Annotated in this window: 107 protein-coding genes (2 of these 107 cut by a window edge); 54 read left to right on the top strand and 53 right to left on the bottom strand. The window is 65.0% G+C overall.

Going from position 1 to position 115,343, the window contains the following annotated elements:
- Window positions 1-266, top strand: partial view of a LysR substrate-binding domain-containing protein gene (locus BH95_RS22005; RefSeq protein WP_020112370.1) — the final stretch only. 628 nt of this gene lie to the left of the window's left edge; the window shows 266 of its 894 coding nt (coding positions 629-894); its start codon lies off the left edge, out of view; its stop codon occupies window positions 264-266.
- Window positions 267-333: 67 nt separating this feature from the next.
- On the opposite strand, the gene BH95_RS22000 is transcribed toward BH95_RS22005, so the two are convergent.
- From BH95_RS22000 to BH95_RS21990, 3 genes are all read right to left on the bottom strand, one after another.
- Window positions 334-1,179, bottom strand: a complete 846-nt coding sequence (locus BH95_RS22000; RefSeq protein ID WP_080738077.1) for an endonuclease domain-containing protein — start codon at window positions 1,177-1,179, stop codon at window positions 334-336.
- A gap of 304 nt (window positions 1,180-1,483) precedes the next feature.
- Window positions 1,484-1,879 carry a universal stress protein gene (locus tag BH95_RS21995; RefSeq protein ID WP_037184075.1) on the bottom strand — a complete coding sequence of 132 codons (396 nt, stop codon included), beginning with the start codon at window positions 1,877-1,879 and terminating at the stop codon, window positions 1,484-1,486.
- Window positions 1,876-2,871: a 2-hydroxyacid dehydrogenase gene (locus tag BH95_RS21990; RefSeq protein ID WP_244165083.1), complete on the bottom strand. Its 996-nt coding sequence runs from the start codon at window positions 2,869-2,871 to the stop codon at window positions 1,876-1,878. The genes BH95_RS21995 and BH95_RS21990 overlap by 4 nt, the downstream gene beginning before the upstream one ends.
- 343 nt (window positions 2,872-3,214) lie before the next feature.
- On the opposite strand from BH95_RS21990, the gene BH95_RS21985 reads away from it, so the two are divergent.
- The 7 genes from BH95_RS21985 to BH95_RS21955 are packed head-to-tail and all read left to right on the top strand — an operon-like array spanning window position 3,215 to window position 10,605.
- A complete protein-coding gene (locus BH95_RS21985) occupies window positions 3,215-4,795 on the top strand; it encodes an ABC transporter substrate-binding protein (protein ID WP_037140225.1) in 1,581 nt (526 codons plus the stop codon).
- 9 nt (window positions 4,796-4,804) lie between these two features.
- Window positions 4,805-5,734, top strand: a complete 930-nt coding sequence (locus BH95_RS21980) for an ABC transporter permease (protein WP_020112376.1) — start codon at window positions 4,805-4,807, stop codon at window positions 5,732-5,734.
- Window positions 5,735-5,742: 8 nt separating this feature from the next.
- The gene (locus tag BH95_RS21975; RefSeq protein ID WP_019666861.1) at window positions 5,743-6,726 is read left to right on the top strand and encodes an ABC transporter permease; all 984 of its coding nucleotides are present in this window, start codon (window positions 5,743-5,745) and stop codon (window positions 6,724-6,726) included.
- Window positions 6,723-7,748, top strand: a complete 1,026-nt coding sequence (locus tag BH95_RS21970; protein WP_020112377.1) for an ABC transporter ATP-binding protein — start codon at window positions 6,723-6,725, stop codon at window positions 7,746-7,748. Before BH95_RS21975 ends, BH95_RS21970 begins: the two co-directional genes overlap by 4 nt.
- Complete coding sequence (locus tag BH95_RS21965; RefSeq protein WP_020112378.1) at window positions 7,741-8,751, top strand: ABC transporter ATP-binding protein; 1,011 nt, start codon at window positions 7,741-7,743, stop codon at window positions 8,749-8,751. Before BH95_RS21970 ends, BH95_RS21965 begins: the two co-directional genes overlap by 8 nt.
- A gap of 28 nt (window positions 8,752-8,779) precedes the next feature.
- Window positions 8,780-9,496 (top strand): sulfite exporter TauE/SafE family protein, encoded by a 717-nt coding sequence (locus tag BH95_RS21960; RefSeq protein WP_170947496.1) that lies wholly within the window; start codon window positions 8,780-8,782, stop codon window positions 9,494-9,496.
- A 35-nt stretch (window positions 9,497-9,531) separates the two neighbouring features.
- Entirely contained in the window at window positions 9,532-10,605 is a 1,074-nt protein-coding gene (locus BH95_RS21955; RefSeq protein ID WP_037184070.1) for an SDR family oxidoreductase, read from the top strand.
- Between the two features lies 1 nt (window position 10,606).
- Here BH95_RS21955 and xylB read toward each other — a convergent pair whose 3' ends face one another.
- Window positions 10,607-11,995 carry a xylulokinase gene (gene xylB, locus BH95_RS21950; RefSeq protein WP_037184067.1) on the bottom strand — a complete coding sequence of 463 codons (1,389 nt, stop codon included), beginning with the start codon at window positions 11,993-11,995 and terminating at the stop codon, window positions 10,607-10,609.
- A gap of 123 nt (window positions 11,996-12,118) precedes the next feature.
- Between xylB and BH95_RS21945 the strand changes: the two genes are divergently transcribed.
- From BH95_RS21945 to BH95_RS21930, 4 genes are all read left to right on the top strand, one after another.
- Window positions 12,119-12,814 carry a TetR family transcriptional regulator gene (locus BH95_RS21945; RefSeq protein ID WP_020112381.1) on the top strand — a complete coding sequence of 232 codons (696 nt, stop codon included), beginning with the start codon at window positions 12,119-12,121 and terminating at the stop codon, window positions 12,812-12,814.
- 133 nt (window positions 12,815-12,947) lie between these two features.
- Window positions 12,948-14,105, top strand: a complete 1,158-nt coding sequence (locus BH95_RS21940) for an acyl-CoA dehydrogenase (RefSeq protein ID WP_019666868.1) — start codon at window positions 12,948-12,950, stop codon at window positions 14,103-14,105.
- A 5-nt stretch (window positions 14,106-14,110) separates the two neighbouring features.
- Window positions 14,111-14,956, top strand: a complete 846-nt coding sequence (locus BH95_RS21935; RefSeq protein WP_026348093.1) for a 3-hydroxybutyryl-CoA dehydrogenase — start codon at window positions 14,111-14,113, stop codon at window positions 14,954-14,956.
- Window positions 14,957-15,109: 153 nt separating this feature from the next.
- Window positions 15,110-16,021, top strand: coding sequence for an SDR family oxidoreductase (locus BH95_RS21930; RefSeq protein ID WP_020112382.1), 912 nt, complete (start codon window positions 15,110-15,112; stop codon window positions 16,019-16,021).
- A 43-nt stretch (window positions 16,022-16,064) separates the two neighbouring features.
- Here the strand turns inward: BH95_RS21930 and fabG are convergent, their stop codons facing one another.
- From fabG to BH95_RS21915, 3 genes are all read right to left on the bottom strand, one after another.
- Complete coding sequence (fabG, locus tag BH95_RS21925) at window positions 16,065-16,823, bottom strand: 3-oxoacyl-ACP reductase FabG (protein ID WP_019666871.1); 759 nt, start codon at window positions 16,821-16,823, stop codon at window positions 16,065-16,067.
- Between the two features lie 68 nt (window positions 16,824-16,891).
- Window positions 16,892-17,626: a 1-acyl-sn-glycerol-3-phosphate acyltransferase gene (locus BH95_RS21920; RefSeq protein WP_019666872.1), complete on the bottom strand. Its 735-nt coding sequence runs from the start codon at window positions 17,624-17,626 to the stop codon at window positions 16,892-16,894.
- A gap of 14 nt (window positions 17,627-17,640) precedes the next feature.
- On the bottom strand, window positions 17,641-18,576 hold the full coding sequence (locus tag BH95_RS21915) for a lysophospholipid acyltransferase family protein (RefSeq protein WP_033190333.1): 936 nt from the start codon (window positions 18,574-18,576) through the stop codon (window positions 17,641-17,643).
- A gap of 68 nt (window positions 18,577-18,644) precedes the next feature.
- Here BH95_RS21915 and BH95_RS21910 point away from each other — a divergent pair, with 68 nt between their 5' ends.
- The 3 genes from BH95_RS21910 to BH95_RS21900 all read left to right on the top strand — a co-directional run bounded on the left by BH95_RS21910 (window position 18,645) and on the right by BH95_RS21900 (window position 21,512).
- Entirely contained in the window at window positions 18,645-19,427 is a 783-nt protein-coding gene (locus BH95_RS21910) for an SDR family NAD(P)-dependent oxidoreductase (RefSeq protein WP_037184064.1), read from the top strand.
- Window positions 19,428-19,517: 90 nt separating this feature from the next.
- Window positions 19,518-19,829, top strand: a complete 312-nt coding sequence (locus BH95_RS21905; protein WP_230594019.1) for a hypothetical protein — start codon at window positions 19,518-19,520, stop codon at window positions 19,827-19,829.
- A gap of 231 nt (window positions 19,830-20,060) precedes the next feature.
- Window positions 20,061-21,512: an NAD(P)/FAD-dependent oxidoreductase gene (locus tag BH95_RS21900; protein ID WP_037184062.1), complete on the top strand. Its 1,452-nt coding sequence runs from the start codon at window positions 20,061-20,063 to the stop codon at window positions 21,510-21,512.
- Here the strand turns inward: BH95_RS21900 and BH95_RS21895 are convergent.
- Window positions 21,457-22,161, bottom strand: coding sequence for a M50 family metallopeptidase (locus BH95_RS21895; protein WP_020112386.1), 705 nt, complete (start codon window positions 22,159-22,161; stop codon window positions 21,457-21,459). The genes BH95_RS21900 and BH95_RS21895 overlap by 56 nt on opposite strands.
- 170 nt (window positions 22,162-22,331) lie before the next feature.
- Here BH95_RS21895 and BH95_RS21890 point away from each other — a divergent pair, with 170 nt between their 5' ends.
- The 4 genes from BH95_RS21890 to BH95_RS21875 all read left to right on the top strand — a co-directional run bounded on the left by BH95_RS21890 (window position 22,332) and on the right by BH95_RS21875 (window position 27,110).
- The gene (locus BH95_RS21890) at window positions 22,332-23,312 is read left to right on the top strand and encodes a Bug family tripartite tricarboxylate transporter substrate binding protein (RefSeq protein ID WP_141216231.1); all 981 of its coding nucleotides are present in this window, start codon (window positions 22,332-22,334) and stop codon (window positions 23,310-23,312) included.
- A gap of 94 nt (window positions 23,313-23,406) precedes the next feature.
- The gene (locus BH95_RS21885; RefSeq protein ID WP_033189755.1) at window positions 23,407-24,792 is read left to right on the top strand and encodes a GntP family permease; all 1,386 of its coding nucleotides are present in this window, start codon (window positions 23,407-23,409) and stop codon (window positions 24,790-24,792) included.
- Window positions 24,793-24,805: 13 nt separating this feature from the next.
- Window positions 24,806-26,425 carry a sensor histidine kinase gene (locus tag BH95_RS21880; protein WP_037184059.1) on the top strand — a complete coding sequence of 540 codons (1,620 nt, stop codon included), beginning with the start codon at window positions 24,806-24,808 and terminating at the stop codon, window positions 26,423-26,425.
- Window positions 26,418-27,110 carry a response regulator gene (locus BH95_RS21875; protein ID WP_037184056.1) on the top strand — a complete coding sequence of 231 codons (693 nt, stop codon included), beginning with the start codon at window positions 26,418-26,420 and terminating at the stop codon, window positions 27,108-27,110. Before BH95_RS21880 ends, BH95_RS21875 begins: the two co-directional genes overlap by 8 nt.
- Here BH95_RS21875 and BH95_RS21870 read toward each other — a convergent pair.
- The 9 genes from BH95_RS21870 to BH95_RS21835 form a co-directional block, all read right to left on the bottom strand.
- Window positions 27,101-28,000 (bottom strand): esterase/lipase family protein, encoded by a 900-nt coding sequence (locus BH95_RS21870; protein WP_244165082.1) that lies wholly within the window; start codon window positions 27,998-28,000, stop codon window positions 27,101-27,103. The two genes, BH95_RS21875 and BH95_RS21870, sit on opposite strands and share 10 nt — an antisense overlap.
- An 8-nt stretch (window positions 28,001-28,008) precedes the next feature.
- The gene (locus tag BH95_RS21865; protein ID WP_099052211.1) at window positions 28,009-29,559 is read right to left on the bottom strand and encodes an acyl-CoA carboxylase subunit beta; all 1,551 of its coding nucleotides are present in this window, start codon (window positions 29,557-29,559) and stop codon (window positions 28,009-28,011) included.
- A gap of 48 nt (window positions 29,560-29,607) precedes the next feature.
- Complete coding sequence (locus tag BH95_RS21860; RefSeq protein ID WP_037185406.1) at window positions 29,608-30,570, bottom strand: acyl-ACP desaturase; 963 nt, start codon at window positions 30,568-30,570, stop codon at window positions 29,608-29,610.
- Between the two features lie 326 nt (window positions 30,571-30,896).
- Window positions 30,897-33,113 carry a DUF2254 family protein gene (locus tag BH95_RS21855; protein WP_037184047.1) on the bottom strand — a complete coding sequence of 739 codons (2,217 nt, stop codon included), beginning with the start codon at window positions 33,111-33,113 and terminating at the stop codon, window positions 30,897-30,899.
- A 44-nt stretch (window positions 33,114-33,157) separates the two neighbouring features.
- Window positions 33,158-33,610, bottom strand: coding sequence for a GtrA family protein (locus BH95_RS21850; RefSeq protein WP_020112394.1), 453 nt, complete (start codon window positions 33,608-33,610; stop codon window positions 33,158-33,160).
- A 72-nt stretch (window positions 33,611-33,682) separates the two neighbouring features.
- Window positions 33,683-33,853: a hypothetical protein gene (locus tag BH95_RS29125; protein WP_020112395.1), complete on the bottom strand. Its 171-nt coding sequence runs from the start codon at window positions 33,851-33,853 to the stop codon at window positions 33,683-33,685.
- Between the two features lie 102 nt (window positions 33,854-33,955).
- Window positions 33,956-34,414 carry a (2Fe-2S)-binding protein gene (locus BH95_RS21845; protein ID WP_026348098.1) on the bottom strand — a complete coding sequence of 153 codons (459 nt, stop codon included), beginning with the start codon at window positions 34,412-34,414 and terminating at the stop codon, window positions 33,956-33,958.
- Window positions 34,415-34,459: 45 nt separating this feature from the next.
- A complete protein-coding gene (locus BH95_RS21840; protein WP_020112396.1) occupies window positions 34,460-36,604 on the bottom strand; it encodes a xanthine dehydrogenase family protein molybdopterin-binding subunit in 2,145 nt (714 codons plus the stop codon).
- 10 nt (window positions 36,605-36,614) lie between these two features.
- Window positions 36,615-37,211: an MSMEG_1061 family FMN-dependent PPOX-type flavoprotein gene (locus BH95_RS21835; RefSeq protein ID WP_037184044.1), complete on the bottom strand. Its 597-nt coding sequence runs from the start codon at window positions 37,209-37,211 to the stop codon at window positions 36,615-36,617.
- 123 nt (window positions 37,212-37,334) lie between these two features.
- On the opposite strand from BH95_RS21835, the gene BH95_RS21830 reads away from it, so the two are divergent.
- Window positions 37,335-38,294: a pirin family protein gene (locus BH95_RS21830; protein ID WP_020112398.1), complete on the top strand. Its 960-nt coding sequence runs from the start codon at window positions 37,335-37,337 to the stop codon at window positions 38,292-38,294.
- Between the two features lie 7 nt (window positions 38,295-38,301).
- Here the strand turns inward: BH95_RS21830 and BH95_RS21825 are convergent, their stop codons facing one another.
- Window positions 38,302-39,681 (bottom strand): maltokinase N-terminal cap-like domain-containing protein, encoded by a 1,380-nt coding sequence (locus BH95_RS21825; protein ID WP_027498922.1) that lies wholly within the window; start codon window positions 39,679-39,681, stop codon window positions 38,302-38,304.
- Between the two features lie 212 nt (window positions 39,682-39,893).
- Between BH95_RS21825 and BH95_RS21820 the strand changes: the two genes are divergently transcribed.
- Together BH95_RS21820 and BH95_RS29660 are read left to right on the top strand one after the other, a co-directional pair.
- Window positions 39,894-40,679: a pirin family protein gene (locus tag BH95_RS21820; protein ID WP_020112400.1), complete on the top strand. Its 786-nt coding sequence runs from the start codon at window positions 39,894-39,896 to the stop codon at window positions 40,677-40,679.
- A gap of 48 nt (window positions 40,680-40,727) precedes the next feature.
- On the top strand, window positions 40,728-41,342 hold the full coding sequence (locus tag BH95_RS29660; RefSeq protein WP_244165081.1) for a DUF4190 domain-containing protein: 615 nt from the start codon (window positions 40,728-40,730) through the stop codon (window positions 41,340-41,342).
- 36 nt (window positions 41,343-41,378) lie between these two features.
- Here BH95_RS29660 and BH95_RS21810 read toward each other — a convergent pair whose 3' ends face one another.
- From BH95_RS21810 to BH95_RS21800, 3 genes are all read right to left on the bottom strand, one after another.
- Window positions 41,379-42,443, bottom strand: a complete 1,065-nt coding sequence (locus BH95_RS21810) for a GGDEF domain-containing protein (protein WP_231383875.1) — start codon at window positions 42,441-42,443, stop codon at window positions 41,379-41,381.
- Between the two features lie 74 nt (window positions 42,444-42,517).
- Window positions 42,518-44,107 (bottom strand): ABC transporter permease, encoded by a 1,590-nt coding sequence (locus BH95_RS21805; protein ID WP_037184042.1) that lies wholly within the window; start codon window positions 44,105-44,107, stop codon window positions 42,518-42,520.
- The gene (locus BH95_RS21800; RefSeq protein ID WP_037184039.1) at window positions 44,104-44,988 is read right to left on the bottom strand and encodes an ABC transporter ATP-binding protein; all 885 of its coding nucleotides are present in this window, start codon (window positions 44,986-44,988) and stop codon (window positions 44,104-44,106) included. The genes BH95_RS21805 and BH95_RS21800 overlap by 4 nt, the downstream gene beginning before the upstream one ends.
- Window positions 44,989-45,049: 61 nt before the next feature.
- On the opposite strand from BH95_RS21800, the gene BH95_RS21795 reads away from it, so the two are divergent.
- Both BH95_RS21795 and BH95_RS21790 read left to right on the top strand, forming a co-directional pair.
- Complete coding sequence (locus BH95_RS21795; RefSeq protein WP_371828337.1) at window positions 45,050-47,029, top strand: M13 family metallopeptidase; 1,980 nt, start codon at window positions 45,050-45,052, stop codon at window positions 47,027-47,029.
- Window positions 47,030-47,123: 94 nt separating this feature from the next.
- The gene (locus BH95_RS21790) at window positions 47,124-48,434 is read left to right on the top strand and encodes a cytochrome P450 (RefSeq protein WP_037184036.1); all 1,311 of its coding nucleotides are present in this window, start codon (window positions 47,124-47,126) and stop codon (window positions 48,432-48,434) included.
- Here BH95_RS21790 and BH95_RS21785 read toward each other — a convergent pair.
- The 7 genes from BH95_RS21785 to BH95_RS21755 all read right to left on the bottom strand — a co-directional run bounded on the left by BH95_RS21785 (window position 48,412) and on the right by BH95_RS21755 (window position 54,983).
- Window positions 48,412-49,485 carry an ABC transporter ATP-binding protein gene (locus tag BH95_RS21785; protein ID WP_037139945.1) on the bottom strand — a complete coding sequence of 358 codons (1,074 nt, stop codon included), beginning with the start codon at window positions 49,483-49,485 and terminating at the stop codon, window positions 48,412-48,414. The genes BH95_RS21790 and BH95_RS21785 overlap by 23 nt on opposite strands.
- On the bottom strand, window positions 49,485-50,804 hold the full coding sequence (locus BH95_RS21780; protein WP_019666897.1) for an ABC transporter substrate-binding protein: 1,320 nt from the start codon (window positions 50,802-50,804) through the stop codon (window positions 49,485-49,487). Before BH95_RS21780 ends, BH95_RS21785 begins: the two co-directional genes overlap by 1 nt.
- A gap of 31 nt (window positions 50,805-50,835) precedes the next feature.
- Window positions 50,836-51,723, bottom strand: a complete 888-nt coding sequence (locus BH95_RS21775) for a carbohydrate ABC transporter permease (protein ID WP_037184032.1) — start codon at window positions 51,721-51,723, stop codon at window positions 50,836-50,838.
- Window positions 51,720-52,628, bottom strand: a complete 909-nt coding sequence (locus BH95_RS21770; protein WP_019666899.1) for a carbohydrate ABC transporter permease — start codon at window positions 52,626-52,628, stop codon at window positions 51,720-51,722. The genes BH95_RS21775 and BH95_RS21770 overlap by 4 nt, the downstream gene beginning before the upstream one ends.
- Before the next feature lie 112 nt (window positions 52,629-52,740).
- Complete coding sequence (locus tag BH95_RS21765; RefSeq protein ID WP_020112410.1) at window positions 52,741-53,631, bottom strand: L,D-transpeptidase; 891 nt, start codon at window positions 53,629-53,631, stop codon at window positions 52,741-52,743.
- A 133-nt stretch (window positions 53,632-53,764) separates the two neighbouring features.
- A complete protein-coding gene (locus BH95_RS21760; protein WP_019666901.1) occupies window positions 53,765-54,436 on the bottom strand; it encodes an HdeD family acid-resistance protein in 672 nt (223 codons plus the stop codon).
- Between the two features lie 16 nt (window positions 54,437-54,452).
- Entirely contained in the window at window positions 54,453-54,983 is a 531-nt protein-coding gene (locus BH95_RS21755; RefSeq protein WP_019666902.1) for a DUF6764 family protein, read from the bottom strand.
- Between the two features lie 224 nt (window positions 54,984-55,207).
- On the opposite strand from BH95_RS21755, the gene BH95_RS21750 reads away from it, so the two are divergent.
- The 5 genes from BH95_RS21750 to BH95_RS21730 are packed head-to-tail and all read left to right on the top strand — an operon-like array spanning window position 55,208 to window position 59,601.
- Window positions 55,208-55,915, top strand: coding sequence for a glycosyltransferase (locus BH95_RS21750; RefSeq protein WP_371828327.1), 708 nt, complete (start codon window positions 55,208-55,210; stop codon window positions 55,913-55,915).
- On the top strand, window positions 55,912-56,874 hold the full coding sequence (locus tag BH95_RS21745) for an acyl-CoA/acyl-ACP dehydrogenase (RefSeq protein ID WP_037139952.1): 963 nt from the start codon (window positions 55,912-55,914) through the stop codon (window positions 56,872-56,874). The genes BH95_RS21750 and BH95_RS21745 overlap by 4 nt, the downstream gene beginning before the upstream one ends.
- On the top strand, window positions 56,868-57,644 hold the full coding sequence (locus BH95_RS21740) for a PIG-L deacetylase family protein (RefSeq protein ID WP_019666905.1): 777 nt from the start codon (window positions 56,868-56,870) through the stop codon (window positions 57,642-57,644). Before BH95_RS21745 ends, BH95_RS21740 begins: the two co-directional genes overlap by 7 nt.
- Window positions 57,641-58,315: an SAM-dependent methyltransferase gene (locus tag BH95_RS21735; RefSeq protein WP_020112412.1), complete on the top strand. Its 675-nt coding sequence runs from the start codon at window positions 57,641-57,643 to the stop codon at window positions 58,313-58,315. Before BH95_RS21740 ends, BH95_RS21735 begins: the two co-directional genes overlap by 4 nt.
- 11 nt (window positions 58,316-58,326) lie before the next feature.
- Window positions 58,327-59,601, top strand: coding sequence for an EAL domain-containing protein (locus BH95_RS21730; RefSeq protein ID WP_244165080.1), 1,275 nt, complete (start codon window positions 58,327-58,329; stop codon window positions 59,599-59,601).
- Between the two features lie 10 nt (window positions 59,602-59,611).
- On the opposite strand, the gene BH95_RS21725 is transcribed toward BH95_RS21730, so the two are convergent.
- Together BH95_RS21725 and BH95_RS21720 are read right to left on the bottom strand one after the other, a co-directional pair.
- Window positions 59,612-60,451: a GAF and ANTAR domain-containing protein gene (locus tag BH95_RS21725; protein ID WP_052060125.1), complete on the bottom strand. Its 840-nt coding sequence runs from the start codon at window positions 60,449-60,451 to the stop codon at window positions 59,612-59,614.
- A 20-nt stretch (window positions 60,452-60,471) separates the two neighbouring features.
- On the bottom strand, window positions 60,472-61,515 hold the full coding sequence (locus tag BH95_RS21720) for a zinc-binding metallopeptidase family protein (protein WP_026348104.1): 1,044 nt from the start codon (window positions 61,513-61,515) through the stop codon (window positions 60,472-60,474).
- A gap of 288 nt (window positions 61,516-61,803) precedes the next feature.
- On the opposite strand from BH95_RS21720, the gene nhaA reads away from it, so the two are divergent.
- On the top strand, window positions 61,804-63,699 hold the full coding sequence (nhaA, locus tag BH95_RS21715; protein WP_037184026.1) for a Na+/H+ antiporter NhaA: 1,896 nt from the start codon (window positions 61,804-61,806) through the stop codon (window positions 63,697-63,699).
- A gap of 11 nt (window positions 63,700-63,710) precedes the next feature.
- Here the strand turns inward: nhaA and BH95_RS21710 are convergent, their stop codons facing one another.
- Together BH95_RS21710 and BH95_RS21705 are read right to left on the bottom strand one after the other, a co-directional pair.
- Entirely contained in the window at window positions 63,711-64,790 is a 1,080-nt protein-coding gene (locus BH95_RS21710) for a DNA polymerase domain-containing protein (protein ID WP_037184024.1), read from the bottom strand.
- A 1-nt stretch (window position 64,791) separates the two neighbouring features.
- Window positions 64,792-65,835, bottom strand: coding sequence for an ATP-dependent DNA ligase (locus BH95_RS21705; protein WP_033189778.1), 1,044 nt, complete (start codon window positions 65,833-65,835; stop codon window positions 64,792-64,794).
- 185 nt (window positions 65,836-66,020) lie between these two features.
- Between BH95_RS21705 and lppU the strand changes: the two genes are divergently transcribed.
- The 3 genes from lppU to ilvD all read left to right on the top strand — a co-directional run bounded on the left by lppU (window position 66,021) and on the right by ilvD (window position 70,004).
- Entirely contained in the window at window positions 66,021-66,638 is a 618-nt protein-coding gene (gene lppU, locus BH95_RS21700; RefSeq protein WP_019666913.1) for an LppU family putative lipoprotein, read from the top strand.
- Between the two features lie 48 nt (window positions 66,639-66,686).
- Complete coding sequence (locus BH95_RS21695) at window positions 66,687-68,141, top strand: MFS transporter (protein WP_037184021.1); 1,455 nt, start codon at window positions 66,687-66,689, stop codon at window positions 68,139-68,141.
- A gap of 156 nt (window positions 68,142-68,297) precedes the next feature.
- A complete protein-coding gene (gene ilvD, locus BH95_RS21690) occupies window positions 68,298-70,004 on the top strand; it encodes a dihydroxy-acid dehydratase (protein ID WP_019666915.1) in 1,707 nt (568 codons plus the stop codon).
- A 91-nt stretch (window positions 70,005-70,095) separates the two neighbouring features.
- On the opposite strand, the gene BH95_RS21685 is transcribed toward ilvD, so the two are convergent.
- The 3 genes from BH95_RS21685 to BH95_RS21675 form a co-directional block, all read right to left on the bottom strand.
- Window positions 70,096-72,174: an MFS transporter gene (locus tag BH95_RS21685; protein ID WP_027498926.1), complete on the bottom strand. Its 2,079-nt coding sequence runs from the start codon at window positions 72,172-72,174 to the stop codon at window positions 70,096-70,098.
- Between the two features lie 213 nt (window positions 72,175-72,387).
- Window positions 72,388-73,044 carry a S1 family peptidase gene (locus BH95_RS21680; protein WP_019666917.1) on the bottom strand — a complete coding sequence of 219 codons (657 nt, stop codon included), beginning with the start codon at window positions 73,042-73,044 and terminating at the stop codon, window positions 72,388-72,390.
- An 88-nt stretch (window positions 73,045-73,132) separates the two neighbouring features.
- Window positions 73,133-73,882, bottom strand: a complete 750-nt coding sequence (locus tag BH95_RS21675; protein WP_020112420.1) for a DUF6319 family protein — start codon at window positions 73,880-73,882, stop codon at window positions 73,133-73,135.
- A gap of 72 nt (window positions 73,883-73,954) precedes the next feature.
- On the opposite strand from BH95_RS21675, the gene BH95_RS21670 reads away from it, so the two are divergent.
- The 4 genes from BH95_RS21670 to BH95_RS21655 all read left to right on the top strand — a co-directional run bounded on the left by BH95_RS21670 (window position 73,955) and on the right by BH95_RS21655 (window position 80,077).
- Window positions 73,955-75,097 carry an SGNH/GDSL hydrolase family protein gene (locus tag BH95_RS21670; protein ID WP_020112421.1) on the top strand — a complete coding sequence of 381 codons (1,143 nt, stop codon included), beginning with the start codon at window positions 73,955-73,957 and terminating at the stop codon, window positions 75,095-75,097.
- Window positions 75,098-75,286: 189 nt separating this feature from the next.
- Window positions 75,287-77,611 (top strand): glycerol-3-phosphate 1-O-acyltransferase, encoded by a 2,325-nt coding sequence (locus BH95_RS21665; RefSeq protein WP_020112422.1) that lies wholly within the window; start codon window positions 75,287-75,289, stop codon window positions 77,609-77,611.
- Window positions 77,611-79,041: an HAD-IB family hydrolase gene (locus tag BH95_RS21660; RefSeq protein ID WP_020112423.1), complete on the top strand. Its 1,431-nt coding sequence runs from the start codon at window positions 77,611-77,613 to the stop codon at window positions 79,039-79,041. The genes BH95_RS21665 and BH95_RS21660 overlap by 1 nt, the downstream gene beginning before the upstream one ends.
- Entirely contained in the window at window positions 79,034-80,077 is a 1,044-nt protein-coding gene (locus BH95_RS21655; RefSeq protein ID WP_019666922.1) for an adenylate/guanylate cyclase domain-containing protein, read from the top strand. Before BH95_RS21660 ends, BH95_RS21655 begins: the two co-directional genes overlap by 8 nt.
- Window positions 80,078-80,079: 2 nt before the next feature.
- Here the strand turns inward: BH95_RS21655 and BH95_RS21650 are convergent, their stop codons facing one another.
- The 8 genes from BH95_RS21650 to BH95_RS21615 are packed head-to-tail and all read right to left on the bottom strand — an operon-like array spanning window position 80,080 to window position 87,406.
- Window positions 80,080-81,144 (bottom strand): MSMEG_0565 family glycosyltransferase, encoded by a 1,065-nt coding sequence (locus BH95_RS21650; RefSeq protein ID WP_020112424.1) that lies wholly within the window; start codon window positions 81,142-81,144, stop codon window positions 80,080-80,082.
- Window positions 81,141-81,995: a carbon-nitrogen hydrolase family protein gene (locus BH95_RS21645; protein WP_027498927.1), complete on the bottom strand. Its 855-nt coding sequence runs from the start codon at window positions 81,993-81,995 to the stop codon at window positions 81,141-81,143. The genes BH95_RS21650 and BH95_RS21645 overlap by 4 nt, the downstream gene beginning before the upstream one ends.
- A 4-nt stretch (window positions 81,996-81,999) precedes the next feature.
- Window positions 82,000-83,256: an MSMEG_0569 family flavin-dependent oxidoreductase gene (locus BH95_RS21640; RefSeq protein ID WP_020112426.1), complete on the bottom strand. Its 1,257-nt coding sequence runs from the start codon at window positions 83,254-83,256 to the stop codon at window positions 82,000-82,002.
- Window positions 83,253-83,543, bottom strand: a complete 291-nt coding sequence (locus BH95_RS21635; RefSeq protein WP_019666928.1) for an MSMEG_0570 family nitrogen starvation response protein — start codon at window positions 83,541-83,543, stop codon at window positions 83,253-83,255. Before BH95_RS21635 ends, BH95_RS21640 begins: the two co-directional genes overlap by 4 nt.
- Window positions 83,536-84,417 (bottom strand): carbon-nitrogen hydrolase family protein, encoded by an 882-nt coding sequence (locus BH95_RS21630; protein ID WP_019666929.1) that lies wholly within the window; start codon window positions 84,415-84,417, stop codon window positions 83,536-83,538. Before BH95_RS21630 ends, BH95_RS21635 begins: the two co-directional genes overlap by 8 nt.
- Window positions 84,414-85,817, bottom strand: a complete 1,404-nt coding sequence (locus tag BH95_RS21625) for an MSMEG_0567/sll0787 family protein (RefSeq protein ID WP_027498928.1) — start codon at window positions 85,815-85,817, stop codon at window positions 84,414-84,416. Before BH95_RS21625 ends, BH95_RS21630 begins: the two co-directional genes overlap by 4 nt.
- Window positions 85,817-86,872, bottom strand: a complete 1,056-nt coding sequence (locus BH95_RS21620) for an MSMEG_0568 family radical SAM protein (protein WP_020112428.1) — start codon at window positions 86,870-86,872, stop codon at window positions 85,817-85,819. Before BH95_RS21620 ends, BH95_RS21625 begins: the two co-directional genes overlap by 1 nt.
- A 9-nt stretch (window positions 86,873-86,881) precedes the next feature.
- A complete protein-coding gene (locus tag BH95_RS21615; protein WP_026348108.1) occupies window positions 86,882-87,406 on the bottom strand; it encodes an MSMEG_0572/Sll0783 family nitrogen starvation response protein in 525 nt (174 codons plus the stop codon).
- A gap of 261 nt (window positions 87,407-87,667) precedes the next feature.
- Here BH95_RS21615 and BH95_RS21610 point away from each other — a divergent pair, with 261 nt between their 5' ends.
- Both BH95_RS21610 and BH95_RS21605 read left to right on the top strand, forming a co-directional pair.
- Complete coding sequence (locus BH95_RS21610; RefSeq protein ID WP_019666933.1) at window positions 87,668-88,048, top strand: hypothetical protein; 381 nt, start codon at window positions 87,668-87,670, stop codon at window positions 88,046-88,048.
- Window positions 88,041-88,475, top strand: a complete 435-nt coding sequence (locus BH95_RS21605) for a hypothetical protein (protein ID WP_019666934.1) — start codon at window positions 88,041-88,043, stop codon at window positions 88,473-88,475. The genes BH95_RS21610 and BH95_RS21605 overlap by 8 nt, the downstream gene beginning before the upstream one ends.
- Before the next feature lie 11 nt (window positions 88,476-88,486).
- Here BH95_RS21605 and BH95_RS21600 read toward each other — a convergent pair whose 3' ends face one another.
- Complete coding sequence (locus BH95_RS21600) at window positions 88,487-88,915, bottom strand: type II toxin-antitoxin system Rv0910 family toxin (protein ID WP_026348109.1); 429 nt, start codon at window positions 88,913-88,915, stop codon at window positions 88,487-88,489.
- Window positions 88,916-88,964: 49 nt separating this feature from the next.
- Between BH95_RS21600 and BH95_RS21595 the strand changes: the two genes are divergently transcribed.
- From BH95_RS21595 to BH95_RS21585, 3 genes are all read left to right on the top strand, one after another.
- Entirely contained in the window at window positions 88,965-91,259 is a 2,295-nt protein-coding gene (locus BH95_RS21595; RefSeq protein WP_020112430.1) for an ATP-dependent DNA ligase, read from the top strand.
- A 170-nt stretch (window positions 91,260-91,429) separates the two neighbouring features.
- Window positions 91,430-92,644 carry a lipase family protein gene (locus BH95_RS21590; RefSeq protein ID WP_020112431.1) on the top strand — a complete coding sequence of 405 codons (1,215 nt, stop codon included), beginning with the start codon at window positions 91,430-91,432 and terminating at the stop codon, window positions 92,642-92,644.
- A 124-nt stretch (window positions 92,645-92,768) separates the two neighbouring features.
- Window positions 92,769-93,764, top strand: a complete 996-nt coding sequence (locus BH95_RS21585; protein WP_019666938.1) for an iron-siderophore ABC transporter substrate-binding protein — start codon at window positions 92,769-92,771, stop codon at window positions 93,762-93,764.
- On the opposite strand, the gene BH95_RS21580 is transcribed toward BH95_RS21585, so the two are convergent.
- From BH95_RS21580 to BH95_RS21560, 5 genes are all read right to left on the bottom strand, one after another.
- On the bottom strand, window positions 93,765-95,633 hold the full coding sequence (locus BH95_RS21580; RefSeq protein ID WP_026348110.1) for an ABC transporter ATP-binding protein: 1,869 nt from the start codon (window positions 95,631-95,633) through the stop codon (window positions 93,765-93,767).
- 51 nt (window positions 95,634-95,684) lie between these two features.
- Window positions 95,685-98,018 carry an endopeptidase La gene (gene lon, locus BH95_RS21575; RefSeq protein WP_037184017.1) on the bottom strand — a complete coding sequence of 778 codons (2,334 nt, stop codon included), beginning with the start codon at window positions 98,016-98,018 and terminating at the stop codon, window positions 95,685-95,687.
- Window positions 98,019-98,109: 91 nt separating this feature from the next.
- Window positions 98,110-98,883: a putative protein N(5)-glutamine methyltransferase gene (locus BH95_RS21570; protein WP_037184014.1), complete on the bottom strand. Its 774-nt coding sequence runs from the start codon at window positions 98,881-98,883 to the stop codon at window positions 98,110-98,112.
- 11 nt (window positions 98,884-98,894) lie between these two features.
- A complete protein-coding gene (locus BH95_RS21565; RefSeq protein WP_037184011.1) occupies window positions 98,895-99,752 on the bottom strand; it encodes a hypothetical protein in 858 nt (285 codons plus the stop codon).
- A 326-nt stretch (window positions 99,753-100,078) separates the two neighbouring features.
- On the bottom strand, window positions 100,079-100,432 hold the full coding sequence (locus BH95_RS21560; RefSeq protein ID WP_037109504.1) for a hypothetical protein: 354 nt from the start codon (window positions 100,430-100,432) through the stop codon (window positions 100,079-100,081).
- Window positions 100,433-100,569: 137 nt separating this feature from the next.
- On the opposite strand from BH95_RS21560, the gene BH95_RS21555 reads away from it, so the two are divergent.
- Window positions 100,570-102,657 carry an HNH endonuclease signature motif containing protein gene (locus tag BH95_RS21555; RefSeq protein ID WP_037184009.1) on the top strand — a complete coding sequence of 696 codons (2,088 nt, stop codon included), beginning with the start codon at window positions 100,570-100,572 and terminating at the stop codon, window positions 102,655-102,657.
- 38 nt (window positions 102,658-102,695) lie between these two features.
- On the opposite strand, the gene BH95_RS21550 is transcribed toward BH95_RS21555, so the two are convergent.
- Entirely contained in the window at window positions 102,696-102,896 is a 201-nt protein-coding gene (locus BH95_RS21550) for a hypothetical protein (protein WP_020112436.1), read from the bottom strand.
- Between the two features lie 34 nt (window positions 102,897-102,930).
- Here BH95_RS21550 and BH95_RS21545 point away from each other — a divergent pair, with 34 nt between their 5' ends.
- Window positions 102,931-103,833: an oxidoreductase gene (locus BH95_RS21545; protein WP_019666946.1), complete on the top strand. Its 903-nt coding sequence runs from the start codon at window positions 102,931-102,933 to the stop codon at window positions 103,831-103,833.
- Window positions 103,834-103,849: 16 nt separating this feature from the next.
- Here the strand turns inward: BH95_RS21545 and BH95_RS21540 are convergent, their stop codons facing one another.
- Both BH95_RS21540 and BH95_RS21535 read right to left on the bottom strand, forming a co-directional pair.
- Entirely contained in the window at window positions 103,850-104,920 is a 1,071-nt protein-coding gene (locus BH95_RS21540; RefSeq protein WP_037184006.1) for a glycerophosphodiester phosphodiesterase family protein, read from the bottom strand.
- 40 nt (window positions 104,921-104,960) lie between these two features.
- Window positions 104,961-105,482 (bottom strand): TetR/AcrR family transcriptional regulator, encoded by a 522-nt coding sequence (locus tag BH95_RS21535; protein ID WP_020112438.1) that lies wholly within the window; start codon window positions 105,480-105,482, stop codon window positions 104,961-104,963.
- Between the two features lie 48 nt (window positions 105,483-105,530).
- Here BH95_RS21535 and zapE point away from each other — a divergent pair, with 48 nt between their 5' ends.
- From zapE to BH95_RS21515, 4 genes are all read left to right on the top strand, one after another.
- Window positions 105,531-106,463, top strand: a complete 933-nt coding sequence (zapE, locus tag BH95_RS21530) for a cell division protein ZapE (RefSeq protein ID WP_037184004.1) — start codon at window positions 105,531-105,533, stop codon at window positions 106,461-106,463.
- Between the two features lie 218 nt (window positions 106,464-106,681).
- On the top strand, window positions 106,682-107,773 hold the full coding sequence (locus tag BH95_RS21525) for an LLM class flavin-dependent oxidoreductase (protein ID WP_037184001.1): 1,092 nt from the start codon (window positions 106,682-106,684) through the stop codon (window positions 107,771-107,773).
- Window positions 107,774-107,828: 55 nt separating this feature from the next.
- On the top strand, window positions 107,829-108,212 hold the full coding sequence (locus BH95_RS21520) for a MarR family winged helix-turn-helix transcriptional regulator (RefSeq protein WP_371828043.1): 384 nt from the start codon (window positions 107,829-107,831) through the stop codon (window positions 108,210-108,212).
- A 13-nt stretch (window positions 108,213-108,225) separates the two neighbouring features.
- Window positions 108,226-109,188 (top strand): pirin family protein, encoded by a 963-nt coding sequence (locus BH95_RS21515; RefSeq protein WP_037183997.1) that lies wholly within the window; start codon window positions 108,226-108,228, stop codon window positions 109,186-109,188.
- A 32-nt stretch (window positions 109,189-109,220) separates the two neighbouring features.
- Here the strand turns inward: BH95_RS21515 and BH95_RS21510 are convergent, their stop codons facing one another.
- Window positions 109,221-109,754, bottom strand: a complete 534-nt coding sequence (locus tag BH95_RS21510; protein WP_037183993.1) for a ribonuclease H family protein — start codon at window positions 109,752-109,754, stop codon at window positions 109,221-109,223.
- Window positions 109,755-110,010: 256 nt separating this feature from the next.
- Here BH95_RS21510 and BH95_RS21505 point away from each other — a divergent pair, with 256 nt between their 5' ends.
- The 6 genes from BH95_RS21505 to BH95_RS21480 form a co-directional block, all read left to right on the top strand.
- The gene (locus BH95_RS21505) at window positions 110,011-111,048 is read left to right on the top strand and encodes an acrylyl-CoA reductase family protein (RefSeq protein ID WP_037159048.1); all 1,038 of its coding nucleotides are present in this window, start codon (window positions 110,011-110,013) and stop codon (window positions 111,046-111,048) included.
- Between the two features lie 60 nt (window positions 111,049-111,108).
- On the top strand, window positions 111,109-112,065 hold the full coding sequence (locus tag BH95_RS21500) for a DNA-3-methyladenine glycosylase family protein (RefSeq protein WP_371828037.1): 957 nt from the start codon (window positions 111,109-111,111) through the stop codon (window positions 112,063-112,065).
- Window positions 112,066-112,163: 98 nt separating this feature from the next.
- Complete coding sequence (locus BH95_RS21495) at window positions 112,164-113,105, top strand: aldo/keto reductase (RefSeq protein ID WP_020112444.1); 942 nt, start codon at window positions 112,164-112,166, stop codon at window positions 113,103-113,105.
- 104 nt (window positions 113,106-113,209) lie between these two features.
- Window positions 113,210-114,553, top strand: a complete 1,344-nt coding sequence (locus BH95_RS21490; protein WP_037183991.1) for a multidrug effflux MFS transporter — start codon at window positions 113,210-113,212, stop codon at window positions 114,551-114,553.
- A 7-nt stretch (window positions 114,554-114,560) separates the two neighbouring features.
- Window positions 114,561-115,031 (top strand): DUF309 domain-containing protein, encoded by a 471-nt coding sequence (locus tag BH95_RS21485; RefSeq protein ID WP_037183988.1) that lies wholly within the window; start codon window positions 114,561-114,563, stop codon window positions 115,029-115,031.
- A 95-nt stretch (window positions 115,032-115,126) separates the two neighbouring features.
- Window positions 115,127-115,343 carry the 5' portion of a hypothetical protein gene (locus BH95_RS21480; RefSeq protein WP_037183985.1) on the top strand. The gene runs 437 nt beyond the window's last position, so 217 of the gene's 654 nt are visible here — the first part of the coding sequence; its start codon is at window positions 115,127-115,129; its stop codon lies beyond the right edge, outside the window.

Here is a 115,343-nt window from a genome sequence, read left to right as displayed (position 1 = left end):
CGTTCACCGTCGTCGGCGTCACGCCCCGATACGTGCAGTACGTGACACAGGTCCACACGATGCTGGTCCTCGTGCGCTCGGGAATCGGAATGGCACTGGTCCCCGAATCGTCCACGACCATGCAACCGAGCGGCGTCGTCTTCCGTCCCGTCGAGACCACCCCCCGACGCCCCGTCGAACTCAACGCAGCCTGGCGCGTGGACAACGACAACCCCGCCCTGCACCGCTTCATGTCCGACGTCCTCCCGTCCCGGGAATGGCAGTAGGTCGGCGGGCGTGATGTAACAGTTCCGCTCTCGGCAGGCGGGATCCCGTCCGAAAAACGCGGAATTGTCACACGACACCCGGACGGCGCGACTTCCTGCGTCGTCGAACCACCTCGACGATCCGACGAGCGACCGCTTCCGGGTTCGACAACACATCCACGGCCGAGAACCGAAGGACCAGCCAGCCTTCCAGGACCAGGTCGTTCTGGCGTCGACGGTCCCGGCTGAACACATCCGGTGCACTGTGGAATTCTCGGCCGTCCACCTCGACGATCACCATTGCCCAGACGTCCACGAAGTCGCACAGGTACCGGCCGACCCAGTAGTTGGTCTCGAGGCGCAGGCCCAGGACGATGAGCCGGCGATCCAGCACACGCTCGGGCTCGGATGCGAACCCGGTTGCCGCCGACTCGAGCTGCCGGCGCGCGCGACCGTTACCTCTGCGCCTCGGGAACTCGTCCAACAAGGCGAGCACCTCTTCGGAGGGAACGTCGCCCGTGAGGCGCTCGTCGACGATGCGTGCCACGACCTCCGGCTCCATCACCGAAACGCAGTCGATCAGCGTCCGGGGCCGAGCGACCACCGGGAGCCCCTGGCATTCGGACAGCTCCCCGATCTCCAGCGTGCGTCGATGAACAGTCAGCCAGTCCGGCGTTCGCGCGGTGATTCCGATGGGCACCGTGAAGTCGTGCTGCTCGGGCGCATCGATCCACCCGAACAGCCACGCCGCAGTGCGATGACTGAGCACAGCCCGGGGTTGCCACAGCGTGATGGCATGACACCGGGCAATGACGGTGGGTTCACCGGAACAGTAGATCCGCGGCAGAATCCGTCGAAACCTACGGGAGATGGCGCTACTGGAGATACCCGACGCCAGCAATTGGTCTCTGGTGGCCAGTCCGTGAGGGTGCATGACCCGAAGTGTCGGACACCCGGCTACCCATGATTCGTCGTCGACCTGGTGTTTCGAGAAGCCTGTGGACAACTCGGAGACTGTGGACAACGGGCGTGGTGTAGCAGTTCCGCGCGTCTCGGGCGGGATCCCGCCTGAGATGAGCGGAATTGTGACATCTCACCCACGAGACTCTAAACTGATGTGTCCTCACACAATCTCGGAAAGTGGATCTCACATGCTCGGAATTTTGTTCTCCCTGTTCAGCGACGCGTTCAACATCTTCTCCAACGGACAGAGCCTCGGCTTCTGGTGATCCGTCGGATCAGCGGGGCAGACCTATTGCTGGTTTGACCGCAACCACCGGGCACTGAGCTTCCAGCAGTACTCGCTGAGAGATGCTGCCCAGGAACAGTTTTCCGACCGGTGATCGGCGCCTGATGCCGATCACCACCAGGTCGGTTCCCTCCGCGTAGGACAGGTCTATCAGGTTGTCGGCGTGCGAGCGCCCGGGTTCGTTGTCGTGCACCTTCACCACGACGCCGCCGGCTCCTGCCTCGTCGCGCGCGGATTCGATCGCAGCGCCGAAACCTTCTTCCGAGGCACTGTCCTCCTCGGCGACGACGACGAGGTCGACGCCGCGTTGCACGGCTTCGCCGAACGCGAAGGGCAGTGCGCCTCTACCTTCGACAGTCGGCGAGTAGCCGACCACGACGGTCATCGGGTCACCGGCGTCGTGAGAGTTCCATTCGCCAGGAACTGGTCCAGGTTCTGCAGCGTCAGCGCTTCCATGGCTGCGCGTGTTTCCACCGTTCCACTGCCGACGTGAGGCAGCAGGACCACGTTGTCGAGGCCGAGAAGCTTCTCCGGTACCGACGGTTCGTCGGCGAAGACGTCGAGCCCGGCGCCTGCCAGCCTGCCGTCGGCGAGCCGTTCCACCAACGCATCCTGGTCGACGACGCTTCCCCGGGCGACGTTGACGAGGTATCCCTGGGGGCCCAGTGCGTCGAGCACGTCACTGTCCACGAGATGCTTGGTGCCCGAACCTCCCGAGGCAGCGACGATCAGGATGTCCACGCTCCCGGCAAGCCTTGCGGCCGTGGGCGAGTACGTGTAAGGGGAGTCGGCGATCTCGTTGCGGTTGTGGTAGCCGATGGAGCAGCGGAACCCGGTGAGCCTGTCCGCGATTGCGCTTCCGATGCGGCCGAGACCGATGATTCCCACTCGCTTTCCGGTGACCTGCGACGTCAGCGGCGAGTTGCCCTCGGCGGCCCAGCGGCCTGCGCGGACGTAACGGTCGTTGAACGACACCTGCCGGAGTGCGTCGATCACGAGGCCCACCGCGAGGTCGGCAACGCAGTCGGTCAGGACATCGGGGGTGTTGCTGACCACGACACCGCGCGCGGAGGCAGCGTCGACGTCGGTGGTGTCGTACCCGACGCCGAAGTGCACGATCGCACCCAGGTTCGGAAGCTGCTCGATGAGTGTCGCGTCCACTCCCGTTCGGCCGGACGTGACCGCTGCGGTGATCGACTCGCCGTGCCGAGCCAGGAACTCGTCACGCTCGGCCGCATCGGGGAGCACGAGGGCGTCGTAGTCGCCGGCGAGGGTGTCCATCAGAGACGGCTTGAGCGGCCCGACCCGAAGCACCCGTCCGGATTTCTTCGAATCACTCTGCACCGCAGATGATTCCGTGGCTCCAACCGTTGCCATAACTCAGCTCCTCACAGGACTCGCCGCGTGCGGGTTTTCCAGTACGCTATGCCGCTTTTCGGATACCTGTCCAACACGTAAATAACATGGATTGATACTCAAACGGCATTGTCGACGTACTTACTACACCCTATCTCCTGCTGCTCGATGCCGTCCGACCAGGTCAGACGCATCGTACTGTGATTCACACCTCTCGATTCGACTCGATGTGACCCACAAAACTCCCTGGTTACGGCCGATTGTCGTGTTGACGCCGATATGCGCCACTCCTACCGTGTGTCTACCGTCACAGATATGCGCTGCACCCGGTGCAGTCGCACTCCCCATCCACTTGGAGGTCACCATGAGCCCTGCACGAGCAGTGCAGCAGGGACGGACCACGCGCAGCGCGATCATCATCGCTGGCGCACTGAGCTTTTCGATGATCGCGAGCGGTTGCACGGTGGCGAACTCCGGCAGCGGTACCGCCGCGAGCGCGGACACCCTCCGCATCGTCCTGCAGGAAGAGCCGCCGACCCTCGAAGCGTGCGACGTCTCCCTCACATCGGTCGGAGTCGTCACGCGGTCCAACATCACCGAACCGCTGATGGAACGGAACCCGAGCGAGGGAACACTCGAGCCGAAGCTGGCCGACTCCTGGACCCAGGTGTCGGACCGTGAATGGACCTTCCAGCTCCACCCCGGCGTCACCTTCAGCGACGGCAGCCCGTTCGAGGCGGAGGACGCAGCGCACTCGATCGAGCGAGCCGTGAACTCGGACCTCGGATGCAACGTCGAGGGTTACGTCTTCGGCGACGCCGACCTGGACGTGAAGATCATCGATCCGCTGACCGTCAGCGTCGCGGCACCGAGTGCGGACCCGATCCTTCCGCTGAAGCTTTCGTTCGTCGAAATGGTGCCGAGGACCTACAGCCTCACCGAACGCGTGCGGGAGCCGATCGGCACCGGACCGTTCGCGATCGACAACTGGGATTACGGTCAGCGTCTGTCGCTCGTCCGCAACGAGACGTACTGGGGCGACAAGCCGGACTACGCCCGCGCGACGTACCAGTGGCGAAGCGAGGGCAGCGTCCGCGCGTCGATGGTGTCCAACGGGGAAGCCGAGATCGCCACCTCGCTCGGACCGGAGGACGGTGCAGGAGACCTCGGAGTCGCCTACCCGAACAACGAGACGACGGCGGTCCGCATCCAGCTCGAGGAGACTCCGCTCGACGACATGCGGGTACGTCAGGCGATCAACTACGCGATCAACCGCGAGGGAATCGTCGACGCCCTGTTCCAGGGACTCGGAAAGCCTGCGGCACAGCTGGTCTCGGACGGAGTGATCGGATACAACGACGAACTCTCACCGTGGCCGTACGACCCCGCCCGCGCCCAGGAGCTGATCGACGAAGCGCGTGCGGACGGCGTACCCGTCGACACCCCGATCCGGCTCATCGGCCGTACCGGTCAGTTCCCGAAGGTCAACGAAACCCTCGAGGTCGTACAGTACGCCCTGTCTCAGCTGGGGATGAACGTGTCGATCGAGATGACGGACTCCGCCGGAACAGCGGAGTACCAGGAACGCCCGTTCCCCAAGGTCGGCCCGTACCTCCTGGTCATTCAGCACGGAAATCAAGCAGGCGACGCCGCGTTCACCGCCGACCAGTACCTCATGAGCGAAGGGTTCCAGAGCGCAGGCGGAACACCGGAGTTCGACGAGCGCGTCCGTCAGGCCGCTGTTCTCACCGGCGACGCTCGGCAGGACGCATACGCACAGCTGTTCGCGGAGGAGCCGAAGGAGATCATGCAGATGGCGTTCATCGCCCACATGGAAGGTGTTCTCGCCAAGGCGGATTCCGTCGACTACACCCCCAACTCGGCCACTGTCGACGAGATGCATCTCGCCGCGATGACCCGCGCCGACTCACCCGAAACGGACTAGAGGCCCATCATGTTCAGATTTCTGCGACGAAGGATCTACACCAGCCTGGTTCCGCTGATCGTCGTGCTTCTCGGTGTATTCCTCCTGGCCCGTCTCACCGGCGACCCGACGAGTCTCTACCTGCCGGAGTCCGCCACCCAGGCCCAGCGTGAGGCGTTCCGGGCGTCGAACGGGCTCGACCAGCCGCTCCTGACGCAGCTGTTCGATTACCTCAGCGGCGTCGTCCACCTCGACTTCGGTGACTCGCTGCGTACCGGTGAAGCCGCGTCGACGATGGCCCTTCGCGCGTTCCCCGCCACGCTGCAGTTGGCGTTCATGACGATGTTCCTGGCGATCGTCGGTGCCATCGTCATCGGGTGCTGGGCGGCGTACCGACCCAACTCCCTCGCCGACCGGATCTCGAGCCTGCTGTCCATGACGGCGGCGAGCATCCCCGATTTCTGGTTCGCGATCATGGGCGTTTGGCTCTTCGCCGTGACCTTCGGAGTGCTCCCGACGTCGGGAACCGGTGCAGGCATGCTGTCGTGGATCCTGCCGATCGCGACACTGCTCATCCGCCCACTGGGTGTACTGACGCAGGTCGTGCGAGGCGCGATGGTGGCCGCGCTGTCCGCGCCGTACGTCAGGCTGGCACGCAGCAAGGGCGCAAGCGACATCCGAGTGGTCACCCACCATGCACTGCGCAACGCAGCGGCACCGGCGCTGACCGTTGCAGGTGACCTCATGGTCGGTCTGGTCAACGGAGCAGTCGTCGTCGAGGCGATCTTCGGATGGCCCGGTATCGGCAAGCTCATGATCGACGCCATCCTGCAGCGTGATTTCGCGGTCCTGCAGGCGGCCGTGCTGTTGACCGCCATCAGCATCTTCGTGCTCAACATCGTCATCGACGCCTGCTACGCACTGCTCGACGCCCGTGTCCGCGACAAGGCGAAGGTCTAGGAGCCACCATGTCACTCGATTTCGAAGCCCCGAAAACGTCCGAGCCGGAGGATGTTCCGGATCCGACGCCGGCGTCGCGCACCAGCTCCGCGCCGCTGTGGAAGCTCCTTCTCCGCGACCGCGTCGCGACCGTCGCAGCAGGCATTCTGGTCCTGGTCTTCCTGACGGCGATCTTCGGGCCGATGCTCGTCGGCGACGCCGCCACCGCGCAGGACCTGAACCGCTCCAACCTGGCACCGTTCTCCCTCGACACCGGCTGGATGAACATCCTCGGGACCGATCCGCTCGGCCGCAGCATGCTCGCTCGTCTGATCGTCGCGTGCCAGACCACGCTGTCGGTGGCGATCCCGGCGGTCATCCTGTCCGCCATCATCGGCTCGATCATCGGAATGTGGGCCGGCTACCACCGCGGGTGGCGTGAGACGACGGCGATGCGCGTCGCCGACGTCATCATGAGCTTCCCGTCGCTGCTGATGGCCGTCGTCGTGCTGTACGTCTTCTCCCCGAGCGCCGCGAACATCGTTCTGGTTCTTGCCATCACCCGCATTCCGATCTACCTGCGTACCGCCCGTGCCGAATCCGCGGAACTGCAGAGCCGGTTGTTCGTCGACGCCGCCCGTACCTTCGGTGCGTCGAGCGGGTCGGTCATTCGTCGGCACGTCGCACCGATCCTGTTGCCGACGCTGCTGACCGTCGCTACCTTGGACTTCTGCTTCGTCATGCTGGCGGAATCGTCACTGAGCTTCCTGGGCATCGGAATTCAGCCACCCGACGTCAGCTGGGGTCTCATGGTCGCGCAGGGCCGCACGTACCTGCAGACCGCCTGGTGGCTGTCGTTCTTCCCCGGCCTCGCCATCGTCATCACCACGGTGTCGGCCACCGTGCTCGCAGCCTGGGCACGCATCGCCACCGATCCCGCTCAGCGCTGGCGTCTGACCGTCCCGCGCTCGGCCAAGTCCCGCCTTCTCCCCGTCCGAAAGGTCGTCTCATGAGTGCACCTGCCCCAGCACGCCCGGACACCGACCGCATCGCCATGGACGTGCGAGACCTGACGGTCGATCTACGCACCCCCTCGGGCGTCATTCGCGCGGTCGACCACGTCACGTTCAGTGCGCGGCGTGGTGAAACCCTGGCTCTGCTCGGTGAATCCGGTTGCGGTAAGTCGATGACGGCACAGGCCGTCGTCGGCCTCCTCGAACCGATCGCCGACGTCACCGACGGTTCCGTGGAGATCGACAGCTCGGATCTCGGCAAGGTCGACCTGGTGTCCGCGAAGTCCAAGGTGCGACGCCACATCGCCGCAACGGAGCTGGCGATCGTCTTCCAGGACGCCCTCACCGCACTCAATCCGGTGTACACCGTCGGCACCCAGCTGGCCGAGCCGTTCCGCATCCACCGCGGACTGAGTGCGAAAGAAGCCAAAGTGGAGGCCATCTCGCTGATGCGCCGCGTCGGGATTCCGCAGCCAGAGTCGAGAGCGGACTCCTATCCCCACCAGTTCTCCGGTGGTATGCGTCAGCGTTTGCTCATCGCGATGGCCGTGGCCCTCAGCCCGTCGGTGCTGCTGGCCGACGAGCCGACCACGGCTCTGGACGTGACGGTGCAGGCACAGATCATGACCCTCCTCCGCGAGCTACGGACCGAACACGACATGGCCGTCGTGCTCATCACGCACGACCTCGCACTCGTCGCCGAGGAAGCTGACCGAGTGGCGATCATGTACGCGGGCAACGTCGTCGAGACGGGCCTGGTGTCCGAGGTGTTCGCCGATCCTCGCCACCCGTATACCAAGGGACTTCTCGATTCCGTTCCCGTACACGCGGTGCGCGGAGAGGACCTCAAGTCCATCGGTGGCACTCCGCCGGATCTGCACTCCGTGCCCGACGGATGCGTCTATCAAGCTCGATGCCCGCTCGCCCGGGACATCTGCATCGACCGACGCCCGTCCCTCGAACCCGTCGGAGACGGCCGATTCTCCGCCTGCCACTTTTCGAACGAGGTGTCTCATGTCTGAAACAGCCCGAGCAGAACAGCTTCTGACGGTCCGCGGATTGAACAAGACGTTCAAGGTGAGCGGAGGTGATCTCCGCGCACTCGATGCCATCGATCTGGATCTGCGTCGAGGCGAGACCCTCGGACTCGTCGGCGAATCCGGTTGCGGTAAGTCGACACTCGCCCGGACGCTGATGATGCTGGAGCGGCCGGACTCCGGAACCGTCGACTTCGACGGTGTCGACCCGTTCTCGCTGAAAGGCAAGGATCTCCTGGGGTTTCGCCGACGCGTCCAGATGGTGTTCCAGGACCCGTACGGTTCCCTCAACTCACGAATGACGGCCGCGGACATCATCAGCGAGCCGTGGCGGAGCCACAAGACCCTGTACAAGACTCGCCGGGATCGGTCCGCGAGAGTCCGAGAGCTGCTGCACCTGGTCGGTCTACGCCCGAGCGACGAGCACCGCTTCCCGCAGGAGTTCTCCGGCGGCCAGCGTCAGCGTCTCGGCATCGCTCGCGCACTGGCACTGAACCCCGACGTGATCATCTGCGACGAGCCGGTGTCGGCATTGGACCTCTCGGTGCAGGCACAGGTACTCAACCTGCTCAACGATCTGCAGAAGCAACTCGGGATCTCCTACGTGTTCATCTCGCACGATCTGTCGGTCGTCCGACACGTCGCCGACCGGGTGGCCGTCATGTACCTGGGCCGCATCGTCGAATCCGGGGCCACCGACGCCGTCTTCGACAGGCCGAGCCACCCCTACTCCGCTGCACTGATGTCCGCAGCGCCCAAACTCGACGCTGCGTCACGCGGAGAGCGCATCCTGCTGAAGGGCGAGGTCCCGTCTCCGCTGAACCCACCGTCGGGATGCCGGTTCCGCACCCGCTGCTGGAAGGCGACCGAACTGTGCAGCTCGGACGCACCACCGGTTGCCCGCGACCGCAACGAAGTCGACCACATGGCCGAATGCCATTACCCACTCGTCGAGAACGATCTGGGCCTCGTCGCGGCCGGAACATGAGAGGTGTGCGGTGATCGGTGATCTGCCGCTGTCCGGGTTCGCCGTGGTGGCGTGCGCGATCCTGTTCGCGTCGTGCATGCAGGCGTCGATCGGATTCGGCATGGGAATGCTCGCGGCGCCGATCGTCGCGATCGTCGACCCGGGCCTCGTGCCCGGGACCCTGATCATGCTGGCGATTCTGGTCAGCACCATGGTGTTGATCAAGGAGGGAACGTCACTGGATCTCTCCGGCGCCAGCTGGGCGCTCGCCGGCCGGGTTCCCGGCACGATTCTCGGGGCGTTGCTGTTGGTGGCACTGCCGGAGCGTGGATTGGCGTTGATGCTCGCGGGTGTTGTTCTCCTCGGAATCGCGCTGACGTCGTTCGGATGGATTCCCCTGCCGCGCAGGCGGAATCTGATGGTGGCGGGAGCTGCTTCGGGCCTGCTGGGCACCGCCACGTCGATCGGCGGTCCGCCCATGGCGCTGGTGTGGCAGCGCAACACGGGTGCCAAGCTCCGCAGCACCATGAGCGCGTTCTTCCTCGTCGGATCCGTCATGTCGTTGGTCGCTCTCGCAGCCGCCGGGGCGGTGGACGGCCACACGGCCTGGCTGTTCGTTCTGCTCGCGCCGGCCACGATCCTCGGCTACGTACTGTCTCGTTTCGTCAACCGACTGATGGACCGGAGGCGGCTGAGACTCACCGCCATCGCGGTGTCGACCATCGGTGCTGTCGTCCTGATCGGACAGCAGCTCGTCACCCTGTGAGTGTCAACTACTCACCAACTGGGTAGTTACGGGACATGAGCGAACCCCGACACCGCGCCCTGATCGTCGGTGCCACCGGAATCTCCGGTCAAGCACTGTGCCGCGAGACCCTCGCGAAAGGCTGGACCACCTACGGGCTCAGCCGCAGCGGAAAGACCCCCGTCGACGGCGTCACGCCCGTGGCGGCCGACCTGCTCGACACCGCAAGCCTGACCGACGCTCTCGCCGAGGTGAACCCCGACATCGTCTTCTTCACGGCATGGATGAAGAAGGACTCCGAGAAAGAGAACATCGAGGTCAACTCGGCCACACTGCGTAACGTCCTCGACGTGCTCGGGCCGTCCGGAACGGTGAAACACGTCGCGCTGATGACCGGCCTCAAGCACTACCTCGGGCCGTTCGACGCCTACGGCGAAGCCGTGATGGCCGAGACCCCGTTCCACGAGTCGGAAGAGCGACTCGACACACCCAACTTCTACTACGCCCAGGAAGACGAATTGTTCGCCGGAGCGGACAAGTACGACTTCACGTGGAGTGTGCACCGTGCGCACACGATCTCCGGCTTCGCCGTCGGCAACGCGATGAACATGGTGCTCACCCTGTCCGTCTACGCCTCGATCTGCGCCGAGTCGGGCACCCCCTTCGTCTTTCCCGGGTCGGACACCCAGTGGAACGGCCTGACCGACCTCACCGACGCGGACCTGCTCGCCGAACAGATGGTGTGGGCATCGTCGAACGACAACGGTAGGAACGAAGCGTTCAACATCGCCAACGGCGACGTGTTCCGCTGGCGCTGGATGTGGCCGCAGTTCGCGGAGATGTTCGGTGTCGAGCCCGAAGGGTACGACGGCGAACCGCGCCCGCTCGAACCTCGGATGGCGGATGCCGCCGAGACGTGGGCACGTATCGCCGCGACGCACGATCTGGTCGAACCCGACGTCACGAAGCTCGCCTCCTGGTGGCACACCGACGGCGATCTCGGTCGCGACATGGAATGCCTCACCGACATGAACAAGTCCAAGAAGGCCGGATTCCTCGGCTTCCGATCTACACCCGACGGCATCGCATCGGTGGTGCAGCGCTACCGCGACGCCCGACTGATCCCCTGACCTACACCCCTTCGGTCAGGTCCCTGACCTCTGCGTACCGTGCGCGGATCGACGGCGTCGGATCGGCCTCGTAGGTGCGGGCGGGCGCCGACTCCCATTGCGGCGGCTCGGGAGTCTGCGCCAACGCCCATGCAGCTTGGCGGGCGGCGCCGTCCGCGACGTACTCGCCCGGCTCCGGAACCACGACGGGCATACCGAGAATGGCAGGCGCCAGCTCACGCAGTGCTGCCGACTTGGCACCGCCGCCGACGAGCAGGACTCGCGTGGTCTCGATTCCGGCATCCCGGAGTGCGTCGATGCCGTCGGCGAGCCCGCACAGCAGGCCCTCGACGGCTGCGCGGGCCAGGTGACCCGGCGTCGAATTACCCAGGCGCAGACCGTGAACGGCCCCGGATGCGTCCGGCCGGTTGGGAGTCCGCTCGCCTTCGAGGTACGGAACGAGAACGAGGCCGTCACTCGGCGTCGCCAATGCGAGCCGGGACAGTTCTGCATGGTCGACGCCCAGCAGCGACGCCGTTGCGTCGAGCACTCTGGCTGCGTTCAACGTGCAGACCAACGGCAGCTGACGTCCGGTCGCGTCGGCGAAACCGGCGATGATTCCCGACGGGTCGGCCGCGGCGACGTCGGTCACCGCCGAGACGACACCCGACGTGCCGACCGATACCACCACGTCGCCTGGGCGAGCAGCCAATCCGAGTGCGGCTGCCGCATTGTCACCGGTACCGGGACCGATCACCGCACCGCCTGCCGTCTCGCCGATACGCTCGAACGGCGTTGCAACTCGGGGCAATCGGGGCGTCCGGCCGCGGAATCCCAGTTCCAGCAAATCGTGTCGGTACTGTCCGGTCGCCGCTGAGAAGTACCCGGTACCACTGGCGTCGCCGCGGTCCGTGGCGAGCACGTCCAGACCCGGGGCGCCGGCAAGCTGCCAACTCAGCCAGTCGTGCGGAAGACACACCGCTGCAGTGCGATCTGCGTTCTCCGGTTCGTTGTCCGCAAGCCACCGAAGCTTCGTCACCGTGATCGACGCCAGCGGAACCACGCCGACCGCGTCGGCCCACCCCTGCGCGCCCAACTCGTTCACCAGGTCGGCACCCGACGGCGCCGACCGTGTGTCGTTCCACAGAAGGGCAGGCCGAACGACGTCGCCCGACGAGTCCAGACAGACCATCCCGTGCTGCTGAGCGCCGACGGACACGGCGTCGACGTCGTCCAGTCCACCCGCGTCGGCGACAGCGGTGTCGAGCGCCTTCTTCCATTCGGCCGGGTCGATCTCGGTTCCGGACGGGTGCGGCGCCCGCCCACTACGAACGAGCTCTCCCGAATCCGCATCGCGTACAAAGATTTTGCACGATTGAGTGGACGAGTCGATACCTGCGACGAGAGCCAAGATCGAAGATCCTTCCAGCGCGAGAAACGGTTCAGTCGACTCTACCGGCCCGGACGAACGACACAGCCGATTCCGTAGATAGGAGTTCTCGACACTCGCGGAACTGGGATACCTTCGTCAGCTATGCGTGACACCGAGGACTCCGAGGCCTTTCGTCTGACCGTGGCGAAGGCCGCACTCGACCTGTTCTCCGTCCGCGGATACGACGCCACCTCGGTGGACGACATCGCCGAGGCGTCGGGCATCTCGCGTCGTACGTTCTTCCGTCAATTCAAAGGCAAGGACGACGTCATCTTCGTCGACCACGAGATCCTCCTCGCTCAGGCCGCCGCGTTCCTCGACGCCGAACACGACGATCCCTGGGTTGCCGTGTGCGACGCCGCCCAGCTCGTCTTCGATCGTTTCACCGACTGGAAGGAGTACGCCCGACTCCGCTACCAGGTGGTGCACCAGAATCCGGCGCTCCGCGACCGAGAGATCGTGACCGTGTTCAAGTACGAGCGATTGTTCGTCGACTACCTGCGCAGCGCCGCCCCCGACCACTCGCACCTCGAAACGATCCAGTTCTGCGCGACGGTCACAGCCACCCACAACTACGTACTCCGGCGCATGATTCGCGACGGCATCGACACCGCGCCCGGCGACCTGCGGGCCGCCTTGAGCACGGTGCGCGAGGGATACGGGTCCTCGGCAAGAGGGGCAGGCACCGACTCTGCCGACTCCGAGGGCCGATCCGACGACGTAGTGGTGGCCGTGTTCCGGCGGGGAACATCGACCGAGGCCGTCGTCGACGCACTCGGGGAGCACCTGGACGGGTGACATCTCGGCTTGTCGGGCGAGCGGAGCCTGGCACCCAGTGCCAGGAAACCTTGCTCGAATGTCCAAGTCTGCCGTAGTCTCGACTCATACGTGGCACTGAGTGCCTACCGATCTATGCCGTAGGAGTTGCACCATGGCCGGTAATCCGGACTTCGACCTCTTCCGCCTTCCGGAGGAGCACGACGAGCTGCGCGCAGCCATCCGCGCGCTGTCCGAGAAGGAAATCGCCCCGCACGCGAAGGCGGTCGACGAGGATTCTCGCTTCCCGGAGGAGGCGCTGACGGCTCTCAACAACTCCGGCTTCAACGCCATCCACGTCCCCGAGGAATACGAAGGCCAGGGAGCGGACTCGGTTGCCACCTGCATTGTTATCGAAGAGGTCGCCCGCGTCTGCGGTTCCTCGTCGCTGATCCCCGCAGTGAACAAGCTCGGCACCATGGGCCTGATCCTCAACGGCTCCGACGAGCTGAAGAAGCAGGTCCTGCCGTCGCTCGCCGGCGGCGCCATGGCGTCCTACGCCCTGTCCGAGCGTGAGGCGGGTTCCGACGCCGCCAGCATGCGGACTCGCGCCGCAGCCGACGGTGACGACTGGATCCTCAACGGATCGAAGTGTTGGATCACCAACGGCGGCAAATCCGACTGGTACACAGTCATGGCCGTCACCGACCCCGACAAGGGTGCCAACGGCATCAGCTCGTTCATCGTGCACAAGGACGACGAGGGCTTCGTCGTCGGCCCGAAGGAGAAGAAGCTCGGCATCAAGGGCTCGCCGACGGCGGAGCTCTACTTCGAGAACTGCAAGATCCCCGGCGACCGCATCATCGGCGAGCCCGGCACCGGCTTCAAGACTGCGCTGCAGACTCTCGATCACACGCGTCCCACGATCGGCGCTCAGGCTGTCGGCCTCGCACAGGGCGCACTCGACGCTGCGATCGAATACACAAAGGACCGCAAGCAGTTCGGCCAGTCCATCTCGAGCTTCCAGGCCGTGCAGTTCATGCTGGCCGACATGGCGATGAAGGTCGAAGCAGCGCGCCTCATGGTCTACACCTCGGCTGCCCGGGCCGAGCGCGGCGAGAAGAACCTCGGATTCATCTCCGCCGCATCGAAGTGCTTCGCGTCCGACGTCGCGATGGAGGTCACCACCGACGCCGTTCAGCTGTTCGGCGGCGCCGGATACACCACCGACTTCCCGGTCGAACGCATGATGCGCGACGCCAAGATCACGCAGATCTACGAGGGCACCAACCAGATCCAGCGTGTCGTCATGTCCCGGGCGCTGCTGAAATGAGCACCATCGAACTGGTAGGAGTCATCGGCGGCGGCACCATGGGTGCCGGTATCGCCGAGGTCGCTGCGCGTGCGGGCTCGTCGGTCATCGTTCTCGAGACCAGCCAGGCAGCCGCCGACGCAGCCGAGGCACGCCTGGACAAGTCCTTCGCTCGCGCAGTCAAATCCGGACGCATCGAGGCCGACGCAGCCGAGAAAGCCCGTGCGGCAATCTCGTTGACGCTGGACATCGAGGACTTTGCGGACCGTGACCTGGTCGTCGAAGCCGCACCGGAGATCGAGTCGCTCAAGCTGGAGCTGTTCGGCAAGCTCGATTCCATCGTCAAGCCCGAGGGCATCCTCGCGACCAACACGTCGTCGATCCCGGTCATCAAGATGGCGAACGCCACGAAGCGGCCGGGCCAGGTCGTCGGCGTGCACTTCTTCAATCCCGTTCCGGTGCTCCCGCTCGTGGAGATCGTCGTGAGCCTGGTGACCAGCGAAGACACCGTCGCCGCCGTGACCGAGTACGCGGGGAACACGCTGGGCAAGAAGACGATCCGCTCCGGAGACCGGGCCGGGTTCATCGTCAACGCTCTGCTCATCCCGTACCTGGTGTCCGCGATCAGGATGTTCGAATCCGGCTTCGCCAGCGCCGAGGACATCGACGAGGGCATGGTCAACGGGTGCGCCCACCCGATGGGACCCTTGCGCCTGACCGATACCGTCGGCCTCGACGTCACCCTGGCCGTCGCGGAATCGCTGTACGCAGAGTTCGGCGAGACCCACTACGCACCGCCTCCGCTGCTTCGACGCAAGGTCGAAGCCGGGCAGCTCGGCCGCAAGACCGGTCAAGGCTTCTACACCTACTGATCTACCGCTCCACCGCTTCACCGCAGCATGAATGCGCCACTGTGGCTTTTCGACAGCCGTGCAGTGGCGCATTCATGCGTTTGCGACGCATGACTGCAGGGAAAGCAGCGGGAGTACTGAATCGAGACACCGGTTCGCATTCACACTCCACGTTTGGGAGACGCATTCACCGTGACGGACCAATACACATTCACCGATCCTGTGACGCAGTACCGTCAGGAGGGGTACCCCGAGCAGCATCAGGATCCGCCGGGTCTGGCCTCGGATCTGGAACCGAAGGCCGATCACGGCGAGGACACCTACCGTGGCACGAACAGGCTGGCGGGACGCAAAGCCCTTGTCACCGGTGCCGATTCGGGCATCGGACGCGCTGCGGCCATTGCCATCGCGCGTGAGGGCGCGGATGTCGTGCTCAATTATCTGCCGTCCGAGGAGAAGGATGCGCAGGAAGTCGCGCAGCTGATTCGCGACGCCGGACGCACTGCAGTACTCGCGCCTGCCGATCTGACCGACGAGCAGGGTGCCCGCGGGATAGTCCGGACAGCCGTCGAGGAACTGGGTGGGCTGGACCTGCTCGTCACGGTGGCCGGGAAGCAGCAGTTCGTCGAGGATCTGGCCGACCTGACCTCCGAGCAGTTCGATGCGACGTTCAAGACCAACGTCTACGCACTGTTCTGGACCATTCAGGAGGCTGTTCCGCACATGCCGCCGGGATCGACCATCGTCAACACCAGTTCCATCCAGGCGTACACCCCCTCGCCCGGCCTGGTGGATTACGCCACGACCAAGATGGCCATCAACACGATGAGCAAGGCCCTCGCGCAGCAGTTGGCGCCCAAGGGAATTCGAGTGAACGTTGTGGCGCCGGGCCCGTTCTGGACGCCGTTGCAGGCGTCGGGCGGGCAGCCGACGTCGGCTCTGCCGGAGTTCGGCAAGGAGACCCCGATCGGCCGCGCCGGTCAGCCCGCCGAACTCGCCGGGGCCTACGTCTACCTGTCGTCCGCGGAATCGGGCTACGTGACGGGTGAGACCCTCAACGTCAACGGCGGAATGCCGACGCCGTAGAGCGGAGGGGAGGTCTGCCGGGTAGGCAGACCTCCCACGGCCGCTAGTCCTTCGGGCCGCCGGCGGCGTAGACGACCTGACCGGAGATGAATCCTGCGCCCTCGCTCACGAAGAACGACGCGAGGTGTGCGATGTCGTCGGGGTTGCCGACTCGGTTGACCGGAATCTGTGACGCTGCAGCGGCTTTGAAGTCCTCGAACGGCACGCCGACGCGTTCGGCCGTGGCAGCCGTCATCTCGGTCTCGATGAAACCGGGAGCGATGGCGTTGGCGGTGACGCCGAACTTGCCGAGCTCGATGGCCAGGGTCTTGGTGAACCCTTGCATGCCTGCCTTGGCGGCCGAATAGTTGGCCTGCCCGCGGTTACCGAGAGCGGAGGTACTGGACAGGTTGACGATGCGACCCCACTTCGCGTCGATCATGTGCTTCTGAACTGCACGGGTCATCAGGAACGAACCACGCAGGTGCACGCCCAGTACGGAGTCCCAGTCCTCGACGGTCATCTTGAACAGCAGGTTGTCGCGGGTGATTCCGGCGTTGTTGATCAGCACGGTCGGTGCGCCGAACTCGGTGGCAATGCGGTCCACCGCGGTCTTGACCGACTCCTCGTCGGCGACGTTCGCACCGATGGCAACAGCCTGCCCGCCCGCAGACTGGATCGCTCCGACGGTATCGGAACATGCTGCCTCGTCGAGGTCGACGACGGCGACGCCGAATCCGTCCTTGGCCAGGCGTTTCGCTACCGCCGCGCCGATTCCCCGTGCTGCTCCGGTCACCACTGCGGTCTTGACTGCATCACTCACGTGCGTCTCCCTGAAGTTGCGATGGATGAAACCTCTGTCACCTGTTCTACCAACAACCGAGTGACCGCTCAGTAAGCGGCCACCGCGCCGTCGAGGGCCTGCTGCATACCGTCGGACACGGTGCGCGTGATGTGCAACGGCTTCTCCGGCAGATCGGTGATCGGAGTGTCGATGTACACGCTCGCCGATTTGAGCTTCTGCGGGTCGCCGTAGCTCAGCCCGATGCAGATCAGAACCGGCTCGACGCCGAGCGCACGAACGCGCGAGACGATGTGGCCGATGCCGCTGCCCACCTTCTGCACCTTCGTCGGATCCTCGAGGTTGCAGGTTCCTTCGGGGAAGATCGCCAAGTCGTCACCGCGTCGCACCCGCTCGGCACTGACGTCCATCATGCGGTTGCCTGCCGCGCTGACGGCCCGCATTCCGTGATTCTTCCCGCGGAACACCGGTATTCCGCCCATCATGTCGATCCGCCTGCGCTGCTTGGGTTCCTGGAACAGCTCGTCCTTGGCCAGCACCCGTGTCCGTCCGATGACCGGGCGCAGCGGCGACGCCCATGCCGTCGCGGCGACGGTGTACGGGTCCGTCTCCGACAGGTGGTTGACGGCAATGATCAGGCGCGTGTCGTCGTAGACGAGGCGACGCAGTTCCTCCCGTGCGCCCTCGGGGTAGCTCACGCGCGGCTTGAAGCGCCTGGCCAGCGTTGCGTAGGCCAATCTCGCGACCTGACGGTTCTGCTGGTGGCGCAGATAGAAGTCGTAAACAGTGGTGTCGTTCTCCAGAATTACCGCGGGTCGATCCATGGAGGGAAGCTTAGCTACCCGAAGATCGGAAACCGACGCTTCGTCGCTAGGTCGTCCATTCCGCTCTGGATGAGCGCGCGCACTTCCTCGTATTTCGCGTCGACGTAGTCCTCGTCCTCGCACCGCGTCGGGTCGTGGTCGACGGTGATCGCCGGCATGAACCTGGTGCGGATCTTCGCCGGAAGCGGAATCTGAGGGAGCGCCGCGGGGGCGATGATCCACGGCAGAGACAGTGCTATCGGGAACACCTTGAGCCGTGCGATCCGGTCGAGTCCCAGCACTCGCGCGAGCCTGTCACCTCGAACGAGCACGGGCATCGCGTCGGCCCCGCCGACCGTCGCGACCGGGACGATCGGAACGCCCATGCGGATCGCCATCTTGACGAAACCCGTTCGCCCGCCGAGGGTTGCGACATCGCGTTCGCTCCACGGCCGCAGCGAGTCCACTTCGCCGCCCGGCCAGACGATGACGTCGCGGCCCTCGGCCAGGGCGGTCGCCATGGAGTCCGGGGCGGCCGGAAGCACACCCATCGCGCGAAACACCGTTCCGATGACGGGGAAAGCCATCAGCGCGTCGTGCGCTGTGCCGTGCAGAGTCCGCTTCTCGCCGAAGCGTCGCCACCACTGGGCACCGACAGTCCACGCGTCCCACACGAACGGTGCTCCGGTGTGGACTCCGACGACGAGCACCGGAGGGTCGGGGATGTTGTCCCATCCGTCGATCTCCATCCGGAACCATTTGTCGGTGACGAACCGCCAGAACCGCACCTGCCGATCCATCGCAGCCGTGTTCTGGTCGTCCAGGTCCCAGTCCCCCGCCCGTTCGGCGACGTATCCCCCCAATCCCCCTTCTTGCCGGTCGCGGCGGTGCTTCATCTTCACCCGTGCCGCCGCGGCCTGCCGCTGAGCTTGCTCCTGCAGTTCCTCACTCCGGTGATCTGCATCACTCATACCCGAACCGTACTCCACCTCGTCAAGAACTAATGTCCATACAAAATGCGGATCGGGAGGTTGTACCAATGGCCATCGCATGGGCGTCGTATCCCTACGCCGAGCACGTGGTCGTCGTGACCGGCGGCGGCTCGGGTATCGGCCGAGCCGTCGCTGTCGCGTTCCTGGAACAGGGTGCGACGGTATGCGTCCTCGGCAGGTCCGACGCCACACTGCGGGAGACCGTCGTCGGCTGGGGAGACCGAGCATCGGCGTGGGTCGTCGACGTGACGCAACGCGACGAGGTCGACCGCGTCGTGGCGAACATCGTTGCGCGACACGGCCGAATCGACGTCGTCGTCAACAACGCGGGACTCAGCGAACCCACGGTCATCGACGACTTCGACCACTCGGCGTGGGACCGGATGCGCGCGGTCAATCTCGACGCGCTCATCCATGTCGCGCGAGCCACGGTTCCCCACCTCGAACGATCGGGAGGCAACTTGATCGCGATGTCGTCGGTCGCCGGCCTGGGCGGCGACTGGGGCCAGTTCGCGTACAACGCGACGAAGGGCGGCGTGAACACCTTGGTGCAGAGCCTCGCTCTGGATCTGGGACGACGTGGAATCAGGGTGAACGCCATCGCCCCCGCGTTCACGGCGACCCAACAGACGAAGTCCCGCCTCGACGACCCCACATTCCGCGGCGCACTGATGGACCGCGTCGCCCTCGACCGCGTCGGCGAGCCGGAAGACATTGCGCGCGTGGCACTCTTCCTCGCCTCACCCGACGCCGCCTACATGACGGGCGTGATCGTCCCAGTCGACGGCGGCACCACTGCATCCGTCGGGACTCCCCGGCCGCCGGCCTGACGATCGACTCGTCCGCAATCGAGCACAGGTTGTGTGAACGATCTCCCAGCGGGTATCTCAGGCCCAGGCAACCCGAAGGGACTACTCGTCATGGCCAAGAACAAGACCGCGCCCGGTCCGCGTTGGATCAAGACCGCAGAGAACCGCACCGGAATCATCCTGGTGATGTCCGGCATCGTCGCTGCCGCGTTGTTCATCACCGCACTCGCAGGTGGCTTCGAGGGATGGGTATGGATCGCCGGTATCGCAACGATCGTGCTGGTGGCGTCCGGCGTCCTTCTACTACGCGCCGGCGCGAAGCGCGCCACGGCGGCTCGGCCCGTCCTATACCATCCCGACTCTCCTGACGTCGTGCTCGACATCGATCCCGACACCGGTGAGCGGACACCGCACAAGGACTGATTCACCCGAACGATCCACAGCGCCGTCCGCGAACCGCGGATGGCGTTGTGTGCTGTGTGCTGTGTGCTGTGTCCGGATGTCCATCCACCGCCTCGGCGAAACGGTCGAAAGTGTCGGCGATATTGTCTTAACATTCGCACATGGACTGGTGTAGTCTTCAAGCACCATAGTGACACAGCACACACGACGGCCTCGCACCCGACCGTCCCGAACCGAAGAAGGACACAACCAATGTCCGCATCCACCACGCCTGACCTGACTCCCGCACTCGCCCAGCGAGTACATCGGCATCACGTCGTCATCATCGGCTCCGGGTTCGGCGGTCTCTTCGCGGCGAAACAACTGCGCAAGGCCAACGTCGACGTCACGCTGATCGCGAAGACCACACACCACCTCTTCCAGCCACTGCTGTACCAGGTGGCCACCGGCATCCTCTCCGAAGGAGAGATCGCCCCTTCGACCCGCATGATCCTCAAGGACCAGCACAACGCCTCGGTCATCCTCGGCGAGGTCAACGCCATCGACCTCGAGAAGCGAGTCGTCACCTCCCAGTTCCTCGAGCGCATCACCGAAACCAGCTACGACAGCATCATCGTCGCCGCAGGCGCCGGCCAGTCCTACTTCGGCAACGACCACTTCGCCGAATACGCACCGGGCATGAAAACCATCGACGACGCCCTCGAGCTCCGCGGCCGCATCCTCGGAGCGTTCGATCAGGCCGAACTCGCCACGGACCCGGCCGAGATCGAGAAGCTGCTGACCTTCGTCGTCGTCGGCGCCGGACCTACCGGCGTCGAAATGGCAGGCCAGATCGCCGAACTCGCGAACAAGACCCTCGACGGCACCTTCCGGCACATCGACTCGCGATCAGCGAGGATCATCCTGCTCGACGCCGCACCCAAGGTTCTGCCCCCGTTCGCCGACTCCCTCGGTCAGGCGGCCGCGAAACGGCTCACCACGATGGGCGTCGACATCCAGCTCGGCGCGATGGTCACCGACCTCGACGCCAACGGCTTGACCGTCAAGGACAGTGACGGAACCGTCCGACGCATCGCCTCGCGCACCAAGGTCTGGTCTGCGGGTGTCGCCGCGAGCCCACTCGGCAAGACCCTCGCCGCACAGTCGGGCGCCGAGATCGACCGCGCAGGCCGCGTCCTGGTGAACAAGGACCTCACCCTCCCCGGCCACCCCGAAGTATTCGTCGTCGGCGACATGATGGCACTGGACAAGCTCCCCGGCGTCGCACAGGTCGCGATCCAGGGTGGCCGCTACGCGGCACGCGTGATCGAAGACGGCGTCGAAGCAGTGCGCGCGGGCAAGCAGGTACCCGAGCGCAAGGACTTCAAGTATTTCGACAAGGGCTCGATGGCGACGGTGTCCCGCTTCTCCGCCGTCGCGCAGGTCGGCCCCATCAAGATCACCGGCTTCATCGCCTGGGTCATGTGGCTGTTGGTTCACCTGCTCTACATCGTCGGCTTCCGCAGCCGCCTCACCACCGTGATCTCCTGGCTGACCGCGTTCTTCTCCCGCGGACGAGGCCAGCTGGCGATGACCGAGCAGCAAGTCGACGCCAGGCGCGCGATGTTCTACTTCACCGCACCGGAAACCCCAGGAAGCGACGCCCCGGTCACTGCACCGGAGCCAGAATCCGCCACGCGCCCACTGCAAGACAGCCGGACGTAACCAGCAGGAACAGGCCCACCCAGACGATTCCCGGTAGGAACGTCAGGCGAGCCAACTGATCGGCGTCGGAATCGCGTGCCCGTCCTCGACTGCGTGAGCGTTGCAGTTCGAGGACGGGCCGTGGTCCGGCGATCAGCAAGAACAGGGTGATGAAGTACGCGGCGGCCACCTGCTGCTCGCCGGTTCCCCACCAGGACACCGCGAACAGCGCCGCACCGACCACGACCAACGACAACGCTCCGTAGACGTTGCGGATCATCGACAGCATCAGTGCGATCGAGACGATTCCGATCCACAGCACCGCCGACGCGCGCTGCGTGCCCAGTACGAACGCCGCCCCGAGGCCGAGCAGCGACGGCCCGACATATCCCGCGAAGGTCATCGCGATGACCCCGAGGCCCGTCGGCTTGCCCTTCGAAATCGCGACGCCCGACGTATCCGAGTGCAATCGCAGTCCCACCAGTTGCCTGCCGGTGACCAGAGCAACGAACAGATGAGCACCCTCGTGGGCGATCGTCACGACATTGCGCGCAACCCTCCACGTCTGCGGAATCAACACGATCGCCAGAGCGACCAGCGCTGCTACTTGGACGATCCAGACGGGTGGATCAGGACTCACCGCGGAAATGCGGTCCCAGAATTCGGTCACTCTTCATTATGCGGCTCCGCCGCCAGTGACCCCCGCGTGCGGCTCCGCCGTCAGTGACCCCCGCGTGCGGCTCCGCCGCCAGTGACCCCCGCACGACCACAAAGACCTTTGTGTCCATTGGTTTCCTATGCGTGACGGCGATCACGACGGTGGGTCAAGATGAACGGGCGATGACGAACCGACCGAATCCGATGACGCGTAGACGCGCACTGACCGCTATGGCTTTGTTGCCGATAGCGCTGTCGGCCGGCTGCGCTCTGGCCGCGGACCCGCCGCCGTCGGATCTCCGCATGCTCATCCCCAACACTCCGGGCGGCGGATACGACGTCACCGCTCGCACGGTCGCACGCATCTGCGAGAACCACGAGCTGAGCGGGCCCATCGAGAAGTTCAACGTAGTCGGCGGCGGCGGATCGGTTGCGCTCGCGAGGGTGATGCGTGAAAGCGGAAACGTGTCGCTTCTCGGCATGGTCGGAGTCGGCGTGGTGGGTGCGGCACACGTAGACAGGTCACCGTGGGGTCTGTCGGACACGACGGCGCTCGCGCGGCTCGTCGACGAACCGGAAGCGCTCATCGTTCGATCGAGCGCGCCGCTGCAGACCGTCGAACAGTTCGTCGACCGTTGGCACGCCGACCCCGCCACTCTCACCGTCGGGGTCGGTTCGGCGGTCGGCGGTCCGGACTACGTCTTCGCGTTGGAACTGGCCCGAGCTGTCGGCCTCGACACCAGAGACCTCCACATCGTCGAATACGACGGTGCAGGGGATCTTCTGACGGCGGCGATCGACGGCAGTGTCGATGTCGCCATCGCGGGGGCCGGTGAGTACATCGACCAGATCAGCGCAGGGTCGCTCCGCGTGCTCGCTGCGTCGAATCCGTCCGGCGACACACCGACTCTCATCGATTCCGGCATCGATCTCGTGTTCACCAACTGGCGCGGGTTCGTTGCTCCACCGGACATCCCCGATCAAGTCCGCGCCGACCTGATCGACATGCTCGCCCGCATGCGCGATACCGACGATTGGCACCGCGCAACCGTCGAGCACGGCTGGATCGACTCGTTCCTCGCCGGTGACCGATTCTCCGAATTTCTTGCAGCCGAGGATGTTCGGATGAAGAGCACCCTCGGCGAACTGGGTGTGCCTCGGTAACGAGGAAACCCTGCCCCTCCCCGGCCCGACGCCGGCCGATGAACACTGCCATGCGGACACTCCGCTGCGCCCGAAAAATACGGAAGGACTTCTCGTGGACGACTGGGTCCAAACCCTTTCCACAACGGCACTGCTGTCCATAGCCGTCGTCGCCATCGTGGTTCTGCTGCTGTTGATCATCAAGGTCAAGCTGCATCCTCTTCTTGCTCTCGTGATCGTTTCCATCGCAACAGCTTTCGCGGCTCGGATTCCGATCTCGGAGATACAGGACGTGCTGATCGACGGGTTCGGCACGACGCTCGGCGAAGTCGCACTGCTCGTCGGACTCGGCGCGATGTTCGGTCGTCTCGCGGAGATCAGCGGCGGCGCACAATCATTGTCCGACGCCTTGATTCGACGATTCGGCGACAAACGTGCACCGCTCGCGCTCGGCGTCGCATCACTGTTGTTCGGCTTTCCGATCTTTTTCGACGCAGCGTTCATGGTAATGCTGCCCATCATCTTCAGCGTCGCCCGCAAGCTCGGCGGTAGCGTGCTGCTCTATGCACTGCCCGCCGCGGCAGCACTCTCGACCATGCATGTCTTCCTCCCGCCGCACCCGGGCGCGGTGGCGTCGACCATTCTTCTCGGCGGCGACGTCGGCCTGACCATTCTCATCGGCATAGTCGTCGCGGTCCCCACCTGGTTCATTGCAGGGCACCTGTACGGAACGTTCATCGGCAAGCGAATCAACCTGCCGGTCCCCGATCTACTGAGCGGCGGACCACAGGTGGAGACAGTGGAGAATCCGCCGAAGCCGAGCACCATCGTCGCCCTCCTGATGCTCCCGCTGCTGCTGATCTTCGCCAACACCGCCGTCACCACCGCCGCGCGGACGGGCAGTCTGGACGAGAACTCGCCGTGGGTCACCATCCCTCAGGTCATCGGATCGACGCCGGTCGCACTACTCATCACCGTTCTCGTGTCCATCTACGTGCTCGCGCTACGACGCGGACGCACCGCGACATTCGTCGAAGATCTGCTCGACAACGCCCTCAAACCGATCGCACCCGTCGTCCTCATCACCGGTGCAGGCGGCATGTTCGGCGCAGTGCTATTGGCAAGCGGCATCGGCGACGCCCTGGCCGAGACCCTGCGCGACCTGGGTCTCCCGTTGATTCTTTCCACGTTCATCGTCGCCGCGATTCTGCGGATCGCACTCGGAACCGCAACGGTTGCGATCACCACGTCCGCAGGACTGCTCGGCGCATCGATCATGGCCGCAGGATTGAACCCGGTCCAGACCGTCGCGATGATCCTGGCCCTGGCTGCAGGTTCGTCGATCTTCCCGCACGTGAACGATGCGAGCTTCTGGCTCATCGGCAAGTTGCTCGGAATGGACGTTCCGACGACCTTCAAGACGTGGAGTGTCATCAAGACGCTCATCTCACTGGTCGGATTCGCGCTGTCCTGCGTCGTGTTCGTACTCGCATCCGTCTGAGCCGACCGCCATCATGAAGAGCATGACTCGACGACGACCCGGTGCCAGGAGCCTGGCGCAGCAGGTCCTGCTGTTGCAGTTGGTCGTCGTCGCGGTCGTGCTCGTCGCCGTCGCCGGGGTCTCGGTCCACCAATCGGGAACGGAGTTCCGCGACAGCCAGGGCGGACGCATGGTTGCGGTAGCAGAAAATCTCGCCTCCACACCCGTCGTGCGTGAGCAGCTGGACTCACTCGAGGCCGACCGCGTGCTGGCCCCGGAAGTCGACAGGGCCGTGGATCTCTCGGGTGCCACTCTGGCGGACATCGTCCTACCCAGTGGCCGAATCATTGCGTCGTCGACGCCGGATCGCGTCGGGCAGCGCGACGAACTGGACGGCGACGCCGCCAGCGGTCGGGCGTGGAGTGGTGACGTCGACATCGACGGCCGACGCGCGATCGCAGGCCACGTACCCGTTCTTTCTCCGAACGGTGACGTCCGTGCCGTTGTGGCGGTCAGCTCGTCGTACCCGTCGACGTGGCATCTCATCGGCGAGGCCGGGGCGCCGCTGCTCCTGTATCTCGGAATCGGTGCCGGCCTCGGCCTGGCCGGCTCGTTGCTGTTGGCGAGGCGGATCAAGATGCACACACGGGGACTGGAGATCGCCGAGATCGCAAGCCTGGCCGATCACCGAGAAGCGCTGCTGCACAACATTCGCGAAGGTGTGGTCGCGGTGAACCCGGACGGGGTCATCACGGTCTTCAACGACAGTGCAGCCGAACTCCTCGGCTCGAGCGGAACCGCCGCAGTGGGGCGCACCGTCGACGACGTGATAATCGAACCGGCGGTGCGTGAATACCTCATGGACGAACAGGACAGCGGCGACGTCGTACTCGCCACTGCGTCGAAGGTTCTGGTTCTGAGTCGCCGTAAAGCATCGAGCCGGGGACACCGCATCGGGACGGTCACCACGATGCGCGACAGTACCGAGTTGGCCAGGTTGCAGAGCCAACTCTCCTCGCACAAATCCGTCACCGACACGCTGCGCGCGCAGACCCACGAGTTCGCCAACCAGCTGCACACCATTTCCGGACTCAATCAACTGGGTGACCATTCCGCGGTAACGGATTTCGTCGGCGCCCTCACTCGCCGGCGCGCCGAGATCAGCGATGCCGTCACGCACGCCGTGTCCGACCCCGCGGTCGCAGCGCTTCTCATTGCCAAGACTTCCCTCGCCGCCGAGACGGGGATCGTTCTCGAACTAGAACCCGATTCTCACCTTTCGGCTCTGGACCCGATCCTCGCGACCGACATCATCACCGTCCTGGGCAACCTCGTCGACAACGCCGTCGAAGCGTCGACCTCGGTCCCCGGCGCCAGGGTCACGGTACTCATCGACGATTCCGACGGCATCGAAATCGAGGTGTCCGATTCCGGCCCAGGCGTTCCCGTGAGCATGCGCGACGAGATCTTTGCACGCGGCGTGACATCCAAACCCGACGCTCCTGGCGGTCGCGGTATCGGCCTCGCGCTGGTACGAATCGTCAGTACCCAACACGGAGGCACGGCGGTGGTCGACGACTCACCGACCACCGGCGGGGCGCGGTTGACGGTGTTCATTCCAACCGAAGTCGATAGGATCGACACCGATGGTTGACCAGTCCCCGCCGCGCAAGGTGCTCGTCGTCGACGACGACTTCATGGTCGCCGAAATACACCGTCGCTTCGTCGACGCCACTCCTGGCTTCAGGACCGTTCGAATCGTCCATACCGCCGCCGATGCCGTGGCAGCAGTTCGCGAGCTCGAACCAGATCTCGTACTGCTCGACGTCTACCTCCCGGACATGTCGGGACTCACTGCGCTGCAGCAGCTTCGGGGTGAAGGCTACGACGTCGCCGTCATAGTCGTCACGGCGGCGCTGGAACTCGATGCCGTCGGCAAAGCTTTGCACGGCGGTGCGTCCGACTACCTCGTCAAACCGTTCGAGTATCCGCAGCTCGTGGAGAAACTGGACAACTATCTGCGCAGGGCCCGCGCGCTGGCAGATCCGACCACGATGGACCAGTCGACCATCGACTCCTTGTTCGGCGTAGCACGACCGGCCGAGCCCGTCGTGTTACCGAAGGGTCTGAGTCAGGAAACTGGACAGCTCGTGCTCGAGGCCGTTCGAAACGGCCGTGAAGTATCGGCGACCGAGTGCGCCGAGCTCGCGGGTCTGTCGAGGGTCAGTGCTCGGCGCTACCTCGAACACTATTCGTCCGTTGGTGTCCTGACCGTTCGCCTGGAGTACGGGCGCGCAGGCCGCCCAGTGCATCGGTATCGCACGACGACTCAGCCCTGAAGCGCATCCGAGACGATCTCCAGCACCTCCGGTGCGTACGGCACGGAAGAGTGGCCCACGGGCTGAGGCAACGTGATGTTCCGAACACTCGCCCCTGGTCCTGCAGTGAGAAACGTCGACTCCCACGGGGTGACGGTTGTGTCGCCGGTAGAGGCGACGACCGTGTAGTCGACGCCCGGTTCGGTGTCACCACCTGCGTCGAGCGCCTCGAGGAACGGTGATCCTCGCGTCTGATCCACTGCAGCCTGGCCGAGGACGGAGCCGAGGTTCGGGTCGGGCGCCAGGTCCGTTCGGCTACCGAGGGTGGTTCCGTGATTGGAACCCGAAAGACTCACCACCGAACCTACTTTCGGCGCTCCGTCGCCGAACCGGAGATACTGTCGAGCCACCAGTGCACCCTGCGAATGACCGACGATGTCGACTTTCTCTGCCCCGGTCCGTTCCAGGACACCGTCGACGAAGACGCTCAGCTCGTGTGCGGACCGGGCCACAGAAGCGACTCCACGTCGCTGCAGAAGTCCGGCCGCGCTCGTCGCCTCCTCCCCGTAGTTCAGAGCGAACACGCAGTAGCCCTGCGCCTTCAGTGCCGGTGACAACGACGCGAAGGTTCCGTACGCAGTGCTGTACGTGCCGTGAACCAGCACAACGGGTTCCGGATGTTCCTCGGACGGAACGCAGCCGAAGTCGTTGGACCCCGCCGGTGCGGCGTCGGGATGCAGCTGGGCGTACAGCAACGCTTCGTTCCGCGTCGACGCCTCGGGTCCGACACCGACGGTCTCCGTCGTGACGTCCGGAGAAGGGGCCGCTCCCGAGATCCCGGCAGTGCCCGCGCCGAACACGAACGCCAGAACGACGATCGCCGACGCTCCGATGCGGGTCCCTCCACTCATGTTCGTGCTCACACCGGCCGCAGCAGCGATCGACGCCGAGGCGGGAGTGGCTCGGGAGTCTTGTCCGCGAGCAGTTTCAGCGCGCACCTGATTTCGAGCCGGGTCTGCGACGGTTCGATGACGGCATCGATGTACCCACGCTCGGCAGCGGTGTACGGCGTCGCGACGTACTCGTTGTAGAAATCGATGAAGTCCTGACGCACCCGCGGGCCGTCCTCGCCCGCTGCCTCGATCTCCCGGCGCTTCAGCAACCCGACGGCACCCTCGGCACCCATGACCGCGATCCGTGCCGTCGGCCAGGCGAAGTTCAGATCGGCACCGAGGTTCTTCGAACCCATGACTGCGTACCCGCCTCCGTAGGCTTTTCGGATGACGACGGTCACTTTCGGTACGGTCGATTCGATCACTGCGGCAAGCAGTTTGGCGCCCCGATAGATGACGCCGGCTCGCTCCTGTTCCAAGCCGGGCAGATAGCCGGGGATGTCGACGAGGAACACGATCGGGATGGCGTAGGCGTCGCAGATGTAGATGAAGCGCGCTGCCTTCTCCGAACTGGCGATGTCCAGTGCTCCACTGAGATACGTCGGTTGGTTCGCGACGACGCCGACGGTTCTGCCGTCCACTCGGGTGAACGCAGTGATGACGTTGGGTGCGTACGGCGCACCGACCTCGAGAAACTCGCCGTCGTCGAAGACCTTCATCATGACGTCGTGCATGTCGTAAGCGGTGTTGTCCGAGTCCGGCAGAAAGGAATCGAGGCTCAGATCCGATTCCGTCACAGTCGGTTCCAGACCGGGGTTCACGACGGGTGCGCCCTCGTGGCAGTTGCTCGGCAGGTAGCCCAGGAGCGTCTTCACCCACACGAACGCGTCGGCCTCGGAATCGGCGACGTGATGCACCGTGCCGTAGCTGGCCTGCTTCCTCGCGCCACCGAGGTCTTCCGCCGAGATATCCTCCCCGGTGACCGCTTTCAGAACGTCCGGTCCGGTGACGAACATGTACGACTGGTCCTGGACTGCGACGACGAAGTCGGTGCACGCCGGCGAATACGCGGCACCACCAGCACACTTGCCGAGCATGATGGAGATCTGCGGAGCCAATCCGGACAGCAACCGCTGGCGGCGCCCGATCTCGGAGTAGAAAGCCAACGACGTGACGGCGTCCTGCACCCGGGCGCCACCGGAATCGTTGATACCGATGATCGGACACGCCGTCTTCGCGGCCAACTCCATCATCGCAACGACCTTGCGGCCGAACATCTCTCCGAGCGAGCCACCGAACACGGTGTTGTCGTGCGAATACACGACAACAGGCCTGCCCCCGACAGTTCCGCGGCCGGTGACGACGCCGTCGCCGTACGGATTCTTCGGGCTGCCCGGAGCCCGCATCAACGCGCCGTACTCGATGAAACTGCCCGGGTCGAGGAGCGCGTCGATGCGATCTCGCGGACCGGGTAAACCGGCAGCGGCTCTCTTGGCGATCGCCCTCTCGCTACCTGGACTGTGCGCCCGGTCGAGTTTCTCGGCGAGGCTGGACAGTTTCTCGGCTGTCGTGTTCAGTGCGAACTCCCGTGTTCGGTACGGCCCCAGGGTGCAAGCGAGCGGGGATCAGGACGCCTTCTGTGCCTTCTCCGCCTTGGCCGCATCACGAGCCAGCGAACGGTCGCGCATCTCCTCGAACTTCGTCGCCTGCTTCTCGAGGTCGTCGAGGAACACAGCGAGTTGCTCACGCTTGTTCTCGCCCTCGCCGGTGAAGTCCTCGCGCTCGAACACTCGCCACTTGCGCAGTACCGGCCACACGACCTCTTCGAGGTGCTGGCGCAGGTCGTAGATGCCGTGCTTGGCCATCAACACACCGTTGCGGCGGAAGTTCGGCATCCCAGCGCCGGGCATCTGGAAGTTCGTCACGATGTCCGACACCGCGTTCAACGTCTGATCCGGCGCGATGTCCATCGCGGCGCCGCAGATGTTCCGGTAGAAGATCATGTGCAGGTTCTCGTCCGCCGCGATGCGCTGCAGCATGCGGTCGGCAATGGGGTCCTCGCAGACCTTGCCGGTGTTGCGATGCGACACGCGCGTCGCCAGCTCCTGGAACGTCACGTAGGACACCGAATGCAGCAGCCCCGTGTGCGAACCGGCGGGAGAGGCGAACCCGTTGGTCATGTGGATCATGCGAGCCTCTTCGAGCGCGACGGGATCCACGCCTCGGCTGACGACCAGGTAATCACGCATGACGATGCCGTGACGGTTCTCCTCGGCGGTCCACCGGCCGACCCAGGTACCCCAGGCGCCGTCCTGCGAGAAGTTCTCGGCGATCTCGCGGTGATACGACGGCAGATTGTCCTCGGTGAGCAAGTTGGTGACCATCGCGGCCTGGGCCACGTCCGACAGCCTGCTCTGCTCCGGGTCGTAGTCGACGCCGCCCAACTCCGCGAAATTGCGGCCCTCGTCCCACGGCACGTAATCGTGGGGATGCCACTCCTTCGCCATCGACAGATGCCGGTTCACGTTGTCTTCCGCAACCGGAACCAGCTCCTGCAGCAGCTCCAGCTGTGTCAGTTCCCTGACCATGGACATGCCTCCTCGAATCGAATACCTACGAGAGCGTAGGTGTGCTCGACCGGTCGAAACGCCAGCTGCCGGAAATTCTGTTAGATGTAGCAAGCCTGCCCGTGGGGACTTTGGGCAGGCTCACACCGTCGTGCCGGCGCCACCCGTCACCGCCACCCCGTCTGCGCGACTTGGCACCCTTTTTATCGACCTGCCACGCCTGTTCACCTTTGAACGAGTATGCGGAGTTCGCAAAAAGGGTGGCAGGTGCCCGCCGGGTCATTCCGCAGGCTCCACTCCCAGCCCCCCGGGTCATTCCGCAGGCTCCACTCCCAGCCAACCCCGGGTCATTCCGCAGGCTCCACTCCCAGCCTCAGCGGGAGGATTCGGCCCATCGCCCCCATCTCCGAACCCAAGCCCTGGGGATCGGCCACGCTGGCGAGGCCGACGTCGAGACTGCCCGACCACTCGCGCGCCACCTGAGCGTCGAGCGCGCTCAGCCGCGCGAGCAGCGGTGGGTGTTGATCCGGCGGGCATGCGGCCGTCAGGGTTTCGAACAACGACCGGAGTCGACGCTGCACCTGGGTCGAACCGCGGCTGAAGTGTCGGATCTCGTCGGTAGCGACTGCGACGTAATCACCCCATGTCCGACGCGTTCCTCGGACGCGGGTGAGCGCAGAGTCCTCGGCTTCTGCGTGCACTCGCGGTGCGAGTGTCATCAGCAGGTCCTCCAGGTGATCCATTGCCTGTACCGCACGTCCTGGGTCGTTGATGGCCGGGGACAAGGCTTTCAACGCGATGTCGACGATGGCCTGCAGGGCGGCAGCAGGGCTGACCGTCGGGCTGTGCGTGTCTCCGAAGACGAGGGCCGCCATGAGCTTGTGCGGACGAACCCGCAGTTGCGGTCCTTCGACGCGGAACAGGACGGCGTCCTGGGCGACGAATTCGCCGATGGTCGGCATCAGCTGCACGGTCACTCCCCAGGACGATGCCATGCGTTGGATGCCGGCCAGGTTCACCGCCAGCAGCACTCGTCCGTCCGGTGAGAGTTGCGTCAACCTCACCGTCGACGTCTCCTCGGGCGAGGACGCTCCATCGTCCGGCTCCGGCACCACTGCACTGTCCGCCGATGTCGTCGGGGCTGATTCCCTGACTGCCGGATACATTCGAACGATCGAGGTTCTGCCCTGGGCAGCGAGCCAGCGCAGTAACCGGGACGAGTTCAGGATCATCCCGACCCGGGCCACCAGCCCGATGAACAGGAACGCACTGACGAACGACAGCAGAATCGCGATCGACGTCGACAGTACCGGCGACGACGACTGACCGGACAGCGCGATGTCCGAGGCGATGACGATGGCGAACACGAAGGTGGACAGGAACATTCCGATGGACCATCGCATGATGGCTTCCTGTTGAAGCATCGGAACCACACGCACCGAGATCTGTGACGCGCCGAACTGCATGGCCAGGGTTATGGCCGTGAACACCAGACCGGTGAGGGTGATCATTCCTCCCGCAATGACGGCCAGAAGTGTTGCCGTCGCACCGATGTCGAGACTCGAATCGACCGTGACGTTTCCGTCGCTGCCCGCGAGTTCAGCGTCGACGACGACGAGAACGAGTGCGAGGATCAGAAAGAACAGCACCAGCAGGGTCGGAAGGCGCCACACCGGAGGCCTGCGCAGACGTCGGCGCGTGCTGCGCCACCGGATCGTCGCCAACACTCGGTTCGGCAACGGGGGTTTCGGCGCCTGGGGCGTCGCCGCGACAGGCAGTTCCTGCACCGGGGCGATGTTCACCGGGACTCCGAAGCGGCCGGACAGTGCCTCCTGCACAACGATCTTCGCGTGGATCATCGGCTCACGGAATCGCTTCTCACGCGACCACGCTTTGGCTTGTTTGCTCGGCTTGTCCGCGTACCTCCACCGCGCCCAGGGAGAACCCGGCCGCCCGAGCCTCGACGCGCCGACGATCAACAACGGCACGAAGAACAACCCGACGAGTCCCGTCCACAGTTTGCCCTTGAGCAACGTGACCGCGGCGAGCGCCAACTGGAACGCGAGCCCGCCGAGCACGAGAGCGAGCGTGACCAACGAACGATCCTGCTGATAGGCGTCGAAGTCGCCGGCGAAACCGATCGGATGCACCCCCAGCAGGTACAGCCCGGTGATGGCGACCGCAACGAAGACCGCGTCGATCGACGCTCGACCTTCCTCCGCCCAGTACACGTCACGCAGATGCAGGATCAGTGCGAACTCGTCGAGCATCAATGCGCTACCGACGCCGAAGACGCTCGCGAGGATGCAGTTGGCGACCGGGGTGTGGTAGTTCGCGATCGCGACCAGCGAGAAACCCGAGATCAGCACCATGATCAGCCCGAACATCACGTGGTGGATGTGCATCCCACCGGGGGTGACGTTGCCCGGCCACCAGGAGACCTCGGCCCGAATCATGCGAACGCTGAAGCGGATGAACAGGAAGGCCAGCAGAAACGACACGAGCAGGAAGAACAGCGGTAATCGACCGTTGTCGACGATCGTCTCGGTGAACCACCTGCTCATGGCCAGCCAGCCTATAGCCGGGCAGGTGAACTACGTGGTGAGAGCTAGAAAACCCACCCGCGGAGGGCGAGAAAGCGGAGAGCGCCGGTGGCTGCGCTCACGGCGATGACCGCGACTATCTGGACCAGAGCGGACGAGCCGGGGAACAGCACGTGCACCGCGGCGAGTGCGGCAGTACCGAGTGCCAACCCAACGAGCGCGAGGCCGCCTGCTTCCCACTGAGTCTGGAACCAGCCGACACGCTCCGCGGCGTGGAAGGTGTGGCGACGATGCAGTTCGTTGGCCAACACGGTGCTGGCGGCGATACCGACGATGTTGGCGACGAACGACCCGAACGTCGCGAGAGCCACGAACAGCGCGGCGTACAGGGCATTGCTGGACGCGCCGACGACAACGAATCTGACGAATTGCGCGGTGGCCGATTCACCGAGAAACCTGGCCTTGAGCCGCGGCCCGCAGGTATCGACTCCGGTATGCGTGTCGACCCTGCTGCTCATGAATCCATACAACCGCAGACCTACGACATTCGGTCCCGCACTATGGCCTATGTCACCGTAGAAGGGCCCGAATTACTTGGAACGGTTGTTCTTCTCCGCCTTGGCGCGCTTGCCACGCGTGAGATCGAAGTTGAACAGATCAGGCTTCACGGACGCCAGGAACAGCATCGCGCACCCGAAAACAACCAAGACGATCGTCAGAACGACCACGACGATTCCGATGAACGCGCCGATACTTTCCATAACTGCCTACCTCCCGTGTCGCCCCTTACCGTACTGGGCAGCCGAAGTGCGGGTCGAATCCACCCCGAATCGGACATCCGTGGCCGACGCCCTGCCGCCCTCTCACCCTTCTCCACCCAGTTCGGCGGCTCGCGCGATGGCGCGTCGAATCCGGAAGTACGTGCCGCAGCGGCACACGTTCTCGATGCGGTCGATGTCCTCGTCGGTCGGCTCGGGAGTACGACGAAGCAAAGCGACCGCGGCCATGATCTGCCCCGGCTGGCAGTAACCGCACTGGGCTACGTCCTCGTCCAGCCAGGCCTGCTGAACCGGATGCAGGCGGTCGCCGTCGGCCAGACCTTCGATGGTGGTGACCTCGCGGCCCTCGGCCTCGGCCAGCGGCGTGACACACGGCAGGATCTCCTCGCCGTCGAGGTGGCTCGTGCACGCGTGGCACACCCCGATACCGCACCCGTACTTCGGTCCCCTGATGCCCAGCTTGTCCCGCAGCGCCCACAGCAACGCAAGATCGCCCGGGGCATCGACGGACACCGGTCGACCGTTCACCACGAAGTCGGTCATGAGCGAGAGTCCGTCATACAGGTGCACCTTCCGTGGCAGCGGTAGTCATCGGGGGAACGGTTCGAAGTCGACGGCGAACCGCAGGGGAAACGACGTGATGTCACGTCCGGTGGCCTTCTCGTAGGCGTTCGCGACGGCCCCGACGGCGGGAGGCACCCCCAGCTCGCCTGCACCTCCAGGCTCGCCGCCACCGTCGACGACGACCACCTGAACGTCCAGCGGCGAATCCCGCTGCCTGGCGTAGTGGAACTGCGAGAAGCTGCCCTCCAACGGAAGCCCGGCCTCGATGTGCAGGCCCGCGGACAGTGTCGTCGAGATGGCGTCGGTGAGGCCACCGAGCATCTGCGCCTCCAATCCGAGCGGATTGATCACCGTACCCACGTCCACAGCGATCACCGCACGCCGGACGCGTGGCCGCTCCGGATCCACCGCATCGATCTCCACCACGACCGCCGCGCACGACCGGTACTCGGCATGGAACCCGATTCCCCGAGCCACTCCTGCGGGTAGTGGGTCACCCCACCCGCTGGAGGACGCGGCGGCGTCGAGCACCGCTCTGTGGCGTGGATCCTCGAGGTGTGCGCGACGGAACTCGACCGGGTCGATGCCCAGTCGCGCCGCGACCCGGTCGACGACGATTTCCGCGGCGCCTCGACTGGTGGCGGAGAACACCGATCGCCAACTGCCGGTGTTCATCGGCAGGTCCACTTCACGCAGTGACTCCTGCACCCCGCCGAATCGGTAGGGGGTGACCACGGTCCGCGCGTACACCGACCGTCCCGATCCACCGCTTCCGGCGGTCAACGCCTCACCGAACCCGTGCGAGAAGTCCGTTGCAACAGAAGCGGTTCGATGATCGAACGACGATACCGTCCGACCGTCGGTGCGGACGGCGAACCTGTGGTGGGACGCGGCACGGGCCCTGCCGTGACGCATGTCGTCGACCCTCGTCCACATCAACCGAACCGGCCTGCCCATGGCCTTCGAGATTCGAGCGGCCTCCAACGGCGCGTCGAAGAACAGTCTGCGACCGAACGATCCACCCCCGGAAACCACGTGCACGGTCACACTCGGCACGGGCAGGCCGAGCGCGCGGGCGATGGTCTGCTTCGCGATGATCGGCGTCTGCATCGAGGCCCAGACCTCGGCCGAATCCGAACGCACATCTGCTACAGCAGAATTGGTTTCCATCGGTGCATGGGACACGAACGCGAAATCGAAACGGGCCTCGAGATCACCTGCCGTGTCGAACGGTTCGACGGCGCCGTGCAGCCGAGCTCGGATGGACTCGTCGTTCTCGTCGTCGACGGTGCCTGCCGTCCACGTGACCTGCGCCGCCGCGGCGGCGTCGATGGCCTGGCCGAAGGTCTCGGCCATGATCGCGACACCCGTCGGGATCACGGCGACGTCGACCACACCGGGAAGGCCTCGCAGGCTCGCTTCGTCGACGCCGTCCACGCGGGCGCCGATCGTCGGGGGACGCTTGACGACAACGGGAAGTGCGCCCGGCACGTCGAGATCGAGAGCGTACTCGTGCGCCCCCGTCACCATGGCGCGTGCGTCGAGCCTGCCTGTGCCGGCGAGACTCTTCTGCGGCTTGGGCGGACCGGAGACGACACGCAGCAACGGGTCGGCGGCGGCCACGGCAACGGATCCGATCCCCATCGACCGACCGTCCCGAGCGGTGAGAACACCCTCGCGTAGCGAAATCGCGTCGGGAAGCACCGTCCACGCCGCCGCGGCCGCCGCGATCAGACGTGCTCGCACACCCGCTGCCGCGTGACGCACCGGCCAGTACATCGATCGGATCGAGTTGGAACTGCCGGTCATCTGGCCGAACAGCAGTTCGGGCCGGGCATCGGCAAGGGACGCGCGCACGGCCGAAACGGGTACGTCGAGCTCGTCGGCGACGAGCATCGCCAGCGACGTCGTCAGACCCTGCCCCACCTCGGCGCGAGGAAGGACAAGACCGACGGTGCCGTCGGCGCGTACGTCCAGAACGATCAGCAGATGCTCCGTCGGCTTGCCCGCCGCGATGAAGACGTCACCCAGATCCATGCTGTCACCGAGACCCGTCGCATCCTGGGCCGAGGCGGACGGTGACACCGCAACGGTGAGCGTCGGAGCGATGAGCAGAGTCGTCAGAAACGCTCGCCTACTCCACACCGACTCCCCCTTCTCGTCACGCATGCCTGAGCGGTCACACCGAAACGCGTGTTGCCGCTTTGAGTTCCGCAGTAATGTCGCGGGAGCTGGGAAGGGACGACGGGTCGACCCACTGCGCGCTATCCCACAGCCCTGAACGCTGGAAAGCCTTGGGGCAGTGCGCGAATATCTCTTCTACCTCGACGACCACACCGAGCTTGGGCCGTGCCTCCTCGCCCTCGAGCAGGTCGAGGATCTCGGGCGCCACCGTCAGCTTGGCGCGGCCGTTGACCCGGAGTGTGTGCGATGCACCAGGCACCACGAACAGCATTCCGACGTGCGGGTTGGCGAGGACGTTGCGGAAGTTGTCCACTCGCCGGTTGCCCGGACGATCTCCGATCACGAACGTCCGGTCGTCGAGATGCAGCAGAGCGCCGCGCGCATCTCCCCGCGGACTGACGTCGCAGTTGCCGTCGGCATCCGACGTCGCGAAGAGCAGGAAGCGGGCGTCGTCCAGGAACGCCCGGACCCCGGGGGTGACCACGTGCCCGACCTTGGTTCGTACGAGTTCCGACGGCTCGCCGACGAGGTCTTCGAGATCCGGAACCGAGGCGATGGTGGCTGCGAACGCAGCGTCTCGAAGTGCCGACATGCAGTACAGGGTAGCGGGGGAATAGATCGTCTTCGTGGCCGTTACACTCGGCAGCAGTAGTTGACTAAGCAACTAAATTCAGCCGGCGGAAAACCAGCCGACTGCATCGTCGAGGAGCCCACCATGCCCGCTGTCACGGTCGACAACATCCTTGCCCTCCCCCGCATCCCCCTTCCCGACGCCACGGCGGTGGCCCGGCCGGTCAAGACCGTCACCACGGCGCCCACAGGGTTCGAGGGTGAAGGGTTCCCGGTTCGTCGGGCGTTCGCGGGTATCGACCTTTCTTCGCTCGATCCGTTCATTCACATGGACCAGATGGGCGAGGTGAATTACGCGCCCGGTGAGCCGAAGGGAACTCCGTGGCACCCGCACCGTGGTTTCGAGACGGTGACGTACATGATCGACGGGATCATGGAACACAAGGATTCCCACGGCGGTGGCGGAACCATCGGCGGCGGCGACACCCAGTGGATGACGGCCGGTGCGGGCATCCTGCACATCGAAGCGCCGCCGGAGCACCTGGTGATGTCCGGTGGACTGTTCCACGGGGTGCAGTTGTGGGTGAACCTTCCGCGAGCGAACAAACTGGCGACTCCGCGGTACCAGGACATCACGGGCAACAAGGTCGCACTGTTGTCCAGCAGTGACGGCGGAGCGCTGATCCGCGTGATCGCCGGTGACGTGGCAGGACACCCGGGTCCGGGATCGACGTACACCCCGATCGCGCTCACGCACATCACGGTCGCACCGGGCGCAGCACTGTCCCTCCCGTGGAACCCGGAGTTCAACGCACTGGCTTACGTGCTGGCCGGTTCGGGCACCGTCGGCGGGGACGGATCCGTCGGGAGTGCATCGGCAGGCAGGCCGATCCGCATGGGCCAGACCGCGCTGTTCGGCAGGGGCGACGTCATCGACCTCGCCGCCGATCCGCGTGGAGAGTCGATGGAGATCTTCGTGCTCGGCGGCAAGCCGATCCGTGAGCCCGTCGCGATGGCCGGACCGTTCGTCATGAACACCAAGTCCGAGGTCGTGCAGGCGTTCGAGGACTACCAGGCCGGGCGACTGGGCGCACCGACCGAGTAAAGGATCGTCAATTGCGGGCGGGCGGCGCCAGTCGTCGTACCGCCCGCATCGGGATCTCCAGCCAGGTAGGCCGGTTACGCGCTTCGTACACCGCTTCGTAGGCGGCTTTGTCCAACTCGTACGCACCCAGCAGTGCCTCGGTGGCGCGCGGATCCTCCCCGGTCACCGAGGCATACCCCTCGCAGAACGCAGCGGAGTTCTGCTCCACCCACCTCGACGCAACTGCCTCGTCCAGCCCGGCTCCGTCCGGCCCGGCACCATCCACGAGCAGATGGTGTGCGGCGTAGTCGAAGGACCGCAGCATGCCCGCGACGTCCCGCAACGGACTGTCCGGCCGTCGACGTTCCTCCAGCGACTTGGACGGTTCCCCCTCGAAATCGATCAGCAGCCACGTCAGCGGTGTCCGCAGTACCTGACCGAGATGAAGGTCGCCGTGGATGCGTTGCACCGTCGTCTCACCCGAGCGAGCGCGAGCGATCAGTTCACGGGCTGCAGGCAGGCACTCGGCCAACTCCGGCACCACCAGCGCCGCCGCCTCGACCCGCTCGGTGATCTCCTGTACCACCTCGGCTGCCGGACGCCTCGACGTTCCCAACTCCGTCGCCAGATCCGCGTGGACGTGCGCAACGGCCTTGCCCAGTTCGAACGACTCCACCGCGAATCCGTCGGACTCGCCCCCGGCGATCAGATCCGCGACGGACGCAAGGGCAGTCGTCCACCCCTCGGCCGAGTCGACGACGAAATCCTGCGCCATCCCCAGCATCGACAGATCGCCGAACTCTTCCGTCTGAATCCACCCACGCAGCGGCGCGACGTTGCCGCAGCCGGCTTCCGCCAGCGCTCGATGCAGCTCGATATCGGGGTTCACACCCGGTGAAATACGACGAAAAAGCTTGAGCAGCAGCACTTCGCCGAGCACAACCGACGTATTGGACTGTTCTGCACCCAGTACTCGACCGGCCAACCCGGAATCCACCGAATCGTCGGCGAGCGTCTCGAATTCGATGCGCCCGATCGACGCCGAGTCCGCAAGCGCGTCACCGTACAGCGGGATGATCGCCGGATCCCGCAAACCGTCGTACACGACGACGTCGTAATCCGGAAGCGGAAGTTGCCAGGCAGCCACCTCGTCGGGGGCGCTGCTGCGAAACCCCAACGGAACCTGATACCGCTGCACCTGTGGACTCTGCGCGAGCGGAGCGTCGAGCCCGATGTCCACCAGCAGATGCTCGGCCGTCACGTCGGAACGGGCGCCGATGCGCACGCGTTCGACGATGTCGAGGGAAACGACCGGTGTGCCCTTCGCGGCGAACCAACGCTGCTGCGGAATCCAGGTGAGCAGTGCCGTCTCGAGATCCACCGTGGTCACGCCCGTCGACTCGATCATGAAAAGTGTGCCGCCTTCGCTCGGTATGCCCGAAGTTCGATGTGCCCCGCAGTCCGATGTGCACCGCAGTTCGATGTGCACCGCAGTTCGATGCACCCGAACCCTATCGACCCTTACCCAGCGTCGCATTCGCTCACACATGGCCCCTTTCGTCGCGCGAAAGTTATGCGAGGACAGTTCCGAGGTTCGAGCGCGCTCCGTAGAGTGGTCTCATGTCCGCTCCACGACGTAGTCCGCACCAACCCTCGATCCCGCACATCGACATCCATCGCGCCGGTGATCGCCTGAAAACCCGTGTGGCATGGCTGGACTCGAAACATTCCTTCTCCTTCGGCCAGCACTACGACCCGGACAACACCCACCACGGCCTGCTGCTCGTCAACAACGACGACATCGTCTCTCCCGGGCAAGGATTCGACAGCCACCCACACAAGGACATGGAGATCGTGACCTGGGTGACAAAAGGGTCACTGGTTCACCAGGATTCGATCGGACACTCCGGCGTCATCTATCCCGGTCTGGCGCAACGGATGAGCGCAGGCCGCGGCATAATGCATTCCGAGAAGAACGATTCCTGGCGCATCAGCGGTGACACCCACCAGGAGCCGGTCAGATTCGTCCAGATGTGGGTTGTTCCGGACACGCCCGGTCTCGATCCCGGTTACGAGCAACTCGAGGTGCACGACGAATTGTTACGCGGCGGATTGGTACCCGTCGCATCCGGAATGAAGAAGCACGACGGCCACGCCGCGATCAGAATCAATCAGAAGGCGGCAGCACTGCACGTCGCTCGCCTACAACCCGAACGGCCCATCACGCTCCCCGAAGCCCCGTTCCTCCACGTCTTCGTCGCACAGGGCACCGTGCAGGTCGAGGGAGTCGGGGAACTGTACGAAGGGGACGCCATACGGATGAGCGATTCCGGTGGGCAGCGCATCCAGTCGTACGAACACGCGGAAATCCTGGTCTGGGAAATGCACTCCCGCCTCGGCTTCTGACACGCTGCCTTCGACACCATTCACGCAACCACAACGGGGGGACACCACATGACCTATCCGCCACCTGGAGACCAGCAACCCGGCAATCAGCCATCGGGTGACTACCCGCGACCGCCCGGTGACTACCCGCGACCGCCCGGTGACTACCCGCGACCGCCCGGTGACTACCCGCCACCGCCCGGCAACTACCCACCACCGGCGAGCGGATATCCCCCGCCACCCGGCAACTACCCGACGGGTGAGTATCAGCCCGGGGGCTACCAGTCGGGTGGCTACCAGCAGCCCGGGCAGTACCCGCCGTCGACGCCGAAGAACACTCTGGGCACGATGGCGCTCGTCGCGGCGATCATCGGCGTACTGACGTTCTGGTCGGTCGTCGGCGGGATCATTCTCGGCCTGCTTGCGGTGGCGTTGGGGTTCGTGGCGAGATCGCGAGTGAAGAAGGGCGCCGCGACCAACGGAACCGTGTCGTTGGTCGCGATCATTCTGGGTTTCGTCGCCGCAGCGCTGTCCGTTGCGCTGATCGCCTTCGGTGTCAGCTGGTTCAGCAACGTCGGCGGGCAGGAGTTCGTCGACTGCATGAACGACGCAGGCAGCAGCCAGTCCGCCAAGGACCAGTGCAGCGACAGATTCCAGCAGAACATCGAGGACCGATACCGCTAGCGAGTCCCTCCGCACGTCGGTTCCCCTGCCGGGTGCTCACGTGCGGAGGGAACCGATGTCCACGACCTGATTGCCGCCCCGATGCTTCGCCTCGTACATCGCGACGTCGGCCCGACGCATCAACCCGGTGACGGTCCGAACCGGGTCGGATTCGGTGGGCCTGACATGTGCGAGCCCGACACTGACCGTCAGAGGGCATGCGTCCTGCGGTGAGTGCAGTCGACTGCGCAACCACTCGGCGATCGATCTGGCCTGTTCCAGACCCACCTTGGCGACCACGGCGAACTCCTCACCGCCGGTACGCGCAACGAGCAGATCGTCGACGCGGAGCCGCCGGGCGATGAGCTGCAACGCCACGTCGCCCGCCTGGTGGCCGAACCGGTCGTTGATCGACTTGAACCGGTCGACGTCGATGACCATCACGGACACGTCGGGTGCAGCACCGAGGAACTGAGCGACCTTCTCGTCGAGCCCGCGCCGGTTCTGCAGCCCGGTCAACGGGTCGGTTCTGGCGCCGTCGGCGTCGATCCGAAGACTGAGCAACACCGATTGCAGAAACACCGGCGCCGCGAACATCACCGGCAGCAACACCACCAGCTGCGATACCGCCAGACCGTGGTCCAAGTGCGGGGTCGTCATGATCAGCACGAACATCAGCGCGACGGTGCACGCCGACCATCCGAGATGCATCAACAGCACCCGCGGACTGTGAAAGATCTGCACGTAGACACCGGTGGCGGCCAACAGCGCGCATCCGGGAAACGACATCTGGATCGAGCCGTAGGACAGCAACGCGAGAGTGGTCCCGACGTCGGCGTAGATCACGAACATCAGCGAGCGGTGCTCGTGCGGCCACGGCCCGCGAATCCAGAGCAGCCCCAAGGCGAACGACGAGACGGTTCCACCGATGATCACGGCATCGGCCACCGTCGAGGTGGGAGGAACCGCAGTGAGGTACGTCGTGATGGCGGCGAGGCCGAAACACAAACAGCTCAAACCGACGCCCACCCGGTACGCAGTGAGTGCACCGTGCCCGTCGAAGTAATGGACCATCCAGTCGTAGCTGTAGGACTGACGCCACCATCTGCGCAGAAACGTCACCAGCACGTCTCCTTTGCGCCCGAATATGGAACCAACTCCGCGGTCCGGTTGCGAGAGATGGTAACCGCTCGGGCTCAACCACGAAGATCGCGGTGCTCGAAGGCGACGACCCCGGCCACGAGGCCGACTGCCGACACGGCAACGAGCCACACCAGTGGCACCACCTCGACGGCACCGCCGGGAAGATGCGGCAGGTGCGTGAACGGAGACAGATCGAGCACCAGCTGGGGAAGACCGACCACCGTTCCCACCTGCCCCAGCATCACGAACACAGCCAACAGACCCCAGACGGCCGCCGAGAACCGAGGGACGAACCCGAACAGAACGATGCCCGACGCCGTCAGGACCCACACTGCGGGCAGTTGGCTCACCGCCCCGGCGAGCACTCCCGGCAGCACCGACCGGACGTCGCCCACCGACATCCCGTACGGAACCCCTGCCGCGAAGCCGACGACCGTCATCGCGACGGCCGGGCCACCGAGCGCGAACACGAGTGTGCTCACCAGCCACCGAGTGCGCCCGACACTCCCGGCCAGTACCACCTCCGCGATCGACGACTCCTCGTCGCCGTGCACGCGCAACACCGACGAGATGGACATGGCCGCCGCACCGATTCCGAGGATGCTCAGGGCCGTCGCCAGGAACGAGTCGACCAGAGAGGACCCACCGAACTTGCTCAGCGCGTCGCCGATTGCCGCGCTTTCACCCAGCTGGCCCTGCACGCTGTCCGCGGCACTGCCCAGCACGGCCGCGATCACCGCGAGTCCGACGGTCCACGCCATCAGGGTGCCGCGTTGCGCGCGCCACGCCAAGCCGAACACACCCTGCATCGACGTTGTCGGCTTGCCGTCGCGCACCGCCACCAGACCGGCGCCCAGGTCACGCCGGCGTGCGAGCGCGAACGCGAGCCCGGCTGCGACCGTCGCCGCTGCAGCTGGAAGCACCAGTACCCACCACCGTTCGTCGGCGAACGGTCGTAGCTGTGACGACCACCCGATCGGCGACAGCCACGACAGCGTCCCGGAAGACCCTGAAGTTCCTGATGCTCCCGCATCACCGACGGCCCGCAGCACGAACGCCGCCGCCAGCACCGAGATCGCATAACCGCGCGCCGCACGCGCGTTGGACCCGACCTGCGCGGCAACGGCAGCGACCCCGACGAACACGACGCCCACCGCGGCGATCGACAGCCCGAACGCGACGCCGCCGCCCACCGGGAATCCCGAGGCCGTGAGCGCTGTCGCGGCGATCGCCGCCGTCAGCACCACACCCGTCGTCGCCAAGGCCATCGCCGCGCACAGCCCGGCGCGTCGGCCGATCGCCGTCGAACCCACCAGCTCGGTGCGGCCTGTGTCTTCTTCCGCCCGGGTGTGCCGGACGACCGTCAGCAGCGCTGCGAGAGGGACGAGCGTCAACAGAATTCCGGAGCGCCAGGTCACCAGCGCGCCCAGATCGTCGCCGAAGATCGGTCCGACCAACGCCAGCTCGGCGGGTGTGTGTGCGGTTGCCTCGTAGAACGCCTGCCGATCTGCCGCCGTCGGGTAGAGGCCTTCGAAACTGACGGCGTAGAGCAACGGCACCAAGCCGATGGCCAGCACCCACAGCGGCAGGATCACCCGGTCGCGTCGGGCGAACAACCGGAGCAGCGCCGCCGTCCCGTTCACGACTGCGCCGCGTAATACTTCAGGAACAGGTCCTCCAGCGTGGGCGGCGAGCTGACGATGCTGGTGATCCCCAGCGCAGCCAGCCTCGTCATCAACTCCGGCAGTTCAGCGGACGTCACCCGGCAGGTCAGGCGGTGCCTGTCGACCTCGATCACCCCGGGCACACCGGCATTGGGCAGACCAGCATCGGGCAGGGTCTCGACGACGACGGTGACCGTCGTGTGCGTCAGATGCCTCATGTCCTTCAGTGATCCCGTGTCGACCGTTCTGCCCGCACGGATGATCGTCACTCGCTCGCACAGCTTCTCGACCTCCGACAGGATGTGCGAGGACAGCAGCACCGTCGCGCCGCGGGCCGACGCGTCGGCGACGCATTCGGCGAAGACCTGCTCCATGAGCGGGTCCAGACCGGATGTGGGCTCGTCGAGCAGAAGCAGTTCTGCGTTCGACGAGAACGCCGAGACGAGCGCGACCTTCTGGCGGTTTCCCTTGGAGTACGTGCGGGTCTTCTTCGTCGGATCGAGCGAGAACCGCTCCAGCAGGTCCGCACGTCGCCGTGGATCGAGGCCACCGCGCATCCGCGCGAGGACGTCGATCACCTCACCACCGGTCAACGACGGCCACAGCGTGACGTCCCCCGGAACGTACGCCAGGCGGCGATGCAACTCCACCGAGTCGGCCCAGGGGTCCTTCCCGAACACCGACACCTCCCCGGAGGTGGCACGAACGAGCCCCAGCAACACGCGGATGGTGGTCGATTTTCCCGCACCGTTCGGTCCGAGAAAGCCGTGCACTTCGCCCTGCTCGACACTCAGATCCAGGCCCGCCAGGGCGAGCGACGCGCCGAAGGTCTTCCGCAGTTCCCTGACGTGCACCACCATGGACGAGCTCCTGCCTCTGCAGTCACGACTCGAAGGCCACTTTCTGGCGATGAGTGTAAAGATGGAATGCATGACAGTTGTGGATTCTGGACAGGCGAACTCTGGTATCGACCTCAGCTACACGGACGCGGGCACTCGCGCGCAGGACGATCTGTTCGTTCACGTCAACGGCAAATGGCTGGACGAGTACGCCATTCCTGCGGACCGGGCCGTCGACGGCGCGTTTCGGACGCTGTACGACAAGGCGGAAGAGGACGTACGCACGATCATCCAGGAGAGCGCGGCGTCGCACCCCCCGGTCGGAACCGACGCACAGAAGATCGGTGACCTCTACTCGAGTTTCCTCGATGCCGACGCCGTCGAGGAAGCCGGCCTGACGCCCATCGCCGACGAGCTCGCTGCCGTCGCCGATGCGGGTGACCTGGTCACCCTCGCCGAGGTACTCGGTTCGTTGCAGCGCACCGGGATCGGCGGCGCCATTGGCCACTACGTCGACACCGACGCCAAGGATTCCTCCCGATACCTCGTGCATTTCTCGCAGTCCGGCATCGGTCTGCCCGACGAGTCGTACTACCGCGAGGAGGGGTACGCCGACATCCGCGACGCCTACGTCGCGCACATCGAGAAGATGTTCTCGATCGCCGGGCTCTCCTACGACGCCCGGAAGGTCGTCGACCTCGAGAAGAAGCTCGCCGCGGGCCACTGGGACGTCGTCGCGCGTCGTGACGCGGAGAAGAGCTACAACCTGGTCGACTTCGACACTCTCGTGAAGAACGAACCCGGATTCAACTGGACCGCATGGATTTCCGGACTCGGCGGTACCACGGAGCAGTTCGCCGAGATCGTCGTGCGGCAGCCTCCGTTCCTGTCCACGTTCACCGGACTGTGGGTGTCCGAGGACATCGAGGACTGGAAAGCGTGGCTCGCCTGGCGCATCGTGCACGGCCGTGCGCCGTACCTGACTGCCGCGCTGGTCGACGAGAACTTCGCGTTCTACGGAAAGAAGCTGAGCGGCACCGAGGAGAACCGGGAGCGCTGGAAGCGCGGTGTCTCGCTGGTGCAGGACCTGCTCGGCGAGTCCGTCGGCAAGCTCTACGTCGAGCGTCACTTCCCCGCGGATGCCAAGGCGCGCATGGAGGTTCTCGTCGCGAATCTGCGTGAGGCCTACCGTCGCAACATCACCGATCTCGAGTGGATGAGCCCGGAGACCAGGCAGAAGGCACTGGACAAGCTCGAGAAGTTCACCCCGAAGATCGGGTACCCGGATCGCTGGCGCGACTACTCCGCCGTGGAGATCGACGCGAGCGACCTGGTGGGCAACTACCGACGCGGATACGTCGCCGAATACCAACGTGATCTGGACAAGCTCGGCGGCGAGGTGGATCGCGACGAGTGGTTCATGACGCCGCAGACCGTGAACGCGTACTACAACCCCGGCCTCAACGAAATCGTCTTTCCCGCAGCGATTCTCCAGCCCCCGTTCTTCGACTCCGGTGCCGACGACGCCGCGAACTACGGTGGAATCGGAGCCGTCATCGGCCACGAGATCGGCCACGGTTTCGACGACCAGGGCGCCAAGTACGACGGCGACGGCAACCTCGTGGACTGGTGGACCGATTCGGACAGAACCGAATTCGGCAAGCGCACCACCGCACTGATCGACCAGTACAACCAGTTCGAACCGAAAGCGCTCCCCGGCCACAAGGTCAACGGCGAGTTCACGATCGGTGAGAACATCGGCGACCTCGGTGGCCTGTCCATCGCTGTCGCCGCGTACAAGATCGCGCTGGACGGCAAGGACGCTCCGGTGCTCGACGGGCTGACCGGTCTGCAGCGAGTGTTCTTCGGCTGGTCGCAGGTATGGCGAACGAAGGCACGCGACGAGGAGGCGATTCGCAGGCTTGCGGTCGATCCGCACTCGCCGCCCGAGTTCCGCTGCAACGGCGTAGTGCGCAATCTGGACAGTTTTCACGAAGCGTTCGATGTGAAGCCGGGCGATGCGTTGTACTTGGATCCACAGGAGCGGGTCAGGATCTGGTAACCACGTGAGTGGAAATGTAGTGCCTTCGGGTCGCTCCGCAGGCTCCGCTCCTGCCCCCTGGCCTACATTTCCACTCACAAAGGAGGGGGACGACGTGAAGAACAGAATCAGGTGGATCGCAGCACACGGTCTCGTGCGGTACGGGGCCAAGAAGGCCGCCAAGGCCGGTGACCTGCAGGCCAAGCTGGTTGTCGATCCGGAGACCCGCGCGAATCCGCGGCAGGTGTTCGAGAAGATTCGCGCCACCGGTCCCCTCGTCAAGACGCGAATCTCCAACATCACGGTCACCCACCGCGTGGTCCACGACCTGCTGCGCTCGGACGATCTCCGAGTCACCGAGATCGGCGCCAGCCTGCCGAGTCCGCTTCGGTGGATAGAGAAGCGAACCAGGTCCAAGGCTCTTCATCCGCTGAAACCGCCCTCCCTGTTGTCGGTCGAACCGCCCGAGCACACCCGGTACCGAAAGCTCGTGACCTCGGTGTTCACCCCTCGTGCGGTCGCCCGTATGCGAGAGATGGTGCAGGAGAAGGCCGACAGTCTGCTCACCGAGCTCGCCGCGGCAGGTCCACAGGTGGACATCGTGCACGAGTACTGCGCGCAGCTGCCCGTCGCCGTCATCAGCACCATCCTCGGAGTCCCCGACGAGGACCGGCAACGGGTGCTCGAATTCGGGGAGATGGCCGCCCCGAGCCTGGACATCGGGCTGTCCTGGGAGCAGTTCAACCGCGTCGAGGACGGCCTGGCGCAGTTCGACGCCTGGCTTGCCGGGCACCTCGCGGAACTGCGCCGCAACCCCGGCGACGACCTGATGAGCCAGCTGATCAGGGCCGAGGAGGACGGCGTCGGACTCGACGACGAAGAACTGCGGGCAACGGCAGGCCTCGTACTCGCAGCGGGCTTCGAAACGACCGTGAACCTACTCGGCAGCGGGATCCGGCTCCTGCTCGACAACCCGGACCAACTCGAGATTCTGCGCAACGACCCGTCGCACTGGCCGACGGCCGTCGACGAGATGCTCCGGCTGGAATCCCCGGTGCAGCTCACCGCCCGCATGGCACGGCACGACGTGACGATCGAAGGCGTCCCCATCTCCGAAGGGTCGCTGGTGATTCTGGTCCTGGCCGGCGCCAACCGCGACCCCGATGTCTTCGACGACCCGTACCGCTTCGACGTCACCCGAGCCAACGCAGGTAAGCATCTGTCGTTCTCCGGCGGCAGGCACTACTGCCTCGGCGCGTCCTTGGCGAAGGCGGAAACCGAAGTCGGCCTGAAGACCCTCTTCGACAAATTCCCTCACCTGCGGCTGGCAGGTGAGGGAATTCGCCGCGACACCCGAGTCCTGCACGGCTGGGCGTCGCTGCCGGTGGATCTGGGGCAGCCCGCTACAGCCGATCACCCGTCGTAGCGGAGAAGAAGAACACCTCGTCGAGCTTCGGGACGAGCCGAACGGTCTCGGCCAACCCGACGGACAACCGGCGGTCGACGCGTACCGACACCCGGCCGGACTGCGTGCTCCAGTCCGAACCGAGTGGTGGAGCGCCGTACAGGAACGACTCGGCGCCCAGCTCCTCGATCAGTTCGACCGCCACCGCAACAGCCCCAACCCCCTTCCCGACGAGATCCCACGACTCCGGCCGGATTCCGACCGTTACGCGGGGATCCTGCGTGGGAACAGGGATGCGCACGTCGCCGACCACGGCGGCGCCGTCGACGACCGGGGCGTCGATCAGGTTCATCCCGGGCGAGCCGATGAACGACGCGACGAACGTGTTGACGGGGTTGTCGTACAGCTCCCGCGGCGACGCGATCTGCTGCAACTTGCCTGCCTGCAGCACCGCGACTCGGTCACCCATCGTCATGGCCTCGACCTGATCGTGCGTCACGTACACCGTCGTGGTGCCGAGCCGCTTCTGCAATCCGGCGATCTGAGCCCGGGTACTGACGCGCAGTTTGGCGTCGAGGTTGGACAGCGGCTCGTCCATGCAGAACACCTTGGGCTGCCGGACGATCGCACGGCCCATCGCCACCCGCTGACGCTGACCACCCGACAGCTTGCCGGGTTTACGGTTCAGCAGGGGCTCGAGTTCCAGCATCTTCGCCGCGTCGAGCACACGAGCAGCTGTGTCCGCCTTGCTCATTCCCGCGTTGCGGAGCGCGAAACCCATGTTGTCCCCGACGGTCATGTTGGGGTACAGCGCGTAGTTCTGGAACACCATCGCCACGTCCCGCTCACGAGGAGCGAGCGACGTGACGTCGACGCCGCCGATGTCGATGTGGCCGCTCTCGACCGATTCCAGACCGGCCAGCATCCGCAGGCTCGTCGACTTGCCGCACCCCGACGGGCCGACGAGAACGATGAATTCACCGTCGGCGATATCGAGTTCGAGCGAGTCGACGGCCAGCGTGTCCGCCCCCGGGTAGCGGTGCGATACGCCCGCGTAGTGAACCCCTGCCATTACGACGGGAGGTTCGGGGTGATCTGGCGGTCGATGATCTGCTGCAGCTGATCCTGAACACCGGCGAACGTCGTTGCGACATCGGCATTCTGCAGTGCGATCTGCTCGAGGCCCGTACCGATGATCTTGTCACCACCGGGAACGAAGACACGTGCGTAGTCCTGCGACCGCGTCCGAGCGAGCTGGTCGACGGCCGTCTTGGCGTTCGGGTTGGCGGCGAGGAACTCGATCTCGCTCGGATCCTCCTGCGCGGACTTACGGACCGGCATGTACCCGGTGTTCTGCGAGAAGTACGACGTACTCGCTGCATTGGTGAAGAAGTCGATGAACTTCAGCGCATTGACCTTGCGCTCCTCCGAGATCTTCGACGGGATGGCGAGGCCGGCTCCACCCGTCGGGCAGCCCGGTTGTCCGTCGGCTGCAGGCAGGAATGCCGTGCCGAAGTCGAACGCCGCGTTCTGGGTGATGCCGGACAGGTCGCCGGTGGACGCGATCGTCGACGCGATGATTCCCGCGCCGAAGTCGTTGGCGATGTCGTTGGAGACGGCCGCGTACTTCTTGGTGTGGATCATGTCCTTGAGGAACTGGCCGGCGGCGATGGTGTTGGGGTCGTCGAACTTCAGGGTGAAGCCGTCGGAGTACGCACCGCCGAACGTCCAGATGGGGCCCTCGAATGTCCACCCCAGGTAGTCCACCGCATTGCCCCAGCCGTGGGCCAGCTTGCCACCCCCGACGACGGCTTGGATGCGCGGGCCCCACTCGTCGAATTCCTGCCAGCTGGCCGGTCCGCGATCCGGAAGTCCCGCCTGCGCCCAGACATCCTTGTTGTAGTAGAACAGCGGGGTCGAGCGTGCGTACGGCAGCGCCCAGTGGTTGCCGTTCCAGTTGTAGTCCGCAAGAAGGGAATCGACGTAGTCGCTGGAATCCACACCCGCGGCGGAGAAGTGCTGATCGAGCGGCTCGATGGCGCCGGTGAGCGCGAAGTTGAACCACCACACGTCGGAGAGGACCACCACGTCGGGGACGTCGTTGCCGGACAGCGAGGCGTTGAACTTCTGCGCCACTTCCTCGTAGTTCTTGCCACCATCGATGAGATTGACCGTCAGACCGGGGTTCTCGGCCTGGAAGCGGGAGATGAGCTCGCGCTCGAACTCCTGCGACTTGCCGGGGTGGCTGGACCAGAAGTTGATGGTGTTCGCGTCGCCCGAACCTTCGGATCCGGACGAGCTGGTTCCCGGGCTGCTGCACGCAGCCAGGGCGGCGGCAGCAGCCGCTGCACCGGTGAGCGTGAGGAATCCGCGGCGATTGATGTTGGCCATGTGTTTCTTTCTCCTGAAGAGGTAGAGCGAATCAACCTTTGACCGCACCGGAGGTGAGGCCTTTGATCATGTGGCGTTGCAGGGCAAGGAAAACGACGAGAATCGGAAGGATGGTCAGGATGGTCGCCGCCATCACTGCGCCCCAGTTGGTGTATCCCTCACTGTTCTGCAGCAGCGTCAGGCCCACCGGTAGCGGTGCGACGGAAGAATCGTCGGACATCAGGAACGGCCAGAGGTACTCGTTCCACTCGTTCACGATCGTGATGATCGCGAACGCCACCATGGTCGGTCCGGACAGTGGGAGCACCACCCGGAACAGCAGCCGGAAAGGGCCTGCTCCGTCCATTCGTGCCGCTTCGATGATCTCGGCGGGCAGCGACAGAAAGTGATTGCGCATCAGGAAGGTCCCGAAGGCGACGCCGGCAAGGGGAATAATGATGCCCTGGAACGTGTTTCGCCATCCCAAATCGGAGATCAGCGAGTAGTTGGAGATGACGGTGATCTGATTGGGCACCATGAGGGCGGCGATGATCACCAGGAACACGATGTTCTTGCCGGGGAAGCGCAGGAACACCAAGCCGTATGCACTGAGAACACCGAGAACGAACTTGATCGATGCCACGACACTGGTGATGATCACCGAATTGCGCAGGTACGTGAAGAACGGAACCTCCGTCGTCGCCTCGGTGTAGTTCTCCGGCCGGAAGGAACCCGGCCACCAGGTGACGGGTTGGACGTAGATGTCGCCGCGTTCCTTGAACGAGGTGACGAGGATCCAGAACAGTGGCAGCCCGATCATCAACAGCACGAGAACCATTGCAATGTAACCGAACACCGTCGACAGGCTGCGCTGACGCTGTGGATCCTTCGGTGCGCTACGAGGCGCCTGGGAGGTGTCGGGTTTCGATGTCACGGTCATCGCTGATCGTCTCGATCCATGATGCGAACCTGCACGAGCGTGACGATCAGGAGGATCACGAACATGATCGTCGCGACCGTCGCACCGTAACCCGCTCGGAAGTTGCGGAAAGTCTCCTCGTACACCTGGAAGACCATCGTCGTGGTGCCGTTGCCGAGCGGTCCACCTCGGGTCATGACGTTGATGATGTCGAAGACCTGCAGCGAGTTCAGGAGCACGGTGATGGACAGGAAGAACGTCGTCGGACGCAGTTGCGGCAGCAGAACTTTGCGGAACGTCGTCCACTTCGACGCGCGGTCGATCTCGGCGGCCTCCATCAACTCCTTGCGTGTGCCCTGCAGCGCGGCGAGGTAGATGACGAAGGTGTAGCCGAGGTTCTTCCACAGGTAGGTCACCGTGATCATGAACAGCGCCCACGTGGGGTCCTGATAGAAGTCCGGGGACGAGAATCCGATGCGCTGCAGCAGATCCTGTACCAGACCGAAGTTGGGATCGAACACGAACTGGAAGGCGATACCGATCGCCGCGCCGGAGATCACGAACGGCGCGAACACGGCGGACCGAACGAAATTGCGGCCCCGTAGCTTTCGGTCCAGAAGTATGGCCAGCACCAGGCCGAGTACCAGTGATCCGACGACGGCCGCAATCGTGAAGATGACGGTGTTGGACACGATGGTCCACGTGTCGTCCCGCGAGAACCATTCTCGATAGTTCGCGAATCCGATGAACGTCGACGTAGGCGAGGACAGATTCCAGTCGTAGAAGCTGAACTGGAAATTCTCGACGAGCGGCCGGTAGGTGAACACCACCAGCAGGGCCAGGTTGGGCCCCAGAAGAATCAGGAAGAGTGCGTAATCACTCCACGGTCTGCCGAAGAACGATTTCCGGCGTGCTGTGGGCAGCACTCGTTCCGTTGTAGTACTCACTGCGGGGACTGTGCTCACCTACCGAGAACGGTTGGTGAACGAATCCCTAACTCAGTCGGTCGTCGAAAAGAAAACAACCCACTGTGGGGGGCTAACGGTTCCAGTCCCCCAGGCCGTCGGAGCCGCTGAGGGTGCCGCCTGCCGTGCCGGTGACGACGACGGGGTCACCCTTCTGCGAGTTCTCGAAGAACCACTTGCCGTCCTCGGTGCTCACGTTGAGGCAGCCGTGGCTGACGTTCTCGTAGCCCTGGGAATCCACCGACCACGGCGCTGCGTGGACGAAGATGCCGCTGTACGAGATACGTGTGGCGTACTCGACGTAGGTGCGGTATCCCTCGGGGGAATCCACCGGCACTCCGTAGGTCGAGGAGTCCATGTACATCTCGCGGACACGTTCGCCGACGATGTAGGTGCCGTTCGGTGTCTCGTGACCGGGCTTGCCGAACGAGGTGGGCATGGTCCTGACGACCTCACCGTTGCGGGTGACGGTGATGGTCTTGGTGGCGTCGTCGGCTGTGGTGATCACCGAGTCGCCGGTGGAGAAGTCCGCGCGTGAACCGCCGGCCTCGACGGTCACCTGGGTGTGCGCCGGGTAGAACTCGTTGGGCAACCACCGCACCTGGGTGTCGTTGATCCAGTAGAAGTGGCCGTCGACGGATGGGCTCGTGGTGACCCGAATGGCGGCCTCGGCGGCGCCGCGGTCCGCAATGGCCTCGTTGAACCGAATGGCGATGGGCTGCGCGACTCCGACGACCTCGCCGTTGGGCGTGATCGACGGATCGGAGAAGTTGGCGGGCGCGAGGCGCTGGATCTGCGGTTCAGGAACAACAGGAAGAACCTGATCGGATGATCCGACGCCGGGGATTTCGGGGCCGCCGGGCCACAACGGCGCTGCGGTGGCGGGCGATACCAGGGTGGCCGCACCGACGGCCGCGATCACCGCTGTCAGAGAGATGCGTGTGACAGTTCGACGAAATGCCATGAGTATTCCGATCCATCCTTCTGTGCTGTGCAGGCTTCTGCTGGGCGCCCGTGCTGTGCCGGCGCGCGACGTCCTCGCCGCAATTAACACACACCCGTACCACCGAGTGCCAATCGTCGCGGTGACTGCACGGTCATTCTGCAGGCTGACCGAGGAGTCCCGCTTTCTTCGCCGCCGACCGTACTTGAAATGCAGATACGACGAACAGGACGCCGAACAGTACCGCGAATACGCCGATCAACCACACGATGCTCAGAATGCCGCTGACCGGGGAGAACACCAGTACGAGGCCGAACAGGAGCTCGACGATGCCGGCGAACAGAAGCATTCCCCAGTGAGATGCGCCCGGCGATGTGCCTGCGACCTTTCGCAGGCGGATGGATCCGGCTATTTCGAGAATTCCACCCATGATCGCCCAGATACCGATGACGAAAACAGCTGCGAGTGCGGTGATGCCCGGCCAGACGAACGCCACGATTCCGGCGACGAGCGAGACGACGCCGCCGAGCAGCCACCACACCCATCCGGATTCGACGCGGCGCGACTGGACGGCTCGGATGATCGCGGAGATGCCGTCGACGATCGCATAGGCACCGAAGACGACGACGAGTGCCCAGACGGTGACGCCGGGCCACACGAGGGCCACGATGCCGAAGATCACGGCGACGATGCCCCTGAGCAGCACCGCCCACCACAGGTCCTTGCCGATCCTCAGCAACGCATCGGCCCCGTCGCGTTCAGAGAATTCGTAGCGTCCCGAAGGCTCGGTGGTCACGTCGGTTCTCCCTCGTTCATCGCGGTACATAACGGTTGTCGACGCCTCACGGCATCGAGGTCCAGGTGGTGGACCCGTCGGAAACACAGATCTGGCCGGTGCTGAGGTTGACGGCGAATCCGGCGCCCGCCTGGCAGCTGACGCCTTCGGCAACTGTTCCGACGAACGTCTGTCCCCTCGTCAGCGACAACGCAAACGCGAGAGCGCCTGGATCGGGAGAGACGATCGACACGGAGTCCCCGCCGATCGACACGGCGCCGACGGTGCCCGCCGTCGTTTCCGCGGCGGCCACCCCACCGGACCGGGCGACGGACAGCGCGGATCCGCCCGCGTCGGCGCGGGCGAAGGACACTGCGTCGAGTGCGTGTGCGAGAGCGCGGGAGAACTCGTCGACGGTCGATCCGCACGCAGCGGTGCCGTCCACGACGACGGTGTCGACGCCGGGTCGCGCTGTGCACGACAACTCGGCGGCCGACGCGTGCGACGGCGACACGAGAGCCACCGCTGCTCCAGCGAGTACGCAGCCCGTGAGCAGCGCTGTCGATCGATATCGCCCGTATCCGCCGAACCCTGCCACCGGAGCACCTTTCTGTGAGCGTGATCGGAGATCGTATGTTTGGATTGTGCCACTACGGGGGACCATCTAGCGGGTCTATCCGACCCGTCAGTTCTCCGTCGAGCCACCGGCGGCTCACACAATGCCGCCTCCGACGCCTGTACGAATCGTTGCCCCTGGTCACCGCGGCCCGGGGCCTGTTCTCTCGTATGGGGACGGAACGGCTTCCGCGGATGGGGGTCGAAGTGTTCGACAAGCAAGCGCCGATCGAGCGCGCTGTGGTGGTTGTGCCGGTTCACAACGAGGAAGCACTTCTGGACTCGTGCCTGTCTGCGCTGGTCAGGTCGTGTGAGCAGGTCGACATCGACGTCGACCTCGTCGTGGTTCTCGATTCCTGCACCGACACGTCCGCCGATATCGCCGCGACGTGGGCCGACAAGGTCGACGCGACCGTCCTCACCGTCGCGCGACGCAACGTCGGAGCAGCCCGCGCAGCCGGTTTCCTGTCGGCCACCGGACCAGCAGGCCGAGCACAGGACAACACCTGGTTCGCGACGACCGATGCCGACAGCACCGTCGGACTGGAGTGGATCTCCTCGCACCTCGCTCACGCAGCGCAGGGTGCGCATGCCGTGGCGGGGACCGTCGTCACCGAGCTGGATTCGCCCGCGTTGACTCTGGTGTACGACGCCGGCTACCGCCACACGTCCGGTCATCGCCACGTGCACGGCACCAATCTCGGACTGCGCGCGGATTTGTACTGGACCGTCGGCGGATTCGGCGCACTGACCACCGGCGAGGACGTCGACCTGATGGCTCGGGTCGAACGCGCGGGCGTACCGGTTCTGTACTCGTGCGATTCGCCCGTGCTGACGTCGTCGAGGCGCTCCGGCCGGGCACCCGACGGGTTTGCCGCTCACCTGCAGGATCTCGAATTGGCCATCGCCCGATGACGGTCGACGGTAGCTCGCTCGTCGAGCGTCTCAAGCGATTCGTCGCCGACGAGGCACCTGGAATGCCGCTCCCCGGTTCGGGTTTCACCGACACTCGCTGGTTGACGCTCGCCGGGCTCGGCCGCGAGGACACGGTTCTCGGGCGTCTGGCCGAGGGCCACGCCGACGCAGTGGCCATTCTCGCCGAACTGGGCGGCCCTGCTCCGAGCCGCGGGCAGATCTGGGGTGTCTGGGCGGCGGAACCACCGTCGCCGGTGCTCGAGGCGGCGCAGGGCAAGAACGGGTGGAAGCTCACCGGCGTCAAACCGTGGTGCTCGGGCGCTCATATCGTCACGAATGCCCTCGTCACCGCCCGCGTCGGAGATCGATCGCGGTTGTTCGCGGTCGACATGACCCAGGACTGGTGCTCGCCGATTCCCAACACGTGGCACGCCGTCGGGATGTCTCGAAGCGATTCCGGGACAGTGCGTTTCGACGGTGCACACGCAGTTCCCGTCGGCGAAGTCGGGTCGTATGTCGAACGCCCGGGCTTCTGGCATGGTGGGCTCGGCGTGGCAGCGGTGTGGTTCGGCAGTGCCTGCGCTGTCGCCGACACGTTGCACGCGGCAGCGCAGTCGAGCTCCGATCCGCACACCATGGCTCATCTCGGCGCCGTGGCGGCATCGCTCGGTGCCGCGTCGGCCGCGTTGACCACCGCCGCTGCGGAGATCGACGCCGATCCGACCGACTCCGAGGCCCGCGGCAGCACCAGGGCACGGACCGTCCGCGCGATCGTCGAGAGCGCCGCTACCGACACCATCGACCGCGTGGGCCGCGCGCTGGGCGCCGCCCCGCTGTGCGCGAACGGTGAGCATGCACGCCGCGTCGCCGATCTGACCGTTTTTCTACGCCAGAGCCATGCCGAGCGCGATCTCGCAGCGCTGGGCCAGGAGATCGCGAAGGAAGAGTCGCCATGGTAGCCGCCGCCGAACACACCGACACGCAGGAAACCAGAACGTTCGACACCGTCGACCCGGGCACACCGCTCGAGGTGTGGCAGCAGTGGACACCGTCGTTTCCGCCGCTCGATCTCGGTCGATGCCGCGAGATGATCGTCGTCGCGCCCCATCCCGACGACGAAGTGCTCGGTGTCGGTGGCCTGATGTCGCTCGCCGCCGCGTCGGGCATCCGGGTGTCCGTCGTGGCCGTCACCGACGGCGGCGCGTCGCATCCCGGGTCTCCGACGATGTCCGAGGCGCAACTGATCGACGAGCGGCCGCGTGAAGCGAGGCGCGCTCTGACCGAACTCGGTCTCGACGTCGACCCGATCCGGCTCGGCTTTCCCGACGGCGACGTCGCCGCGCACGAGGACGAGCTCGCGCGGGCGCTCACCGAGCTGTTGTCCGGTGGACAGGGCACCTGGTGCCTGACGCCGTGGCGCGGCGATCGTCATCCCGATCACGAAGCGACGGCGCGGGCATGCCTGACGGCGTCGAGACGCGTCGGGATCGCGGTGCTCGAGTACCCGGTGTGGATGTGGCACTGGGCGTGGCCGGATCATCCCGAGGTTCCCTGGGGTCGCGCGCTGGGGATCACTCTGGACGATCGCACTGCCCAGGCGAAAAAAGCCGCGGCACACCGGTTCACGTCTCAGATCCAGGATCTGTCGGACGATCCCGCCGACCGGGCGGTACTTCCGCCGCACATTCTGGCGCGTTTGCTTCGATCCGAGGAGGTGGTGTTCGCATGACGGACGGCACTCTGCAGAAGGACTATTTCGACGACGTCTACGACGGCAACGTCGATCCGTTCCGGCTGGGCGACAACTGGTACGAGGAGCGAAAATACGCTCTGACGTTGGCTGCGCTGACCGAACCGCGATATCGCCGCGCGCTCGAACCGGGCTGTTCCGTCGGAATACTGACCGAGAAGCTGTCCAGCCGCTGCGACGACCTGACCTCCACCGACATCGTCGCCTCGGCGCTGGAGACCACCAGGGCTCGTCTCGACGCGCGCACCGGCGAGTCCAGCGGCCGGGTGCAGCTGCGCGAATGGTCGCTCACGGACTCGTGGGACGAGTTCGACGAGATCGGCCCGTTCGATCTGATCGTGCTCAGCGAGGTCGGGTACTACCTCGGCCCTGCTGACCTACGCGCTGCCCTGGGCCAGGCAGTGGCGCATCTCGAGCCGGGAGGCACGCTCCTCGCGGTGCACTGGCGACACCTCGTCGCAGACTATCCACAGACCGGTGACCAGGTGCACGACGCCATCGGGGCCACCGACGGACTGGTCCGTATGGGCGGTTACGTCGACGAAGATGTGATACTCGAAGTGTTCGCTGCGGAGTCGTCCGCACGGAGCGAGTCGGCGGAGCCGACCGGAAGACCGGAATCGGTCGCACGACGTGAGGGTTTGATATGAGTGAGACTGAGATGAGCGACAGAATGACCAGCGGTGAGACCGCGACGCGCGCCTATCGCGGCGGCGCACTCGAGGATCTGCTCGGACCGGACAGTCTGCACACCGACTTCGCCCCCATCGTCGACCTGATGACCCGTGAGGTGATCGGTTACGAAGCCATCGTCATGGGACCCGAGGATTCGGCGTTCCGCGAGCCTGCGGCCCTCGCGTCCGCGGCGCGGGCGATGGACATGACCGTCGACCTCGACCTCGTTCGCTGGGCCGGCGCCGTCGAGGGTGCCGCACGCCTCGATTCGCTTCAGGGACTGCCGCTGTTCATCGCCATCGACCCGGACACACTGCCGTACCTCCCCGACCGCGGAGACGTCGACGCAGGTTCCGCCGTCCTGCAGCTGGACGAGACCTCACTCATTCGTCGACCCGCGCAGTTGCTGCGCGCGGTAGCGGACGTCCGCAAGCTCGGATGGGCAATCGCCGTCGACCATGTCGGTGTGAAGCCGGAATCGCTGGCACTGCTGCCGCTCCTCGAACCCGACGTGGTCAAACTCGATCGCAGCTTGATCACCCAACGTCCGAGCCGGTTCACAGCCCGCGTCGTCAACGCCGTCGCCGCGTACACCGAACGCACGGGCGCGATCGTCATGGCGGAAGGAATCGACACCGAGGACGCCGTTGGGACCGCCATCGCGCTGGGCGCACGCGTCGGGCAGGGCCGGTTCTTCACCGAGCAGAACCCCGTTCCGGTGGAACCGTCGAAGCGACTGTCACCGTTGGATTTCCGCACGTCACCCGAGCGCGGCTCGCTTCCACGTTCCTCGCCGTACCAACTGGCCGCGGCGGGACGCGATTCCAAGCCGTCGACCAAGCGTCTTCTGGTGGAGGTCAGCAAGGGGCTGGAGTCCATTGCCGGCCAGAGCCTGCAGACCGCCGTCATCCTCGGCTCGTTCGAGAGCCGGGAACATTTCACGCCGCTGACCGCACGTCGCTGGGAGGTCATGGCGACGAGGGCAGCCCTCGTCGGCGCACTCGCCGCGGGCATCGATCCCGAGCCCGCGCCGCGCGTGCGCGGAGCGGACCTCGACCCCGACGACCCGGTACGGCTCGAATGGGTGGTGGTGGTGCTGTCGCCGCACTTCTCGGCGGTACTGGCGGCCAAGGACATGGGAGATACCGGACCGGACATGAACCGGCGGTTCTCCTACGTCCTGAGCCACGACCCGCAGCTGACGGTCGACTGCGCGCGAAGTCTGCTGCTGCGGCTTCCGGTGGAACGTACCGGGCTCTGACCGATACCGATCAGCCTTCGGCCTTCTTTTTCGCTCCTGGCTCCACGGCCCTCTTCCTGGTCGTTCCTGCAGGCTCCACGGCCCTCTTCCTGGTCGTTCCTGCAGGCTCCACTCCGGCGTAGCTCTCGGCGTCGGCGACGACCTTGCCCGCCAGTTCGGCCAGACGCGTGTTGGTCTCCTGCGAGAGCCTGGAGAGCAGCGCGAACGCCTCCTGAGCACCCAACTTGTAGCGCTCCATCAGCATGCCCTTGGCCTGGCCGATGATGTCGCGTGAGGTCAGCGCGGCACGAATCTGCTGTTCCTCCTTGGCGCTGGAGAACGCGATGGCAGCGTGCGCGGCGAACAGCGAGCCGATCGACTCGGCGTCCTCCCCGAACGCGTCGTGACGGGTGGAGTGCAGGTTGAGCGCACCGAAGTTGTAGCCCTCGACGTACAGCTGGAAGCAGATCATGCTGCGCACTCCCAGCGCCGACGCGGCGGCAGCGAACCGTGGCCAGCGTCGGTCGGAATCCATGTCGTCGATCCGGATGGTCCGCTGCTCGACGGCCGACTCCAGGCACGGCCCTTCACCGATCTGCTGCTGAATTGCGTCGCACTGACCGGCGAGGTCACCGGTCAGTGCGGCGCTGTGGACGAATTTGCCGCGGAGCACCGTCGTGATGCTCGCTGCTTCGGCGGCCGGGACGTTCATGACGGCCGATTCGGTGATGGCCGCCAGTGTCCGGTCGGGGTCTCCGTGCTCGCGGCGAAGTTCCCTGGCCACCGCCGCCAGGCGCTGACTCAGATCGAAGTCGGCTCCGGTCGTCGTGGTGACGTCCGCGCCGAGAACCTGCTCACTGATGAGAACCACCTCCGCCGAGATTTTACGACTCAGAGTTCGCTGGGCGCGATGAGCTGGTGCACGTATCGCATTTTGTCCAGCACTGTGGGCGGCAACACGAACGGGTACAGATCCTGGTGGCCCATCGAGCGGTTGATCTGGTTGAGCGCCCAGGACAGCGGTAGCCACCACTCCACGATCTGGTCGAAACCGACGTCGCCCGGTAGTGGGCTGTCCAGCGTCGATCCGGCCGGGGCCATACCGAAGGCTGCCGCGGTGTCGAGCGTGTCACGAATGTGCAGGTAGTGGGCGAACGTCTCGGCCCAGTCCTCCGCCGGGTGCATCGTCGCGTAGGACGAGACGTAATCGTCCTCCCAGTTCTCCGGCGCACCCTCGTTGTAGTGCCGGTCCAGGGCGGCCTGATAGTCGGTGTCCGGGTCGCCGAACAGTTCCTCGAACCGCGGTCGGTGTTCGCCCGTTCCGACGAGGACCATCTGGAAGTAATGGCCGATCTCGTGCCGGAAGTGTCCGACGAGAGTGCGGTACGGCTCGGACATCGACACTCGGAGCTGTTCGCGGTGGACGTCGTCGCCCTCGGCCAGGTCGAGCGTCACCAGTCCGTTGGCGTGGCCGGTCATCACCTGCGTGTTGGCGCTCGACAGCAGGTCGAAGGCGAGACCGGTCTCCGGGTCCTTGTCACGCCCGTCGATCGGGAGACCCAGCTCGGTGAGCTCGAGGATGACCCGACGCTTGTTCGTCTCCGCGTCGGCGTAGGCGACCATCGCGTCGACGTCGTCGTCCGCGGGGCGCGTCCTGGTGAGTCGGCACGAGAAGCAGAGTTCCTCGCCGGTCGAGGTGTCGACGAGCCAGTTGCACCTGGCTGTGCTCAGGTTGGCGCACACCTTCCAGGTGACATCGACATCGCTGCCGGGTGTGGTGATGTCGATCTCGGCGGCGCCGTCACCGTCCGTGTCCGGGAGCGGCAGCAGGGCGCGGGTGGGAAGGTGGAATCCCAGCGCACTGTGGCAGCTGAGGCACAGCGAGTTCTCGAACGAGAGTTTCTGACCGCATTTGCGGCAGATCAAAGCACGCATGATCCCGACTTTCATTGCTCAGGTGCCTTGGTCGACTTCAGGCCCACCAATGCTCGACTGCGAATATGACGGTATCCCGTCGGTTTCGGTACGTCGGAGATAACAGAGTAGTCACGATACGGTCACGAGGTGCCGTAACGGTGGAAGCTTTCCTACCGTCGGCGCGTTGCGTGGTGTGCGCAGCGACCGAACACACGCTGCGGAGAGTCAGGTCCACCAGCTGGACCACCGATCGAGGGGATTTCTTCAACCGATGAGCACGCTTGCAATCCCCGGACCCCGCGCCTGATGGCCGACATGACACCGACCGTCTCACCCGTGCGACGGTTGGCCCAGCGCATCACCGACTCCCTCGGCCCGGGACACGGTGCCGCAACTCGCGGTGCAGGGGGTAGCGAGACCCTTGCCGCCGGTTTCCTTCTCGGGGCGACCCTACTCGCACTCCTGTGGGCCAACTCGCCCTTCGGCGACACCTATCAGAGCTTCTGGCACACCGAACTCTCGATCACCGTGGGTGGCCACGGCATCTCGCTCGACCTCGCGCACTGGGTCAACGACGGCTTGATGGCGTTGTTCTTCTTCGTCGTCGGCCTGGAGGTCAAACGCGAATTCGCGATGGGCGAGCTCACCGATCGCTCACGCGCGAGCATCCCGATCGTCGCGGCGCTCGCCGGTCTCGCCGTCCCCGCTGTTCTGTTCCTGATCCTCAATCCATCCGGTGAGGCCGCAGGCGCCTGGGGCGTCGTCATCTCCACCGACACCGCGTTCGTTCTCGGCGCACTGGCCGTCATCGGACCGAAGAAGGCCGCCCGTCTACGCATCTTCCTGCTGACGCTCGCCGTCGCCGACGACGTCGGTGCGCTCGCCATCATCGCGTTCTTCTACACCGACAAGGTCGAGATCGTTCCGTTGATTCTGGCGTTCGTCGGCCTGGCCGCGATCGCGCTGCTCCGACGCATGCAGGTGTGGCGCGGGATCGGTTATCTGGTCGTCGCACTGGCCACCTGGGTGGCCTTCCACGAGTCGGGCGTGCACGCCACTCTCGCCGGCGTCATGATCGCACTCATCCTGCCGGTCTACCCGCCGAGGCGCAGCGAAGTGGAACGCGCAGCCGACCTCACCCGAGCGTTCCGCCAGTCACCCAATCCCGAGTACGCCCGCGCCGCGAGGCTGGGCCTGGACCAGGCCGTGTCCGTCAACGAGCGTCTGATGCGGTTGTATCAGCCCTACACCGCGTTCCTGATCGTGCCGATCTTCGCGCTCGCCAATGCGGGCGTCGTCCTCAGCGGCGAGACCCTGCGTGCCGCCGCCACGTCGCCGTTGACGTGGGGCATCGTCGTCGGACTCGTCGTCGGCAAGCTCATCGGAATCACGGGTGCAGCAGCCGTTTTCGCCAGGATGAAGCCGTCGGCGCTGGCGCCCGGTCTGACGATCTCGCACATCGCGGGCGGTGCTGCACTGTCCGGAATCGGATTCACGATCTCGCTGTTCATCGTCGACCTCGCCCTCGACGACGAATTCCTCGCCGACCAGGCACGCGTCGGCGTGCTGGCCGCGTCCGTGGTGGCGGCGCTGCTCGGCTGGCTGCTGTTCCGTATCGACGCGCGCATCCATCCGCCCAAGCAGGAGGTGTCGCATCGGATCCTGCGACCGGTGAACGCCAAGCGCGATCACATCCGTGGTCCCGTCGATGCACCCTTGACCATCGTCGAGTACGGCGATTTCGAATGCCCGTTCTGCAGCAAGGCAACCGGAAGCATCAAGGAGGTCCGAGCCCACTTCGGTGACGACGTCCGATACATCTTCCGGCACTTGCCCCTCGACGATTACCACCCGCACGCGCGCTACGCAGCCCACGCCAGCGAAGCCGCGTCGGCGCAGGGGAAGTTCTGGGAGATGGCGGACGTCCTGTTCGCGAACAGCGACGCACTCACCCCCGACGACATCGACGACTATGCCGAGGATCTCGGTCTCGACATGGACCGGTTCTCCGAGGACCTACGTACCGGCGATTACGTGGTTCGGGTGGAGGACGACGAGCTCGACGCCGCGTCGAGCGACGTCGAGGGCACGCCGACGTTCTATCTCGGCCGCGGGGACACCGACTTGATCCGGCACACCGGGCCCTACGATGCCGCCTCGCTCATCCGGGAACTGACGCAGCTCCGCACCTCCTCGACGTGACGCGGCTCCACTCACAGACGGTTGCCGTCGTCGTCCCAGTGCTCGGCGACTTTTTTCGACGGTTGAACGCGAGGAGGTTCGCCGGGCATCTTGGGGTAGTCGGGCGGGAAGTTGAGTTCGCCGCCCGGCAGGGTCTCCCAGAGTTCCAGCAGCGGGTCCAGCGAGTAGGCCTGCTCGTCCATGTCCGCCCACGGATCGCCGTCGGACAGGTAGTCGGGGATCGTCACCAGGTTGTACTCGCGAGGGTCGGAGATCCCGGCCAGGTGCGCCCACGTCATCGGCGTGCTCACGGGCGCACCGGTCTTCGCCCGTAGGCTCCACGCGCTCGCGATGGTCCGATCCCGGTTGTTCTGGTTGAAGTCCAGGAAGATCCGTTCCCCGCGCTCTTCCTTCCACCAGTTGGTCGTGACCCCGTCGTCGCGGCGCTCCAGCTCACGTCCCAGCCCGATGGCGGCGTGCCGCACCTGCTCGAACGTGTACGACGGCGTGATCCTGACGTAGATGTGGATGCCGCGGTTGCCGCTGGTCTTGGGGTATCCCTTCAGCCCCAACTCCTCCAGCAGTTCACGGGTCACCTCGGCCACGCGCTGCGCGTCGGCGAACGTCGTCCCGGGCTGCGGGTCGAGATCGAGCCGCAACTCGTCGGGATGGTCGACGTCCGGGCGTCGCACCGGCCAGGGATGGAACGTCAACGTGCCCATCTGCGCGGCCCACACTGCGGACGCCGGTTCACCGGGGCACAGTTCCTCCGCGGTCCGGCGGCTGGGGAAGGCGATCTTCACGGTCTCGATCCAGTCGGGAGCGCCCTTGGGCAGCCGCTTCTGATAGAAGCCGTCGCCCTCCTTGTCCTGCGGGCCGAGGGCGAGACGCATCCCGTCGCGGAAACCGTCGGGCCACCGTTCCATCGCGGTCGGTCGAGTGCCGATCGCTCTCAACAGTGGTTCACCGACGGCGGCGAAGTACTCGCACACCTGCAGTTTCGTCATCTCCGGCGTGATGTCCGTTGCCTCGTAGATCACGCGGTCGGGGCTCGAGACTCGTACCTCGCGGTCACCTGCCTGCACGAACGCGGGCGGTGTCTTCGCTGCCATCTTATTTGCCCCCGGCGATCACGTCGGCCACGTCGTAGCTGACGGGCACTTCCAGCTGTTCGTAGGTGCAGGACTTCGGATCCCGGTCCGGTCGCCACCGTAGGAAGCGTGCGGCGTGCCGCAGACGCTCACCTTCCATCTGGTCGTAGGCGACCTCGATGACCCGCTCGATGCGCAGCGGCACCCAACTGCGGTCCTTGTTCGACGTCCACCGGTTGGCTTCGGCCGATTTCGGTTCTTCCCCGGTGCGCAACGGCTGCAGTTCTTCGAGGATTTCGACGCGCCGCTTGTCGGTGAACGCCGACGCGCCGCCGATCATCCGAAGCTCGCCGTTGTCGTACAGGCCGAGCAGCAACGATCCGATTCCGTTGCCGGATTTGTGCACTCGGTATCCGATCAACGCGCAGTCGGCCGTTCTGGCATGTTTGATCTTGATCATCTCGCGCTTGTTCGGCAGGTACAGCCCGTCCAGTTTCTTGGCAACGACTCCATCCAGCCCAGCGCCTTCGAAACGCTCGAACCAATCCTGCGCGGTCGCCGCGTCGTCCGTCGTGCTGGTGACCTGGCAGCGATCACCGCCTGCCATCACCTCGAGCAGCTTTGCCCGACGGACGGAGAACGGCTCACCCGTCAGGTCGGTCGAACCGATCGCCAGAAGATCGAACGCGACGAACATCGACGGTGTCTTCTCCGCGAGCATGCGCACTCGCGAATCGGCGGGGTGGATGCGCTCGGACAACGCGTCCCAGTCCAGCCTTGTACGCCCGTCCCGCTCCCGCGGCACGACGATCTCACCGTCGACGACGATCTTGTCCGGCAGTTCCGCCAGGACGGCCGAGACCAGCTCGGGGAAGTAGCGGGCGAGGTCCTTGCCGCCACGCGACCCGAGGATCACCTCGTCGCCGTCGCGGAAGACGATGGCACGGAAGCCGTCCCACTTGGGCTCGTACGACCATGCGGGCTCTCCGCCCTCCGGCTGTGCGGGGACGGTCTTGGCGGCTTTGGCCAGCATCGGTTGCAGCGGCCACGCGATCGGGAGGTCCACGAGAGCAATACTGCCCTAGTGGAACCGCCGAGGAGTACCTTCTTTCGCTGCAGGTAATCGTGAATGTCCGCCCCAGCGTTCACTCGAGCCACACCTGGTCTCACGAAATCGGGACGGACGGGATATTTTTGATCCGATTCTTGTCGTGCTCGGGTCCTCACCTTCATAGAACTAAGGAACGGTCAATGCTCTCCCTCAGTGAGAAGTTTCGCGGCGCAGCGATTGCTGTGCTGGCATGTAGCGCTGTCGTGCTCGCAGGCTGTAGCAGCACCGTCACTCCGCGGGCGATCCCGGCCGCCGACGAACTCGTCACCTCGACCACCCAGACCAGCTCGTCTGCGCCCACGACGGGCGAAGCGCCGGCGCAGGAAGGTGAGGACATGGGCGGTGACGTCGACATCGACGTCGAGATCGGTGAATGCGTCGACCTCGGGGGAACTGTCGACGACGCCACCATCGACAATGCCGCGTGCGGGAGCGCCGACTCGAACTACAAAGTGATCGGCAAAGCTCCCACCAACGCCGAGTGCATCTCCGACGCCGACCAGTACTACTACGAGACGTACGCGGACATCGAGCAGGGCGCACTGTGCCTGGACATCGACTGGGTCATCGGCGGCTGCATGGACATTCCGATGGACGACGATCCCGAGCGTATCGACTGCGGATCGCCCGGGTTCGATTCCGTCCGCGTCGTGGAGATCCTCAGCGGAACCACCGACGTCGACTCCTGCGATCTCCAGGCGACGAGCGGTTTCCGTTATCCGGAACGCAACTTCGTCGTCTGCGTCGAAGATCTGTAGATCGGTGCAAGACTTCCGTCATGACGGTGCTTTCATGACGGTGCTTCCATGACGGGGGCCGATTCGGTCCGATTGAAGACTCCGAGGGGACGCTGGATCGTCGCCGCGACGGTTCTGGGGTCCTCGCTGGCGATGCTCGACGCGACCGTCGTGAACGTGGCGCTGCCCGACATCGGCCGGGATCTCGGATCCGGCGTCTCGGGACTGCAGTGGACCGTCAGCGCCTACACCCTGACGTTGGCGTCGTTCATCCTGCTCGGCGGTGCGCTCGGCGATCGCCTCGGCAGACGGACGGTCTTCGTCTGGGGCACGATCTGGTTCGCCGTCGCCTCGGTCCTGTGCGGTCTGGCGCCGAACATCGAGGTACTCGTCGCCGCGCGATTGCTGCAGGGCGTCGGCGCGGCGTTGCTGACGCCGGGAAGCCTCGCGTTGATCTCCGCGTCCATTCATCCCGACGACCGGGGCGCCGCCATCGGCTTGTGGTCCGGTCTCGGCGGTGTCGCGTCCGCCGTAGGGCCTCTGCTGGGCGGGTGGTTGGTCGACGTGGCCGGGTGGCGATCGGTCTTCCTGCTGAACATTCCGCTGGCTGTCGCCGTCGTCCTGGTGGCCGTCAAGCACGTGCCCGAGAGCCGCGACCCTCACGCGGAGGGGAAACTCGATCTCCCCGGTGCAGGTGTCGTCGCCCTCGCGCTCGGCCTGCTCACCTACGGCTTCATCGACGCATCGTGGTGGGTCGTGGCGGCGGGCGTACTCGCGGTCGGAGCGTTCGTCGTCGTCGAGTTGCGGACATCCAATCCGCTGATTCCGCCGTCGTTGTTCGCGTCCCGTGTCTTCCTGGCGGCCAACCTGGTGACGTTCGCCGTGTACGCGGCGCTCGGCGGAGTGTTCTTCCTGCTGATTCTGCAACTTCAGTTGGCACTCGACTATTCGCCGATCGCCGCAGGTGTGGCGACTCTGCCGATCACCGCTCTGATGCTCGTGCTCTCCGCGCGGGCCGGACGGGTGGCGCAGCGCATCGGGCCCCGTGTGCCGATGACTGTCGGGCCGTTGGTCGCCGCCGCCGGACTGCTGCTGATGCTCCGTATCTCGCCGGCCGCGGCGGGAGTTAGGTCGGCATCGACATACCTCGTCGACGTGCTTCCTGCCGTCGTCGTCTTCGGCCTCGGCTTGTCGATCCTGGTCGCGCCGCTCACCGGCGCCGTCCTGGGAGCCGTGTCCACCGACCGCGCAGGAACAGCATCCGGTGTCAACAATGCCGTCGCCAGAACCAGCCAGCTCCTGGCCGTGGCCGCTCTACCTGGCCTCGTCGGAATCGCGGGCGCCGACTACGACCGGCCCCAGACCTTCTCCGACGGCTTCCACACGGCCATGATCGTCTGCGCCGGCCTGCTCGTCGTGGGTTCCCTCATCGCCGCAGTCATGGTCAGGAGTCCTTCTCGCAAGAACCCCACCTACAGCTGCGACCCGTCGTCCCCGGCGCTGAGCCCGAGGGAGCAGATATAGGAGGGCAGGAGTGGAGCCTGCGGAACGACCCGTTGGAGGCAGGAGTAGAGCCTGCGGAACGACCCCAATTAGGCCAGGAGTGGAGCCTGCGGAACGACCCGGATTAGGCTGACCGTTACGGATACAGCCCATATCCGAGATCAGGTCAGGAGAGCTATGTCGACCGAGAACGATTCGCCGGACGTCAAACCGCGGAGCCGCGACGTCACCGATGGTTTGGAGAAGACCGCTGCGCGAGGAATGTTGCGCGCGGTGGGGATGGGTGACGAGGACTGGGGGAAGTCCCAGATCGGCGTCGCGTCGTCGTGGAACGAGATCACTCCGTGCAACTTGTCCTTGGAGCGCCTCGCGAAGGCGGTCAAGGAGGGGGTCCATACCGCGGGCGGGTATCCGCTCGAGTTCGGCACCATCTCCGTCTCCGACGGTATCTCGATGGGCCACGAGGGAATGCATTTCTCGTTGGTCTCGCGTGAGGTCATTGCCGACAGTGTGGAGACGGTGGTCAGCGCGGAGCGCCTCGACGGCTCGGTGCTTCTGGCCGGGTGTGACAAGTCGCTGCCCGGAATGTTGATGGCCGCAGCGCGATTGAATCTCGCGAGTGTGTTCCTGTACGCCGGTTCTACGCTTCCCGGTTTCGCGACGCTGTCCGACGGTAGTGAGCACCAGGTGACCATCATCGACGCGTTCGAGGCTGTCGGTGCGTGCTCTCGTGGCCTGATGTCGCGCGAGGATGTCGACACGATCGAACGCGCAATCTGTCCGGGCGAAGGCGCCTGCGGCGGCATGTACACGGCCAACACCATGGCCAGTGCCGCTGAGGCTTTGGGAATGTCGTTGCCCGGTAGCGCTTCTCCGCCTGCGCCCGATCGTCGACGCGACGGGTACGCTCGCGCCAGCGGCGAAGCCGTCGTCGAACTTCTCCGACGCGGTATCACTGCGCGAGACATCATGACGAAGAAGGCGTTCGAGAACGCGATCGCCGTCGTCATGGCCTTCGGTGGATCGACCAACGCCGTGCTCCATCTTCTCGCCATCGCCCACGAGGCCGAAGTGGAACTGACGCTCGACGACTTCCGGCGCATCGGCTCCAAGGTGCCGCACCTCGCGGACGTCAAGCCGTTCGGCAAGCACGTCATGACCGATGTCGACGCCATCGGCGGAGTTCCCGTCGTCATGAAGGCGTTGCTCGACGCCGGGCTCATGCACGGCGACTGCCTGACGGTCACCGGAAAGACCGTGGCCGAGAACCTCGCTCACATTGCGCCGCCGGACCCCGACGGCAAGGTCCTGCGTGCGCTGGAAGAGCCGATTCACCCGACCGGCGGCATCACCATCCTCGAAGGTTCGCTGGCCCCGGGCGGCGCCGTCGTCAAGTCGGCAGGTTTCGACTCGGACGTGTTCGTCGGCACTGCACGAGTTTTCGAGCGCGAACGCGCCGCGATGGATGCGTTGGAGGACGGCACGATCTCCGCGGGCGATGTCGTCGTCATCCGATACGAAGGCCCCAAGGGCGGACCGGGAATGCGAGAAATGCTCGCGATCACCGGTGCCATCAAGGGCGCGGGACTCGGTAAGGACGTCCTGTTGCTGACCGACGGCCGATTCTCCGGCGGTACAACGGGACTGTGCGTCGGACATGTCGCGCCGGAAGCCGTCGACGCCGGACCCATCGCCTTCGTTCGCGACGGTGACCGGATTCGCCTCGACGTCGGAAAGGGAACCCTCGACCTCCTCGTCGACGACGCTGAACTCGAATCCCGCAAGGAAGGTTGGGCACCTCTACCGCCCCGCTACACCCGCGGTGTCCTGGCCAAGTACGCCAAGCTCGTCGGTTCCGCATCCGACGGTGCGGTACTGATCTAGCGCGTGACCCCATCGCTCGAATCGTCCGTTCACACGAACAGACAGCGTGTGAGGCGTTTTCGAGCGATGGGGGTGGGACGCAATCCCTGTACTAGAGCGGCATGGACCAGACGGAGCTCGAGCGCTCTTTCAGGTCGGTGCACTTGCGGCGGACGGAGTCGCCGTACTGGTAGAAGTTCAGCTGATCTTCCCGGACGACGGGCTTGGGTGCCCGTTTCATGACCGGAAGTTCCGCGAGGTCCAGCGCCGCGTCCAGTTCTTCTTCTGCGGTTTCGCGGCGCTTGCGAGCGATGTCGGCCAGGGCGAGGTGGTGGATGGTGAGATGGTCCGACGCTGCGAGGGCAGCTTCCTTCTCGGTGGCGGCCTGGACCTCGTAGACCTTGGCGGCGAGCTGGTAGATGCTGGGTCGGGTGAGTTCGTCGTCGACCACTTCGATTGCCACCGGATCCTGCGTCGACGCCTCGGGCGCAACCTCTTTCCGAGGTTTCTTCACCACGGCATCCGGGGCCGACGGTTGCTCGAGGAGATGCTCCAGCTCGGCAACTTCCTTGGCTGCGTCGGGATCGAATGCAGTGCGGACGGTAGGCACGACGCGCGGGGTGCGGCCGGGCAGCAACACGCCGACCACGACGGTCCCGATGGCGAAGACCACGGCTGCGATCAAAGACGTGTGCACGACGGCGTTCGCGAACGAGCTCACCGCGGTGATCACCAGGTTGTCGGCGTATCCGGTGAGAAAGGTGTTCTCGCGCATGATGTCTGCGACGATCACGGCCCCGGCGACCGAGTCGCCGGACGCTTCGATCGCTTGTGCGGCTTGCGCGGTCGGCTGGCCGTCGGGCCCTTTGCCGGGGAAGTCCGCGAGGTAGTCGACGATGCCGCCGCGGTACGTCGTTGCGAGAACCGAACCGAGAACGGCGATTCCGAGAGATCCGCCCAGTTCCAGCGCAGTGTCGTTGAGCCCGCCGGCGACGCCGAGCTTGCTCTCGGGGAATTCGGCCATGATGGCGTCGGTGCACGGCGACACGCTGAGGCCGATGCCGAGGCCCAGTAGCGCCAGAACCGGAACGAAGTCGACATAGGTTGCGGTGGTGTCGATTCCGAGCATCGAGACCACGGCCAGCGTGCCGACGACCATGCCGGCCGTGACGGTGTACTTCATGCCCACTCGCGGCGTCAGCCATTGTGTGATACCCGAGCCGACGAACACGGCGACCGCCAGAGGGAGCAGGTGCACCCCGGTCGAGACCGGGCCCATGTCGAGTACGAACTGAAGATATTGGGCCACATAGTAGATCGCGCCGAAGGTGACGAGGAAGAACAGCAGGACGGCCAGTACGGCACCGCTGAGGATGCGGGACGAGAACGCTCGGACGTCGAGAAGTGGGCTCGGGTGGCGAAGCTCCCAGGCGACGAACGCCGCGGTACTGAGCGCGCCCACCACGGCGAAGTACGTGGGTCCGACGCTCCAACCGAAGTGCATGCCCTCGATGATCGCGTAGACCACCGTGGACACCGCGAGCACGGAGAGCAGCCCTCCGAGCCAGTCGATCCTGCCCGGGTTCACCGCACGCGACGGCGGCACCAAAGCGACGGCGCCTACGATCCCGATGATCGTGAACGGGATGTTGATCAGGAAACTCGAACCCCACCAATAGCTTTCGAGCAGCCAGCCGGCGAGCAGCGGACCCATCGCGATGGCGAGACCCGACGTGGCGGCCCAGATGGTGACGGCCGTAGCCCGTTCGCGTTTGGGGAACGTCGCCACCAGGAGCGACAGCGTGGCAGGCATGACGATGGCAGCGGCGACGCCCATGACGATGCGAGCGAGAATCACGCCCGTCGTGGCGCCGGTCAGCGCGCCGGCGAGAGAACCCGCCGTGAAGATCAGCAAACCGATGATGAGTGCGCCTCTGCGAGAATACCGATCGCCGATGACGCCGAACAGAAGCATCAAGGCCGCGTACGGCACGGTGTATCCGTCGATGACCCACTGAAGGTCGCTGCTCGACAGGTTCAGATCCAGCGTCATCGCAGGCGCCGCCACCAACAGCGACGTGTTCGCCATGACGACGACGAGCAGGCTCAGGCACAGCACCCCCAGCGCTGCCCAACGTTTCGCGTACGGCTTTTCCATCTCCTGAACAGGAGTCATCGCAAGCAATGTCATGTGTGTTCCCCCCTAGGCACCACACGCGACACACCGCGCGCAGTGCTGTGCAGCCTAGGAAGGATGCGTTAGAGTACGCAATTCTTTGTGGCGGCCGTTACACAAGTGACTGGGAGAGATCCCAACGAACGAAAATGCCGCCGTGTCAATCGAACTGACACGGTGGCATGATCTGTAACGCTGATGACCCGATCGGTGACTCGGAGAGTCCGATCAGGGGATGGGGGCGAAACCTGCTCCGACGGCGTTGCCTGCGTCGATGTGGCGCAGAATCGCGTCGATGTTGGTACCTACCTGCGGTCCGAAGCACGCCACACCGAGGTACGCGTTCACCATGCCGACGAGCGTGGTGCCGACGACGACCGGGCTACCGGAGTCACCTTCGACGACGCACAGCTGCGACCAAGTCTCCTGCGACTGCAGGACGTCCCCGTAGGCGACGCCGCACGTGTTACCGGTGGTGCGGCCTTCCTTGCAGACGATGTTGGGGAACGAGGCGGGAGGACCGACCTGCGTGATGGTCACGTTGCCCACCCGGTTGACCGGAACGACCTTCGCGCGATCGAACTCGATCACCGCGTAGTCGTACTCGGGGTTGGAGAACGCGATGCGTCCGACGACGCCTGCCGACGGGTCGTACTCCGGCACGATCGTGGCGCCTGCTCCACCGCAGTGACCGGCGGTGATACCGACGAGGCGGCCTTCGCGGTCGTTGCCGATGGTCGTCAGAGTGCACTCGGCAGCATCGTCGACGATGATTCCGGATCCGCCCCCCAGCACCGCCGGAGCCGCAGCTGACGCAGTTCCGACGCCGAAGCTCGCAGCAACAGCGGCAGCAGCCACGGCGACGAGCATGAACTTCTTCAACATGTATTCCCTCTCCAGCGGTGTCCGCAGAACCCTAGCAATAAGAAGCACCGATGGACGAGTACCTGACGTCAACAAGTACGCACGAGTACTAAAGGTCCGATTCCAGAGCGGCCAGCATGGACCGGGCTTCCTCGAGTTGGCGGCTGAGCTCCTCCACACGCGACGCTGCCTCTTCTCGCGCGTACGAGATCACGGCTTCCACGGCGTCGCGTGCCGAATCGTCGCCCAGTTCGCGTACCGCGCGGGAGACGGACTCGGGGGACACCGACTGCGCTTTTCCTGGCCTGCGGGCACCGTGGGTGACCGTCACGGACCAGTCGTTGTCCGGCCCGGCGTGGATGGTGACGCTGACGCTGTCCGGCCCCTTCTTTCCCTTCCTCGCCGGCGCAGGCTTGGGCGCAGCAGTCTTGGGCGCGGCAGTCTTGGGCGTGGCAGTCTTGGGCGTGGCGGGCGTCGTCACCTCCGACTTCGGAGCTGCGGATTTGGTGGCCGCAGGCTTGGGTGCTGGGGCCGGCTCGGTCCATTCGGCCACCTCGGGCCCCGGCGTCGACGCCGGTTTCGGTGCCGGTTTGGGTGCACCGCCCGGAGGGTTCCGGGTGATCCGGAGTTCCTCCGCTTCGAACGGGAGCTCGTCGTTGACGCCCTTGGGGCTGATGGTGACGGTGTTTCCGTCGATCGAGACGACCCTCGCCGACGTTCCCTCGGGCAGGCCCAGGCTCGGCGTCGGCTCGATGAGGTACACCGTCGCGCGCCGCCCCTCGGAGAGGGCCGTGGCCAGCGTGTCGAGATTCTCCGGCGTCAGGGAACCGGTGGGCGTCGAACGTCTACGCGGTGGCATCGGTGCATACCTCTCTCGAAAGTGTTTGCGAATACTGTCGCATACTTGTCCCCCGGAACGCAGAATCCATGCATGCGATCGACACCCGTCACCTCCGACCTTCTTCTCGGCGCACTCGATGTCGAGGTCACCGAACGAGGCCTGATTCCGCACCGGCTGCCCGCGTGGACTCGCAGCCGGTTTCCCGACGACCGGATCGCCGGGGCCGAGGTGCAACCGGCGGGAGTTCGGCTGGCTTTCCGCACCGATGCGACAGTCGTCGAACTCGACGCCCTTCCGACGCGGCAGGAGTTCGTCGGACTCCCGCCCCGTCCGTCGGGGATGTTCGACATGACGATCGACGGCGAACTCGTGCACAGCGTGGCGTCGGCTGGTGGCAACGTGCTGTCGATCGACATGGTGACCGGCAGTGTCGATCGAACGGACGGCCCGGTGGTTCCGGTGCGATTCGAGATGACACCCGGCGCCAAGGACGTCGAGATATGGCTGCCGCACAATCAGCACGTCGAGTTGATCGCGCTGCGCAGCGACTCTCCGATCGTCGCCGCATCCACCTCCGAGCGGCAGGCGAGGCCGAGGTGGATCCACTACGGCAGTTCCATCAGCCAGGGATCGAACGCGACGAGTCCCAGCACGACCTGGGTGGGACTGAGCTCGTCGGCGATGGGTTTTTCCGTGACGAACCTCGGGTTCTCGGGCAGCGCGATGCTGGATCCGTTCGTCGCCCGGGTCATGCGCGACGAGCCTGCCGAGGTGATCAGCCTCGAGGTCGGCATCAACCTCGTGAACGGTGACGTCATGCGGACGCGCGCGTTCACGCCCGCGGTCCACGGGTTTCTGGACACGATTCGCGACGGGCACCCCAGCACACCGATCGTGGTGGTGTCACCGTTCTACTGCCCGATCCACGAGAACACTCCGGGGCCAGGCGCATTCGACCCCGACGCACTGGCCGAGGGCGCCGTGCGGTTCGTCGCGACAGGTGATCCGGGGCCGGGGAAGCTGACGCTCACCGTGGTCCGGGACGAACTGCGGCGCGTGTTCGACCAGCGCGAGGATCCGAACCTGTATCTCGTCGACGGTCTGGATCTGTACGGTCCGAGCGACTTCGACGAGTTCCCGCTGCCCGACGGATTACACCCGGACGCCCGTGCTCATCGTCGGATTGCCGAACGGTTCGTCGAGGCGTTCCCCGCCGCACAGAATTATGTGTAACTCGAAGTAACAGATAGATTTGGCTTTGTCGGAGCTTCACTCGACGACGTCCTCCAGCCTACTGCGCGGCAGCCCGAGGGGCATGGCGAGAGCATTGTGAGATAGCCGACCCCAAACCCGCATATAGGCCGCTTCGCCCCCGTAGCCTGGCCGAGTACCTGCGTGCGGTACGGGAAACGGGAGGACTCGATGTACCACGTCGAAGCGAGTGATCAGCGAACAACCGAAGGCCGGCAGGTCTATTTGCTCGACGCAGCGGGGGCTCTCGAGATCCAGGCACTCAACTCGTGGATCGACGCGACGACGCCCGACGGTGAAACTCGTCCTCCGTCGATCGCGCTGTCCGGCGACTCGTCGGGGCAGGTGGCCGAGCTGGTACGCGGGATCGGTGACGACCCCCTGCTGATTCCGCTTCGCGTGACCCTGTCGGCCAAGAAGCGACCCGGATTCCTCCGTCGGGCACTCGCACCGCGCGGCAACTCGCTCCCGACGAAGACCTGGCAACGATGGGTCCAAGGCGACGACCCGGACAGGTCCGCCGTCCTGGTCGGCGAACCCGCGACGCTGGGCGATCTGTCGGCCAAGTTCGAGAAGTCGGGCGGAAGGTCGTTGTCCTCGTTCATCGCCCGCCAGGCCACTCTTGCCCTCGACCGGGCCGAGCGAGACGTCATCGGCTCGGAGTACAAGATTCCGCGCTTCGTCGTCGAGGACATGACCGAACAGAAAAAGTTCCACGACGGCATCGCGGAGCTCGCGCAACAGGTCGGCGAGGACGTACCCGAGGTGGAGCGACGGGTACACACCATCCTCGGCGAGATGGTGGCCACCGAGACCAGGCGGGCGGTCGAGATGTGGGGCACCCTGGGCGCCTACTTCTCTCGCGCGTACAAGGTCGACGTGGACCGAGCTCAACTGCAGAAGGTGCGTGAACTCAACAAGAAGCACCCTCTCGTCTTCCTCCCCAACCATCGCTCGTACCTCGATCCTCTGGTCCTGCGGCCCGCACTGCTTGCCGAAGGGCTGCCACTCAACCACGTGATGGGCGGCATCAACGTCGGTTTCTGGCCCATCGGCCCCATCGCGAAACGCAGTGGCGTCGTGTTGATCCAACGCAAGTTCTCCGACGAGATCTACAAGTGGACGCTGCGTCAGTACATGAGCTTCCTGCTGAGCAAGCGCTTCAATCTCGAGTGGTACATCGAAGGCGGACGTAGCCGCACCGGCAAACTCCGTCCGCCGCGCTTCGGCTTGTTGACCTATCTGGTCGACGCCCTCGAGTCCAGCGACGCCGAGGATGTCTATCTGGTGCCGACGGCCATCACGTACGACCGACTCCACGAGGTCGGCGCCATGGCCGCCGAATCCCACGGCGCGCAGAAGCAAGCCGAGGGAATACGGATGGCCATCGGCTACATCCGCGCCCAGGGCAAACTGCGCGGCAACGTGTACCTCAACTTCGCCGAGCCCGTCTCGGTGCGGTCGATACTCAACGACAACGAGGACAAACGCGTTGCGGTGCAGAAGATTGCGCTGACGGTGTCGCACGCGATCAACGACACGACGCCGGTGACCCCTGCCGCGCTGGTGACGATGGCATTGCTCGGTATCGAAGACCGCGCCCTGAACGTGCACGAGATGTGGGCAATCATCTCGCCTCTTGCGAGCTACATCAAGAGACGCGGTCTCCCGACGGCGGGCGGCATCGACATCAGCGAGGTCGACGTGGTGCGATCCGCCGTCATCGCGCAGGTGAATGCGGGCGTCGTCAAGCGCTTCGACGACGGACCCGAGCCGGTGTTCTATCTCGCCCAGGACAAGCACCTGGTTGCGGCGTTCTTCCGCAACAACGCAATTCACTACTTCGTGATGCGCGCCATCGGCGAACTGGTCGTCCTGCCCGACCTGGGCCAGGGCACACCGTCGACGCCCGAATCGTTGTGGAAGTCGGCGCTCGAGCTCCGCGACCTGCTCAAATTCGAGTTCTTCTTCGGCGACAAGAAGGACTTCGGTGATCGCCTCGAAGCCGAAGTGGCACTGATCGATCCGGATTGGCGCGCCAATCTGGACGATCCCGAGTACTCCTCGCGGCAGCTCGAGTCCCAGGACCTGCATCTCGCTCACCGCGTGTTGCAGCCCATCCTGGAGGCCTATCAGGTGGTGGCGGATCAGCTCATGCTGCAGCCCACCGGAGTCGAGTTCGACAAGGCGTCGTTCGTCACGCATTGCCTCGGCGCAGCTCAGGCCCGCAGGCTTCGGCAACAACTCGACCACAGCGAAGCCATCTCGGGTGAACTCTTCGACACTGCACTGCAATTGGCCGACAATCGCAACCTCGTCGATCCGGGCGGGGAAAACCTTGCGCAGCGCCGACGGGACTTCGCCCGCGAGATCAACGAATGGGCACGGAAAGCGAGAATCGTCCGCGACATGGCCCACCGCATGCTCGACGAGGTGGATCCGTTGACCCTTCCGGCCCCTGTCGCGAGCACCGACGAACGTGAGGACGACGCCTGATGACCAGCCCTCTCGACCTCCAGCTGCAGGCCATCGCCGAGGCACCCGAAGGCCCGGACACTGCGGCGTTCTTCGACCTCGACGGCACGCTGATCAACGGCTTCTCCGCGAAAGCCGTGTTCCTGGAACGCCTGAAGACTCTCGATGTCACCGTTCACGAACTGTGGGAGATCTCGAGCGCCGTCGTGGAGATGCGGATGCGCAACTCCCCCGTCGACAATCTGATGGGCAAGGCCGTCAAGGGTCTAGAGGGACGGCGCGAGGAGGACCTCATGGAGCAGGCATACACGCTGTTCCGCAACGAGATCGCACCGATGATCTACCCGCAGGCCCGCAGGCTCGTCGAAGCACACCGACACGCGGGGCACCGGTTGGTGATGGCTACCTCCGCGACCCCGTATCAGGCCATTCCCGTAGAGCAGGACCTGATGTTCGACGAGTTGCTGTGCACCACACCGGTCGTCGTCGACGGCGTCCTCACCGGCGAACTCGTCGGGACGTCGTTGTGGGGGCCGCGCAAAGCGAAGGCCGTCGCGGATTACGCGGACCGGGAGGGCCTCGACCTGGCTCGCTGTTTCGGATACTCCAACGGCGGCGAGGACGTGCCGTTTCTGGCGGAGGTCGGCCGACCCGTCGCACTCAACCCCGACGAGGAGCTCACCCGGCACGCGGACAAGGCCGGCTGGACGTCGTTGAGGCTCGAGAACCCCAAGCGCGGCACCGACCTGGCGTCGGCTGTTCGCAGTACCGCTGCCCTGGGCTCCGTCCTCGCCAGTGCCGGGATCGGGCTCGGTCTCGGCCTGTTGACCCGCAGCAGGCGGACCGGTGCCAACATCACCTCCTCCATCGCCCCGGACATCGCGCTGACGCTCGCGGGCGTGAAGTTGAACGTCGTCGGCACCGAGAACGCGTGGTCCGCTCGGCCTGCGGTGTTCATGTTCAATCACCAGAGCACCGCGGATTCGATCATCGTGGCGTCGATCCTCCGTCGCGACATCACCGCCGTCGCCAAGCGGGAACTCGAACGCGACCCGCGCTTCGCTCTCCTCGGCAAGATCTTCGACGTCGCCTACATCGACCGCGGCGATCCAGCCCAGGCCAGAGAGGCCATGGCCCCGGCCATCGAGAAGTTGCATTCCGGCATTTCCGTGGCGATCGCGCCCGAGGGCACCCGGATGCCGACGTCGCGGCTCGGCCGGTTCAAGAAGGGCGGCTTCCACCTCGCGATGCAGGCCGGCGTACCCATCGTTCCCATCGTCATCCACAACGCAGGCGACGTGATGTGGAAGAAGGATTTCACCGCGCACTCCGGTACGGTCGATGTCACCGTCGGCGAGCCCATCTCCACCGAGGACTGGGTTCCCGAGAAGATCGACAACTACATCGACGACGTCCGGTCCTTTTTCGACAGAACGCTGGGACATGCCTGAAGAACAGATCAACTCGGTCGTGCAGAGAGAAATCGAAAAGAATCTGCTGGGGGGAACACCGAAATACACGCGCACGGATATCGTCGAGAAATCGGGGATACCGCTCGAGCGAGTAATTCAATTGTGGATCGCGATGGGCTTCCCGGTTCACACCGACGCCGATGCCGTCGTGTACACCGACGCGGACCTCGATGCTCTGCGCATGATCACCGGTCTCACCGAGCAGAAGGTCATCCGGCCGGACATGGAGGTCGCCATCGCGCGCACCCTCGGTCAGACGATGTCCAGGCTCACCGAATGGCAAGTGGGCGTTGTGAACAGTCACATACACGACCGCGTCGCCGAGGGACGTGACGCCGAGGGCCGGGACGCCGACGAGCTCGCGAGCCCCGCAGACCTCGACGCCATCCGCCGCGACGCGCGCGAGATCGCGGCGCAGACGGTGCCGACTCTCGAAGCCCTGCAGTCCTACACCTGGCGCAGGCATCTGGCGGCCACCGCCGGCCGCGCCATCGCCGATCCGGGCGAGGAGACCACCAGCCGTACCTTGGCCGTCGGTTTCGCCGACATGGTCGGATACACCAGCCTGACGCGACGCCTCGCCATCGACGAGCTCACCGAACTGCTCGAGCAGTTCGAGTCCGTGGCCACCAACATCATTGCGCGCGGTCGTGGTTCGGTGATCAAGAACGTCGGCGACGAAGTGATGTTCAGTGCGCAGACGCCCGAGGACGCCGCCCACATCGCCCTCGATCTCCAGGATGCGTTCGCGACCTACGAGGACATGCCCGAGCTCCGCGTCGGAATCGCCTGGGGACCGGTGCTTGCCCGTTACGGCGACCTCTACGGTTCGGTCGTCAACATGGCTGCGCGCCTGACCAGCTCGGCGCACCCGGGAACCATCCTGGTGGACACGACGCTGACGGAACTGCTGAGGGAAGATTCCGAGTTCTACCTCAAGTCTCTTCGCTCCCTTCGTGTTCGCGGCTTCCACAAGCTCAAGCCGCACGCACTGCGAAGGAACAGAAGAGACTGACCCTATGTGAGGACCGACCGATAGAAGTCGAGGTGCCTGCGTGCTGCTTCGTCCCACGTCAGGCTGCGCGCAAGGGCGCGACCGACGTCCGGGTCGTGGCCGTGATCGATCGCATCCGCCAGTCCCGACGCCATGTCCTGTGGGCTCGTCGCGTACGTGACGGCGTCCGCGAACACCTCACGCAGTACCGGCAGGTCGCGGGCGACGACGGGTGTGCCTGCCGCGAGCGCTTCCATGGCGGCCAGACCGAAGCCCTCTTTCGTCGAGAAGAACGGAAGAACGCTCGCCTGCGCGACCAGGTGCGGCAGTTCCTCGTCGTCGACGACGCCGAGCACGACCGGTTCGATTCCCAGTTCTGCTGCCCGCGAATCGAATTCATGCCGGTAGTCGCGGTAGTCGAACAGTGTTTCCCCTCCGGCGAACACGAGCGAGAAGTCCGGCCTGTTCAGCAACGAGAAGGCGTCGAGCAGGTCCAGTGACCCTTTTCGAGGCTCGATGCCGCCCACCGCCAGGACGTACTTCCCGAGCTTGTCCCGCCACTGGGTTCCCCTCGACCTCGCTGCGGCGTCGAAGCGCTGCGCATCCACTCCGTTCGGAATCACCGTGGGTGTGAAACCCCAACCGGCTCGTACTTCTTCGGCCACGGCGGCCGATACGCAGATCCGCGCACGAGGCTCCGTGATCGCGCGCTCGTGGCACGCAGCCAGCGCGGGGGTCGTGAACGTGTCGAGGTGGTGGATAGTCCGGATGCACTGCCCCACGGCATTCGCCGAGATGCAGTCCTGCGCGTGGACGATGTCGTACTCCTCGCGCGAGAATGCCTGCCCCAGAACGTCGATCGAACGAAGAATCCTGTCTCCGACGGTTTCGTTCTCGCGGGCCTCGAACGGAACCATTCTGACCGTCACCGACGGATCGACGGGACGGAAGAATGCCGCATCGCCGCCTCGACCCAGCGACCACACGGTGACGTCCTCGCCGGCGCGGGCGAGCGCTTCGGCCAGATGAAGCGTGTGCACCACTCCGCCGCGCGGCTTGGACGAGTACGTCAGGAGTGCCACCTTCAACTTCCTGATCCTTTCTCGTCCAACAGATTCGGGTACGCATCCACTCGCCGCTCTTCCAGGTGGTGCAGACCCCGGCGCGCACGGTCGACTTCGGCGTCGACGTCGATGTCGACGACGGCGAGGCCTCCTTTGTCGCGTGTCTTGACGAGCACGTCGCCGCCGGGACCGACGATCTTGGCCTGTCCGAGGAATCGGAGCGAACCCATCACCCCGGTCTGGTTGGACGAGACCAGGACCACCTGGTTCTCCGCGGCACGTGCTGCGTCGTACAGATCGAACAACCGAGACTGGCGATCGTTGGGCAGACTGGACGCCCGGTCGGTCACACTTGCAGGCCACGCGGACAATGCAGCGATGATGCGAGCACCGTCCAACGCCAGCGTGCGAGCGGATTCCGGGAACGTCTTGTCGTAGTCGATCAGCATGCCCATCCGACCGACAGGAGTGTCGAAGGCCGAGAATGTGTCCCCCGCAGCGTAGGCGAGCGACTCACCCAGCGGCTGATGCACCTTCCGGTGACTACCCAGCACACCATCGCCGGTAAGACACACCGCGGCGTTGTAGCGAAGCCCGCCGGCCAGCTCGGTGTACCCGACGCACACGGTCAGATCCCCGGCGGCGGCCATGATGGCGGCGATCTCCGGTCCGTCGATGTCCAGAGTCGGCGGCAGTTCGGACACGTCGGGATTGCGGAGACTGTCGATGTACCCACCGAGGGAGGCGTCCGGCAGCACGAGAAGATCGAGTCCGTCTCGCTTGGCGCTGTCGACGATCGTGACGATCTTGGACACCGCGCGACCCACGTCTCGACCGAAATGTGCTGCCAGAGCGCCTATCCTGATGGATGTCACGAAGCTAGACCACTACCTTCTCCGGCTGAGCAGCACTGATTTCCAAGCCGATCTGCTCGGCCAGGAACTCGGCGTCGCGGGCTACGGAAGCAAAGCGTCCCGACCCCCAGGTGTGTTGCCACGGCAGCCCGAGGAAGTACAGACCCGACACCGAGGTGACACCGCGGTTGTGCGTCGGGTGGCCCTCGCCGTCGAACGCACCGACCTTCAGCCACCGGTAGTCGGTACGGAAGCCGACGGACCAGACCACTGCCGTGACGTCGCTGTCTGCCAGATCGAGCTCCGTGGTCTCCTGCTCCGGACGCCACACCGGAACGTAGCGCTTCTCGGTGGGTGCATCGATACCCTCACGCTCGATGTAGGCATCGATGTTGTCCTTGATGGACTCGGCGACGGCGTCGGCTGCATCGAGTGACGCTTCGAGCGTCGGCGCGAACCGCAGCACCCCGTCGTCGACGCCGAGAAGCCGGCCGTAGAGCTGCATGCCCTCGGTCGCGAACGCGCGCAGGTCGATGTCACGACCACCGTCGCGTCCCGTCACGTAGTGGTTCGTGTTCTCGCGTTTTCCGACGCCACCGGGCTGATCTTCGATGGACACATCGTAGACGCCCATGTCGTGCAACCAGGCGACACAGTCACGGCCACGATAGAACCGTGCGACGCGCGGAGCGGTCCCCGCGACCAGGTGCACCCTCCTGCCGTCCAGGTGCAGGTCCTCGGCGATCTGCGCACCCGATTGTCCGGTACCCACGACCAGCACGTCACCGTCCGGGAACTGATGAGACCCGCGATACTCCGACGAGTGGATCTGAAGGATGTCGCTCGGCAGCTTCTCGGCGAAACGCGGGATCGTCGGGATGTGATATCCCCCGACCGCAACGACGAGGTGGTCGGCGTGCATCGGCCCGGCTGTGGTCTCGAGATCGAAGCCGCCCTCGGTGCCTTGGAGTGCGTTCACCACCGAGACGTGTTCGCGGACGGGTGCGTCGAAGGTGTCTGCGTACCGCCGGACGAAGTCGTAGACCTCGTCGCGCTTCATGAAGCCGTCGGGATCGTCACCGTCGTAGGAGAATCCGGGCAAGGCGCACTGCCAGTTCGGCGTGACGAGGGTAAAGTTGTCCCAGCGGGAATCCTTCCACTCGTGCGCGACGGTCTCGGCCTCGAGGACGACGTGGTCGATTCCTCGCTGCGTCAGATGCCAGCTGATGGACAGTCCCGCCTGTCCACCGCCGACGACGATCACGGAGTGATGTTCGCTCATAACAATTCAGCTCCCGACATACTCAGGACACGAACTGCGCCCGAGGAGTACCCGGCGCCGACGTCGTGAATTTCTTCCATCTGCTGGGCGGCGGAGGTGCACCGCATTCCGAATTTCGCCAGCACGCGATCGCTGGCCACCGTCAACGCTTCCGAGGTCAGCTTCACGAATTCCTCGACCGAGTACTCCGCTCCGGGCGTCAGGTAATCGTGCATCACCAGAGACGGTGAATAACAGGATTGTTCGCGGCCGTCGGGCCACTGCACGAGAAATCGCATCTCAGGCATGAACTGGCTCTTTCGTGATGGTCTTGTACACCGAGGGCCGACGATCGCGCAGGTTGTACATTCCGCCTCCGCGTGCAGCCGCCATCAACCCTTGGACATCCACCGTCGCCGTCGCCAAACCGGGTTCGACGCCGGTGCCCGCGAGAATCTCGCCACCGGGTCCGACGATCTTGGCGCTGCACACGAACCGCAAGGATCCGAAGGTGCCCGACTGGTTGGCTGCCACCCACACCACCTGGTTCTCCAGTGCGCGGGCGCGGTCGTAGATGTCGAAGCGCTGCTTCCAGCGGTCGTCCTCCATGTTCTCGACTGTCGCGGTACGGGCGGTCGGCCACGCGGAGATGGAGGTGATGATCTCCGCGCCGTCGAGCGCAAGTTCACGTGCGGCTTCAGGGAATCCCTTGTCGTAGCAGATCTGCATACCCATCCGGCCGACCGGAGTATCGAAGGCAGCGTAGCTGTCGCCTGCGTCGTAGCAGAGGTTTTCGCCGAGCGGCTGATGCACCTTGCGGTACGAACCGAGTATTCCGTCGCCGTGCAGCGTGACCGCCGCGTTGTAGCGTGTGCCGCCGTCCTTCTCGCAGAATCCGAGGGTGATCACGGTGTCGCCCGCCATGTCGATGACCCGCTTCAACTCCGGTCCGTCCAGTTCCAAAGCAGGAGGAAGGCTTTCGAGCCTGCGCCGGCGCGCTTCCTCGGATTCGTCACCGCCACCCAACGAAGGGAGGTACCCGCCGAGGCAGGCCTCGGGCAGCACCAGCAGCTGACTTCCGCGGTTGCGCGCCTCTTCGAGCAACGCGGCAATGGTCCGGTATCCCTGTTCCATGTCGCGGCCGAATTCGGCTGCGGCCACGGAGATGGTCGTGTCGTTCATGCTTCTCCCAATCCGGTCACGGTGGACGTGACCGCTGACGTGGTGATTCCGTCGGGCCACCGCAAAGCGACGCCCGGAATGTCGGTGAGCTGGCCGCATCGAGCGGATACTGCTGGTCCCGACGGTGCACACTGCGCATCGGGACGGTCCGCGGTGATCATCGCGAACCCTGGAAAACACGTGACCCACTCGCCCATGGCGGCGGCGTCGGGTTTGGGGATGGAGGCGACGTCGAGAACGGCTCCGGTTCCGCTCGCTTCGGCGAGCATTCCGGTAGTGCCGACGAGGCCGGCCATCGAGACATCCTTCGCGGCTCGGGGCGCCGTCCGAGCGACGAACGACGCCATCTGCGTGAGCTCCTCGGAGTTTCGTCTGGACGACGAATCCCACTGCTGACCTTGATAACCCCGTCGCCAGTTGCCTTCGATGTCCGCGGTGAGAGTCAGGACGTCTCCGGCGGACGCGCCGCCGGCGCGAACGGGGCGCGGGGTACTTCCGAGTGCCGTGACCGACAGCGACGACGGCACCCCGACCTGGGTGTGACCACCGAGGACCGGTACTTGCCAGGCCTGTGACGCGTTGGCCAACCCTCGGACGATGCGCGTGAGCCTCGACTGTGTCGGGGCACCGACCGCGTCGAGCATTCCGACGGCCCGGGCCCCCATTGCCGACAGGTCGTTCAGGTTGACCAGTGCGGCACACCAGCCCGCCCATTCGGGATCGCGGTCGACCATGGAAGGCAGGATGGCGTCGCACGCGGCGATGATGTCGCTCCCCGGAACGGGGACTCCGTCGTCGCCACGGAATCCTTTGGCACCGAGACCGAGTGGCTGAGCACGCAAGGGTGCGAGCACACCCGCGAGCATCGCCTTGGTCGAGACCACGAGCCGCTCGATTCGATCGATCGGCCAGTACATGGCGACGTGTGGCGCGCCGTGCACGTCGACGTCGGCGCGTCTGACCCATCCCAGCCTGGTGAAGAGCGTTTCGTTCTGTTTCTGCACGGTGGCGTCGAAGCGCAGTACGCCGTGACTTTCGGCGTGCGCACACGCGGCCCGCACCAACGCCGGCCCGACCCCGGATGTGCGCGCCGCCGACGAAACCACCAACCGGCTGCCGGCCCACCACCCCAGATCGGTCGATGTGCAGGGAGCCAACCGAACTCCGCCCAGCACGCTGCCGTCGGATGCAGTGGCGACCAGTACTACCGTGCGCGGGTCGTCGTCGACGTCGTCGTGATCGGACCCGGCGAACAGCCCCTGCTCTCGGACGAAGATGTCGCGTCTCAATCGGCGGTAGGTGCCGAGCTGCGAAGCGTTCGAACACGGTTGGATCAAGAAGTGCGAATCGGCTTCGGTAGGTACCGTTCCCGACAGACCGGCCAAGTCACTCGCATACATCAGCCACCCGCATTCTGCAGTACGCTGCACGCTCCGCACGCCGCGCAGCCTGCTTTCTGATCCGAACCGAGCATCGATGCCGCTTGCAATTCCTTGGCTACCCGGCGCGTCACGTCCTCGAGCACGTCTCGGTTCGGAGCGACCGCATGGTCGACGTCGACAGCCAGCGTGCCGCCGAGCGGCCGGAACGGAACGACGAACGGGTAGACACCCATCTCGATGAGTTGAGCTGCACCCGAAACCAATTCGTCCGGATCCTCACCGAGGCCGACGAGTATGTACGTCGAGACCTGGTTGCGCCCGAAGACGCGAACCGCTTCCTTCCACGCTGCTCGGTATTCGTCCATCGACACCGAGGCCTTACCCGGCATCCATTTCCGACGGACATCGTCGTCGAGTGATTCGACGTGAATGCCGATGGATTCGGCACCGGCGTCGTAGAGATCGGTGATGGTCTGAAGGTCGCCGGGTGGTTCGCACTGCACCTGGATCGGCAGATCCGGGACCACGGCCTTGATGGCCTTGACGCACCGTGCGAGGTGCCGCGCTCCGCGATCCTTCGCCGCGGAGGTACCCGTCGTCATGACCATCTGGGTGACACCGTCGAGTCGGACTGCAGCTTCGGCAACCTCGGCGAGCTGCGCCGGAGTCTTGACAGCGATCGTGTCTCCTGCTTCCAGCGACGCCTCGATGGAGCAGAACCGGCAGCGCTGGTCTGCGCCGTACCTGATACACGTCTGCACGACGGTAGTTGCGAGAACACTGGTTCCGTGGAGTTTGGCGATCTTCTCGTAGGCGATTCCGTCGGCAGTCTTCAGGTCGTAGAATTTCGGCCGGTCGATTGCTTGGACGTCGAGACCGATGTCCGATCCGTCGAACAGGATTCGCCCCTCTTCGAGGACATACGGACTCAACGGATTACGAGGGATGGCTGCGCCGAGACCATCGATTCGAACATGCCCGTCGTCGCTGGGCCCGGCGCCGGCCGTTCTGTTGACCGGCGGCGTCCCTCGAACTCCGAGCAACGCCAGGTCTACACGCGCACTGACAGACATGTCAGGCTCCTAGACCATGTAGGTCGAGTTGATGATGGCGCCCTTGCGTGCGTAGTGAATGAGGGCGTCCTGGACGTCGAGGGGATGCGCCGGGATGACGCCCTCGATCAGGTCTTCCTCGCGGCCACCGTGCAGCGCGAGGCCGAAGCGACAGCAGAACACGGTGCCGCCCTCGGCGATGAACGTCGCGAGCGAGTCGTTGATGTTCTGCTCGCCCGGGAACCCTGAGTCGCCGGTCGTCGGGAAGCCGCGCGTGGCAAGGCAATTGATAGCGCCGGGACCGTAGAAGTACATGGCCGACTCGAAGCCCTTGCGCAGTGCCCGCGTTGCCTGCAGCACGGCAACGAAACTGACGGATGATTCGTGGGCGATACCGTGCACGAGCGTGAAGTAGCTCTCGCCGTTCTCGGCCTTGTAGTCGGGGAAGATCTTGGTGGAACCGTAGATGTTGCTGCCCTTGGGGAGCGAGGGGTGCGGGATCTCCGAGAGGGACTTGGCGATGTTCTCGGCGATGGCGTTGTCGATATCGGACACGTAGTGCTCCTGGGATGAGAGGTTGTCGATCAGCGGGTGACTGAGAACCGAGTGGGCAATCGTTGGCCACCGGTGGAGAGAAGAATCGAAGCCGGAGATGCTCTTCGGCCATGAGACAAGTACAAGCCCCATCCATTTCCGAATGGTCACGCGCGGAATAACGCACTGTTTCGAAGGGCTCACATCGAGGCACGTGCGCGGACCGATACTCTTGAGTTCTACTGACCACCCGCACCACTGCCTAGTTCGAACGAGGAAACGATGATCGGCGCCGTCACAGGCTTGCTGTACGTGATGTCCCTGATCGTCGGCGTGTGGGTTCTGGTCAAACTCGTCATGGGGAGCCCGGTACTCCTGAAGTACCGATCCAACCGGGCGCTGTTCTGGACGATCGCCGCGACCGAGGCCGTCGTGCTCGCTCAAGCAGTCATCGGATTCGCCATGATGTTCACCAGCGACCGCGAGATACATCGCCTCACGTTCGGCTCGTACCTCGTGGGGCTCCTGCTGCTGTTGCCGATCGGCACCTGGTGGTCGCTCGGCGATCGCTCACGCGGCGGTACAGCAGTGCTGCTCGTCGCCGTCGTCACCCTCGCAGCCATGGTGTTGCGCCTCAGCCAGATATGGGCCGGATATGCCTGATACCTCGTCACCCCGGGACAACCTGCAGCAGGCGACACGCACCGGATTCGGCCGATTCCTGATCGCCGTCTACGCGGTGTTCGCTGTGGCTGCAACGTCCCGATCGATCGTGCAGCTGACGACGCGGTTCGACGTCGCACCGTTCGCGTACATCCTGTCGGCCGTCGCTGCAGTGGTCTACATCGTCGCGACGGTCGGGCTCGCTCGTGCCACCGAGGCATCACGCAAGGTGGTGACGGTCTCGTGCATCATCGAACTGGTCGGCGTCCTCGCGATCGGCGCCCTCAGCTACATCCAGCCCGACGACTTCCCCGACGCAACGGTCTGGTCTCACTTCGGCCAGGGATACGTCTTCATCCCCGTCGTACTTCCCATCGCCGGACTATGGTGGCTGCGTCGCACCCGGCAGCCGCGCACTCCGCAGTAAACCGGAGTCCTCTACTTCAGCGCCGCGAGGTTGGCGACGGATTTCTTCACATCCGAGTCGAGTGCTCTGGCGACGACTTTTCCGACGGGACCGAAGAGGACGCCGCCGCCGAATTCCGCGTCGAGGGTCAGTTCGGAACCGCCGGGGCTTTCGCGGACGTGGATCGTCAGGGAAATCCTGACGCCGCCTTTTCCGCTGCCGGACATTTCGATGAGCTCGGGTTCCTTGTACTCGGTGAACGTCCATCGGATCGTGTTCTTGAAGCCTTTGACCTTCACGAGGGATTCGACTTCGGTGCCCTTGGACAGCGTTTTCGGCGGCGGGCTGCACCATCCACCGTGGATGGTCATCCACTCGTCGAACCTGTCCAGGGCCGACGCCTTGTCCCACGCGCCCTGCGGGTTCTCGGGCATCTGCACGGTCACACTGATCGTCGCCATACCTTCCATCATGTCCCACGTCGGCGACGGCCAAACTATGGTGGCGATCATGGCGACGCTCGACATCGCAGGTCGGAAGGTCTCGGTGACCAACCTGGACAAAGTGTTGTTCCCGGAGACGGGCACCACCAAGAGTCAGGTCATCGAGTACTACACGACGATTGCGCCTGCGATGCTTCCTCATCTGGCCGGTCGGGCCGTGACTCGGAAGCGGTGGCCGAACGGTGTGGAGCAGTCGTCGTTCTTCGAGAAGAATCTCGCGTCGTCGGCGCCGGAATGGCTGGATCGCCGGGACATGCAGCATTCCGATCGGGTGGTGACGTATCCGTTGTTCTCCACCACGGCGGACTTGGCGTGGCTCGGGCAGCAAGCTGCCATCGAGGCCCATGTCCCGCAGTGGCGGTTCGACGGCAGTCAGCCCGGACCGGCGACGCGCATGGTGTTCGATCTGGATCCGGGGGACGACGTCGACCTGGCCCGTTGCGCCGAGGTGGCCTGCGAGATCCGCGATCTGATCGCCGAGATCGGGTTCACGGCGTTCCCGGTCACGAGCGGGAGCAAAGGCATCCACCTGTACGTGCCGCTGGAGAAGCCGCTCACGACATCGGGGGCGTCGACCGTCGCCAAGCGTGTGGCGACGTTGCTGGAGGAGCGCTCACCGGACCGCATCACGGCGACGATGGCCAAGGCCAAGCGAACCGGACGGGTGTTCGTCGACTGGTCGCAGAACAACGGCAAGAAGACGACCGTCGCGCCGTACTCGCTGCGCGGCAGATCTGAGCCGACCGTCGCCGCACCGCGCTCCTGGGACGAGCTCGAATCACCTGGTCTGCACCAGCTTCGGTTCGAGGAGGTCCTGCGCAGGTACCACGACGACGGCGATCTGCTTGCCGACCTCGATCCGCCGTTGGAGGTCCGCGAGCCGGACAAGCTCACCAAGTACCGCAGCATGCGCAGCGCGTCGAAGACGCCCGAACCCGTGCCCGACGCCGCCGAACCTCGCGGCACTACCCCTGGACACGAACACGAACACGAACACGACGACACGTTCGTCATCCAGGAACACCATGCGAGGCGCCTGCACTACGACTTTCGCCTCGAGCACGACGGTGTCCTGGTCTCGTGGGCCGTGCCCAAGAACATTCCCGACGACCCGGCTCAGAACCGCCTCGCGGTGCACACCGAGGATCACCCACTGGAGTACGCACGCTTCGAGGGCACCATCCCCAAGGGCGAGTACGGGGGCGGCGAGGTGACCATCTGGGATTCGGGCACCTACGAACTCGAGAAGTGGCGTGACGACGAGGTCATCGTCGTTCTGAAAGGCACTCGGGCACAGGGCCGTTTCGCGTTGATCCGCACCAAGGGAAACCAGTGGCTCATGCACCTGATGAAAGAAAAGGATGCACCCGAGCTACCGAAGAGCGTTCAGCCGATGTTGGCGACGGCAGGCGACGTGACCGACCTGCCCGACGGCGAATGGGCGTTCGAGGGCAAGTGGGACGGCTTCAGGGTCGTCGCGCGGATGTCCCACGGGGAGATGAAACTGGAGTCTCGGACCGGCAAGGATCTGACCGAGCGGTTCCGCGCCTTCTCGGCGCTGGCCGCGGATCTTGCCGACCACGAGGCCGTCCTCGACGGCGAGGCCGTGGTGTTCGCTGCCGACGGATCGACGAGTTTCGAACTGCTGCAATCGAGTTCCGGTACCGACGTGAAGTTCATCGCGTTCGATCTACTGCACCTCGACGGCACATCGCTGGTGAAGAAGAAATACTCGGACCGGCGCAAGCTGCTCGAACTCCTCACGACCGGCCTGGAGTCGGTCCTGGTGCCCGAGGCGCTCACGGGCACGGCAGAAGAAGCTCTGGCCACCAGCGTCGAGCGTGGCTGGGAGGGCGTCGTCGCCAAGCGTGTCGACTCCGTGTACCAGCCAGGTCGACGCGCGCACACCTGGATCAAGACGAAGAACTGGCGAACACAAGAAGTCGTCGTCGGCGGGTGGCGACGCGGGAAAGGTAGGCGCGGCGGTGGTCTGGGTTCTCTGCTCGTCGGCATTCCCGGCCCGAACGGACTGAGGTATCTGGGCCGGGTGGGAACGGGGTTCACCGACTCTGCACTCGACACTCTGGCCGCGCTGCTCTCGCCTCTGGAGTCGGACGAGTCGCCGTTCGAGGAACGGCTACCGACCGCCGACCGAAAAGATGCGGTATGGGTCACACCGTCGCTCGTCGGCGAGGTTCGGTTCTACGAATGGACGGACTCCATGCACCTCAGGCACCCGAGTTGGCGTGGCGTTCGTGACGACAAACAGCCGACTGACGTGGTTCTCGAGAACGATCCCTAGCCGACTGGTCAGTTTGTAGCCGCGTGCCATAAAATCTCGGAGTCTTCGGTGATCGCTGCCGGGGGGCGGCGTAACGAGCGGATTGCTTTTCCCTATATCGCATTCGGTGGGGTAGAAGGACAGCAACATACGCTCGAGTAATCAGAGCTTTCGGGAGGGAACCCAACGTCATGCGCGCACTCAAACTGGTCGGGGCTGCCAGTATCACGGCAGTGGCGATCGCCTGTTCCGCGGTGATATCGACGGGCACCGCAGCGGCCAATCCTCTGGAACCGACGCCGATCTCCGACGTCTTCTATGCGCCCGTGCCGGACCTGGAGGCCAAGAATCCAGGTGACATCATCTCCAGTCGGCCCATGCCGCCTCCCGCCGGTTTCCTCGACACCGACGTGTGGCAGATCCGGTTCCGCTCGACCAACTCTGCCGGCGATCCCATCGCGGCGGTGACGACGGTGTTCTCACCGCGGAACAAGGTTCCGAACGGGCCGTTGCTGTCCTACCAGCACATCATCAACGCACTCGGTCTGCAGTGCGCGCCGTCGCAGGCCTTGTGGACGCAGGACCCCAACCTGATGATCCGTGAGGCTCCTGCACTGAACGTCGCATTGCAGCGTGGCTGGACCATCAACATGGCGGACCATCTGGGACCGAACAGCGCGTACGGCGCGGCCAAGATGGGCGGGCAGATCGTCCTCGACAGCATTCGGGCGACCCAGCGTTTCGATCCGCTGCAGGTTCAGCAGAGCCCGGTTGCACTCGCCGGTTACTCGGGCGGCGGCATGGCCACCGCGTGGGCTGCGGCATTGCAGAACGACTACGCACCCGAGCTGAACATCGTCGGAAGCGCAGCGGGCGGCGCACCGATGAACCTCGAGCGCATGGCACGCGACCTCGGATTCAACCCGCACCCGGTCTTCGGACTCGCATTCGCGGCGGCTCTGGGTCTCGAGCGTGAGTACCCGACGCGCATCCCGATCAGCGAGCAGCTCAACCCGCTCGGTCAGCAGATGGCAGCGCAGCTGCAGAATGCGTGCACCAACGACATCATCGCCGTCGGTGCGGGCAAGAGCGCGATGCAGGTGGCCAACTCCATCGACTTGATCGACAGCCCCGAGATGGTTGCCGCAGTCAACGAGAACAGCGTCGAGCTCTACCCCGGTGTCCCCAAGGCCCCGTACTTCGAGTGGCACAGCCCGACGGATGCGCTCATCCCTGTCTCGGCCATCAGCAACACGGTCGGCCGCTACTGCGCCGCAGGCGTTCCGGTCACCGAAGTGCTCGTTCCCAGCAATGATCACCTCACCGCTGCAGTTCTCGGATTGCCTCAGGCGCTGGAATGGATCGACGCACGCTTCAACGGCGTGCCCGCTCCCAGCAACTGCTGACGGCCGGCCGACCCCGGGCCTTGAACGTTCGATCGGTTCGAGGCCCGGGAGTGGAGCCCGCGGGACGACCATCCGATTTTGTTAGCCTTACCTCGCACAACGTTGTCGATGCGAGGAGTTTTCCGTGCGTTCCAGTGTTCTCAAGCTAGCCGCAGGTGCGGCCGCCATCGCCCTGGCCGCAGGGTGCTCTTCGGACGACAGTTCGTCGTCGTCCGAGTCGGGCGGCGAATCCGGAGCGTTTCCGGTCACCATCGACCACGCGTTCGGCCAGACGACCATCGAGAGCGAACCGTCCAACGTCGTGACGATCGGGTTCAACGAGCAGGACTTCGTTCTCGCGCTCGGCGTGAAGCCCGTGGCCACCCGCGGCAACCTGAGCTACGACTACCGCCAGCGTCCCTGGGCACAGGACGCACTCGGTGGCACCGAGATCCCCGAGGTCGGCAGCACCGACCTCAACCTCGAGCAGATCGCGGCGGCCGGTCCGGATCTGATCCTCGGGCCGTACTCCTTCATCGAGAAGGGCCAGTACGACCAGCTGTCCGAGATGGCTCCGACGATCGCCGACATCGGCGGGTACGAGGACGTACCCGCTGCCACCTGGCAGCAGGAGTTCGAGGTCATCGGAAAGGCCCTCGGCAAGGAGCAGGAAACCGCGGACAAGACCGCCGAACTCGAACAGAAATTCCAGACGGCGCAGGACGAGAACCCGCAGTTCGCCGGCAAGACGCTCGCACTCACGTTCCTCATGGACGACGGCAGCTACATGATCCTCGGTTCCGACGACATCCGTGCGCTGTTCTTCACCGACCTCGGCTTCCAGGTTCCGGAGAAGACCGAGACCGTCAGCCTGGAGGGACTCACCCAGCTGAACTCCGACGTGATCGTCGTCGCCGGCAAGAGCCGAGAAGAGCTCACCGCCAACCCACTGTTCGCGCAGCTGCCCGCCGTCGCCGAGGACCGCACCGCCTACATCGGTTCGTTCGATCAGGACCTTCCGTCCGCTCTCGGATATTCGAGCCCGCTCTCGCTCGACTACGCGATCGACGGCTTCACCCCGATGCTCGCCGCCGCTGCGGACAACGACCCGGCGACGGTCGTGCCCGCTCCTGCAGGGTGATCACGATCCACTGGTAGCGAATTGAGTTCGATGGAGCTCCTCGTAGCGGCCACCCGCTGCGAGGAGCTCTTCGTGTGTTCCCCGCTCGACGATCGAACCTGCCTCCACCACCAGGATGGCGTCGGCGGCCCGAATCGTCGACAGTCGGTGCGCGATCACAACCGAGGTTCTGCCCGCGAGCGCCTCGGACAGCGCAGCCTGGACCGCTGACTCCGACGTCGAATCCAGCGACGCCGTCGCCTCGTCGAGAATCACGATCCGTGGCCGAGCAATCAGCAGCCGAGCGATGGTCAGTCTCTGCCGCTCACCTCCGGACAACCGATAACCGCGCTCTCCGACGACGGTGTCCAGCCCGTCGGGCAGAGATTTCACCAGATCTTCGAGCCGTGCCCGACGCAACGCGTCCCAGACTTCGTCGTCGGTGGCCGACGGCCGGGGCAGCACAACGTTGGACCTGATCGTGTCGTGGAAGAGATGTCCGTCCTGCGTCACCATCCCGACGGCACCTCTGATCGAATCCGCTTTCAGATCACGGACGTCCTTGCCGCCCAGCAGGATGGATCCACTGTCGACGTCGTACAACCGAGCGATGAGCTGCGCGACGGTGGACTTGCCCGCGCCCGATGTACCGACCAGGGCAATCATCTGCCCAGGTTCGGCGACGAACGAGATGCCGTGCAGCACTTCGTCGCCGCCACGAGAATCCAGCGTCGCCACTTCCTCCAGCGAGGCAAGCGACACTTTGTCCGCCGACGGGTAGGCGAACCTGACGTCGCGTAGTTCGACGGCAGCAGGCCCGTCGGGGACGTCCACGGCGTCGGGACTGTCCTCGATGAGCGGTACGAGGTCGAGGACTTCGAAGACACGCTCGAAGCTGACGAGAGCGCTCATCACTTCGACGCGTGCGCTGGCCAGCTCCGTCAGCGGTGAATACAACCGGGTCAACAGAAGAGACAGCGACACAACCGAACCCGGATCCAACTGTCCCTTCAGCGCGTAGAAACCACCGAGACCGTAGACGACGGCGAGCGCGAGGGCCGACACCAACGTCAGCGCAGTCACGAACACCGTCTGCACCATGGCGCTCCGAACGCCGATGTCCCGGACCCGAGCTGCGCGAACCGCGAACTCGCGCGACTCGAAGTCCGGTTGGCCGAACAGCTTGACCAGAGTCGCACCCGGCGCGGAGAACCGCTCCGTCATCTGCGTACTCATCGCGGAATCGTGTTCGGCTGCTTCACGTTGCAGCCTCGCGAGTCGCCTGCCCATCCGGCTGGCCGGTATCACGAAGACCGGAAGGATGATCAACGCAAGCAACGTGATCTGCCAGGAAATCCCGATCATCACGACGAGCGTCAGGATCAGCGTGACGAGGTTACTCACGACGCCCGAGAGCGTGTCGCTGAAGGCGCGTTGCGCTCCGATCACGTCGTTGTTCAACCGGCTCACGAGAGCACCGGTGCGCGTCCGGGTGAAGAACGCGATCGGCATCCGCTGAACGTGGTCGAACACCGCGGTGCGCAGATCCAGAATCAACGCCTCACCCAAGCTCGACGACAGCCACCGGTTCACCAAACCGAACGCCGCGTCGACGACGGCGATCAGTGCGATCGCCACCGACAGCCACAGCACGACATCGAACGAGTCGCCGTCGACGATGGCATTGACGACGCGTCCCGCCAGTACCGGCGTCGCGACCGCCAGAACTGCGAGCACGACGCTCAGAACGACGAACCCGATCAGTTTGTTGCGGTGCGGCTCGGCGAACCTCAGGATCCGCCGAGCCGTGATCGACGAGAACTGCGTGCTCTGCTCGGACGCATGCATCGTCCGATACAGCTGATTCCAGGCCGTGACTTCCATGCTCATACCGGCAACGCTAGAACCTCGATGTAGGTAGAGGTCAAGGAACGCGCCACATCACGCCACTGCGGACACAGCAGCCTCCTCCAGGGCGAGATCCACGATGTCCGCGACGTCGGTCATCGGACGTACGTCGAGGGCGGCGAGCACCTCGGCCGGCACGTCGTCCAGATCCGGTTCGTTCCTCGCGGGAACGAAAACGGTCTTCAGACCTGCCCGTTGCGCGGCCAGCAACTTCTGCTTGACTCCGCCGATCGGCAGGACCCGACCGTTCAGCGTGACCTCGCCGGTCATTCCCACATCCGACCGCACCGGCCGTCCCGTCGCCATCGACACCAGTGCCGTGACCATCGTGACGCCTGCCGACGGACCGTCCTTGGGTACGGCACCTGCCGGTACGTGGACGTGGACGCTGCGGTCCAATACCTGCGGATCGATGCCGAATCGTGCCGCGTGAGATCGCACGTAGGACAGGGCTATCTGCGCCGACTCCTTCATGACGTCACCCAGCTGACCCGTCAGCGCAAGTCCGGGCTTGCCCTCCGTCGAGGACGCCTCGATGAACAGCACGTCGCCTCCGAGTCCCGTCACGGCGAGACCGGTTGCCACACCCGGCACTTCGGTTCTCTCGTGAACGTCGGGAGTGAAACGCGGTCGGCCGAGGTACTCGACGAGTCCCGCCTCGTCGATACGCACCGTCGCCTTTCCCCCTGCCAGTGCTGTCGCGGACTTCCGCAGAGCCTTGGCGAGCAGACGCTCGAACTGACGCACACCTGGTTCACGGGTGTAGTCGGCAGCGATCTTTCGCAACGCATCGTCGGTGACGTCGACTTCGTCGGACGTGAGCGCAGAACGTTCCAACTGACGCGGCAGCAGATAGTTCCGCGCGATCACGACCTTGTCGTCCTCGGTGTACCCGTCGATGGTGACGAGCTCCATCCGATCGAGCAGAGGTCCCGGAATCTGTTCGACCACATTGGCTGTCGCCAGAAACACGACGTCGGAGAGGTCGAGATCGAGGTCCAGGTAGTGATCCCGAAAAGTGTGATTCTGCGCCGGATCGAGAACTTCGAGCAGAGCGGCACTGGGATCGCCGCGGTAGTCGGAACCGACCTTGTCGATCTCGTCGAGCAGCACCACGGGGTTCATCGAACCCGCCTCACCGATGGCGCGGACGATTCGCCCGGGCAACGCACCCACGTAGGTACGCCGGTGTCCGCGAATCTCCGCTTCGTCTCGAACGCCACCGAGTGCGACACGAACGAACTTGCGGCCCAACGCACGCGCCACGGATTCGCCCAGCGACGTCTTACCGACTCCGGGCGGCCCCGCGAGCACCATGACCGCACCCGATCCGCGTCCACCGACGAGGCCCATGCCGCGCTCTGCTCGACGCGCCCGCACGGCGAGATACTCGACGATACGATCCTTCACGTCGTCCAGACCATGGTGGTCCGCATCGAGAATCGCTCGTGCCGAATCGATGTCGGTCGTGTCGGTCGTGGTGACCGACCACGGCAGGTCCAGGACGGTATCGAGCCACGTCCTGATCCACCCGGACTCGGGACTCTGATCACTCGCCCGCTCGAGCTTTCCGACCTCACGAAGTGCGGCCTCGCGCACCGCATCCGGGAGATCTGCCGATTCGACGCGGCCGCGGTAGTCGTCGGCGCCGTCTGGTTCGTCCTCGCCGAGCTCCTTGCGGATCGCGGCGAGCTGCTGCCGCAGCAGAAACTCTTTCTGGGTCTTCTCCATACCGTCGCGCACATCGTTCGAGATCTTGTCGTTGACCTCGACCTCCGCGAGATGGGACCGGGTCCACTCGATCAGCAGTGTCAGACGATCGTGCACGGATGGGGTCTCGAGCAGCTGCCTCTTCTGCACATCGGTCAGGTACGACGCGTACCCCGCGGTGTCGGCGATCGCGCCGGGATCGGTGAGCTTGTTGACGGAGTCGATGACCTGCCACGCGTCGCGGCGCTGCAACATCGCGACGACGAGCTGCTTGTACTCGGTGGCCAGCGTTCGGGTGCTCTCGGCAGTTCCACCACTACCGTCGACGGCGGATTCGTCGACGATTTCGGCCTCGACCCACAGGGCAGCACCGGGCCCGCTGACACCGTGACCGATGTGAGCGCGGCGCTCGGCCTTGAGGACTGCGGCAGCCTCCCCGGTCGCGAGCCGTCCCATCTGCACGATGGACGCAACCACGCCGTACGCGGCGTATCGGTCCTCGAGCCGAGGAGCAACGAGCAAGGTTCCGTCGTTGGAAGCCTGTGCCGCGTCCACGGCAGCGCGCGCGGACTCGTCGAGTTCGACGGGGACGACCATCCCGGGCAGAACGACGGGGTCGGTCAGAAAAAGAACAGGTAGGCGGATGGGTTCGGGCATTACAGCACCTCCGGTCGGTTGAGCTATGTGGACTCAACTTCACGTGTGCTCTCGGTGTTCCCCGTGGTGAGCGTGTTCTCCGTGGGCAGAATCAGCGTCCGCGACTGCGCCCGACGACTGCCGTCCCGTCCAGTTCCTCGGATCTGACGATCTCCGCTTCGAAACCCGCCGCCGCGATGAGCGCCGCAGTGCCCTGCGCTTGCCGAACGCTGGTTTCGACCACGATGCGGCCCGCAGGAGCAAGCCACTCCCCCGCCCCCTCGACCACTCGACGCTGGAGGTCGAGGCCGTCGACACCTCCGTCGAGAGCGTCTCTCGGCTCATGGTCCCTCGCCTCGGACGGCATGGAACCGATCGCCCCGGTCGGAACGTACGGGGCATTGGCGACCACGACGTCGACGGTTCTCCGAAGACTGTGCGGCAGAGCGCTGTACATGTCACTTCGATAGACATGACCTCCGACGGGCTCCAGATTCCGACGCGCACAGCGGACTGCAGCGGGTGCGATGTCGGAGGCATGCAGCGCCACCCCGGGCCGCTCGTGTGCGATCGCAACGGCGACTGCCCCGGATCCGCAACAGATGTCGAGCACAACCCCGGGCTCCGCGTCGACCGCGGCGTGCACGAGGAGTTCGGTTCTGCGACGGGGGACGAACACTCCGGGCGCGACCGATATCCGCAGACCAGCGAACTTCGCCCACCCGAGAAGTTGTTCCAGTGGAGTGCCGTCGACTCGCTGTGCGACAGCCTTTTCCAGAGCGCTTCCGCCGAACGCCTCCACGAGGAGCCGAGCCTCGATTTCCGCGAACACGCAGCCCGCGGCGCGCAACACCCGGACGATCTCGTCGAAGGAAGGCGCGGACATCGGACCCGAGATCAGCCGAGGGGCGTGAGGCGGTAGTGCAGCCGGACAGCGGTCACGTTCCACAGTTTCAGCACATGATCGGTCCGCAGCACCCCCTCGTCGTCGACGTAGACATGGAAGACCTCGTGGATCGGCGCTCTGGCCGCGTACCAGGCACCTTTGTCCAACACGACCGTGGAGGCGCCGTCCTGCCCGAACCTACCCGACGGGGACGTCAGAACGAGCGAACCTCCCTCGCCCACTGTCGGTTTCAGGAAAACCTGGACGTTGCCGTCCTCCAACGGGAAAGTCACATGGACGCTCGGACCCGACGCCGAGGGAAGCGTCGAAGCGCGGTAGTAACCGCTGTACATGTAGTCGCCGGTCTTCCGCAGAGTTCGCAACCAGGCAGAGCCGGCATGCCGGCCGTCGGCGTCGACGATCTCCGTGACCTCACTGTCCACACCGTGTGCCACCGCCAGAGGCTGCACCGGGAGAGCAAGCTGCTGCACGCGTTTGCCGTACAACGCTTCGATGGCCGCGCCGGGTAGCCCGAAACCCGTCGTCCACTGCGTCCACGCATCCATGCGCCACCGAGCAGTGTGCTCGTAGAATTCGCGAATGCGAGGGTCGATCGCGCTCGGGTCGAACTCCGGACCGGCCAGCGCGTCGAAGCTGTGCAGCAAACCGTCCGACGAGGAACCGGGTACGACGCGCCCACCGATGCGCTCCGCCTCCTGCTGCAGCCACCTGTCCCGAACGACGCCCGGACCCGATACCGGCCCCCGCAACCACGACTGGTCGCCGTCGAGGTCGACACGTCTTCCGACCGTCTTCCACCCCAGTCTCGACGCCTTGTCCGCCAGCGACCACGCCCCCATGCTCACCATGCACCCCAGCGTCTCACACGGGCACCTCAGGAGCGACCACTGCGACTACAGGCAGCCGGAATCAGGATCGGCTTCTACAAATCCACAGGTGCATCTGCTGACGAAACCCGCCTGGCGAATCCAGGCACAGCAGAGGCACTTCTGGGGGGATACCTACCAACGATGGATACCGAACCGATGTCCACTCCGGATCGGGGCAAATACTGGTGACAGCCAACATTGCGAACCAAGTCAGCCCCGCCGGCTGGACGTTCTACCGTGCGCCCGCATCGGGCTAGGCCGTGATCGTCGGCTCGCGTGGACGCGCGTCGGATAATTTCATCCGTCTATTCCTGCAGCCGCGGAGCGGTCCGAAATTCCATCCCCGAATGACGGCGATCGCCTCCGTACTCCCAGCGAATGGTCCGTTCGGGGCCATCTCGACGAGGCCTCACGCTGATTCCGCGATAGTCGTAACCGTCCTGTCTCACCTGTTCCCACTCGAAATCCACGGTCTCCCCCACGACCGCGTCAACACTGGAACCGGTGATATGAATGGACTCGTTCTCGCGCGCAGGAGGCAGCGCGATGGCCCACAGCATGCTGACGTGAACCCAGCAGCCGCCGGGAGTGTCCAGGGAGGCGAGAACGCCCCATCCTTCGTCGGCATACCACTCCCTGACAACGCCTGTACTGGTCATCGCCTCAGGTTAGCCAGGTTGCGGGAGCCATACCGGAGCAGACGACCCGACCACACCGATGTGGGGCCGAGAAAGAAGTTAAAGAGAGGCGTCGTCCGCTCTTGTGTTCGAACATATGTTCGATTACTCTAGGTGGCATGGCACAGCCGGGGGGCTCCACGCAGGTTCGATCCGATGCAGACAGTGCGGCATCGCGGTCACTGACGCGCCTGTCGGATGGACGGCGGGCAGAGAACCGAGCGTCGGCAGTGGTGATTCACGAGTTGCAGGATCTCTACGAGATACGACTGTGCGCAGAGATGGACGTCCATGCGCTGGGGGCCGTGCACGGCAGTGAGGAACCGAACGTCGATCGCGCCCGACACACAGTCGAATACGAAGCAGCAGTGTCCATGTCGACGACACGAACTGTTGCGCGCCAGATGATCGTTGTCGCCAACCATCTGTTCTGGCGTCTGCCGGCAATCGATGCCGCCTTCACGGCCGGGGACCTCGACTACGGCCGTGTCCGAACGGTAGTTCTGACCCTGCTCCGCGCCAGCGACGAGACTGTGTCAGCTCTGGAGGCAGACATTCTCGCCGCTGCACAGCGATGTGCTCCGAAAGCGCTGCGGGAGAACATCTGGCGCCGCTGGTTCCAATACGACCCTGACGAGGCCGCGGCTGCACAGAAAGCTGCGCTCGCCGAAGAACGATGCGCCGAGATTCGCCGCAACGACTCCGGCATCGCCACCCTGGTGTCCAAGATGAGCGTGCTCGAGGGCGCTGAATGCGACGCCCTCCTCGACGAGTACGTAGCCACCGTCTGCCCGAAAGATCCGCGAACCAAGAAAGAACTACGCGGACACGCCCTGCTTGCGTTGATCCACCGAGAAGATGCGCTCCAATGCCGTTGCGGGAGCCAGCAATGCCCGTTTCGGGGAGTCGATGCCAAGAACCCCAACCGGAGACCACACCTGCTGAACATTCACATCGACATCGAAACCCTTCTCGGACTGAACGAAGAGCCGGCAACACTGTCCGACGGCACAGTTCTGGACGCGGAAACCGTCCGACTCCTCGCCACCGACTCTCGCTGGCAGGTCCTGCTCACCGAAACCCTGACCGCCGCACGCGAACGTCGCGGCCTCGACATCGATGGCGCGACTGACGTTCTCGGTAACAACGACGGTCTCGGTAACAACGACGATCTCGGTGACAACGACGATCTCGGTGACAACGACGATCTCGGTGACAACGACGGTCTCGGTAACAACGATGGTGGTACCGAGTCTCCTGCTACACCGAATTCCAGACCACCGGAGCAAGATCCAGTACGGCGCAGTCGACGGAGGGCTGCTCGTGCTCGGCGGGTTGTCGCGCGCGGCCGAACACGTCCTGCAGCGCCTCTGCCGACTCCTACGCAGCGGGCGAAGGAGAACCCGCATGCGTCGGCGATCGGGGAAGAAGCAGCGCTGTCCGCGGCGATAGCTGCGTTCATGGACGCTGTGGCACTCGACCCGTCGCTCGCCGAGGGCCTGCACCCCGACGGACACGGTGGATTCTGCACGCCTCCGCCCGGAGCCCTCACCTACCGGCCGAGCGCTGCTCTGGTCGCGCTGGTTCGCGCGAGCTATCACACCTGTACGTTCCCGAACTGTGGGGTACCGGCTGCCCGTTGCGACATCGACCACATCGTTCCGTTCGATCATCGAGATCCGATTTCCGGAGGCTGGACCGTTCTCGGAAATCTGCATCCACTGTGCCCGTACCACCATCAGGCCAAGACTCTGCGTCTGTGGGCGTGCTCCAAGCTCACCGGAGACGGAATCTATTGGCGCTCAGGGGCTGGGCTGCAGCACATAACCCCACCCGCGTTCGGAACAGTCGACATTCCCGGGGACTTCGTCCACGTCCGTCGATTCCGCATGCCGTCCAAACCGACGTCGAGGGGCGCATCCCGTCGATCCGACACCCGTAACAACATCGACCGCCACGACGACTTGCCCGACCCGCCTGACGAACTGTACGAACCCACGTGGTGGGAAGCCAACATCACGGATGAGGACTGCCAACTCTGGAGGCTCCTGAATCCGCGCACCGACGGCGGCGCACCAAGTCTGGCGGACATCGCGAGACTCGACGATCCGCAGTGCCGAGCCGACGCGCTGTACCTCCGCGAGAAGTTCCTCGAGCATCGCGCCGTGGTCGCCGAACGCGAGAAGTACCGGCCACCGCCGTTCTGAGCAGCAGCTTTCGGGAGTGGAGCCTGCGCAATGACTCTCTAAGGTTCGAGCCCGAGTCCTTCTGCTTCCAAGGCGGCCTTCACGATGCCGAGCGCTTTGGGTCCGACGCCGTGGAGCTGTGCGAGCGCCGATTCCGACTGCCCGGCCAACGCCTCGAGCGATGTGAAGCCGGCGGCGAAGAATGCGCCTGCTGCGGGGCGTCCGGTGCCTGCGGGGAAATGGTCGATCGGCTCACTCATGGCCACATCTTAAACTCGCCGGTAACCTGGTCGGGTGCCTGACAACAAGCAGCGACGCGTCATCCTCACCGGCGGAAACACCGGAATCGGTTACTTCACCGCGCTCCAGTTGGTGAAGCAAGGCGACCACGTGACCTTGGCCTGCCGCAACCTGGACAAGGCCAAGACAGCGGCGGACAAGATTGCCGCAGAAACCAACAGCACCGGCGGCGTCGTGGACACTGCCGAACTCGATCTGGCCGATCTGAGCTCGGTGCGTGATTTCGCGGCATCGGCTCCCGACCGCGTCGACGTCCTCATCAACAACGCAGGCGTCATGATGCCTGCGACGCGGCGCGAGACCGTCGACGGCTTCGAACTTCAATTCGGTACCAATCACCTCGGCCACTTCGCGTTGACCGGCCACTTGCTCCCCAAGCTTCGCGCGTCGGACAAGGCCACCGTCGTCACCGTCTCCTCGGTCGCCCACAAGCAAGCACCGAAACTCGATTTCGACGATCTGCAGGCTACGCGCGGGTACAACCCACAGCGGGGTTACGCCAATTCCAAGTTGTCGAATCTGTTGTTCGCACTGGAACTTCAGCGCCGTCTCGATGCCGCGAAGATCGACATCACGAGCAACGCCGCCCACCCCGGCATCTCGTCGACCGAGTTGTACTCGAGTCCCGACGGCCTGGGGAGTTCCAAGATTGCGTCCCTCGTCGCGGCCGTCGGGCTGCCGATCATCTCGCAGTCCGCGAAAGCCGGCGCACTTCCTACCCTCCACGCACTCGAGAAGGGTGGACCGGGGTCGTACACGGGCCCGAAGTGGTTGTTCGAGTCCCGTGGCGCTCCCGCTCCGGCAAAGCTCTCCGGCAAGGCAAAAGACCGCCAGCTCGCCGAAAAGCTCTGGGAAGCAAGTGAACGACTCACCGGAGTCGTGTACGACCTCGGCTGACGCACCGACATGCGGGTCAGCCGCCTACCGTGACCGGAGCGGGTAGCGGCATACCCCGGTCGCTCAGCACCGCGCGTAGCCGGTCCGGGTAGTCGGTGATGATCCCGTCGACTCCCATGTCCAGCAGGACGTTCATGGTCTCGGGGTCGTCGACTGTCCACGGAATGACCCGAATTCCAGCGGCATGGGCGTCGTCGATCATCTTCTGGGTCACGTACAGCTCGAAGTCCGGGTCACTTACCTTGCCGCTCTGCGGATTTCCCTGAACCGGTGAGAATCCGGATGCGCCGAACGAGCGGATCGCGGCAATCGGGTCACCGTCGAAATCGTCGATGTCCACGCCACCGAGCCATGGCGACCTCCCGGACTGACCGATCTGAAGAAACTCACCGTTCGTCAGCGCGACGGTCGGTAGTGCGGGTTCCACTTCCCGGACCCGCTGCAGCGCGCCCCAGTCGAAGCTCTGGATCGTCACTCTGTCGAGCATCCCGGCGGCCCGGATGGTGCCGAGGACGGTGTCGACGAACTGCTCACGAGGTGCCGTCTCCGTCGGGCTTGCCGCTTCGACCTTGGTTTCGACATTCAGCTTGATCCCAGGGGCACTGGCGGCAAGTTCGAGAACGTCGGCCAACGTCGGCATCCGCGCACCCGGCACCGTTCGTTGCTCCGGATAGTCCGCCAGCCGCAACGTCCCACAGTCCAGGGTCCGAATCTGCGCCAGCGTCAACGTGTTCACGTACTTGCCGACGTAGGGGAACTCGGGATCCTGCTCGACGACAGGTGCCGTGTCCAGACATTTCTTCGACGAGACCTGCCGATCATGGGTGACGACGGCAATCCCGTCCTCGGTGATCTGCGTGTCCAGTTCCAGCGTGGTCACGCCGAGCTCCAGTGCTGTGGTGAACGATTCGAGGGTGCTCTCGGAGACGAGGCCGAGTCCACCCCGGTGCGCCTGTAGATCGAACTCGCCGTTCGACGGCTGAGGTCGAGGATCCGGCGACCGGTCCGCTTCGGCCGACGAACATGCAGTGAACGTGACCGCTGCTAGCACGGTCAAGACGAGCGCGGCACCTGGTAGTCGTCGCATGCCGTTCGACGCTAGGGGTGAGAAGCGTCGACTCCGTGAACTAGAGCTTCCCCGCACCCTTCAGATAAGTGACAACAGGCGCTCGGAACATTTCCGTGCGTGCGGCGCGGGCCCCGAGGGCAGAGGTCACCAACCCCTCGCACAACGCGATGTAGCCGGCTCCGACCTCGGCGTCGCCGAACAGTTCGACGGCACCAGGCCCTGAGAACAGGCTGCCCGCCAGCGCGGCGCGGTCGGCGTCGGACACCGTCGGGTCGAGCATCAGCACGTGCCGGGCGCGTAGTTGGGCGGCTCTCTCCGTGACGAGGTGGTCCAGGTACCGCACCGTAACTTCGACCGGATCACCCTCGATGGTCGACAGGTGGGTGAACTCGGCACGCGAAGTCTCGGTGATCCGGGCGATCACGGCGGCGAACAGATCGGCTTTCGATCGGAAGTAGTACGACGTGGAGCCGGCCGGCAGCGTCAGGGCGTCGTCGAGCTTGCGGTGGGTCAGTGCCCGGAGTCCGGAATCGGCGATGACGTCGATCGCCGCGTCCGCGATCGCAGCTCTTCTGTCCATGACGTGGATCATACGCCAATTTCCTCTACATATGTAGAGTGGGCGCCCATGAGGCCACCAGTACCCCGGAATGCGTTCGCCGCCGATTTCGACCTGGACCCGTCGCAGCACTCCGTCGTCGACCTTCTCACCGAGGCCGACACGCTCGGCCTGTACCTGTGGGGACCCGCCGGGCGAGGCAAGACCTGGTTGATGGACAGATACTTCGGCGCCGCACCGGAGCCCAAGAAACGCCTGCACTTCCACACCTTTTTCCGTGACCTGCACGCGTCGTACTTCGTTCATCGGTTCCAGCTCGAACCGACGCTCGACGCGTTGATCGGCCCCACCCGACTGCTCTGCTTCGACGAATTCCACGTGCACGACATCGGCGACGCACGGCTCATCGCCCGGATGCTCGACGCCCTGTGGGCACGAGGTGTCGCCGTGGTCGCGACGTCCAATTACCCACCCGACGGCTTGCTGCCCAATCCGCTGTTTCACGACGCATTCCTCCCGACCATCGAGGTTCTGAAAGCGAACCTCCGAGTGGTGTGCGTCGACGGACCCGTGGATTACCGCACCCTGGGCGACGCGAACACCGAGAACTCGGGATTCTCGGCGGGAACCTGGTCCACCACCGGAACTGCCGCAGGCGAGTCCTTCGCGGACCTGTGCGAGGCCCCGAGGTCGACGGGCGATTACCTGGCCATCGTCGATCGGCTCGACGCGGGCGCAGAACTGACGATCAGGGAAATACCAGCACTTGCCCAGGCGTCGGACGACGCAGTGCGCAGATTCTCGAATCTCGTGGACATCCTGTACGACGCGGATATCAGGACTCGATTTCACGCACGGGTGCCTTTGGAGGAGTTTGCCGACGGTCACCGGGAAGGCCTCGGCTCGGTCTCGTCGGGAGGAGTCGATCTGAAGAGGACGCTGAGCAGGCTCCATCAGCTTCGGCATTCGCGGGCGTCGACACGTCTCGGAGCCGAGAAGTAAGGGAGACGCCCACAGCTGACGGCGGTCGGGGGCGACAGCAGCCGCGGGCGTCTCATCCATCATTCGCCGCAGGTGAAAGGCTGGATGGGTCCGGATGGAAAGTTTTTCGGAAATTTCTCGGCACCGGCATGGAATACCACCCGGCAAACTCCCGTTAGAGTAGAAGTCAATGCAAACGCATGAAAATGCGTTCGAGGGATTCGGCCAGGGAGCACACCATGCAGTTCGGAATCTTCACCGTCGGCGACGTGACAGTCGACCCCACCACAGGTCGCGCACCCACCGAAAACGAGCGGATCAAGGCGATGGTCACCATCGCCAAGCATGCCGAAGAAGTCGGTCTCGACGTGTTCGCAACCGGTGAGCACCACAACCGGCCGTTCGTGCCGTCGTCACCGACGACGATGCTCGGGTACGTCGCCGCCCAGACCGACAAGCTGATCCTGTCCACGTCGACGACACTCATCACGACCAACGACCCGGTGAAGATCGCCGAGGACTACGCGATGCTCCAGCATCTGTCCGACGGCCGCGTCGACCTCATCATGGGCCGCGGCAACACCGCGCCGGTCTACCCGTGGTTCGGCAAGGACATCCGTCAGGGCATTCCCCTCGCGCTCGAGAACTACCAACTCCTGCGACGCCTGTGGACCGAGGACGTCGTGACGTGGAAGGGCAACTTCCGGACTCCGCTCGACAGCTTCACCTCCACGCCTCGCCCGCTGGACGACATCCCGCCGTTCGTATGGCACGGCTCGATCCGCAGCCCCGAGATCGCAGAGATCGCCGCGTACCACGGTGACGGATTCTTCGCGAACAACATCTTCTGGCCCAAAGAGCACTACATTCAGCTCATCGACCTCTATCGCCAACGCTACGAGCACTACGGGCACGGCCGCGCGGACCAGGCCATCGTCGGCCTCGGCGGTCAGGTGTTCATGCGCAAGAACAGCCAGGACGCAGTGAACGAGTTCCGGCCGTACTTCGACAGCGCACCCGTCTACGGACACGGCCCGACGATGGAAGAATTCACCGAGCAGACACCGTTGACCGTCGGCTCACCACAGCAGGTCATCGAGAAGACACTCGCGTTCGCGGACTTCTTCGGCGACTACCAGCGCCAACTGTTCCTGATGGATCACGCCGGTCTCCCGCTGAAGACGGTCCTCGAGCAGCTCGATCTGCTGGGCGAGGAAGTGGTACCGACGCTGCGCGCGGAGTTCGCCGCACGACGCCCGGCCGGGGTTCCCGAGGACCCGCCGACGCACGCGAGCATGCTTGCCGAGAAGGAGACGGCTGTTGCCGTCTAGCACCGAACTGTCGGTTGTCGCCTGGGAGGCGCTGTTTCGCTCCCAGGTGGCGCTGATGCGCAAGTTCACCGCCGACGACATCTGGGGCCCGATCAGTCTGCGCGAGTACGACGTGCTGTTCACGCTCGGCAATTGCCCGACGCGAACGTTGCGTCTGCACGACCTCAACGCCGAGATCCTGCTGACCCAGCCCTCGCTCAGTCGACTCTGCGAACGGCTGGAGAAGCTCGGACTGGTCACCCGCACGCCGGACCCGAACGACAAACGCGGAACCGTCGTCGGCCTCACCGACGACGGCCTCGCTGTGCAACGGGAGATCGGACGGAAGCACGCGTCGCGCATCAGGAGATACGTCGGCGACGCGTTGACCGACGAGGAACTGCGAACACTGACGGCATTGTGCACCAAACTGAGGCTCGCGCAGAAGGACATCTCATGACAGGCGGTTTCTCATGAACCTCGAGATCATCACCCCACGCGACGTTCCGCTCGGCGGCCCTCGCGACATGAACGTCCGGCGGACGCTACCGACGAAACAGCGAACCCTGATCGGCGCGTGGTGTTTTGCCGATCACTACGGTCCCGACGACGTATCCACGTCCGGAGGCATGGACGTCCCGCCGCACCCCCACACCGGGCTGCAGACCGTGAGCTGGCTGTTCACCGGTGAGATCGAACACCGCGACAGCATCGGCTCGCACGCACTCGTCCACCCCGGCGAGCTCAACCTCATGACCGCGGGCCGCGGAATCTCCCACTCGGAAGTCTCGACCGACAACACCCGAATCCTGCACGGCATGCAGCTGTGGGTCGCCCTGCCCGGGTCCGCTCGATTCACTGCGCCGGCCTTTCAGCACTACGTCCCCGACGCCGTGACGACGGGCGGCGCAGAGCTGCGGGTGTTCCTGGGATCTCTCGCGGGCCGGACATCCCCCGTCTCGACTTTCACACCACTCCTCGGCGCCGAGATCGTCCTTCCCGCAGGGAGTGCCGTTCAACTCGACGTCGACGAGGCCTTCGAGCACGGCATCATCGTCGACCAGGGCTCGGTGAACGTCGAGACCCTTCCCCCAGCTGACGACGCCGATCCCGAGGACGCGGAATCCGGCACCCTTGCCCGAGCCGAATTGGGATACCTCCAGCCCGGCAATCGCGCCATCACCCTGCGAAACTCGGGCACCGACGATGCTCGAATGCTGCTGCTCGGCGGGCCACCGTTCGGCGAAGAAGTAGTGATGTGGTGGAACTTCATGGGCCGCACCCACGACGACATCGTGGCCTATCGCGAGGCCTGGGAAGGAGCGGAGCATGCGGAGCGTGACAGGCAGTTCGGCACGGTCGATGGGTACCGGATACCGGGGTTCAGACTTCCTGCGCCCGAACTACCGAACGCTCGCATCGCCCCGAGACACTGAGGTGCGGGCGCTGCGAGGGTTCGGCTCGAGCCTCAGAAAAGAGTAGCGACCTCGTCGAGGGATTCGCTACGGGAAGGTGCGGCAGCGGCAGGCGTGCTGGCAGCGGTAGCAACAGGTTTGCTGGGGCCCGCTTTGCCCGAGGCGACGGCGCGAGCAGCTTCACCGGCGAGCGCGTCGGCTGCCTCGTTGAAGTGGTTGCCGACATGTCCACGGACCCAGCGGAATCGGACAGGTCCGCTGCGGTCCGCGATTGCTCGATCGATGCTCTGCACCAATTCCAGGTTGCGCACCGGCGATCCGCCCGCGGTTTTCCAGCCCTTACGCTTCCACCCCGGCAGCCATTCCGAAGCACACTTGATGGCGTACTGCGAATCCGACTCGATGAGCATCGGCTCGTCACCGGGGTGCGCGAGGATTGCCTCCAAAAGCGCTCGAAGCTCGGCGATCTGGTTGGTTCCCGACGCTTCTCCACCGGAGTTGGACGGCCCCGTGTGGTTGACCCAGGCCCAACCGATGGCGCCACCCGGATTCCGCAGACACGAACCGTCAGTACTCACGATGATCACGGGAAGGACCCTACTTCGCCCCACCGACAAACAACAGGCGCCGCGCAGGAGTGGAGCCTGCGGAACGACCTGATGAGGCAGGAGTGGAGCCTGCGGAACGACCTGATGAGGCAGGAGTGGAGCCTGCGGGCCTCGGAATTCGGGGCCAAGGACCGCTCGAGGCTGTGTGGGTGTCCGAATGGGTAGTGTGGGAAAGCATCCGAGAACGCACCCGACAGGGTCGATCACACATTCGCACTCACCGAGGACTCGAATCGTGACAACTGCAGCGCCAGGAGAATCCATCCCGTCGTCGTTCGAAGCATTGGTGGCGAGGGAGGCCGACGGCATCACGCTCACGCGAGAACGCGTCGACGCGTCGTTTCTGCCGGAGGTGTCGGGTCCGTCGGTGACGATTGCCGTGGAGTATTCGTCGGTCAACTTCAAGGATGCTCTCGCGATCACGCCGAAGGGTGGAGTCGTCCGCGAGTACCCCATCGTCCCTGGCATCGACATCGCGGGAACCGTTGCGGAGTCCACATCGCCGGAGTTCGAGGTGGGTCAGCGCGTCGTTGCGCACGGGTACGACATCGGTACTGCGCAGCACGGTGGTTACGCCGAGTTCGCGCGCGTTCCCGCCGAGTGGGTGGTGCCGTTGACCACCCTGTCCACCCGTGAGGCCGCGGCCATCGGCACCGCGGGTTTCACCGCGGCACTGAGCGTGCGTGCGCTGCAGGCGGCGGGCGTGACTCCGTCCGACGGGCCGGTACTGGTGACGGGCGCCAGCGGCGGAGTGGGGACGGTCAGCGTCGACCTCCTCTCGGCCGCAGGCTACGACGTGGTCGCATCGTCCGGCAAGCAAGGCGCCACGCAACTGCTGACAGAGTTGGGTGCATCGCGGGTCGTCGGCCGGCTGCCGGAGGATCCCGATGCCAAGCCGCGTCCGCTCGGCAAGGCGGAGTGGGGCGGCGTCGTCGACTGCGTAGGCGGCAAGACGCTGGCACATGCGTTGAGCACGGTCCGGTACGGCGGCGCTGTCGCCGCGAGCGGTCTGACCGGAGGCGCGCAGCTGCCGACGACGGTGCTTCCGTTCATTCTGCGCGGCGTGTCTCTGCTCGGCATCGACTCCGTGTTACTCCCCATCGACAAGCGCCGGGCACTGTGGCAGAAACTCGAAACCGATCTGCGCCCGCAGCGTCTGTCGGCGCTCACCACCGAGGTGCCCGTGGCGGACGTCGCGAGTGCTCTCGACTCGATCTCCGGCGGTGGCGTCACCGGCCGAACGGTCGTCGCCGTCTCCGGAGGCTTCGCGTAGGCCGCGGCGCTCGGATCCAGTTCCGGCGTGTCGGTCGGAGGGGATAAAGTCGGCGGCACGATGTTCCCGAAGACCACGCCAGGCTCTCCATCAGCCGCCGGAGACAGTGATGTCTCGACGGTGTTCGAGTCGGCGTCCCCGCTGGACCCGATGGCGTGCCTTCGGGATCTACGCAGGGGCAAGGGAGACCCCACGTTCGAGCGGGACAGCGCAGGCAGCGTCTGGCGAGCGTCGCGTCTTCCGTCCGGTCCGGTCACATACAGGATCACCCCTATCTCGCGCACCGCCGTCCGGAGCCAGGCGTGGGGTCCCGGTGCCGAGGAGTTCACCGGATTTCTGCCCGCGCTGCTGGGCAGTGAGGACGACTCGTCGGGCTTCGCGCCGGAGCATCCGACCCTGAAGGAAGCCCACCGACAGCATCCGCACCTTCGCCTCGGCAGGACCGGGCTCGTCATGGAAGCCCTGGTGCCCGCGGTACTCGAGCAGCGTGTCCACGGGCTGTCCGCGTTCTCGTCGTGGCGCAGGCTCGTCACGAAATTCGGCGAGCGGGCACCTGGCCCGACTCCGAAGCCGATGTTCGTTCCGCCCCCTCCGGACGTCTGGCGCCGCATTCCCTCGTGGGAGTACCACCTCGCCAACGTCGATCCTGCTCGTTCCAAGACCATCGTGCGATGCGCACAGGTGGCGCACCGTATGGAAGAAGCCGCCTCGATGCCGTTCGCGGATGCGACACGTCGCCTGCGGGCTGTCCCCGGCGTCGGCATCTGGACGGCAGCGGAAGTCGCGCAACGTGCCTTCGGCGATCCCGACGCCTTGTCCGTGGGCGACTACCACTTGGCCGCTGTGGTCGGTTGGTCGCTACTCGGTCACCCCCTCGACGACGCCGGAATGATCGAATACATGAAACCGCTTGCACCGCATCGCTTTCGTGCCGTCAAGCTACTTCAAATCAGCGGCCGGGCAATCAAACCGAAATTCGGTCCACGCACCCCGCTCGTCGACCACACCTGGCACTAGATACGCAAGCCAAGGGCCTCCGGAGCACCCCGCGGGAACAATCCGGCGACCTCCCCGCGTTGCCACACAGGAATAGTTCGCCTAGATAAGGAGTCATCTTGGTTGCCATCGGAAACTCGAACCTCGACATCTTCCCCCTCGCTCTCGGCGGAAACACGTTCGGTTGGACGAGCGACGAGAAAGCGTCGTTCGAGATCCTCGATGCGTTCACGGCAGGTGAAGGCAACTTCATCGACACCGCCGATTCCTATTCCGCCTTCGCCGACGGTAATTCGGGCGGCGAATCCGAGACCATCATCGGTAAGTGGACTGCCGCACGCGGCAACCGCGACGACGTCGTGATCGCCACCAAGGTGAGCCAGCACCCCGAGTTCAAGGGCCTCGCCCCGAAGAACATCGCCGCTGCAGCCGAGGCCTCGCTGAAGCGACTCCAGAGCGACCACATCGACGTCTATTACGCCCACTACGACGACGAGTCCACCCCGCTCGTCGAGTCCCTCGCCGCGTTCGACCAACTCGTCAAGGACGGGAAGGTGCGGTACGTCGCCATCTCGAACTACTCGGCCGACCGCATCCGCGAGTGGGTGTCGCTCGCCGACGAGCACGGTTTCGCCAAGCCGATCGCGCTGCAGCCGCACTACAACCTCGTCACGCGCCGCGAGTACGAGAGCGAACTCGCACCACTCGCCACCGACAACAACCTGGGCGTCTTCCCGTACTTCTCGCTCGCAGCGGGCTTCCTGACAGGCAAGTACCGCACTCGCGAAGACCTGGAAGGACAGGCACGTGAGCGGCTCGCCACGGGATACTTCACCGACAAAGGCCTCGACGTCGTGACCGCGCTCGACGAGATCGCCGATGCTCACGACGCGGAGATCTCCACCGTCGCACTCGCCTGGCTTCTCGCACAGCCGACGGTCACCGCACCGATCGCCAGCGCCAGCAAGATCTCTCAACTACCCGCACTGCTCGACGCACCACGCCTGTCGCTCGCCTCCGACGAAATCGCACGACTCACCGAGGTATCCGGACGAATCTGAGCCGGGCTCCGCTCCCGGCCTTCTCGGCTACGTAACCTCTGCCACACCGGGAACTTTTCCGCAGAGTCGGGAACAACGCGCCGGCATCGGTTGCTGACGGTTGGGTGACGCAAGCAACCGATGCCGTGTCGGCATCCACAGAACCGACCTCTGCCGAGCGCCTGCGAATCATTCTGGTGCTCGGCGCATTGATCGCTCTCGGTCCATTGACGATCGACATGTACCTTCCCGCTCTGCCGTCCATCGTCGACGATCTGAACTCGTCGGCAGCCGCCGTGCAGTTCACGCTCACCGGAACGTTGATCGGGCTCGCGCTCGGTCAGCTCGTCATCGGACCTCTGTCCGACATCGTGGGTCGGCGCCTTCCGCTGATCGTCGGCACCGCGGTGCACATCGGCGCATCCCTTCTCTGTGTCATCGCTCCCAACGTCCCTGTCCTCGGACTGTTCCGTGGCCTGCAAGGACTCGGTGCGGCAGCGGCGGCGGTCGTCGCCATGGCAGTCGTTCGTGACCTCTTCACCGGTCGGGCGGCGGCAACCGTCCTGTCTCGTCTGATGCTGGTCATGGGCGTCGCACCCGTACTTGCACCGTCGATCGGCGGCGGCATCCTCATCGTCGGAACGTGGCGGTGGGTGTTCGGTGTCCTCGCCGTACTCGGCGTCGCCTTGCTTACTCTTGCCGTCTTCGCTCTGCGCGAGAGCCTGCCGCCCGAGCGTCGTCGCAGCCGAGGCGTCATGCCCGTCGTGCGCACGTACGGCGGCCTCCTGCGCGACGGGCAATTCGTCGTACTCGTCCTCGTCGCCGCCCTCGCGATGTCGGCCATGTTCGCGTACATCGCCGGATCGTCCTTCGTGCTGCAGGACGAGTTCGGTCTCAGCGAGCAGCAGTTCGCGATCGTGTTCGCGCTCGGAGCCATCGCACTGATCGGCGCCTCGCAGTTGAACGTCGTGCTGCTCGGACGCTTCACTCCCGTACGCATCGTGATCAGCGCACTGTCGGCAGCTGTGGTGTCGGCTCTCGTCATGACGATCCTGGCGGTTGCAGGGATCGGCGGGATCTTCGGCTTCCTCGTCCCACTGTGGTTCGTGCTCGGTGCCGTCGGCTTCGTGATGCCCAACGCGCCTGCCCTCGCGCTGTCGCGACACGGCGAAGCAGCCGGAACGGCAGCCGCACTCCTCGGCGCCGCACAGTTCGGTTCCGGTGCGATCATCGCTCCCGTCGTGGGTGCGCTCGGCAACGACAACGTGGCAGTATCGCTGACGATGGTTGCCGTGTCGGCCATCGCCCTGCTGGCCCTGATCGGCGTGACGGTCGCCTCCGGACGCCGGTCCGAGCCGGAAGCCCAGGCAAGTCGGACGGTCCACGCGAGCGAGGACCGAAAGTCTCCTGAGGGGGCAGCCCAGACGGCACGAGCGAAGTCCGTGGAAACGTCTACCAGCGAGGTGTGAGAGTCGAGTGCCGGACCGTGAACGCGACGCCACCGGCAAACCGCTCAACGGGCGCCCCCGTGACGGCCTGGGAAGGCCGCTCGCGCGGGGCGCCGTCGGCGTCGAACGCATTCCCGACGATCTGAGGTTGCCTCCCGACGAGGCCATCACGAGAGCGCAGGAGCTGCTCGACGCGTCGATGCCGTTCCACGCTCACGAAATCCTCGAAGGCACGTGGAAGGACGCGCCCGAGCCGGAACGCAGACTCTGGCAGGGCCTCGCCCAGCTCGCCGTCGGACTGACTCACGTGCTCCGCGGTAACGTCGTCGGCGCGAAGTCCCTGCTGAGACAGGGGCACGACCGGATCCGCGACTACGAACTCGACCCACCGCACGGGCTCGACATCTCGGGGCTGCTCAGCTGGTCGGAAGGCATACAGGACCAGCTCGACGCCGGCGCTCTTCTGCCTGATCCCACCGTTCCTCGTCTACTCTCCTGAGCCCGCGTTTGGCGATGCCCGCCGCTTTGGCTACAGTGGCGCAAGGTTAGGTAAGGCTTGCGACAGTTAGACGAGAACTTCGAGGTGGTGTCGGCATGCTCGGGCAATCTGCAGTGGAGGCTCCGTACTGGGTCGCCGTCCTCACGCCCGAGGAACGCACCTTCGGCAGCAGGCGTACCGACGAACGAATCGACACCGTCTTCTCGTCCGTCGTCACCGAGACGCACACGCAATGGGCCGCGCTGGAGCACCCGACGTCCGCGACGCTCCTGGCCGTCCTCGCCGCCACCGTCGGCGCGTGGCAGAGCGACC

The organism is Rhodococcoides fascians A44A (assembly GCF_000760735.1).
Lineage (GTDB): Bacteria > Actinomycetota > Actinomycetes > Mycobacteriales > Mycobacteriaceae > Rhodococcoides > Rhodococcoides fascians_E.
This window is presented reverse-complemented; position numbering and strand designations above follow the sequence as displayed.

Coding starts and splice junctions, on each gene's coding strand:
- BH95_RS21635 (WP_019666928.1), bottom strand. CDS start 83,543: ATGCCTGAGATGCGATTTCTCGTGCAGTGGCCCGACGGCCGCGAACAA.
- BH95_RS21850 (WP_020112394.1), bottom strand. CDS start 33,610: ATGAGCAGCAGGGTCGACACGCATACCGGAGTCGATACCTGCGGGCCG.
- BH95_RS21945 (WP_020112381.1), top strand. CDS start 12,119: ATGCGTGACACCGAGGACTCCGAGGCCTTTCGTCTGACCGTGGCGAAG.
- BH95_RS21955 (WP_037184070.1), top strand. CDS start 9,532: ATGAGCGAACCCCGACACCGCGCCCTGATCGTCGGTGCCACCGGAATC.
- BH95_RS21900 (WP_037184062.1), top strand. CDS start 20,061: ATGTCCGCATCCACCACGCCTGACCTGACTCCCGCACTCGCCCAGCGA.
- BH95_RS21765 (WP_020112410.1), bottom strand. CDS start 53,631: ATGGCATTTCGTCGAACTGTCACACGCATCTCTCTGACAGCGGTGATC.
- BH95_RS21860 (WP_037185406.1), bottom strand. CDS start 30,570: ATGGTCAGGGAACTGACACAGCTGGAGCTGCTGCAGGAGCTGGTTCCG.
- BH95_RS21580 (WP_026348110.1), bottom strand. CDS start 95,633: ATGAGCATGGAAGTCACGGCCTGGAATCAGCTGTATCGGACGATGCAT.
- BH95_RS21795 (WP_371828337.1), top strand. CDS start 45,050: ATGGAATGCATGACAGTTGTGGATTCTGGACAGGCGAACTCTGGTATC.
- BH95_RS21515 (WP_037183997.1), top strand. CDS start 108,226: ATGAACCTCGAGATCATCACCCCACGCGACGTTCCGCTCGGCGGCCCT.
- BH95_RS21570 (WP_037184014.1), bottom strand. CDS start 98,883: ATGTCCGCGCCTTCCTTCGACGAGATCGTCCGGGTGTTGCGCGCCGCG.
- BH95_RS21590 (WP_020112431.1), top strand. CDS start 91,430: ATGCGCGCACTCAAACTGGTCGGGGCTGCCAGTATCACGGCAGTGGCG.
- BH95_RS21540 (WP_037184006.1), bottom strand. CDS start 104,920: ATGCGACGACTACCAGGTGCCGCGCTCGTCTTGACCGTGCTAGCAGCG.
- BH95_RS21995 (WP_037184075.1), bottom strand. CDS start 1,879: ATGACCGTCGTGGTCGGCTACTCGCCGACTGTCGAAGGTAGAGGCGCA.
- BH95_RS21905 (WP_230594019.1), top strand. CDS start 19,518: ATGGCCAAGAACAAGACCGCGCCCGGTCCGCGTTGGATCAAGACCGCA.
- BH95_RS21915 (WP_033190333.1), bottom strand. CDS start 18,576: ATGAGTGATGCAGATCACCGGAGTGAGGAACTGCAGGAGCAAGCTCAG.
- BH95_RS21760 (WP_019666901.1), bottom strand. CDS start 54,436: ATGTACCGCGATGAACGAGGGAGAACCGACGTGACCACCGAGCCTTCG.
- BH95_RS21555 (WP_037184009.1), top strand. CDS start 100,570: ATGGCACAGCCGGGGGGCTCCACGCAGGTTCGATCCGATGCAGACAGT.
- nhaA (WP_037184026.1), top strand. CDS start 61,804: ATGGCCGACATGACACCGACCGTCTCACCCGTGCGACGGTTGGCCCAG.
- BH95_RS21550 (WP_020112436.1), bottom strand. CDS start 102,896: ATGAGTGAGCCGATCGACCATTTCCCCGCAGGCACCGGACGCCCCGCA.
- BH95_RS21675 (WP_020112420.1), bottom strand. CDS start 73,882: ATGCCACCGCGTAGACGTTCGACGCCCACCGGTTCCCTGACGCCGGAG.
- BH95_RS21785 (WP_037139945.1), bottom strand. CDS start 49,485: ATGGCAGGGGTTCACTACGCGGGCGTATCGCACCGCTACCCGGGGGCG.
- BH95_RS21825 (WP_027498922.1), bottom strand. CDS start 39,681: ATGATCGAGTCGACGGGCGTGACCACGGTGGATCTCGAGACGGCACTG.
- BH95_RS21730 (WP_244165080.1), top strand. CDS start 58,327: ATGAGCGACAGAATGACCAGCGGTGAGACCGCGACGCGCGCCTATCGC.
- BH95_RS21845 (WP_026348098.1), bottom strand. CDS start 34,414: ATGACCGACTTCGTGGTGAACGGTCGACCGGTGTCCGTCGATGCCCCG.
- BH95_RS21695 (WP_037184021.1), top strand. CDS start 66,687: ATGACGGGGGCCGATTCGGTCCGATTGAAGACTCCGAGGGGACGCTGG.
- BH95_RS21780 (WP_019666897.1), bottom strand. CDS start 50,804: ATGGCCAACATCAATCGCCGCGGATTCCTCACGCTCACCGGTGCAGCG.
- BH95_RS21745 (WP_037139952.1), top strand. CDS start 55,912: ATGACGGTCGACGGTAGCTCGCTCGTCGAGCGTCTCAAGCGATTCGTC.
- BH95_RS21685 (WP_027498926.1), bottom strand. CDS start 72,174: ATGACATTGCTTGCGATGACTCCTGTTCAGGAGATGGAAAAGCCGTAC.
- BH95_RS21800 (WP_037184039.1), bottom strand. CDS start 44,988: ATGGTGGTGCACGTCAGGGAACTGCGGAAGACCTTCGGCGCGTCGCTC.
- BH95_RS21640 (WP_020112426.1), bottom strand. CDS start 83,256: ATGAGCGAACATCACTCCGTGATCGTCGTCGGCGGTGGACAGGCGGGA.
- BH95_RS21500 (WP_371828037.1), top strand. CDS start 111,109: ATGTTCCCGAAGACCACGCCAGGCTCTCCATCAGCCGCCGGAGACAGT.
- BH95_RS21880 (WP_037184059.1), top strand. CDS start 24,806: ATGAAGAGCATGACTCGACGACGACCCGGTGCCAGGAGCCTGGCGCAG.
- BH95_RS21975 (WP_019666861.1), top strand. CDS start 5,743: ATGTCACTCGATTTCGAAGCCCCGAAAACGTCCGAGCCGGAGGATGTT.
- BH95_RS21670 (WP_020112421.1), top strand. CDS start 73,955: ATGCGATCGACACCCGTCACCTCCGACCTTCTTCTCGGCGCACTCGAT.
- BH95_RS21775 (WP_037184032.1), bottom strand. CDS start 51,723: ATGACCGTGACATCGAAACCCGACACCTCCCAGGCGCCTCGTAGCGCA.
- BH95_RS21735 (WP_020112412.1), top strand. CDS start 57,641: ATGACGGACGGCACTCTGCAGAAGGACTATTTCGACGACGTCTACGAC.
- BH95_RS29125 (WP_020112395.1), bottom strand. CDS start 33,853: ATGGAAAGTATCGGCGCGTTCATCGGAATCGTCGTGGTCGTTCTGACG.
- BH95_RS21610 (WP_019666933.1), top strand. CDS start 87,668: ATGATCGGCGCCGTCACAGGCTTGCTGTACGTGATGTCCCTGATCGTC.
- BH95_RS21970 (WP_020112377.1), top strand. CDS start 6,723: ATGAGTGCACCTGCCCCAGCACGCCCGGACACCGACCGCATCGCCATG.
- BH95_RS21655 (WP_019666922.1), top strand. CDS start 79,034: ATGCCTGAAGAACAGATCAACTCGGTCGTGCAGAGAGAAATCGAAAAG.
- BH95_RS21875 (WP_037184056.1), top strand. CDS start 26,418: ATGGTTGACCAGTCCCCGCCGCGCAAGGTGCTCGTCGTCGACGACGAC.
- BH95_RS21940 (WP_019666868.1), top strand. CDS start 12,948: ATGGCCGGTAATCCGGACTTCGACCTCTTCCGCCTTCCGGAGGAGCAC.
- BH95_RS22000 (WP_080738077.1), bottom strand. CDS start 1,179: ATGCACCCTCACGGACTGGCCACCAGAGACCAATTGCTGGCGTCGGGT.
- BH95_RS21565 (WP_037184011.1), bottom strand. CDS start 99,752: ATGGTGAGCATGGGGGCGTGGTCGCTGGCGGACAAGGCGTCGAGACTG.
- BH95_RS21525 (WP_037184001.1), top strand. CDS start 106,682: ATGCAGTTCGGAATCTTCACCGTCGGCGACGTGACAGTCGACCCCACC.
- ilvD (WP_019666915.1), top strand. CDS start 68,298: ATGTCGACCGAGAACGATTCGCCGGACGTCAAACCGCGGAGCCGCGAC.
- BH95_RS21535 (WP_020112438.1), bottom strand. CDS start 105,482: ATGGACAGAAGAGCTGCGATCGCGGACGCGGCGATCGACGTCATCGCC.
- BH95_RS21980 (WP_020112376.1), top strand. CDS start 4,805: ATGTTCAGATTTCTGCGACGAAGGATCTACACCAGCCTGGTTCCGCTG.
- BH95_RS21720 (WP_026348104.1), bottom strand. CDS start 61,515: ATGCGTGCTTTGATCTGCCGCAAATGCGGTCAGAAACTCTCGTTCGAG.
- BH95_RS21830 (WP_020112398.1), top strand. CDS start 37,335: ATGCCCGCTGTCACGGTCGACAACATCCTTGCCCTCCCCCGCATCCCC.
- BH95_RS21965 (WP_020112378.1), top strand. CDS start 7,741: ATGTCTGAAACAGCCCGAGCAGAACAGCTTCTGACGGTCCGCGGATTG.
- BH95_RS21920 (WP_019666872.1), bottom strand. CDS start 17,626: ATGGATCGACCCGCGGTAATTCTGGAGAACGACACCACTGTTTACGAC.
- BH95_RS21855 (WP_037184047.1), bottom strand. CDS start 33,113: ATGAGCAGGTGGTTCACCGAGACGATCGTCGACAACGGTCGATTACCG.
- BH95_RS21680 (WP_019666917.1), bottom strand. CDS start 73,044: ATGTTGAAGAAGTTCATGCTCGTCGCCGTGGCTGCTGCCGCTGTTGCT.
- BH95_RS21820 (WP_020112400.1), top strand. CDS start 39,894: ATGTCCGCTCCACGACGTAGTCCGCACCAACCCTCGATCCCGCACATC.
- BH95_RS21625 (WP_027498928.1), bottom strand. CDS start 85,817: ATGTATGCGAGTGACTTGGCCGGTCTGTCGGGAACGGTACCTACCGAA.
- BH95_RS21660 (WP_020112423.1), top strand. CDS start 77,611: ATGACCAGCCCTCTCGACCTCCAGCTGCAGGCCATCGCCGAGGCACCC.
- BH95_RS21840 (WP_020112396.1), bottom strand. CDS start 36,604: ATGCGTGACGAGAAGGGGGAGTCGGTGTGGAGTAGGCGAGCGTTTCTG.
- BH95_RS21605 (WP_019666934.1), top strand. CDS start 88,041: ATGCCTGATACCTCGTCACCCCGGGACAACCTGCAGCAGGCGACACGC.
- BH95_RS29660 (WP_244165081.1), top strand. CDS start 40,728: ATGACCTATCCGCCACCTGGAGACCAGCAACCCGGCAATCAGCCATCG.
- BH95_RS21630 (WP_019666929.1), bottom strand. CDS start 84,417: ATGAACGACACGACCATCTCCGTGGCCGCAGCCGAATTCGGCCGCGAC.
- lppU (WP_019666913.1), top strand. CDS start 66,021: ATGCTCTCCCTCAGTGAGAAGTTTCGCGGCGCAGCGATTGCTGTGCTG.
- BH95_RS21595 (WP_020112430.1), top strand. CDS start 88,965: ATGGCGACGCTCGACATCGCAGGTCGGAAGGTCTCGGTGACCAACCTG.
- BH95_RS21740 (WP_019666905.1), top strand. CDS start 56,868: ATGGTAGCCGCCGCCGAACACACCGACACGCAGGAAACCAGAACGTTC.
- BH95_RS21985 (WP_037140225.1), top strand. CDS start 3,215: ATGAGCCCTGCACGAGCAGTGCAGCAGGGACGGACCACGCGCAGCGCG.
- BH95_RS21520 (WP_371828043.1), top strand. CDS start 107,829: ATGCGCAAGTTCACCGCCGACGACATCTGGGGCCCGATCAGTCTGCGC.
- lon (WP_037184017.1), bottom strand. CDS start 98,018: ATGCCCGAACCCATCCGCCTACCTGTTCTTTTTCTGACCGACCCCGTC.
- zapE (WP_037184004.1), top strand. CDS start 105,531: ATGAGGCCACCAGTACCCCGGAATGCGTTCGCCGCCGATTTCGACCTG.
- BH95_RS21710 (WP_037184024.1), bottom strand. CDS start 64,790: ATGGCAGCGAAGACACCGCCCGCGTTCGTGCAGGCAGGTGACCGCGAG.
- BH95_RS21600 (WP_026348109.1), bottom strand. CDS start 88,915: ATGGCGACGATCAGTGTGACCGTGCAGATGCCCGAGAACCCGCAGGGC.
- BH95_RS21890 (WP_141216231.1), top strand. CDS start 22,332: ATGACGAACCGACCGAATCCGATGACGCGTAGACGCGCACTGACCGCT.
- BH95_RS21620 (WP_020112428.1), bottom strand. CDS start 86,872: ATGTCTGTCAGTGCGCGTGTAGACCTGGCGTTGCTCGGAGTTCGAGGG.
- BH95_RS21870 (WP_244165082.1), bottom strand. CDS start 28,000: ATGAGTGGAGGGACCCGCATCGGAGCGTCGGCGATCGTCGTTCTGGCG.
- BH95_RS21835 (WP_037184044.1), bottom strand. CDS start 37,211: ATGTCGGCACTTCGAGACGCTGCGTTCGCAGCCACCATCGCCTCGGTT.
- BH95_RS21990 (WP_244165083.1), bottom strand. CDS start 2,871: ATGGCAACGGTTGGAGCCACGGAATCATCTGCGGTGCAGAGTGATTCG.
- BH95_RS21560 (WP_037109504.1), bottom strand. CDS start 100,432: ATGACCAGTACAGGCGTTGTCAGGGAGTGGTATGCCGACGAAGGATGG.
- BH95_RS21665 (WP_020112422.1), top strand. CDS start 75,287: ATGTACCACGTCGAAGCGAGTGATCAGCGAACAACCGAAGGCCGGCAG.
- BH95_RS21910 (WP_037184064.1), top strand. CDS start 18,645: ATGGCCATCGCATGGGCGTCGTATCCCTACGCCGAGCACGTGGTCGTC.